The sequence below is a fragment of the Streptomyces sp. NPDC059718 genome (genome assembly GCF_042733315.1).
In the GTDB taxonomy this organism is placed as follows: Bacteria; Actinomycetota; Actinomycetes; order Streptomycetales; family Streptomycetaceae; genus Actinacidiphila.
In genome coordinates this window covers 1-104,111 of sequence record NZ_JBHWGA010000035.1, presented here as the reverse complement: position 1 = coordinate 104,111, position 104,111 = coordinate 1, and the positions used below count along the sequence as shown (strand labels likewise).

At 69.7% G+C, this 104,111-nt stretch carries 75 protein-coding genes and 8 pseudogenes; 35 read left to right on the top strand and 48 right to left on the bottom strand.

Annotated elements, in window-relative coordinates:
- Positions 1–188: 188 nt before the first annotated feature.
- Positions 189–1,088, bottom strand: a complete 900-nt coding sequence (locus ACFV3E_RS32395) for an alpha/beta fold hydrolase (RefSeq protein ID WP_500537888.1) — start codon at positions 1,086–1,088, stop codon at positions 189–191.
- 1,341 nt (positions 1,089–2,429) lie between these two features.
- On the opposite strand from ACFV3E_RS32395, the gene ACFV3E_RS32390 reads away from it, so the two are divergent.
- Together ACFV3E_RS32390 and ACFV3E_RS32385 are read left to right on the top strand one after the other, a co-directional pair.
- Positions 2,430–3,446: an alpha/beta hydrolase gene (locus tag ACFV3E_RS32390; protein ID WP_500537887.1), complete on the top strand. Its 1,017-nt coding sequence runs from the start codon at positions 2,430–2,432 to the stop codon at positions 3,444–3,446.
- 238 nt (positions 3,447–3,684) lie between these two features.
- A pseudogene (locus ACFV3E_RS32385) lies at positions 3,685–4,081 on the top strand (ATP-binding protein); the annotation flags it as partial.
- 212 nt (positions 4,082–4,293) lie between these two features.
- Here ACFV3E_RS32385 and ACFV3E_RS32380 read toward each other — a convergent pair.
- Positions 4,294–4,635, bottom strand: a pseudogene (locus ACFV3E_RS32380) (hypothetical protein); the annotation flags it as partial.
- 181 nt (positions 4,636–4,816) lie between these two features.
- On the opposite strand from ACFV3E_RS32380, the gene ACFV3E_RS32375 reads away from it, so the two are divergent.
- A complete protein-coding gene (locus ACFV3E_RS32375) occupies positions 4,817–5,464 on the top strand; it encodes a TetR/AcrR family transcriptional regulator (protein WP_500537886.1) in 648 nt (215 codons plus the stop codon).
- A gap of 419 nt (positions 5,465–5,883) precedes the next feature.
- Here the strand turns inward: ACFV3E_RS32375 and ACFV3E_RS32370 are convergent, their stop codons facing one another.
- The 3 genes from ACFV3E_RS32370 to ACFV3E_RS32360 all read right to left on the bottom strand — a co-directional run bounded on the left by ACFV3E_RS32370 (position 5,884) and on the right by ACFV3E_RS32360 (position 7,914).
- Entirely contained in the window at positions 5,884–6,708 is an 825-nt protein-coding gene (locus ACFV3E_RS32370) for an SAM-dependent methyltransferase (protein ID WP_500537885.1), read from the bottom strand.
- 85 nt (positions 6,709–6,793) lie between these two features.
- Complete coding sequence (locus ACFV3E_RS32365; RefSeq protein WP_500537884.1) at positions 6,794–7,045, bottom strand: DUF397 domain-containing protein; 252 nt, start codon at positions 7,043–7,045, stop codon at positions 6,794–6,796.
- Positions 7,042–7,914 carry a Sco1979 family transcriptional regulator gene (locus tag ACFV3E_RS32360; protein WP_500537883.1) on the bottom strand — a complete coding sequence of 291 codons (873 nt, stop codon included), beginning with the start codon at positions 7,912–7,914 and terminating at the stop codon, positions 7,042–7,044. The genes ACFV3E_RS32365 and ACFV3E_RS32360 overlap by 4 nt, the downstream gene beginning before the upstream one ends.
- A 270-nt stretch (positions 7,915–8,184) precedes the next feature.
- Between ACFV3E_RS32360 and ACFV3E_RS32355 the strand changes: the two genes are divergently transcribed.
- The 3 genes and pseudogenes from ACFV3E_RS32355 to ACFV3E_RS32345 all read left to right on the top strand — a co-directional run bounded on the left by ACFV3E_RS32355 (position 8,185) and on the right by ACFV3E_RS32345 (position 10,211).
- The gene (locus ACFV3E_RS32355; RefSeq protein ID WP_500537882.1) at positions 8,185–8,631 is read left to right on the top strand and encodes an ATP-binding protein; all 447 of its coding nucleotides are present in this window, start codon (positions 8,185–8,187) and stop codon (positions 8,629–8,631) included.
- 43 nt (positions 8,632–8,674) lie between these two features.
- Positions 8,675–8,775 (top strand): annotated as a pseudogene (locus ACFV3E_RS32350) (helix-turn-helix domain-containing protein); the annotation flags it as partial.
- A gap of 227 nt (positions 8,776–9,002) precedes the next feature.
- Positions 9,003–10,211 (top strand): annotated as a pseudogene (locus ACFV3E_RS32345) (IS110 family RNA-guided transposase).
- An 810-nt stretch (positions 10,212–11,021) separates the two neighbouring features.
- On the opposite strand, the gene ACFV3E_RS32340 reads toward ACFV3E_RS32345, so the two are convergent.
- Positions 11,022–11,669 carry a discoidin domain-containing protein gene (locus ACFV3E_RS32340; protein ID WP_500537881.1) on the bottom strand — a complete coding sequence of 216 codons (648 nt, stop codon included), beginning with the start codon at positions 11,667–11,669 and terminating at the stop codon, positions 11,022–11,024.
- On the opposite strand from ACFV3E_RS32340, the gene ACFV3E_RS32335 reads away from it, so the two are divergent.
- Positions 11,655–11,966 carry a hypothetical protein gene (locus ACFV3E_RS32335; RefSeq protein ID WP_500537880.1) on the top strand — a complete coding sequence of 104 codons (312 nt, stop codon included), beginning with the start codon at positions 11,655–11,657 and terminating at the stop codon, positions 11,964–11,966. The genes ACFV3E_RS32340 and ACFV3E_RS32335 overlap by 15 nt on opposite strands.
- Positions 11,967–12,367: 401 nt before the next feature.
- On the opposite strand, the gene ACFV3E_RS32330 is transcribed toward ACFV3E_RS32335, so the two are convergent.
- Complete coding sequence (locus tag ACFV3E_RS32330) at positions 12,368–13,762, bottom strand: hypothetical protein (RefSeq protein ID WP_500537879.1); 1,395 nt, start codon at positions 13,760–13,762, stop codon at positions 12,368–12,370.
- Between the two features lie 1,034 nt (positions 13,763–14,796).
- Between ACFV3E_RS32330 and ACFV3E_RS32325 the strand changes: the two are divergent.
- A pseudogene (locus ACFV3E_RS32325) lies at positions 14,797–15,026 on the top strand (IS30 family transposase); the annotation flags it as partial.
- Positions 15,027–15,053: 27 nt separating this feature from the next.
- On the opposite strand, the gene ACFV3E_RS32320 reads toward ACFV3E_RS32325, so the two are convergent.
- From ACFV3E_RS32320 to ACFV3E_RS32275, 10 genes are all read right to left on the bottom strand, one after another.
- On the bottom strand, positions 15,054–15,590 hold the full coding sequence (locus tag ACFV3E_RS32320) for an SLATT domain-containing protein (RefSeq protein ID WP_500537878.1): 537 nt from the start codon (positions 15,588–15,590) through the stop codon (positions 15,054–15,056).
- 96 nt (positions 15,591–15,686) lie between these two features.
- Positions 15,687–16,976, bottom strand: a complete 1,290-nt coding sequence (locus tag ACFV3E_RS32315; RefSeq protein WP_500537877.1) for a hypothetical protein — start codon at positions 16,974–16,976, stop codon at positions 15,687–15,689.
- Positions 16,977–17,068: 92 nt separating this feature from the next.
- The gene (locus tag ACFV3E_RS32310) at positions 17,069–18,199 is read right to left on the bottom strand and encodes a nucleotidyltransferase family protein (protein ID WP_500537876.1); all 1,131 of its coding nucleotides are present in this window, start codon (positions 18,197–18,199) and stop codon (positions 17,069–17,071) included.
- A 152-nt stretch (positions 18,200–18,351) separates the two neighbouring features.
- Positions 18,352–19,971, bottom strand: coding sequence for a hypothetical protein (locus tag ACFV3E_RS32305; protein ID WP_500537875.1), 1,620 nt, complete (start codon positions 19,969–19,971; stop codon positions 18,352–18,354).
- A gap of 22 nt (positions 19,972–19,993) precedes the next feature.
- Entirely contained in the window at positions 19,994–23,491 is a 3,498-nt protein-coding gene (locus ACFV3E_RS32300; RefSeq protein WP_500537874.1) for a hypothetical protein, read from the bottom strand.
- Between the two features lie 432 nt (positions 23,492–23,923).
- Positions 23,924–24,082: a hypothetical protein gene (locus tag ACFV3E_RS32295; RefSeq protein WP_500537873.1), complete on the bottom strand. Its 159-nt coding sequence runs from the start codon at positions 24,080–24,082 to the stop codon at positions 23,924–23,926.
- Positions 24,083–24,146: 64 nt separating this feature from the next.
- Complete coding sequence (locus ACFV3E_RS32290) at positions 24,147–25,313, bottom strand: ROK family protein (RefSeq protein WP_500537872.1); 1,167 nt, start codon at positions 25,311–25,313, stop codon at positions 24,147–24,149.
- A 278-nt stretch (positions 25,314–25,591) separates the two neighbouring features.
- Positions 25,592–28,924, bottom strand: coding sequence for a PQQ-dependent sugar dehydrogenase (locus ACFV3E_RS32285; protein WP_500537871.1), 3,333 nt, complete (start codon positions 28,922–28,924; stop codon positions 25,592–25,594).
- Positions 28,925–29,040: 116 nt separating this feature from the next.
- A complete protein-coding gene (locus ACFV3E_RS32280; protein WP_500537870.1) occupies positions 29,041–30,009 on the bottom strand; it encodes a sugar phosphate isomerase/epimerase family protein in 969 nt (322 codons plus the stop codon).
- A 94-nt stretch (positions 30,010–30,103) separates the two neighbouring features.
- Complete coding sequence (locus ACFV3E_RS32275; protein ID WP_500537869.1) at positions 30,104–31,054, bottom strand: hypothetical protein; 951 nt, start codon at positions 31,052–31,054, stop codon at positions 30,104–30,106.
- Positions 31,055–32,210: 1,156 nt separating this feature from the next.
- Between ACFV3E_RS32275 and ACFV3E_RS32270 the strand changes: the two genes are divergently transcribed.
- Together ACFV3E_RS32270 and ACFV3E_RS32265 are read left to right on the top strand one after the other, a co-directional pair.
- Positions 32,211–32,369, top strand: a complete 159-nt coding sequence (locus ACFV3E_RS32270) for a hypothetical protein (protein WP_500537868.1) — start codon at positions 32,211–32,213, stop codon at positions 32,367–32,369.
- 21 nt (positions 32,370–32,390) lie between these two features.
- The gene (locus tag ACFV3E_RS32265) at positions 32,391–32,696 is read left to right on the top strand and encodes a hypothetical protein (RefSeq protein ID WP_500537867.1); all 306 of its coding nucleotides are present in this window, start codon (positions 32,391–32,393) and stop codon (positions 32,694–32,696) included.
- 71 nt (positions 32,697–32,767) lie between these two features.
- On the opposite strand, the gene ACFV3E_RS32260 is transcribed toward ACFV3E_RS32265, so the two are convergent.
- A complete protein-coding gene (locus ACFV3E_RS32260) occupies positions 32,768–33,361 on the bottom strand; it encodes a TetR/AcrR family transcriptional regulator (RefSeq protein ID WP_500537866.1) in 594 nt (197 codons plus the stop codon).
- Between the two features lie 71 nt (positions 33,362–33,432).
- Between ACFV3E_RS32260 and ACFV3E_RS32255 the strand changes: the two genes are divergently transcribed.
- From ACFV3E_RS32255 to ACFV3E_RS32245, 3 genes are all read left to right on the top strand, one after another.
- Complete coding sequence (locus ACFV3E_RS32255) at positions 33,433–34,881, top strand: MFS transporter (protein WP_500537865.1); 1,449 nt, start codon at positions 33,433–33,435, stop codon at positions 34,879–34,881.
- A 331-nt stretch (positions 34,882–35,212) separates the two neighbouring features.
- Entirely contained in the window at positions 35,213–35,953 is a 741-nt protein-coding gene (locus ACFV3E_RS32250) for an SDR family NAD(P)-dependent oxidoreductase (RefSeq protein WP_500537864.1), read from the top strand.
- Between the two features lie 151 nt (positions 35,954–36,104).
- Positions 36,105–36,605: an ATP-binding protein gene (locus tag ACFV3E_RS32245; protein ID WP_500537863.1), complete on the top strand. Its 501-nt coding sequence runs from the start codon at positions 36,105–36,107 to the stop codon at positions 36,603–36,605.
- Between the two features lie 144 nt (positions 36,606–36,749).
- Here ACFV3E_RS32245 and ACFV3E_RS32240 read toward each other — a convergent pair whose 3' ends face one another.
- The 4 genes from ACFV3E_RS32240 to ACFV3E_RS32225 all read right to left on the bottom strand — a co-directional run bounded on the left by ACFV3E_RS32240 (position 36,750) and on the right by ACFV3E_RS32225 (position 40,857).
- Positions 36,750–37,178 (bottom strand): MarR family winged helix-turn-helix transcriptional regulator, encoded by a 429-nt coding sequence (locus ACFV3E_RS32240; RefSeq protein WP_500537862.1) that lies wholly within the window; start codon positions 37,176–37,178, stop codon positions 36,750–36,752.
- Positions 37,179–37,454: 276 nt separating this feature from the next.
- On the bottom strand, positions 37,455–38,861 hold the full coding sequence (locus ACFV3E_RS32235; protein WP_500537861.1) for a DUF6348 family protein: 1,407 nt from the start codon (positions 38,859–38,861) through the stop codon (positions 37,455–37,457).
- A 154-nt stretch (positions 38,862–39,015) separates the two neighbouring features.
- Positions 39,016–39,756, bottom strand: coding sequence for an SDR family NAD(P)-dependent oxidoreductase (locus tag ACFV3E_RS32230; RefSeq protein ID WP_500537860.1), 741 nt, complete (start codon positions 39,754–39,756; stop codon positions 39,016–39,018).
- Positions 39,757–40,386: 630 nt separating this feature from the next.
- Positions 40,387–40,857 (bottom strand): MarR family winged helix-turn-helix transcriptional regulator, encoded by a 471-nt coding sequence (locus ACFV3E_RS32225; protein WP_500537859.1) that lies wholly within the window; start codon positions 40,855–40,857, stop codon positions 40,387–40,389.
- Positions 40,858–41,131: 274 nt separating this feature from the next.
- On the opposite strand from ACFV3E_RS32225, the gene ACFV3E_RS32220 reads away from it, so the two are divergent.
- The 5 genes and pseudogenes from ACFV3E_RS32220 to alsS all read left to right on the top strand — a co-directional run bounded on the left by ACFV3E_RS32220 (position 41,132) and on the right by alsS (position 47,227).
- Entirely contained in the window at positions 41,132–42,673 is a 1,542-nt protein-coding gene (locus ACFV3E_RS32220; RefSeq protein ID WP_500537858.1) for an MFS transporter, read from the top strand.
- Positions 42,674–42,689: 16 nt separating this feature from the next.
- Entirely contained in the window at positions 42,690–43,370 is a 681-nt protein-coding gene (locus tag ACFV3E_RS32215) for an alpha/beta hydrolase (protein WP_500537857.1), read from the top strand.
- Between the two features lie 445 nt (positions 43,371–43,815).
- A pseudogene (locus tag ACFV3E_RS32210) lies at positions 43,816–44,127 on the top strand (glycosyltransferase); the annotation flags it as partial.
- Between the two features lie 607 nt (positions 44,128–44,734).
- A complete protein-coding gene (gene budA, locus ACFV3E_RS32205; protein WP_500537856.1) occupies positions 44,735–45,499 on the top strand; it encodes an acetolactate decarboxylase in 765 nt (254 codons plus the stop codon).
- 42 nt (positions 45,500–45,541) lie between these two features.
- A complete protein-coding gene (gene alsS, locus ACFV3E_RS32200; protein ID WP_500537855.1) occupies positions 45,542–47,227 on the top strand; it encodes an acetolactate synthase AlsS in 1,686 nt (561 codons plus the stop codon).
- Positions 47,228–47,354: 127 nt separating this feature from the next.
- Here the strand turns inward: alsS and ACFV3E_RS32195 are convergent, their stop codons facing one another.
- Together ACFV3E_RS32195 and ACFV3E_RS32190 are read right to left on the bottom strand one after the other, a co-directional pair.
- Positions 47,355–47,723, bottom strand: a complete 369-nt coding sequence (locus tag ACFV3E_RS32195; RefSeq protein ID WP_500537854.1) for a bifunctional DNA primase/polymerase — start codon at positions 47,721–47,723, stop codon at positions 47,355–47,357.
- Positions 47,724–47,841: 118 nt separating this feature from the next.
- Complete coding sequence (locus ACFV3E_RS32190; protein ID WP_500537853.1) at positions 47,842–49,731, bottom strand: SMI1/KNR4 family protein; 1,890 nt, start codon at positions 49,729–49,731, stop codon at positions 47,842–47,844.
- A 119-nt stretch (positions 49,732–49,850) separates the two neighbouring features.
- Between ACFV3E_RS32190 and ACFV3E_RS32185 the strand changes: the two genes are divergently transcribed.
- From ACFV3E_RS32185 to ACFV3E_RS32175, 3 genes are all read left to right on the top strand, one after another.
- The gene (locus ACFV3E_RS32185) at positions 49,851–50,357 is read left to right on the top strand and encodes a GNAT family N-acetyltransferase (protein WP_500537890.1); all 507 of its coding nucleotides are present in this window, start codon (positions 49,851–49,853) and stop codon (positions 50,355–50,357) included.
- Positions 50,358–50,418: 61 nt separating this feature from the next.
- A complete protein-coding gene (locus ACFV3E_RS32180) occupies positions 50,419–50,664 on the top strand; it encodes a hypothetical protein (RefSeq protein ID WP_500537852.1) in 246 nt (81 codons plus the stop codon).
- Between the two features lie 96 nt (positions 50,665–50,760).
- On the top strand, positions 50,761–51,840 hold the full coding sequence (locus ACFV3E_RS32175) for a hypothetical protein (RefSeq protein ID WP_500537851.1): 1,080 nt from the start codon (positions 50,761–50,763) through the stop codon (positions 51,838–51,840).
- 61 nt (positions 51,841–51,901) lie between these two features.
- Here the strand turns inward: ACFV3E_RS32175 and ACFV3E_RS32170 are convergent, their stop codons facing one another.
- Positions 51,902–52,774 (bottom strand): hypothetical protein, encoded by an 873-nt coding sequence (locus ACFV3E_RS32170; protein ID WP_500537850.1) that lies wholly within the window; start codon positions 52,772–52,774, stop codon positions 51,902–51,904.
- Positions 52,775–53,574: 800 nt separating this feature from the next.
- On the opposite strand from ACFV3E_RS32170, the gene ACFV3E_RS32165 reads away from it, so the two are divergent.
- From ACFV3E_RS32165 to ACFV3E_RS32140, 6 genes are read left to right on the top strand one after another with little or no spacing between them, the layout of a single operon-like run.
- On the top strand, positions 53,575–55,071 hold the full coding sequence (locus tag ACFV3E_RS32165) for an arsenate reductase/protein-tyrosine-phosphatase family protein (protein WP_500537849.1): 1,497 nt from the start codon (positions 53,575–53,577) through the stop codon (positions 55,069–55,071).
- Complete coding sequence (locus tag ACFV3E_RS32160; protein ID WP_500537848.1) at positions 55,068–55,748, top strand: nitroreductase; 681 nt, start codon at positions 55,068–55,070, stop codon at positions 55,746–55,748. Before ACFV3E_RS32165 ends, ACFV3E_RS32160 begins: the two co-directional genes overlap by 4 nt.
- Positions 55,745–57,346 carry a type I 3-dehydroquinate dehydratase gene (locus ACFV3E_RS32155; RefSeq protein ID WP_500537847.1) on the top strand — a complete coding sequence of 534 codons (1,602 nt, stop codon included), beginning with the start codon at positions 55,745–55,747 and terminating at the stop codon, positions 57,344–57,346. The genes ACFV3E_RS32160 and ACFV3E_RS32155 overlap by 4 nt, the downstream gene beginning before the upstream one ends.
- Positions 57,343–57,762, top strand: coding sequence for a hypothetical protein (locus tag ACFV3E_RS32150; protein ID WP_500537846.1), 420 nt, complete (start codon positions 57,343–57,345; stop codon positions 57,760–57,762). The genes ACFV3E_RS32155 and ACFV3E_RS32150 overlap by 4 nt, the downstream gene beginning before the upstream one ends.
- On the top strand, positions 57,759–58,172 hold the full coding sequence (locus ACFV3E_RS32145) for a hypothetical protein (protein ID WP_500537845.1): 414 nt from the start codon (positions 57,759–57,761) through the stop codon (positions 58,170–58,172). The genes ACFV3E_RS32150 and ACFV3E_RS32145 overlap by 4 nt, the downstream gene beginning before the upstream one ends.
- Positions 58,169–59,395 carry an acyl-CoA dehydrogenase family protein gene (locus ACFV3E_RS32140; RefSeq protein WP_500537844.1) on the top strand — a complete coding sequence of 409 codons (1,227 nt, stop codon included), beginning with the start codon at positions 58,169–58,171 and terminating at the stop codon, positions 59,393–59,395. The genes ACFV3E_RS32145 and ACFV3E_RS32140 overlap by 4 nt, the downstream gene beginning before the upstream one ends.
- A 341-nt stretch (positions 59,396–59,736) precedes the next feature.
- On the opposite strand, the gene ACFV3E_RS32135 is transcribed toward ACFV3E_RS32140, so the two are convergent.
- From ACFV3E_RS32135 to ACFV3E_RS32125, 3 genes are all read right to left on the bottom strand, one after another.
- Positions 59,737–60,492 (bottom strand): IclR family transcriptional regulator, encoded by a 756-nt coding sequence (locus ACFV3E_RS32135; protein ID WP_500537843.1) that lies wholly within the window; start codon positions 60,490–60,492, stop codon positions 59,737–59,739.
- A gap of 133 nt (positions 60,493–60,625) precedes the next feature.
- Positions 60,626–61,480, bottom strand: coding sequence for an alpha/beta fold hydrolase (locus ACFV3E_RS32130; RefSeq protein WP_500537842.1), 855 nt, complete (start codon positions 61,478–61,480; stop codon positions 60,626–60,628).
- 198 nt (positions 61,481–61,678) lie between these two features.
- On the bottom strand, positions 61,679–62,500 hold the full coding sequence (locus ACFV3E_RS32125; RefSeq protein WP_500537841.1) for an alpha/beta hydrolase: 822 nt from the start codon (positions 62,498–62,500) through the stop codon (positions 61,679–61,681).
- 620 nt (positions 62,501–63,120) lie between these two features.
- Between ACFV3E_RS32125 and ACFV3E_RS32120 the strand changes: the two genes are divergently transcribed.
- Positions 63,121–63,948 (top strand): SDR family NAD(P)-dependent oxidoreductase, encoded by an 828-nt coding sequence (locus tag ACFV3E_RS32120; protein ID WP_500537840.1) that lies wholly within the window; start codon positions 63,121–63,123, stop codon positions 63,946–63,948.
- Positions 63,949–64,011: 63 nt separating this feature from the next.
- On the opposite strand, the gene ACFV3E_RS32115 is transcribed toward ACFV3E_RS32120, so the two are convergent.
- Positions 64,012–66,753, bottom strand: a complete 2,742-nt coding sequence (locus ACFV3E_RS32115) for an ATP-binding protein (protein ID WP_500537839.1) — start codon at positions 66,751–66,753, stop codon at positions 64,012–64,014.
- Between the two features lie 694 nt (positions 66,754–67,447).
- On the opposite strand from ACFV3E_RS32115, the gene ACFV3E_RS32110 reads away from it, so the two are divergent.
- Together ACFV3E_RS32110 and ACFV3E_RS32105 are read left to right on the top strand one after the other, a co-directional pair.
- Positions 67,448–68,038 carry a TetR/AcrR family transcriptional regulator gene (locus ACFV3E_RS32110; RefSeq protein WP_500537838.1) on the top strand — a complete coding sequence of 197 codons (591 nt, stop codon included), beginning with the start codon at positions 67,448–67,450 and terminating at the stop codon, positions 68,036–68,038.
- Positions 68,039–68,261: 223 nt separating this feature from the next.
- Positions 68,262–69,044 carry a FadR/GntR family transcriptional regulator gene (locus tag ACFV3E_RS32105; protein ID WP_500537837.1) on the top strand — a complete coding sequence of 261 codons (783 nt, stop codon included), beginning with the start codon at positions 68,262–68,264 and terminating at the stop codon, positions 69,042–69,044.
- Here the strand turns inward: ACFV3E_RS32105 and ACFV3E_RS32100 are convergent.
- The 8 genes from ACFV3E_RS32100 to ACFV3E_RS32065 form a co-directional block, all read right to left on the bottom strand.
- A complete protein-coding gene (locus ACFV3E_RS32100) occupies positions 69,029–69,865 on the bottom strand; it encodes an amidohydrolase family protein (protein ID WP_500537836.1) in 837 nt (278 codons plus the stop codon). The genes ACFV3E_RS32105 and ACFV3E_RS32100 overlap by 16 nt on opposite strands.
- Entirely contained in the window at positions 69,862–70,200 is a 339-nt protein-coding gene (locus ACFV3E_RS32095) for an L-rhamnose mutarotase (RefSeq protein ID WP_500537835.1), read from the bottom strand. The genes ACFV3E_RS32100 and ACFV3E_RS32095 overlap by 4 nt, the downstream gene beginning before the upstream one ends.
- Positions 70,197–71,378 (bottom strand): mandelate racemase/muconate lactonizing enzyme family protein, encoded by a 1,182-nt coding sequence (locus ACFV3E_RS32090; RefSeq protein WP_500537834.1) that lies wholly within the window; start codon positions 71,376–71,378, stop codon positions 70,197–70,199. The genes ACFV3E_RS32095 and ACFV3E_RS32090 overlap by 4 nt, the downstream gene beginning before the upstream one ends.
- Positions 71,379–71,409: 31 nt before the next feature.
- A complete protein-coding gene (locus ACFV3E_RS32085) occupies positions 71,410–72,312 on the bottom strand; it encodes a carbohydrate ABC transporter permease (RefSeq protein WP_500537833.1) in 903 nt (300 codons plus the stop codon).
- A gap of 2 nt (positions 72,313–72,314) precedes the next feature.
- On the bottom strand, positions 72,315–73,268 hold the full coding sequence (locus tag ACFV3E_RS32080; protein WP_361007006.1) for a carbohydrate ABC transporter permease: 954 nt from the start codon (positions 73,266–73,268) through the stop codon (positions 72,315–72,317).
- Between the two features lies 1 nt (position 73,269).
- Entirely contained in the window at positions 73,270–74,640 is a 1,371-nt protein-coding gene (locus ACFV3E_RS32075) for an ABC transporter substrate-binding protein (RefSeq protein WP_500537832.1), read from the bottom strand.
- An 880-nt stretch (positions 74,641–75,520) separates the two neighbouring features.
- On the bottom strand, positions 75,521–76,282 hold the full coding sequence (locus ACFV3E_RS32070; protein ID WP_500537831.1) for an SDR family oxidoreductase: 762 nt from the start codon (positions 76,280–76,282) through the stop codon (positions 75,521–75,523).
- Entirely contained in the window at positions 76,279–77,298 is a 1,020-nt protein-coding gene (locus tag ACFV3E_RS32065) for a zinc-dependent alcohol dehydrogenase (protein ID WP_500537830.1), read from the bottom strand. The genes ACFV3E_RS32070 and ACFV3E_RS32065 overlap by 4 nt, the downstream gene beginning before the upstream one ends.
- Before the next feature lie 153 nt (positions 77,299–77,451).
- Here ACFV3E_RS32065 and ACFV3E_RS32060 point away from each other — a divergent pair, with 153 nt between their 5' ends.
- A complete protein-coding gene (locus tag ACFV3E_RS32060) occupies positions 77,452–78,450 on the top strand; it encodes an aldo/keto reductase (protein WP_500537889.1) in 999 nt (332 codons plus the stop codon).
- 91 nt (positions 78,451–78,541) lie between these two features.
- A complete protein-coding gene (locus tag ACFV3E_RS32055; RefSeq protein ID WP_500537829.1) occupies positions 78,542–81,202 on the top strand; it encodes a right-handed parallel beta-helix repeat-containing protein in 2,661 nt (886 codons plus the stop codon).
- A 253-nt stretch (positions 81,203–81,455) separates the two neighbouring features.
- Here ACFV3E_RS32055 and ACFV3E_RS32050 read toward each other — a convergent pair whose 3' ends face one another.
- From ACFV3E_RS32050 to ACFV3E_RS32020, 7 genes and pseudogenes are all read right to left on the bottom strand, one after another.
- Positions 81,456–85,148: a S8 family serine peptidase gene (locus tag ACFV3E_RS32050; RefSeq protein WP_500537828.1), complete on the bottom strand. Its 3,693-nt coding sequence runs from the start codon at positions 85,146–85,148 to the stop codon at positions 81,456–81,458.
- Between the two features lie 937 nt (positions 85,149–86,085).
- A complete protein-coding gene (locus ACFV3E_RS32045; RefSeq protein WP_500537827.1) occupies positions 86,086–88,506 on the bottom strand; it encodes a glycoside hydrolase family 95 protein in 2,421 nt (806 codons plus the stop codon).
- Positions 88,507–88,627: 121 nt separating this feature from the next.
- Positions 88,628–89,689, bottom strand: coding sequence for an ABC transporter permease (locus ACFV3E_RS32040; RefSeq protein WP_500537826.1), 1,062 nt, complete (start codon positions 89,687–89,689; stop codon positions 88,628–88,630).
- Positions 89,682–91,190, bottom strand: coding sequence for a sugar ABC transporter ATP-binding protein (locus ACFV3E_RS32035; protein WP_500537825.1), 1,509 nt, complete (start codon positions 91,188–91,190; stop codon positions 89,682–89,684). Before ACFV3E_RS32035 ends, ACFV3E_RS32040 begins: the two co-directional genes overlap by 8 nt.
- Before the next feature lie 20 nt (positions 91,191–91,210).
- Positions 91,211–92,281 carry a sugar ABC transporter substrate-binding protein gene (locus ACFV3E_RS32030; RefSeq protein ID WP_500537824.1) on the bottom strand — a complete coding sequence of 357 codons (1,071 nt, stop codon included), beginning with the start codon at positions 92,279–92,281 and terminating at the stop codon, positions 91,211–91,213.
- A gap of 87 nt (positions 92,282–92,368) precedes the next feature.
- Positions 92,369–92,632 (bottom strand): annotated as a pseudogene (locus ACFV3E_RS32025) (SDR family oxidoreductase); the annotation flags it as partial.
- 83 nt (positions 92,633–92,715) lie between these two features.
- Positions 92,716–94,023 (bottom strand): enolase C-terminal domain-like protein, encoded by a 1,308-nt coding sequence (locus tag ACFV3E_RS32020; RefSeq protein WP_500537823.1) that lies wholly within the window; start codon positions 94,021–94,023, stop codon positions 92,716–92,718.
- 303 nt (positions 94,024–94,326) lie between these two features.
- Here ACFV3E_RS32020 and ACFV3E_RS32015 point away from each other — a divergent pair, with 303 nt between their 5' ends.
- From ACFV3E_RS32015 to ACFV3E_RS32005, 3 genes and pseudogenes are all read left to right on the top strand, one after another.
- Positions 94,327–95,046 (top strand): FadR/GntR family transcriptional regulator, encoded by a 720-nt coding sequence (locus tag ACFV3E_RS32015; protein WP_500537822.1) that lies wholly within the window; start codon positions 94,327–94,329, stop codon positions 95,044–95,046.
- Positions 95,047–95,215: 169 nt separating this feature from the next.
- Positions 95,216–96,205, top strand: a complete 990-nt coding sequence (locus ACFV3E_RS32010) for an aldo/keto reductase (RefSeq protein ID WP_500537821.1) — start codon at positions 95,216–95,218, stop codon at positions 96,203–96,205.
- A gap of 96 nt (positions 96,206–96,301) precedes the next feature.
- Positions 96,302–96,541, top strand: a pseudogene (locus ACFV3E_RS32005) (IS5 family transposase); the annotation flags it as partial.
- A gap of 38 nt (positions 96,542–96,579) precedes the next feature.
- Here ACFV3E_RS32005 and ACFV3E_RS32000 read toward each other — a convergent pair.
- The 4 genes from ACFV3E_RS32000 to ACFV3E_RS31985 form a co-directional block, all read right to left on the bottom strand.
- Complete coding sequence (locus ACFV3E_RS32000; RefSeq protein WP_500537820.1) at positions 96,580–97,788, bottom strand: acyltransferase family protein; 1,209 nt, start codon at positions 97,786–97,788, stop codon at positions 96,580–96,582.
- A gap of 111 nt (positions 97,789–97,899) precedes the next feature.
- Positions 97,900–98,886: an ABC transporter ATP-binding protein gene (locus ACFV3E_RS31995; protein ID WP_500537819.1), complete on the bottom strand. Its 987-nt coding sequence runs from the start codon at positions 98,884–98,886 to the stop codon at positions 97,900–97,902.
- The gene (locus tag ACFV3E_RS31990; protein ID WP_500537818.1) at positions 98,883–101,645 is read right to left on the bottom strand and encodes an FtsX-like permease family protein; all 2,763 of its coding nucleotides are present in this window, start codon (positions 101,643–101,645) and stop codon (positions 98,883–98,885) included. Before ACFV3E_RS31990 ends, ACFV3E_RS31995 begins: the two co-directional genes overlap by 4 nt.
- 1 nt (position 101,646) lies before the next feature.
- Positions 101,647–104,111 (bottom strand): ABC transporter permease (locus ACFV3E_RS31985; RefSeq protein ID WP_500537817.1); only part of this gene is annotated, 2,465 nt, incomplete at its 5' end.

Genomic DNA, 104,111 nt, shown 5'->3' with positions numbered 1-104,111 from the left:
CGGGGTTGTGGTGGAGGCCCCCGGCCCGGGGCCCCCCGCGCCCCCCCGGCCGGCGGACGGTCTCCGCCCGGCAGCCGACGGGGTCGGCTGCCGGACGGAGACCGTGGTGGTGGGAGGTTGGGCGCCCTACCGTGACTTGGACACCCGCGACTGGCCACCTTCGTGCTGCGGCTGACCGGGCTTCGACCTCACAGACTGGGGCCGTTCAAACGCGCCCGGCCAAGGAAGTCGACGACCAGGTCCGTCGTTGCCTGCGGCTGCTCTTCCGTGATCCAGTGTCCGCAATCCGGGATGACCGCATCTTCGACGTTGTCGGCGACACACCGCAGCACCTCGCCGATCCCAGGACCGAATGTGGCTTCGCCACCGAAGGCCAAGACCGGCATCTGAAGCTTGCCCTGCGCAAGGAAGCCCCTGTTGTCGACAGCGTCCTGGCTGAACGCCAGGAACTGGGCAAAGCTCGCGCGCATTGCACCGGGCTGCGCGTACAGCGCCGCATAATGCTGGCGCTTCGCTTCGTCAAACCGCTCCGGGACCACGGAAAGCTCGTTCCAGAAGCGGTCGAGATAGATGCGCTCGCGGCCGGCGACCAGGCGTTCCATGTCGTGACCGCCGAAGCCGAAGTGCCACATGGCCGGATCCTGTGTGATCTGCTCCCAGGGTCCGATGCCGGGCAGTGGTGCATCGATGGCGACCCATCGCTTCACGCGCTCGGGGTGGGTGGCGGCGACTGCGAAGCCGACCATGATGCCGATGTCGTGCGTGACCAATTCGATCGTACGCACGCCCAGAGCGTCCAGGACGCCCCACACGTCCGCTGCCTGGTTCTTCTTGTCGTAGCCCCCGTCAGGCTTCGACGAGAGGCCAAGCCCACGCAGGTCGGGCGCGATCACCGTGTGGTCTTCGATGAGGGCGCTCGCCAGATGGCCCCACATGTCGCCGGTCGTGCCGAAGCCGTGCAGCATGACAACCGCTGGACCGTGGCCGCCGACACGTACGTGGATTTTGGCACCGTTGGTTTCGATCTCACGAGACTGCACACCGTCCGGGAAGGGGTAGATGCCGTCCTGATGACCGTTGTCGTTCATCGCTTTACTCCGGGTTTGTAGGAAACATGGCTCCGACGGCGGGAACGGCCAGGGAGGTCGGCCGCATCAGCACAGAAGCTCCGCTGCAGCAGGGATCCCTGGCTGCAGACACGCGTGCAGCACTCCCCCGAGGAACATCCGGATCACGAGTGGTCGCCGTCTGCGCCACACCAGAAAAACTAGCCGAACGGTCAACTAGCCGCCACCGCGCGCCAGACGGCGTTCCCACACGCCAGCCTGCTGACCTGCAGTGGAAGTTGAGGGCTCTCAGCAGAGAGAAAGCCGGTCATTCTTTCGCTCCCCCAAGCGACCACCTGGAGCGCCCCGCGCGGCGGATCCATGCGCCGCCACGTGGACCAACCCCCTGTCGGCTCGCCCTCCGAGAGCCCTCGCTCAGTTGCCACCAGCGCCATGTCTCCAACGTCGACGCCGGGGCCGCCGAACGAAGGCGCATCCGGCATGTTCAGCATCCCGGTAGCAGTGCAGAGTTAACGGTCCATCAGTTCGTGATGTGCGAGTCGTCCCTGAGCCGGCTTGCCCGTCTCATCGGCGCAGTGCGCGGGCATCGCGGCCGGGACGAACCCGATGGACTGCCTGTTGCCGAAGCCCGAGGCCAACGCGAGGGCGCCGTTCAGAGTGCAAGCCGTCAGTTGCACGCAGATGCGAGGGCGCAGCGGTTGATCGGTCTCATGGCGGAATGTCGACGCCATCGCGGGGAGGGCACATCAGGTCGGCCGCCTGGTGGGCAACGGCGATGAGTGCCAGGGCAATAGCGACAGCGTGCGTCGCGGCGGCAAGCGCGCCCTCGGGCTTGACAGCCGACTGACCCGCCTCAGCTCCACGACGCACATCCCGCGCGGGTTCGTCGAGCCCTTCACCATGGCTCCGGGCCCAACTCGGGACTACTAGGCGCAGCCTCTCAGGTGGGAGAAGCGAGGTCGTGGAAACAGCCCCCGAAATTATGCATGATGAACGTCATCTAGATGCGATCCGTTCGGGGGTTCCGGCCAGGTCTTCTCTCAAGACATTTCGATCGGAGAAGCAAATGCAGCATGCTCAGCCGAGCGAGGTGCCCGCCACGACGGGACGCCGGAGGCCCTTGGATTCATCCGTCACGGAACCGAACTCTGAGGCTCTCGCTTACCGCCTACCAGCTCTCCGGATGCCGGCCTGCAACCCTGCCATCGAGTACACCGCCCGCACCGGCTTCTCTGATTCCTCCACGCGACCGCGCACGAGCTTTGCCTTGGATCTGCAGACGTAACCGGCCGCCGTCGTCCGCAGGAACGGCAGATTACTCGTGTCCACGGCAAGACAGCGGCCCTGTCACCACCGGAGCACATGATGACCATGTCCGATCCCTCTTCCCTCTCCGCGCCCCTCGGCCCACCTCCGCCGTTCGACCCCGCACTCGCACCGGCTTTGCGGGAGATCAATAAGATCCTGCCGCCCGACGCCTTCACTGACTTCGCCTTCGTGGAGACGACACGCCGGGGCGCCATCGGCGACTCCGCGCCGGCGCCAGAGGAGGCCTTCACCAAGGGTGGCACCTATGCGGTCGAAGAGCGGACAGTGCCGGGTCCCCAAGGCGCCCCGGACATCTCTTTGCTGATCTGCCTCCCGACCGCGGCGTCTGCCCCGACCCCGGTGCTCTACCACATCCACGGCGGCGGCATGATGACCGGCAACATGCGCGACCAGGTCCCCGAATGGCTGGACCTGGTACAGGAGTTCAACGCGGCAGTGGTATCGGTGGAGTACCGGCTGGCACCCGAGACCAAGCACCCGGGCCCCGTCGAGGACTGTTATGCCGGATTGCTGTGGACGGCCGAACACGCCGTGGAACTCGGCATCGACCCCGAACGGATCATCGTGGCCGGTACCAGTGCCGGCGGGGGCCTGGCCGCCGCCCTGGCCCTGATGGCCCGCGACCGCGGCGGCCCGGCTCTGTCCGCACAGATGCTGCTCTGCCCGATGCTCGACGACCGTAACAACACCCCCTCGGCCCGCCAGCTCACCGGCCTGGGCACATGGGACCAGGCTTCCAACCACAGCGCATGGACGGCACTGCTCGGCGATGCCCAGGGCGGCGACGACGTCTCCCCCTACGCGGCGCCGGCACGCGCCACGAACCTGTCCGCGCTGCCTCCCGCCTTCGTCGACGTCGGTTCCGCCGAGACGTTCCGCGACGAGGTCGTCACCTATGCCAGCCGCCTTTGGCAGGCTGGGGGAAGCGCCGAGTTGCACGTCTGGCCCGGCGGCTTCCACGGCTTCGACACGGTGGTGCCCCAGGCGGCGCTCTCCCAGGACGCCGTCGCAGCCCGCATCCGCTGGCTCCGCAGGATCCTGCCTGCCTGAACCCGGCATGCGAACAACTCCCGTCCGCCGACGAGCGAGGGTCGGCGGAAGCCGACCGGCGACATCCCGGCCCAGCCCCGGCACGAACCGTCTCCGGGACGGGAGACCGGGCCGCTGAAGGCTCTGCTGAGCCGGGCAACCGTCACCCGGATCGAGGTTGGCCGCCGGCCGTTGTCGGTCTGACGAGCTGACCGGCGCCCGTCCCCTCACCACCCACCCGAAACACAAGGGAGGCGTCGTGGGCGAGCTGACCGGCAACCATCCGCACCACGGCCGGCAAGCTCGGCCTGCCCCACCCCGCCGAAACCATCAACGAGTACACCCGCCGGGCCGGCGAGACGAAGTTGGGCTACCTCGACTTCCTCGACCTGGTGCCGTCCGAAGAACTCGCCGTCCGTGACGACCGCCCCTTTCGCCAGGGCCTGAGACTGTCGAAACTGCCGCACCACAAGAAACCGGACGACTACGACTTCGCCTTCCCGCCCGAACTTGACCCGCGCAAGGTCAAGGACCCCGCCACCCTCTCGTTCGTCGAGGCCACGGCCAAGGCCGCCCTGCTCGGGCTGCCGGGGGTCGGCACAACGCACATCGCCGTCGCCCTTGCCGTCCCGGCCTGCCGGGCCGGCCACTCGGTGCGTCCGGGGATCGTCACGGCGATGCCGTACCGACGGCACCAGGCCCAGATCGCCGACGACGAGTACGCCTTGTCGGCGATCCCTCGGTCCGGGCGGGTGTGGGGCCGTCCACGCCCGCTGCGGGGAACCTGGACGGCCTCCAGCACCGCCTCGCGGTGGAGTGCTTCCAGCAGCGTGATGCGGCCGACGGCCAGGCGGCCTGCGCGGTAGGCGCGGCGCTGCTCGGCAATCCAGATGGCGAGAGAGAAGCCTTCGGTGTCCGGGGTCCTGGACCGCGGGGTAGAAGTGGCTGCAGGGGAAGCGTAGTGTGCCGCGGCCGTCGGAGTGGGCGACGGCGGACTCGAGGCCGAGTCGCCAGGACAACCGTGTGGCCTGCAGGACGCGTAGGGAGACGAACCGTGCGTCGCCGTGGGTTTCGCTGCCGCTGGAGGTGCTGTCGGGTTCCAGCGCGAAGGCCGACAGTTCCTCGACGGCCTGGGTGTCGTGGGAGCGGAGCGCCTCCAGGGGCCGGCCCTTCGCGGCGGACTTCCGCGAAGGGCTCGCCATACAGCCACCGGGCGACCACGGATTACGCGGCCGCACGGGCGCTAATCTGTACCCTGCCCGTCCCGATCAAGGAACGGCTGCCTGAACGGCCGGTTAGTCGGATACTGCAGTAATGCCCGGCGTGTCGTCGGCCGGCCACCCCGGAGCAGCGGGCGCGTTGGCGATTCAAGTGCGAAGGGCGCGGTTTCAGTGGAAGAGAAGAGCAGCAGCATCCGGCATTCTCAGCGGCAGCCTCGCCAGAAGCAGATCGACCTCACCGACGCCGAAATCCTCGACCGAGGGCTGGAGGCGTTCGCCGAACTCAGCTATTCCGGGGCCTCGGTACGGGAGCTCGCAAAGCGTATGGCGGTGAGCCATAACTTCATCAACGACCGTTTCGGATCGAAGGCAAATTTCTGGCGCGCCGTCATGGACAACGCCATCGCGCAGCCCTACGGAGAGATGATGGCGATCTTCGGCAGCGATGTGGACGATGTCGAGAAATTCACGTCTTTCGTCAAGGTTTTCTATCGGCTCTCCACGAACCGGCCCTACATCAACCGGATCATCTCGGACGAGTCCGCACTGGATTCGGACCGATTGGATTACTTGTACAGGAACTACACGGGTCCGATTCTGGCCGAGATCGAGCTTCTTGCGCAGCGACTGATGCGTGCGGGACGAATCCCCGAGATCTCCATGGACGTGCTTTACAGCGCGTTGACAGGTCCGGCCATCATTCTGAGTCAGCAACAGATGGGACGCCGGATTCGCGGCATCGAGGATCTCTCCCCGACTGAATGGGAACGCACGACGGATACGCTCACAGATGTGATCATCCGGGGGCTTCTGATCTGAGGACAGCCCCGCCCGACCGCGCGGCCCGAACCCCTGCTCGACCGGTACACCGTCCGGCCGGGCAGGGGGATGCGAGGCAGGTATCACCGACAGCGAATCGGACGTTCAGCAAGCCCCCCGCGGGCTGTGCCTGCGTGTCGATGATCTCAGCGATGATGTCGAAGGCCCGGTAGCGCGGATACTCCGCCGAGAGGGCGCCGGCGTGCATCCGTTGCACCGAGTCACCAAGCACTTCTTCGACGGCCTTGCGTGTGGCCGGATGTCGCGGTCGAAGTCGTCGACCCCGAGGCGCGTGTTGGTGGTCATTGCGTGTAGCGGAGCCTGTTGGTGACGAACTTGTTCGCGGCGGATGCGTCCGGCGGTGGTGGGTGCGATGGACCGGCTCAGGGTCGCTCACGCACCCACCAGGAGGGGCCGGGCTACGGTTTGATGCCGACTCCGGTCCAGAGACTGACCTCCGCGTCCGTGATGTCCCTGGCCGCGGTGCCAACGTTGTCAGCTTCGGGCCGCCAGCGGTGGCCGACGGTGATGCCGGGGTCGAGGAGGTCGAGTCCGGTGAAGAAGCGGGCGACGTCCTTGCGGGAACGGAACTGCACCGGGGTTCCGGCATTGGTGTAGATGGCGGTGACCTTCTCCCAGGTGGACGGGTCGAAGTCGGGCGTGCAGTGGCTCAGCGCCAGGGCGCTTCCCGACGGCAGGGCGTCCAGCAGGCGCGCCACGATTGCGTAGGGGTCCTGGGCGTCGGTGACGAAGTGCATGAGCGCGTTCATGGACAAGGCCACCGGCCGGCCCAGGTCCAGCACCTCGGACAATTCCGGGGCCTCCAGGAGCGCCGCGGGCTGGTTGATGTCCGCCTCTATGTACGTGGTGCGGCCCTGCGGCATGCTGCGCATCAGGCGTTCGGCGTACTTCAGGACGAGGGGGTCGTTGTCGGCGTAGACCACCCTGGCCTCGGGAACGACGGCCTGGGCCACCTGGTGCAGGTTCGGTTCGGTGGGGATGCCGGTGCCGATGTCGAGCCATTGGCGGATGCCGTGCTCCTGCGCGAGGAACCGGGTCGCCCGGTGCATGAAGGCACGGTTCTCCCGTGCACAGGTGAAGATGCCGGGGTAGACGGACGCCACGGTCTCCGCCGCCTGCTTGTCGACGTCGAAGTGGTCCTTTCCGCCCAGGTAATAGTCGTACATGCGGGCTGAATGCGGCCTGCTGGTGTCGATGTCCCGCGCGGCGTGGGAGTTGCTCATCCTGTCCCCTTGTCGTGGTGTGCGTTGTGGTGCCGGGCAGGTCGCAGCCGGGGCCGGCTCGGATCCTGCCCGCTCGTGAAGTGGTTCAGCCGGCCGTCAGGTGATCGGCGAGGCCCTTCTTGACACCCGCGATGAACGCGGTGATCTCTTCCGGCGTGTAGATCAGCGCGGGACCTTCCGGGTCCGTCGACTGGCGCAGCGCCACACGACCGTCGGGAAGTTGCTTGGTCTCCACGCACTGGCCCCCGTTGGGGCCGCTCCACGGGCACTCCCAGCCCTGGTCACCGAGGTCCGTCGCGGGCATCCCGTTGTAGACGCGGTCGTCGATGGTGGTCATGAATACTCCTTGCGCATGCGGTTCAGGAGGGCCTTGCTGTCCGCAGAGGAGGTCAGCAGGGACATCCGGTTGTGCGCCTCGAGATGAGCTGCGACATCGGAGCGTTGATCGAGGTACATGGAGGCGGAGAGGATCTCGCTGTAGACGATGTCGGGAAGCTCCGGCTCCTCGAAGCGGAAGTAGGTGAAGGGGGCGCACGCCCCGACGTGGGCGCCGGTGGCGAACGGCACGATGTCGAGGCTGACGTGGGGCAGGTCCGACGCCGCAAGGAGCCGATCGATCTGCTCCCGCATCACTTCCGGGCCGCCGACGGCGCGGTGCAGGACGGCCTCCTCCATCACCACCCACAGCGTGGGTGCGTCGGGCCGTTCCAGCAGGCTCTGCCGGCGCAACCGCAGATGGACGCGCCGTTCCAGGTCTTCCTCACTGTCGTGAGGGAAGCCGGCACGCAGGAGGGCACGTGCGTATCCGTGCGTCTGCAGCAGCCCGGTGACGTAGTGAGGTTCGTAGGTGCGCAGGGTCTTGGCGCCGGTCTCCAGGCTCACGTAGGCGGTGAACCAGGACGGCAGCACGTCGCGGTACGCATGCCACCAGCCGGGTTCGTTGGCCCGCTCGGCCATGGCGATGAACTCGTCGATCTCGCCCTGTTGGGCCCCGTAGGTCTCCAGCAGCTTCTCGACGTAGAGGATCTTCAGGCCGACCTCCGCCTTTTCCAGCCGGCGGATGGTCAAGGGCTTCACACGCAGGGCCTTGGCGGCGTCCTCCAACGACACCCCCGCGCCGCGCCGCAGTTCCTGGAGCCGCTTGCCCAAGATCATGCGGAGAACGGTGGGTGCGCTGGTGCCGGCGCCCGGGCGTGCCTCGCTCACGGCCTACCTCCTGATGAGCAGTCAACAGGACGATGATGACAGTGACTTGCTGCGCACGCCAGACGGATCGAGGCATCCTGAAATTATCAGGTAGACGGTTGCGGCATGAACACGCCTACGAGCATAGTTACTTCCAGAGCGATCCAGGCCGAACAGTGGGAGTGACCCAACGGGGGCCGTGGTTCGTCGAATTGGCGTGCCCTGGCGATCGGGGGTCGCGAGTCCGCCACAACACCTTCACCGTCACGTCTCCCATGGAAGGCGACCATCGTGGCCCCCCACACGACCCCGTACCCCCGCTCCTTAGGCACCTCGCCCCCGCACAGGGACCACTGGCTGGAGCTCCCGGCGGAGCGGACCAGCGTCAAGGCCGCCCGTCACGCGATGACCGAGCGCCTCACCCGGTGGGGTGTGCCCGGCGAGGCGTGCGCCGACGCCGTACTGATCCTCTCCGAGCTGGCCACCAACGCCGTGGTTCACGCACTCGGCACGCGGATCCTGTGCGGCGTCGTACTCGACGTGGATCAACTCCTGCGTATCGAGGTGCACGACCACGACCGCAGGCAGATCAACCTGCCCCCGCGCCCCCCTGGCCCCGAGGACGAGAACGGTAGAGGCCTCCTGCTCGTCCGGCAGCTCGCAGACAAATGGGGAGTCGCCCGCTCCACGCGCACCGGGGGCAACACCGTATGGGCCACCCTTCTCACCGTTCGCTGAAATCGTCCACGCACCGTGCCGCCGACCGCCGACCGGTGCCGGTCCAGTGATCGCGCAGCTGATGCAGGCCGACGAGGACACCGTCCGGGACGTGATCCATCGGTTCAGCGAGATCGACCTGGCCTGCCTGACCCTCAGTGGGCTCTACGTTCTTGACCGGGCTGGTCCTCCCATTCGTAAGGTGGGGACGCCCAGGGGTGCTGGGTGTGGCTCTCAGTGGGCTGCCGTCTCGTGGCTTCTACCGCTTCGCCGCCCGGTGCCCCACGACGACTCGGCCGCCGATTAGGAAGTGCGAACAAGTCGCTGAGTAGAGCAATGCCGGCGAGGTCGTCCGCGGTGTGAGCAGAACGAATACGCACGTCAGGAGCATGATGAGCCGGATATGGGCGGGGATCGACAGCGGCAAGGGGCATCACCACGGCCTTGCCCTGGATGCGGACGGCAAGACGCTCCTGTCGCGGCGAGTCGCCAACGACGAGCCCGAATTGCTGAAACTGATCGGCGATATCCTCGATCTGGCCGATGGCCGCGCGGTCACCTGGGCCATCGACATGACCGGCGGAGAACCCGCGCTGCTGCTGGCCCTGCTGATCAACCATGGCCAAGAAGTCCTCTACATGCCCGGACGACTGGTGAACCGCGCCTCCGACGGCTACCGCGGAGAGGGGAAGACCGATGCTCGCGACGCCTACGTGATCGCCGACCAGGCACGGATGCGCCGCGACTTGCGGCCCATCCGTCCCGGCGACGAGGCCGCCATCGAGCTGAAGCTGCTGACCGGCCGCCGGGCCGACCTGGTCGAGGACCGCACCCGCGTCGTCAACCGCCTGCGCGGCACCCTGCTGAGCATGTTCCCAGCCCTGGAGCGGGCCCTGGAGGTCACCAACACCGGCCCGCTCAGACTCCTGACGGGCTACCAGACGCCGGCCGCGATCCGCCGGGCTGGGCTCGCGCGGCTGACGAAATGGCTGGCCAACCGCAAGGTCCGCAACGCAAGAACTCTGGCCGAGGCCGTGGTCGAGGCCGCCGAACGGCAGCACACCGCCGTCCCCGGGGAGAAGACCATCGCGAAGCTGGTCCACACTCTGGCCGAGGAGGTGATGGCCCTCAACGAGCAGGTTTCCGAGATGGACAAGCTCATCGAGGGCCGGTTTCGCGAGCACGAGCTCGCCGACATCGTCTTGAGTGTCCCCGGCATCGGCGCCGTGCTGGGCGCCGAGTTCCTCGCCGCCGTCCGCGGAGGTCTGGACGAGTTCGACTCCCCGGACGCCCTGCCGACATTCGCTGACGTCGCACCGGCGCCTCGCGACTCCGGCAAGGTCAGCGGCAACCTCCGCCGACCGGTCACCTATCACTGAAGGCTTCAAAGAGTCTTCTACACATCCGCGCTGATCAGCGTCCGATGCGACCCGAACTCGCGGAAGTTCTACGACCGCGAACGCGCCGAGGGAAAGAAACACATCCAGGCAGTACTCGCTCTCGCCCGCCGACGTGTCAACGTTCTGTGGGCCCTGATCCGTGACCGACGGTGCTACCAAGTCACACCCCCGGTCACGGAAGCCGTTTGGCAACAGCATTAGGAAGCGGGAGGCCGTCCCCGCCTGCTCCGTCCTGACGACGAGGACTTCGTCGTCCAGACGGTCACACACCCGCCCGACCAAGCTCGGCGAGCCCTTCACCCGCTGGTCCATCCGCAATCTCACCGCCCACCTGCGGAACGTGCACGGCCGCATCATATGCATCGGCCGCGAGGCGTTACGTTGGTGCCTGCTCGCTCGCCGAGGCATCACCTTCCAGCACGGGAAGGTGCCAGGAAGTGGCGGACCGAGATTCGCGAGCTCATCTCCGTTCTCGACGAGTCCACATTCGTACACGATGGATTCTGGAAGAGGTTCTGCGACGACGTGGCGATGGGCGACCACGCGCCCGGGTTCCGGGCCGTCGGTACACGCGCGATCTGGACCGCCTACGTCAGCTTCGGCCTGGAGCTCTGGCTCGCGGCCTGACCGCAGGGTGGGCGGGAGGCACCCGATTGTGCGCCTCCCGCCCACCTGCGGCGTCAGGCGATCTGGACAGTGAAGGCGTCGTCCTGGCCGTCGACGAGGTGGTTCTTCAGCAGGGAACCGGACAGCGGGGTGCCGGCCGCTCCGTTGTCTGCCTTCCACGAGCGACTCCTGCCACTCCGGCGGCTACGGTCCAACCCCCGCGCAAGGGGAGCGAACACCAGCTGCCGCCCCGCCCCGAAACACCGACCATCACGATCACCAAGCCGACCAAAAACCAGCCTGACCCGCCGGAAGGGCCCCTCAATCACCGGTATTGCATCCAGACCGGGTTCAGGCCCGCCCCGGCGCCGGCCCCGCGGAATGCCCGCGGAACCGGACGGGGCATCAGGACACCGAGTTGTAGACCGAGATCTCGGTCAGCGTCGGCGTGTACTGCTCCGTGGCGATCTGGCCGGTGAGGGCCACCCGCAGCTTGGAGGTGGTGACCGAGCCGAAGCCGGTGACGGTCAGGTCGTGACCGATGCCGGTGTCGCGGCTCGCGAAGGTGACCCAAGTGCCGGTGGTGTCGTCCCAGCGCTGCAGGTCGAAGGACTGGACGCGGGGGTTCGTACCCGAGTCCGTGTACTCGTCCAGGTAGACCTGGTCGAAGGTGGTCGCCGCTCCGAAGTCGACGTCGAGGGTGATCGGGTAGGCGGCGTCGTCGGCGGCGGCCCAGCGGGTGCTGAGGTCGCCGTCGGTCAGCTTCTCCGCGCCGAGGGTGCCGTTCGCCCCCGGGTGGGTGGAGCTGGCGGTGACCGTTTTGCCGAGGGCGAGGTCGACGTGGTTGTCGGCCTCCTCCTCGATCGGGTCGTCGTCGACCGGGTGGGCAACCCGCTTGCCCTTGCGGGACTCGGCGATGCCGATGTCGGGCGCATCACCGTAGTAGAGCTTGGTGCCGAGGAAGTCGGCGGTGCCCAGGTGGGTGTTGTAGCGGCCCGCGTCGATCAGCGGCGAGTTCTTGCTCAGCCAGAAAAAAACGTGGCCGACTTCCATCAGGGCACTGAACTCCGGGTACGTGCACTTTTCGTCACGCCAGACAGCAATGTCAAGACGCAGTGGGGCGAGTTGCGCCTGTCGAACTCCGCGGACGCCACATGGAAAGCCAGGGCCAGCAAGGCTGCGCTGACGATCCCGCTTGCCACCACCACTATCGCCCCCGCGGACAAGCACCTCTTCATGGGCACTGCGGGATTCGATCTCACGCTTGCCGACGGGAACGTGCAGCGCATGAGGGTTGACACCGGAGACGCCAGTCTCGTCAAAGCCGCGTTCGGCAAGACTGGCGAATAGGACCGACCTGCAAACCTGGTGGCAAACTCGACACTGCTGCCACTGCCGATTCGAAGTGCCCCGGTGTTCCACACTCGTGCCTGCACGATCGGACACGCCGCGCGCACATGCGCCCTCAGGACCCTGGGCTGTCGGCGCACCGTTGTGGATCATAGGCGGCAATACGCTTTGCCCCGGACCATGGTAGGTCCGGGGCCGTTGCGCTGGTGCCGCCGGCAGGATGCGAACCTGTAACACCCGCTTTAGGAGCAAGGTGGGGCGATGTAGGGCTTGACCTGCGCGTTCGCTACCTTGAGCGGAGTCGCGCGGCGCGTATCACTGTACCCCCCGATTCCCCGTGAGTCCCCGTCCGCTCTGGCACGGATGTGGCACGACCGCTCTTCGTCCCGAAGGCCGATCGGCTACTTGGGGTGCTGTCCGTCGTGGTGACAGAGCTTGTTGCGTTTGATCGTGGTGGGGTCGGTGGCGCTGTGCGTGGTGGTGTCGCCGCCTCCGGTGACGGTGGAGGTGTTCGTGATCTGGTGGCCTGTGTCGCAGCCGCAGGAGACATCGACCTCAAGGGTGATGGGCGGGTAGCTGCCGCCTGCTGCCAGGGCGTCGTTGCGGGTGCAGGTGAGGGCGGTCAGGATGCAGTTCCATCCGGTGCCGGTGATGCTGCGGGCGGTGAGCCCTGGCGGGAGGGTGTCGTGCACGATGACGGCGCTGCCGTCGGTGGGGCCGGATCCGGTGTTGCCGACGGTGATGGTGTAGGTGCCCGGCCGGCCTTGGGTGAAGTTGCCCGTGTGAGTTTTCGTGATGGCCAGGGTGGGGGTGAGCACGATGTAGGAGATGACCACTTGGCCGTTGTTGTTCGCCGTCCCGACTGTGGACAGCGCATAGCTTGTGCCGGTGCCCGTCGGGGTGGCGAAGCTGCTGCCTCCACCGCCTCCCCCGCCACCCGCCGAGGTGCCCTGGAAGTTGACGGCGCCGCTGCCGCCGCCCCCGCCGGCGAAGTACCCGCCTCCACCGCCCCCACCAGCCCCGGCAGTTGAGGTGCAGCCACCGTCGACACTGCCCCCGGTGCCGCCGGTACCGACCTGGGCACCTGAAAACCCGCCTCCCGGCCCACCGTTCGTGACGCTACATTGCGGGACGGTGCCGGCGGCCCCCATGGCACCGCCGGTACTGGTGCTGGTGCTCCCACCGCCCCCACCCCGCCCCGGCGAAGCCCCAGGGCCGGTGGCACTTCCCGCAGTACCGGCGGTGGCATCCGCCGTCGTGCCGTTGATCCCGTTGCCCCCGTTCCCCCCCGTAGAGCCCGCTCCGGTGCCACCGGCGGCGGCGCCGCCCCCAGCGACCACCAGCAAGGAGCCACCCGTGCTGACGCTGGACGCCCCACCCCCACCCGGACCTTCCGACCGAAAACCACTGATCGGGAGGCCCCCGCCCGGGGCGCCGCCGTTGAACCCGCCGGCACCCCCCGTCCCGGTGCCGTTGCAGCCTTTGCCGCCGGTACCGCCGACGTTGATGGTGAAAGTCGTCGGTGCGGAGGTTTGCGAGAGGGTGGTGATCACCCGTGCCCCCGACCCGCCAGTCCCCGTGACGGAACAGGGGGTGCCGCTGTTGTCGGCGCCTCCGGCGCCGTCGGCGGTGATGGTGACGACCGCGTTCGCCGGGACGGTGAGGCTCTGCGGGGCTCCGGTAAAGCTGAAGGTGAGGGACGGGTCGGTCTCTCGTGCGGGCAGCGGGGCGGTGGCGGGCTTGGCCCCCGTTGGTGCGGCGGTCGCCGGGATCAGCGTGGTACCGGACAGCGCCACGCACAGTCCTGCCACCGCTCCCGCTCGCCGCCACTGCTGACGAGGGCCGATGCCTATTCGGGCTTGGCCTTGTCCGATCCCCACTCCAGAAGGGGGTTGATGTGGGGCGTGATGCTTGATCACCGATGTCTCCTGACTTCCTGGCTCTGGGGGCCTCTCTTCGCCATGCGGCAGCCCGGCGGGGCACTGTCGACGATCACTCATTGTTATACAAATTGCATAAAGATGCACGATAAGTAGCAAATAGGGGTCTATGGACAAAGGATCCGACCGGTTAGTGAGCCATCCAGGTCAGGTGTGAGCTGGTGCTGAGGCTCTACCGAGTGGCCAGCGCCAGGTCTAGGCGGTTCTTCCGGAGCTCGAACGCCGTGACCTCGGAGCGGTACTCCTCCCACTCCTGCTTCTTGTTGCGCAGGGTCTTGCCGGGCCTCCAGATGACCTGCGTGTTCGCAGCTCAGGACCGGTGCGCTCGTACGCCTGGTGGTCGCCACGCCGGGCATGGGTTTCCCCCTCCGTGTTGGCGCTGCTCACAGCCTTGCAGGGGTGCGCGGCTCCCTAATGGAAGGGCTCATGCGGCCCGTCATCCGATCAGCCGTTCGCGATCCCCAGCGACCCGCGAGGCCCTCGGTCTGCGGGAGAACTCTGCGGTTCCCGAAGCGGTGAGAGGTGATCCCTGCCGGGGGCCCGGTCCAAGACGCCAACGACTTCGACACCCCTGGTCGCGTGGCTGGCGGGGTCGGGCCGAGCGGGACGGAGGCAGGAGCGTGGCCGGGCCCCGCCAGGCCACGCGTCCCCGGCGAGTGCCGGGGACGACCAGCACACGGGACCGGCTCTGTCTTCAGAGGTCCGTGCCTCAGGAGCGAATACGGCTCACCACGAATTGGACATCCCCAGCGCTTACGTCCCCATTAGGAGCGACGGCTTGCGGCCGCTTGCGCGGAGCCCGGCCCGCAGGCCCACCCCCGACCGTCCCACCGCCGGCTCCGCAGGCCGCCGAACGGATCGTCTCCAGCAACGCCGACTCCGCCCTCGCCACCGGCCTCCAGGCCTACTTCTGCGACCCGCACAAGCCCTGGCAGCGCGGAACCAACGAGAACACCAACGGTCTGCTGCGCCATTACCTACCCAAGGCACCGACTTGCGGGTGCACTCGGCCGACGACCTCGCCCGAATCGCCCGCAGTCTCAACGGTCGGCCACGCGAGACCCTCGGCTACCTGACACCATCAGAAGGACTCGCCGAACTCATTGCGCACACGGATTGAATCCGCCCCGTCAAGCATCAACTGAATCTAGACGCCGTCAGTTCCAGACCTGGCCCGTTGGTCCACGGCGTAGGTCTGAGAACCCGCACGCAGGTTGGCCTGCGCCCTGCGGTAGGCGCGGCGGCTGGGCACCTCTGCCTGGGTGTTCTGCGCATCACGGCGGGCGGTCAGCGCGGCGAGCGCCTCACGCGCCTCCCCGAGGGGCCAGTCCGGCAGGTCGATCTCCCGGTGCTGCCGTGCGGCCGTCTGGATCTCCAGGTAGGCGTTGGCGGAGGCTGCCGCCTGCCCCGCCCGCTGCGGCGCGTTGACCGTGGTGAGTACCGCGCCCAGGCCTGCCGAGACCAGGGCGAGGATGCCGGCGGGGGTGCCGCCTGTGGACTCCACCAGCGCGGTCGTTCCCGCGACTGCCGCGAGCAGTGTCGCCGGAACGCCCAGCAGCCAGTGCAGGGCCCTCCAACGCTTGGCCTCCTCGAACTGCGTCTGGGCGCTGTACGTCGCGCTCTCCTCCAGCCGCCGGAACTCCGCTTCGAAGGCGCGGCGGTGAGCGTCCCCACGGGCGGTCATGTCCGTACCTGAGGGCGGAACTGGTTGGGCGTCAGCGGTGGCCACCTGTCCACGGTATCCGCCGGGCCGCATCCTCCGGAGCCCGTACGCCAAGGCTTATTCGGGGAGTTCGGCGTCGTACGCGGCGAGCGCCGCGTGCGCGGGATGGTGCCGGTGCAGACCGTCGATCATCTCGTGCCAACGGGTGGTCCCGATGAGTTCGTTGGCGTGCAGAGAAGCCCGGAGTTCCGCGAGCGGGACTCGGTCGAGGAAGGGCAGGGCGAGCGGCGGGGCGTCCAGACCGATGTCGAACTGCCCGTCCGGGACGGGCACGGTGAGGAAGCCGTTCCAGCCGGAGCCGGCCCGGTCCAGCACCATCCAGTACCGGGCGGGGGCGCCCGTCCCGGCGGTTCCCCGGACGGGGTTCACCCGCACGGGGTAACAGAGTGGCCCGTCCTGCGCTACGGATCTGCCGGGTGCCGTCCCGTCGTCCTCGATCGCCAGCTCGACGTCCACCATGCCGTCCCGTGTCACCGCCACCTCGGCGGTCAGCGGTCGTTCGCGCAGGGTGACCACCCGCTCGTCCTCGTCCTCCAGCTCCCCCGAGGAGGCGAGCAGGACGAACTCGGAGTCGAGACGCACCGTCAGGGACAGATCCACGAAGACGGTCGCGGGGCCGGTCAGCCGGGTGCCGGCCAGCCGGGCACCGTGACGGAGCGCTGGGTCAGCACCGAGCCGTTCGGCCAGCGCGGCGAGCGCCGACCTGGTGGAGGCCGGCAGGCGCGCCGGGTCCGCCGTGGACAGCCCGGTGAGCAGGGCGGCCGCCTCACGCCCGAACCAGAGGCCGCCCCGGCCGCCGCGCAGTCCGGCTTCGAGTACCGACAGCGGACCGGCGAGCGAGGTGGCGGCCGGCGTGAACCAGTGACGGAGCTCACGCGCCTCCGGCGCCCTCACGACGCCGTTCGCGGACGAGGGCGGCGTACCAACGGGATGGAGCAGCGCGGCGACGGAGTGCGCCGCGGCCTCGACCCGGTTCCATGGCAGGCAGTGGAAGAGGGCCGCGGGGGCCGCGGTCTCCCGGTCGAGGCGGTGCAGCAGGAGGTAGCGCAGTTCCAGACTCTCCGCCCGCAGCTGTGCCACGGTCCGGGGATCGGCCGGGACGGCGGTCCAGGACTCCTCAAGTCCCGCGACCAGACCCACGCCGTCCTCCGTGACCGGCAGCGGCCTGCCGAAGTCGTCCAGTTCGACCACCAGGGAGCCGTCCGGAGCCCGCAGGGCGAGCGCCGGGACGGGTGCTCCGTTCCGGCCGACGGTCACGCTCGTCCGTGCCCAGGCGGCGGTAGTGAACCGGCTCATCTCCCGAGCGTCGGCCCGCTCGTTGCCGTCGTTGATCCGTCCCAGGGACACGGGAGCACCTGGCGCACCCGGTTCCAGGCGAGCGATCCAGCTGCTCAGCGGGCGGTGCACGGCCATCACGTCCTCCTCCTGGGCCGTGCCCATCATGCGCCAGGCCCGGTGATCCGGGCGAGGAGCTCGACAACGACCGGGCCGTAGGCGCGGAGCGACTCGGCGGGGAGGGTGTGCGGCGGGCGCGGCAGACAGGTGTCGGCCTGCGCCCGCAGACGCTGCCAGGCCGCCTCCCCGCGCTCGTCCAGCCTCGCCACGAGGTTCGCAGGAAGGGTTCTTGCCCAAGCCCGCACCGCGCTGTCGTCCAGGCCGTGTTCTTCCTCCGCGCCGCTGTCCGGGCGGGGCCCATTCTGTCGCCGGACCGCGCGGTCATCGCCGGGCTGCTGCCAGCGCAGCAGGAACTTCAGGGCGCGCAACAACAGTTCGGCGCAGGTCTCAGGGCTCTCCGGCACACCGGCGGGGACGAGTTGGCGGGGTCCCCCGCCTCGATGGGGTAGGTCCCCGAGCGCCCGCCCGAGTGGGTCCACGACGACCTGGTGCAGCGGGTCGTACAGCAGGGTGTTGACGGTGAGGTCGCGCTGCCGGCTGTCCTGGTCCAGGTCCGTACCGGTGGCGGCGTAGGGCAGCCCTCGCAGACCGAGGCCCCGGTAGTCCAGGACGTGGCTGTCGCGTTGCGGCGTGAGGACGGAGCAGACCAGGCTGTCGGGGCTGAACCTCCGGGGGCACTCGGCGCTGGAGCCGTCCCGTTCGAGGACGTCTTCGGCGAGGTCGCAGAAGGCACCGGCCGGGGCGGTCCCCGTGGCGTCCAGGTCGCCGACCTCGTCCGGGCGGAAACCCGATAGCAGGTCGCGGGGGGCGCCCCCGACCAGCCAGAAGCCGTGCCCGGACGTGGCGAACCGGTCGATGAGGGGCGCGAGGAACCGGGGGCCACGGCCGCCGTGAATCAGCTCGTCGAAGGCCTCGGTCAGGCCGGGAACGAGGTCTTCGGCGTGGTGGACCCGGCCCCGCACGCCGTGGTGGACCCGGTCCCGCTCCAGTTGTGCGTAAGGGTGGAGGCCGACCCGCTCCAGCGCCGGGTGCCGGGCGGGGTCGGTGCTGCGCGATGGCGGCCCGCTGTGTTCGTCGCCTTCGAGCAGCAGCCGGTCGTCGGCGGAGGTCGGCACGGCCTGGGCCGCGCAGCCGAAGCCGATGACCCGCCTGCCGTCGAATACGTCCCCGGTCATGATCGGACCGTCGGCGGCCCGCACGGCAGCGCCCATCCGCGTCGAGGCCCCCGAATTGGTGTCGGCGCCGTCGGCCGACCACGCGTCGCCAGCCCGACTCGGCGGGACCTCCGGTTCGGTGCCCACCCGGGGGCCGGCAGCTCCGGGACCGGTCATCCGGCGGCCAGTCCGGTCCATCGCGCCTCCCCGTTCTCCATGCGCATGATCAAAGGCACGGGCACGGACTTCCACACGGAGTAGACCGACCCGTAGTAGTCGCTGTCCCGGTCCGGCTTCAAGCCCAGTATGGCGATGTCGTGCAGCTGCTCCGGGGTGCAGGTGATGTCCTGCTTCGGCTCGTCCACGCACGTGGTGATGCCTGGATACATGAGCCCCTGGGGTCCGTTCCCGCCGGGGTGGACGCGGATGGCCGTGAGGATCTCCGACGGCGCCTCCGTCCGCCGGACCCACTGCAGTACCCCCTCTCCGCAGCCGGCGCAGAGCCGGACCAGTGCCTCGGTGTCGTCGTCGTCGGCTGCTCGCTCGATGCGACGGGCTAGCCGGACCATCGCCTCGGGCAGCGTCTTTCCGTGGTCGTCGACCGTCGTCACTCCCGCAGCGGGGGGTTGTGGCCGGGCGGCGGGCGCCCCCGCGGCGGCGCTCTCCGCCGGAGTGAAGACGAAGGTGGACACACCGTCCGCCAGTACGTGTTCCCTGGCGCCGGAGGTGAGGCTCAGGGCGCCGGTGGGAAGACTCACCCCGTCGGCGACAGGACCGTCGCCGCGCAGACGCGCGACTCGCCCGTCGGCCCCGAGGGCCAGTCCGAGCAGGCCGGATCCGAGGTACGTCCACTTCCCGTCGCGTACGTAGTAGGTGACGGACCGGCCGGGGTACCGGGCCTGGCAGCTCTCGATCCCCGTGTAAGTGACGGTCAGTCCCTCCCCCGCCCAGGAGGCCGAGGTGATCGAGCGCTGGTCCCCGATCAGCGCCTGGCGGAACGCGGTGTCGCTGGGCAGCAGGCGCTTCGGCCGACCGGACGCGCCGGAGTGCTCGAAGAGCGTGGATACCGTCCAGCAGGCCCCGCCGCTGTCCGCGCTGCCCCAGGCGACGCCCTTGCCGTCCGGTGCCCGCCAGGCCTGGGTGAGAGTGGACGGCTGCTTGGCCGGCAGGAGCGGGCGGACTCGTCCGCGCCGGTCGACGGCGTCCAGGGTGCCCTGGCCACGGAAGACGCCGGGGCCTTCGGGCAGCGGGGTGAACAGGGTGACGTCCTCGGCCCCTCCAGTGACGAGGCGGGCGTACGGTCCCTTGGTCCGGCTCAGTGCGATCCGCCGCGGATCGCCCGTGGCCGGGAACACCAGCAGCGCGCTGCCGTCGCTCGCGAGACTGACGGCGTCCGCGCCAAGGAAGCCGGCTCCGCTACAGGGGCAGGCATGGGAGACCTTCTTGCCGGTGGTGACGTCGAGGACGTGCAGCCTTCCGGTGGTGTCCTCCTTCTGCGGGTCCGTCCAGACCAGCCGGCGGCCGTCCGGGGACCAGCTGAGCCGGTCGGGCACCTGTGCTCCGGTACGGTCCGCCTGCCAGGTACGGCCGGCGGCGTCGGCCACCATCACCGCCTGTTGCTTCGGCCGGACGAAGGCGAGAACGGGCCGCTGACGGTCCGCCGCCGAGGAAGAAGGACCGGTGCCCCGGGCACCCGGGGCCTTGTCGTCGTCGGGGGCCGCCGAGCACGCGGCGGTGGCGACCAGAGCGGTCGACAGGAGGAGGGCCGCCAGGGCGCGGACGCGTGAAGGCATGGGTAGGGGAGTCATGCGTCGGTCACTTCTCCTCGGCGCACAGATCGATGTACGGATGGCGGTCGCCTACGTGTTCGGCCCACTCCTTGCGGGTGAGCCCCTTTCCGCCGGTCCACCGGCAGATGCTCCGTTGCCAGTCGATGCCGCCCACCTTCCAGAGGTTCAGCGGCCCGGCGGCGTTGTCCGTGCGGAACGAACGGGTGACGGCGACCAGCATGCGGTCGTCCGGCGACCAGTACAGGTGGATGATGTCCCCGGCACCGCTCCGGTGCAGGGCGGGCATCGACAGAAGTCCTGTCGCGGTGTCGTGGACGAGGACCTGGTCGGCGAAGCCGACGGCCGTCCGGCTCCCGTCGGGTGACAGTGCCACCGTACTTGCCTCGGTGGCGGCGTCGGGCACGCGGAGCGGGGACCCGGTGTCCCGCAGATTCGCGTCCAGATAGCGGACGGAATTGCCATTGGCGAGGAGGGCGAGGCGGGAACCGTCCTGGCTCCAGTCCAGCCGGTACACGCCAGGCGTCTTCACCGCCCGGGTGATGGCATCCCGCGGCGTGGTCAGGTCGATGGCGACGAGCCGCGCATCGTCCTCGCCCGGCCGTTCCAGGGCGACGGCACGGGTGCCGTGCACCCGGAGGTCGATGCCCTGAGCGAGAGGGACGGTGTCCAGCTCCTTCCAGGTCCGGGTGGACCACACCGTCACCGGGCCAGTGACGTGCCGGGCGATCAGCAGGTGAGCCTCCGGCACGAACGCGACGTCGGTGACGATCCGCTCGGCGCTGCGACGGTCCGTCTCGTCCACGCCGGACGGCCGCAGGTCCCGCAGCCAGGTGCCGTTCCGCCGCCACACGGCGATCGTGCCCCGCCCGTTGAACTGTCCGGCTCCGGCCACGTACTCCGCGCTCATCGCGACGTCGTTGACGAAGAACGTGCGGGAGCTGTAGGTGGTCTCGTGCGGCCAGTCCGTCCCGGCGGAGAGGGACGGGCTCTCCCTCGCCTCCGGACGCACCATGTACAGCCCCTCGGCGGCGTGTGAGAGGTCCGAGAAGGAAGAGAGAAGCAGTCGGCCGTCCCTCCCGAAGGCGGCAGCGCTGGTCGCCGGTGCCGTGCTGCGGCCCAGCGGCCCGGGCCGGTCGTCGAGGACGTTGACGCGCCCGCCGCGCCCCGCCGAGACCACCGTGAAATCAGCCCCCACGGCCACGGCGGTCGCCGGACCCCCGCGGGGCTCGTCAAGACCCCGGCTCGCGGCGGCGTCGTCCCCGGCGCCGACCGGTACGAGAGCGGTGCCGGCGTCGCCGGCGATGGCGACGCTGCCACTGTGCTCGACCATCGCGCGGGGGGCGGTGGGCAGATTGCCCACGGCGAAGGTGAGCTGCCGGCGCCGGGCTCGGTCCCAGGCCTGAACGCCCCCGGGTGTGGCGAGGACGATCAGTTCGTCGTTCGCCCCGATCTGCGACGGCGTGCCCTGGACGTCCTCCTCCTCGATCTCCACCGCCGCCTTGTGGCTGTCGAGGCCGACGGAGAGTACGCGGTCGTTCGTCAACAGCAGAACCACCCGCTCCTCGGCGGGCTCCCGGTCGGGGCGTGGATTGGGGCTGGCAGCCACCGAGGCGTCCACCACCACGCGCAGGCCACCGGGCAGCCCCTGGACGTCCATCGAGCCGAGCCGCCGGCAGTCGGTCTGCTGACGGGTGGTGGTGTCGTACTGGGCCATCGTGCCGTCGTCTCGCACTTCCACGAGCCGGACTCCCCGGTCGGTGAAGGCAATCGCAACGGTTCGGCTGTCCGCCCGCGCACAGGTCGGCTCCGGAAAGGTGCCCCGCAGGACGGGTTTCTCGTCCAGCACCTCGTACAGGGAGACGACGGAGGCGCCGCGGGCGGCGAGCAGGCCGCTCACGTCGTTGAGTACCAGGCCACCCACCTCCCCGGGCGTCTTCCCCAGGAGCTTCCCCGTGCGCAGGTCCCAGGATTTGACACCCGAGTCATTGCCCGTGGTGTAGACGCGGTCGCGTTTGTCGTCCACGGCGACGCTGTCGACCCGGGTGGGGCTGGCCTGCCAAGAGAGCCGTACGCCGGAGTTGGTGTCCAGCACGTCGCGCATCGCCTGGACGGCCCGCGGGGTGTCCGGCTCGATACGGCTTCCGGCGAGGCCGAGCAGGCCCGCGAGACGGGGATCGGTCTGCCGGAGTGTCAGGGCCTCCGCGGCGAGATCCGCTGCGAGCGCCTTGTCCGCCTCCTTGTCGCCCACCTTGGCGAAGTAGAGCGCCATTCCCGTGACCATCGCAAGGACGACCAGGAGCGCGGGCCCGGTCACCTTGGCCCAGCGGGCCAGGGCCGGCCCGTCCCAGGTCCGGGCCAGGCGGGCGGCCTCGGCGACGGTGGAGGCGACCAGGAGGTTCGCGGACCTGTCGCCGTGCCACGCCTGACGGGCCTCGTCCTCGTCGTCCCCAGGGACGATCACGTTCTGTCCGTTGTCCGCCGCCTTCAGCTTGCTCGCATAGCCACCCACGCTGACCAGCCGGCCCGCCCGCGTCCCGTCGAGCCCGCCGACCAGCGCCGTACGGGAGTTGAGACGGCGTAACGCTGGCAGGGAGAACCGGTCCCTGAAACTCCTGGAGGAAGGCGGGCCGGGCCGGACGCCGGTCCGGCGCCGCCCCACCTCGCCGATGAGCACACCGAAGGCACAGCCCAGCGACCGGTCGGCGACCATCCCGACGACACCGTCCGCGCCGGTCAGCGACCACAGGACGGTCCCGGTGACGTCGTGCCCGGCTGCTGTCCAGGCGTCTCGGAGGGACTGCTGGAACCGCGCGTCGGCACGGAAACCGGACATCGTCCGGGGGTCGGGTATCAGCGTGGGCGGCCCGTCGGGCAGCACGGCGACCGTGAGTGTCCCGCGTGCTCCGCCCCGGCCGGCGTCGAACAGCACGCCTGCCTCGGCTACCTTCTGCGGCTCGGGCAGCGCCCCGTCCAGAGTCAGCAGCCACAGCAGGACCGGCAGGGCGAGATCCCGCTCGTCCTCGCCGAGTCCCGCCGTCAGCCGGTTGATCCGTGCCGCGTGTCCGGGTGCCGCTCGGTCCAGCAGGCTCGCCGTCTCCAGCCCGTCGAGCGGAAGGTGTGCCTGGCAGTGCCGCAGCCACAGCATCCCGGTCTGTAACTGACGCGGCGCGTCCTCCACGTCTCCGACCAGTGCGAGTGCCATGGCGGCGGAGGCCCGCAGGGCATGGGCGGCGGCCGGTTCGTCCGCGCGGTATGGGCCCTGACCCGCGAGGGCCCGGACGCTGGTCGCGGCGGCGGCCCTGGGAGCCAGCAGTCGGTGGACGTCCGTATCCCCGTCGCGGAGGGTACGCAGGACCTCGGTGTCCTCGGCGGCGACGCGTTGCCGCAGGTAGGCGAGGGCGGGCTGCTCCGGTGAGAGCAGGGCGCGCCGCACGCGCCGGGCGGCTGTCCGGTCGGTGACCGACAGCTCCGACGTCAGTAACGCGCCGACGTCCAACGCTGGTGAAGGCTCGTCGGCCACCATGCCTCCCCGTTCCCCCGCCGGCAGTAGCGTGCCGTCCACCGGTCCACCGGCACATGATGGCAGCCGCGGCGTCAGGAGAAGGGGGACTTGCGGAGATCCGGACACTCTTGTCGGTTCTTCTCGTAACCTTCACAATCGCTGTCGCGTCCGGTCCGTTGCGGCGCCGAACGTACGGTCGCTCCTGAGTGGACAGGCCCCACCGCCCAGTCGTGGAAACCGTTGACCGCAGCGCGGTTGCGCCGCCACCTCACCGGCTCCACCGCAGCAGGCGCCAACTGCGTGCGCCACCGACGAAAGGCCATCAAGTCCGCCTCACACGCCGGCAACACCGGGGGCGCCGGTGACGACCGCGGTGGAGGCCTGGGCGGCCCGCTGATCCCACCGGCCGCCTGGCTCCCCTCGTGGCCGCCCCCGGGCCGACTGGCCGACGCCTCAGCTGCCGACGGTGTCCCGCCATGAGTGCCGTGGCTCGTGTCCCAGCACCTCACGGGCCCGCCGCACGCTGAGCAGCGTCTCATACGTGCCGATCTCGCGGGTCGGCTTCACATCGGGGAAGACAGCGGCGAGCAGTTCCGCGGAGGGGCGGTTCACGATTGTGTCGGCCGCGGCGATGACGTAGCTGGACGCGCCCGTGACGGCGGCGTTCAGCTGTCCGTCAGAGATGTCGCTGGAAGTCGAGTTCGCTGGCCAGTAGTGCCGCGCCGGTAACTCCGGCGCGCGGGCCGAGTTCTGACAGCACGATCTGCAGGTTCCCGGTGGCGAGCGGCAGCGAGCCCTTGTACACGACGCTGCGGATCTCGGCGAGCAGCAGATGGCCGAGGCCGGAGACGCCACCGCCGATCACAATCATGGACGGGTTGATGAAGCTGACCAGCGTGGCGAGGACTTGCCCCACCCGGTGGCCGCCGTCCCGGATCAGGTTGACGCACGTGACGTCGCCGCCGGCCGCGCACTCCGCCACGTCCACGGCGGTGAGGAGGCCCTCCGCGGCGAGGCGTTCTGCCAGCGCCGGCGACTGCCCCGAACGGGCGGCCTCGGTGGCGTCCCGGGCCAGGGCCACACCGCCGAAGAGCGCCTCCAGGCAGCCGGTTCTGCCGCACGAGCAGACCGGTCCCTCGGCCTCGACCTGTATGTGGCCGATGTCGCCTGCGGATCCCTCCGACCCGCGGTAGATCTGGCCGTGGACCTGCACACCGCAGCCTATTCCGCTGCCGATCTTGACGAACAGCAGGTTGTCGACGGACTTGGCGACCCCCGCGTACCGCTCGCCGAGGGCCATCACGTTCACGTCGTTGTCCACCACGACCGGGCAGCCGTGCGCGCGGGTGAGGGTGTCCCGGACGGGGAAGCGGTCCCAACCCGGCATGATCGGCGGGGAGACCGAGATCCCCTCCTTGAAGCTGACCGGCCCCGGCAGGCCGATGCCTATGGAGTTGAACCGCGCGCACCCGGCCTGGTCCGCCATTTTGTTCAGGAGTTCGTTGACCCTGTCCAGGACCGCGCGCGGACCTTTACGGATATCGGCCGGCTCGGCATAGGAGGCGATCGGTTCCAGCCCTCCGTCGGTGATCTCGATGTCGATCGAGCTGGCCCCGAGGTCCACCGCCGCGAACCGGATTTCGGGATCGAGCTGGACGAGAGTGGAAGGACGGCCGCCTCGAGAGGTGGCCGGCCCCGCCTCGAGCACCTTCCCGGCGGCGATCAAGCGGTCGAGTTCAGCCAGCAGCCGCGGCCTCGCCACTTCCAGTTGGTCGGACAGCTGTGCACGCGACAGCGGCCCGAGGTCGCGCAACAGGCTCAGCGCGCGGTACTGGATGGTCACAGGCTCACTTCCCGGGTATCAGCCGCATGTGTGACAAAACGTTAGGGGCGTTACGTCATAAGCGTCAATGGCTTTCGCGCGGATCGCCGAAAGTTAAATCAGAAACAATAAAAGCATCGGCATGTCGTGAAGTTACCCGACCGGAATCCCCGTCCGGGGCCGCCGGCATGTGGACGCACTTCAGGGCCCGGTGGCCGCCGTCCGGCGACGGCCACTGGTGGGCCCTGGAGCGTCGGCAGGGTGCTGCCCGCCGTGACGGCCGGGCAGCACCCTTCGCATCAGCCGGCCAAGCCTCCCTTCACGGCGAGGGCATCGCGGGCAAGAGCGGTCCGCGCGGTCGCGTCGGTCACCAGTTTGGTGTCCTGGGCCAGTTGCGCGACCTGGTCCAGGACCGCGGCTGCCTGGTTGGTGCGCCCTGCGTCGGCGTGCGCCCGGGCCTGGTCGAGCCGGACCGTCAGCCGCTGGCGGCCCTGCTCGGTCAGCCGGTTCTCCGCACGCAGCTGGGTGATCAGAGTGTCCATCTCGTCGAAGGAGGTGCGGGTGGTGAAGTGCACGGTGCGAGTGGTGGTGTTGCCCGCCGCGTCACGACCTGTGACCACCAAGTCGTGGTCACCCAGCGGCAACCGCCACAGCAGCAGTGGCTGCCCCGGGGTGACGGGAGTACCGTCCAGCAGCGCTGTCGCGGTCGGCCCTCCGGAGACGGCGTCCGTGAGCGAGACCACCGGCGTCGGGCGCTGGGAGTCCCCGTAGGCGGTGTCAGCCGTCACGCCCGTGACGGTCACCGTGGGTCCGGTCCGGTCGATCCGAACGGCGATGGTGCCGACCGCGGAGATGTTGTTGGCCGTGTCCGTCGCCCGGTACCGGATGGAACTCATCCCCTCCGCGGAGAGGGTGACCGTGCTGTTCGCGCTCAGCCAGGTCGTGCCTCCGTTGAGCGAGTACTCCCGGCTCTTGATGGCGCCGTTGTCGGTGGCGTTGACGGTCAGCGACACGTTGCCGGTGTACCAGCCGTTGCTGCCGGTGGGCTGCGCCGGGTTGAGGGTGGCCGTCACCGTCGGCGGTGTCCTGTCGGCGACACCGGACCCCTGGAAGGTGAAGGAGTCCACTTCGACGCCGCCCGAGGACGTGACGTAGAGCTGCCCGGTGCCGGTGGGAGCCGTGCTCAGCGCCGTGTTGATCGTCTGCCAGCCGTCACCCGCCGGGACCGTGATCGTGGCGAACGGGTCGGACCTGGGTGTGCCCCAGCGCAGCGACAGGGTTCCGGCGCCGGTGGCACGGGTCTGCACCCCGGTGATGCCAGCGAAGGAGACCGGGTCGTAGCCGATCCAGTCGCCGTTGTCGAAGGCGGTCAGCTTGCGCTGTCCGGACGCGGTGGCGTCATCGGTGATCACGACGCCCTGGGACGAGTCGTAGTGTTCGCCCTGCATGAGGGCGGGGTTGAGGACGACTTGGGCGTCGCTGGTGGCGGGCGGCACAGAGCCGGCGCCCCGGTCGGTGTAGGTGAGACCGAGGACGCCGAAGACGTTCTCCGTGTCACCGTGGCCCGCGTCGGCCGGTGTGGTGATCGCCCCCGAGCAGCCGGTCCCGCTGCTCACCGGGTGGCCGTGCTGGTTGTGGCCGAGGCCGAGGGTCCAGGCGGCCTTGGTGCAGTCGATGTTGGTGCCGTCCTCCGGATCGTCGATCCGGGTGGCGTACGGCACCACGTCGCCCCAGGTGAAGAAGCCACCGTTGGGCGGGGAGGTGAACGCCACCGTCGGAGCGGTGTTGCCCACGGTGATCTGCTTGCTGGTGAGGCCGGTCTTGCCCTCGGGGTCGGTGACCTTGAGGCGGGCCTGGAGCTGACCGTTGTCGGGATAGGTGCGGCTGGCCGTGGGGCCGGTGGTCTCGAAAGTGCCGTTGCCGTCGAGGTCCCACTGGTAGGTGAGGGCGGAGCCTTCCGGGTCGCTGGAACCGGTGGCGCTGAAGGAGACGGTGAGCGGCGCCTGGCCCGAGGAGGGGCTGGCACTGATCACCGCGGTGGGGGCCTTGTTGCCTTCGGCGTAGTCGATCCGGTAGAGGCCCGCGTCGGGGTCCTGGCGGAAGAAGCCGTCGCCGTAGTCGAGGACGTAGAGCGCGCCGTCGGGGCCGAACTCCAGGTCCATCGGGTTGTCCCACGGCGGGATGCCGTTCTCGGAACGCTGGCTGTTGGGGAGTACGTTCTCCAGTTTGGTGACCGGACCGTCCGGGCCCGCCAGGGTCAGGGCGGCGACGTAGTCCTGGGAGAACTCCCCGAGGAAGGCCTTGCCGTCCCAGTAGGCGGGGAACTTGCCCGGGGCGGGGTTGGCCGCGTCGTAGTGGTAGACCGGGCCGCCCATCGGAGCCTGGCCGCCGGGACCGCCAGGACCGCGGAAGGCGGTCAGTTCCGGCCAAGGCTGGTCGGTGTCGCGGTCGCCGTACCACAAGGTGGCCGCCCTTGCCGGGGGCAGCTGGGTGAGGCCGGTGTTCCAACGGGAGTCGTTGACCGGCGCGGCGCAGTCGAAGGCGGGGCCGGGCGTGAGGGTGGCGAAGTCGAAGTCCCGGTAGGGACGGGTGTTGTCACCGGTGCAGAACGGCCAGCCGCTGTTCATGGCGGTGGTGGTGGTGTCCCACTCGACGTAGCCCATCGGTCCGCGGTTGGGGTCGGCGTTCCCGGCGTCGGGGCCGTAGTCGCCCCACATCACCGCGCCCGTGGCCTTGTCCACCGTCATCCGGTAGGGGTTGCGCAGGCCCATCACGAAGATCTCGGGTCGGGTCTTGTCCGTGCCGACGGGGAACAGGTTGCCCGGCGGGATGGTGTACGTCCCGTCGTCCTGGACGTGGATGCGCAGGATCTTGCCGCGCAGGTCGTTGGTGTTCCCTGAGCCGCGGCGCTCGTCGAGGCCGGGGTTGTAGGTGGCCGCGTCGTTGATCGGGGTGTAACCGTTGACGTTGGGGCCGGACGCGGGAGTGTTGCCGCCGGTGGACAGGTAGAGGTTGCCCTGCGCGTCGAAGTCGACGTCGCCAGCGACGTGGCAGCACTGACCGCGGTTGGTGGTGACGCGGATGATCTCCTGGGCGGTGGACAGGTCGAGCTTGTCCCCCGTCCACTTGAAGCGGGTGAGGGAGTCGTAGCCCTCCCACTGCTTCCAGTAGGCGTCGGTCTGCCCGGCCGGCAGCCGCTCGGGGGCCGCGCCGGTGGGAGTGCTCAGCGGCGGCGAGTAGTAGAGGTAGACCCAGTGGTTGGTGGCGAAGTCCGGGTCGAGGGTGACGGTCTGCAGACCCATCTCTGAGTTCTGGTAGACGTCGAGGTGGTTCACGACCTTGGTGATTCCGGTGCCGGGGTCGGTCATCCGCAGATCGCCGTTGCGGGCGGTGTGCAGGACGCGCAGATCGGGCAGCACGGCGAGGTCGATCGGCTCGCCGGTGTCCTTGCTGAGCGTGGCCTTCTCGTAGTTCGACCAGTCCACGGCGGGGTCGGCGGCGGCCGTGCCCGCCTGCGCCGCGAGTGCGTCGTCCGGTTGCGCCTGCGCAGCCGGTGCCAGGGCGAGACCGCCCAGCATGGGCAGCGACGCCAGGAGCACCCCGGCCATGAGGCCTCTCAGGGTACGGTACACAGTGATGCGTCTCCTTGGTCTGTGCCGGTCAGGAGGTGCGCAGCCGGGCCGGCCCGCCGGTTGCGCCGTGGCAGCGGTACGCAAACGGCGGGCTGTGCCCGATGGGGTGCCTGCGATCAGGCCAGCAGGCCCTTCAGGGCCGTGAAGCTGCGCTGCGCGGCGCCGAACGAACCCGGCGGGTTGGGCTGGGTGTTGGGCGCGGTGTCCTGCTCCCAGATGCCGACGTGGCTGCCGCGGGCTCCGATGTCCCGGATGAACTGCTGGTACGGCAGGACGCCGGCGCCGAACTCGACGATGGAGTAGCCGTCCGCACCCGAGCTGGCGGCGCCGTCCTTCATGTGGAACAGCGGGTACCGGTAGGGCTGGTTGCGCACGTAGGCCGCGGGGTCGAAGCCCGGCCAGCGGTGCTGGCCCACGTACGCCCAGTACACGTCCAGCTCCAGGTAGACGTAGCGCGGGTCGGTGTTGCGCAGGAAGACGTCGTACAGCCGGACCGACGGCTGGTCGGTGGCGAAGGCGAACTCCCCGGCGTGGTTGTGCTGGTAGAGCTTCAGACCACGGGCGGCCGCGGCCTGCCCCCAGGCGTTGAACTCCTCCGCGGCGGCGAGGTAGCCGGCGACCGTGTTGGAGTTCGACGGTGCGTTGGCGGTGCCGACGTGCGGCATGCCCAGGATCTCCGCCGCGTCGAGCTGGCCCTGGAGGTTGGAGCGGAAGTCCCCGATGCCGACGTGGCTGCCGATCGCCTTCAGGCCGTTGTCGTCCAGCAGTTGCCGGATCTCCTGGAGCGTGATCTGCCTGCCGAGGATCGAGGTGCTCTGCGTGTAGCCCGCGAACTCGACCTCCTTGTACCCGATGCGTGCCATCTCCTCCAGGACGACCCGGAAGCCGAACGAGCTGACCTTGTCGCGGACGCTGTAGAGCTGCAGGGAGATGCGGTCCTTCGGGATGGACAGGATGCTGGGCGCGGCGGAGGCGGACGGCGCCGTCGCAGCGCCGACGATCGAGGCGGCGGCGACCGCCACAGTGGTGGCGGCGGTGGCCCGCAGGAAGTCTCTGCGGTCGAAGGACTTGTCCAGGTGGCCCACGGTCACTCCTTGATGGATGGGGCAAAGAAGAGTGGGGTGTGAGGTGTGTGGTGTTGACGGTGCGGAGCGCTCTTCGCCCGTGGACGGGCTGGGATCACAGACCGGTGCCCTCGGCAGCCGCTTCGGCCTCCGCCTGCGCGGTACGCGCCGCCACCTTCGCGGCGAGGTCGGCACCGCGGTCCTGCGGGGCCGCCTTGGCGGCCCGGGCGAGCGACGCCGAGGGGGCGGTGGTGGTCGCGGCGATGCCGCCGCGCACGCGGGCCAGTTCGCCCACCTGGAGGGCGGGGCTGTTGTCGCTGGCGGTGAGCTTGCCGAGGACGATGGTGTTGTCCAGGACCGCGTTCGCGTTGTTGCCGGTGACCGCGAGGTCGCCGCCGAGGTAGGTGGCCTGCGCGCAGGAACTGAGCGGGCCGTCGCCGCCGAGCTGGAGGGTGTCGGAGTTGTTCTGGTACGCCGTGTCGCCCAGGACTTCGCTGGCGCACAGGACACCGCCGAGCGTGTTGGCGTTCACGGTGAGCGTCTTGGAGACCGTGCTGTCGTACACGTCGGTGTAGAGGTTCGCGTCGCCGGAGACGGCGCCGGAGACGGTGGTGCCGGAGATGTACAGCTCGCCTGAGGAGGCTCTTATGTCTCCCTTGACGGTGGCGTCGACGCTGTACAGGAAGCCTTCGACGGCCGAGATGCCGCCGCTGGCCGTGGTGTTCTGGACATGTACGCCGAAGGCCCCCTGCTCGGTCACCGCGCCCTTGACGCTGCTGTCGGTGATGTCCAGGTAGGCGTTGTCCCCGACGGCGACGGTGCTGCTGAAGGTGACGCCCTTCGCCACGAGGTCGGCGCCGGCCTCGATCGTCACCGTGCCCTTGACCTTCGTACCGGTCAGCGTGCACGAAGCGCCAGCCGGCACCACGAGGGCGCCGCTCACGGTGACGGCTCCGCCTTCTCCCACACAGGTGGTCGTCAGCGCCGCCTGCGCGGGCGCCGCAATCGTGACCAGCCCTCCCGAGGCCACCAACGAAGCTGCAACAAGGTAGGAACGGATCTTCATGGAGCTTCCCTTCTGCTGCGGTTGCGGCCACGGCGACATGCCGCGGCCGGGAACCCCCGCCACGGCGGGGTGCTGCGGAGTGCGGGACAACTGTTACGACGGAAGCCCGCTACGTGGGGCGGGCGGGAGCTCGGCTTCTCGTCGACGGTGAGGACGCGTCACATACGACCCCGGCATGCGGGGTGGGTTGCAGGGCCGCGCTGTGCGTTACGTCGACGCAACACCGCGTCGATCGGCTGGAACGCTAATCGGGGTCCCCAGTGGTGTCCAGAGCTTTGGACGGAGTCATCGGAATCTTTTTGCCGAACCGTCAAAAGATCGCTGTCATCGGCGAATTGGTTCGATCGAAATGTTGGATAGCACCTTGACAGGGGTGACGCTCTGCTGCACGCTCGTGACGCTTCGCCACCCAGTCAGCGGTTCCACGCACCATCGTCATCCCTGACAGGAGCGCTCATGCCGACCGATCGTGGATCACCGGCGCCCGTGGCTCTGTCGCCACCACGGCACCTGTCGGTCTGCTCGCCTCGCGGGCCGAACTGACCGGACCCACCGGGCGTGTGACCTGTTTGCCGCTCCCCCACGCAGGCCCTCCCGGCCGGTCCGCCCCGGTCATGTGCGGCGGCGATGCATACAATCCGCCTCTGTGCCCGAAGGCGGGCTGCTCGCAACGACGTGGGCGACGGCCGCAACTTCCCTTCCTGACCGCCTCAGGGGTGCTGCCGTAGCGCTTGACCGGCCCCGGCGAGGCCACGGCTCGTCCTCATCGTCGCCTGCGCCGTTGCCGTGCCGACGGGCAGCCCCTGCCCGGCGCCTGGTCGTTCTGGCAGAACAACAACCGGTACTAATAGGCCTCCGTTAGGTCTGTCTCCCTGGAGCCTTGCCGCCAGGTCAGGGAAGCGAATGCCTTCCGTCCTTGGCCGGCGGCCGGGGTGGCCAACGGGGTGCCGGGTGTCGGTAGCGGGCTGGGGCCAGCAGCCGACGTCGCCGCGGCGGTCGGGGGCCCCGGGCTGGGTGTCGAAGGGGTGGGCGGTCACGTCCGCGCGCCTACGGTGCCGGGGACGAGCTGGAGCAGTTTCCGCCGTGGTCGTTCGCCACACAGCTGCGGCGCCGCACGCCCCCTGCACAGCCGGATGCAGGGGCTGGGCATCTACGGTTGGTCAAGCCGCCCGAAGACAGCGGACCCGGCTTCCGCGACAACCTGATCTACGTAGCGGTGACGGCCATGGCCGCAATCTTCGGCTTCGCCATCCAGGACCACCAACGCCTGCATCTGCTCCTGGCGGTCTGCCCCGCAGCGGTGGTTCTCCGGTAGACCTACCTGGCCAGCGACCAGATGATCACAGCGATAGGCGGCTACCTGGGATCCTCGCTGCGGCCGCACCTCGCCGCAGCAGCCGGCGCCCCCGAGGACCGCGTCCTGCGATGGGAGGCACGGCTGGCCGATCCCGGACGCAAACACCGGAAGATCGTCCAGCTCATCATCGATCTCATCACCTTCTGCCTCCCGTCGATCGCAGCCCTGACCAGCTACGGCATCCTCATCGACCCGAACCCATGGGCCGTGGCCGCCATCGTCCTCGAGGCACTGCTCACCGTGGGATTCGCCTGGGAAATCGTCCGCAGCGCCGAAATCACCTAACCCGGTATCCCAGTGTGGGATGCGGTCATGTTGCTCATCGCCTGCTCGCGTGCCGGGTGGGTTGTGTGCTGTCAGCGGCGGGAGATCGCGCCCTGCAGGGCCGTGGTGAGGATCTGCTGGGTACGGCGCTGATTCAGTGGCAGGTGGCCGATCAGGAGCCGGTAGTACAGGGCGCCGTAGACGAGGTCGATCAGGGTGTCGGCGTCGGTGTGCGGGTGGAGTTGCCCGTCGTTGATGGCTTGGTCGACGTGGGCTTTGATGTCGACGCGTCGGGGCTCGTGGAAGCGGGTGAGGTAGGCCTCGCGTACACCTTCGTCGGCCTGGGCGGCTCCCATGACCGCGCGGGCGACGGTGCCGTGCGGGCCATTGAGGAAGCGCACGACGGCGTTGAGCTGGCGTCCCCAGTCGTGGACGAAGTCGCCGGTGTCCTGCCAGGCCAGTGAGGGCTCGACGACGTTCAGGAGGCTGTCGACAAGTACCTCGCCGGGATGGGACCACCAACGGTAGAGGGTGACCTTGCTGACGCCGGCCCGGGTGGCGATGCCTTCCATGCTGAGTTTGCCGAGCCCGTCGGACTCGACGATCTGCAGGGCGGCGGCAAGGATCGCGTCCCGTTTCGTCTCGTCCCGGACCCGGCCTCGCGCTGTGGGTTTCGTGGCAGGCATAAACCCACTGTACGTCGCGTTCAGCTGTACGAACCGTTCACATGAACGGACCGTACAGGAGAACGCTGGTAATGAAGTGGTGGACCCCCCGGACAGCTGCAGCCACGGCTCTGGGCGATGTCGGGATCGGAGTACTGCTGACCTGCGCCTTCCTGCCGATCGTTGACTTCTTCATCGTGAATGTCGCTCTGCCCACGATCGACAGCACGCTGCATGCGTCCGAGCCCGCTCTCGAGCTCGTCGTCGCCGGCTACGGCACCGCCTACGCAGCGCTGCAGGTCCTCGGCGGCCGCATAGGCGACTCCCACGGCCGTCGCAGGATGCTCATGCTCGGCCTGGCCGGATTCACCGCCACCTCACTGCTGTGCGGGCTGGCGCCCAGCGTCGGCACCCTGGTGGTCGCCCGGCTCGCCCAGGGAGCGTCGTCCGCGCTGCTGGTGCCCCAGGTCCTGGCGACGTTCCAGACCGCCCTGGAGCCGGGGCGCCGCCACCGGGCGCTCGGCCTGTACGGAGCGGTGGCCGGTCTGGCGATCGCGGTCGGCCAGCTGTTCGGCGGCCTTCTGGTGACGGCGAACATCGCGGGCCAGACATGGCGGCCGATCTTCCTGGTCAACGTACCGATCGGCCTGGTACTGCTCGCGGCGATCCCCCGGCTCGTCCCCGACACGCGCTCGGATCATCCGGCAGGCATCGACCTGCCCGGCACCCTGCTGTTCACCGCCACCCTGACCGCGCTGCTCATCCCCCTGGCCGAGGGGCGCGACGTTCACTGGGCGGCCTGGACCTGGATCCTGCTCGCTGCGGCCCCCGTGCTCGCCGTCGCGACCTACCGGGTGGAGCGGCGCGCCGAGGCCCGCGGGGTCGTACCCCTGCTGCCGCCGTCGCTGCTGGCGCTGCACTCGGTCAAGCGTGGCCTCCTCCTGGGTATGCCGTTCTTCATGGGGATCGGCGGATTCATGCTGATCATGGCGTTGACCATGCAGGACAGCCTTCACGTGAACGCGCTCCACAGCGGCCTGACGATGCTGCCGCTCGCGCTGGCGCTGCTGATCGGCTCGCTGTTCGTCTCGCGGATGATCGACCGATTCGGGCGGCGCACGCTGGCGGCGGGAGCTCTGTCCCAGGCCACCGGTCTCGGCATTGTCATCGTCATGGTCGCCACCATGTGGCCACACGTGTCGCTGCCCGCGCTCGCGCCCGGTCTCGCCTTGGTCGGTCTCGGCCAGGCGCTGGTGTTCGGAGCCTTGTTCCGGCTTCTGCTCGCAGACGTCCCCCCGCACCTGGCGGGCGTCGGCGGCGGGGTGTTCAACACCGTGCAGCAGGGCGGCCTGGCACTCGGCGTCGCGTCCCTCGGCACGCTGTACCTCGGCGTCGCCGGTAGCGGGTCGGGCGGTGTCCTGACGGCCTTCATCGTCGTGGTCGCCCTTCAGATGACGGTGGCGCTCGTACTGTTCGTCGGCTCGCGCACCATGCCCGCTTCCGCGGGCGCGGCCGCCGCCCCGGTAGCTGAGGAGGCCTAGATGTACGAGCACGAACCTGGGCCCGGAACGCCTTTACCTGGCAGCCGACTTGCATCGCACCAGCCCTGACATGGCATTACCGGCGCCCTGCCGGCGGGATCCGCATGGCCGCCGATGGGCGCCGCGGGCCCGCGTTGGGCAAGGGGCGCGGCTTCAGGCGCCGTGGCGAGTCGGGGAGTTTGCCGCCTTCTGGCTGTTTTATGGTCCTACATCAAGATAGGTGGCGATATCGGAAATGTATATCGCTGCCATGGGGTTAGCACACAGCAACACAGGACCCGAATACGAAGAAGGTCCCGGTGTGTGACAGGGAAGGCAAGCGATCATGGGAATGTCCGGACGTACTGCCCTCGTCACCGGAGCCACCGCAGGCATCGGCCGCGCCGTGGCCGTGCAGCTGGCACGCGAAGGCGCCGACGTCATCGTGCACGGCCGCGACGCCGATCGCGGCGCCGAGGTGGTCAAGCAGATCGAGGCCGCCGGCGGCACCGCCCGGTTCCTGAAAGCCGATCTCGGCGACGCCGAGGACGTGCTGCGCCTGGCCGAAGAGGCGGGCGAGGTCGACGTACTGGTCAACAACGCCGGCATCTACAAGTTCCAGTCGACCGCGGAGATGACGCCCGAACTGTTCGACCTGCACATGGACCTCAACACCAAGGCACCGTACCTGCTGGTGCGCTCCCTGGTCCCGGGCATGATCAGGCGCGGTCATGGCGCGATCGTGAACATCGGCACCGTCGCCGCCACGGTCGCCACCACCAATACCGGCATCTACGCCGCGTCCAAGGCCGCACTGGAGCAGCTCACCCGCATCTGGGCGGCCGAGTACGCCACGCAGGGAGTGCGCGTCAACACCGTCACCCCCGGCGCCATCCGCACGCCCGGCACCTCGGCCGACACGGCCACGTTGAACGCCATCGCCTCTGGCATGACGGCGATGAAGCGGATCGGAGAGCCCGAGGAAGTCGCCGAGGCCGTCGTCTTCCTCGCCTCCGACCGCGCCAGCTACATCACCGGAGCCGTTTTGGAGGTGACCGGCGGCCGACCTGCCAACGGGCCCCAGAACGACTGACCCCTCAAGACCCCCTGGCCCGGGGCGGGTAAACCACCGCCCAGCCCCGAGTCCAGGGCTCGGGCTCCTCGAAGCCGCGGGGCTGATGGCCTGTCCCGGACGGCCGGGGCGCCCCTCCCCCAGCACCACCCGTCACCTGAAGGTGATCGCCATGAGCAGCACAGCGGAGCACTGCACCGCGCCGAACACCGCTCCACCAGTCGGCCTTGCGATGGCCGCCGGCCTGGACACGCTCTCGCGGCCACTTGCCGCACAGTTGTTCATGCGCGAAACCCGGGCCGTGCGACGGGCCCGCCGATTCATCGCCTGCATCCTGCAATGCTGGGGCGTCACCGAACGCGTTGCCGACATCATCTTGTGCGCCGCAGAACTCGCGGCCAACGCCTGCGAACACAGCCGGCCCGGCGCGGACCAGTTCCTGGTGCGTGTCCTGTTGTGCCAGGGCACCCTTCGCGTCGAGGTGCATGACCGTGATCCCCGTCGCCCGGCACACCGGAATCCCGATGAGCAGGCGTCGTCCGGGCGGGGCCTCATCCTCGTCAGGGACCTCGCCGACGGTTGCGGAGTCGACTCCAAACCCGGCAACGGCAAGGCCGTGTGGGCCGCCTTCGACGTCACCGGCCTCCCGCGTGACTGCGCCGTCCCGGCGTAGCCCGGCCGGTTCGGGGGCGCTCTCCCCCTGCCATCGCACCGCAGCAAGCGGCCGTCCCCTCGTCACCCTCATCGCGGGTCCGAAGGGAGGGCAGCCGGGGCTGTTCAGCTGTCTGTGGCGGCGCAGCGCTTGCCGCTCAGCCGCTTACTCCGCGGTGCCGACGATGACCTCCGGCGCGAGTTCCGCGACGCGGTCGAGGAGCTTGACCAGCTGGGCGTAGTCCTCCTCGGACATGGCCTCGCGCAACCCGTGCTCGACGCCTTCCGCGAACGCGCGGGCGGCTGCTGCCCGCTCGGTGCCGGAAGGGGTGAGGGAGACCAGCATGACGCGGGCGTGATCCGAGGAAGCGTGCCGCTCGACCAGGCCCTTGACTTCGAGGTTCTTCACGATCCCGGTCATGGTCTGCGAGGTGACCAGGGCCTCACGGGCGAGCTGGGTGCACGACTTCGCGACCCCGCCGGTCAGATAGCCCAGGGCCGTGCACTGGGGGTAGGTGAGGTCCAGCTCCCGGATCCCGGCGGCCTTGCGTGCGGTGAGGGCCTGCTCGGCACGCTTGAGGTGAAAGCTCAGCATGCTTGCAGGAACGATCGGCGCAGCCTGGGCGTCGGACGTCACGCGCGTCTTCTTCGTCGATGCCATCGCTGATCGGCCTGCCTCTCTTGGACTTATTTATACAAGCATAACGCTGAACGAATGTAGGAACCTAAAACAGTCCAGGTTCCGTAGTCAGCTTCCCGGCAGGACCGTCACGCTCTGTGTCCAATTCGACGGCGCGCCGCGTCGAACTGGGTTTTTCTCTCTCGGTGACGTAACCGTGCGAGAGATTCGCGGACGGCGAGCCCCGAGGCTTCATTCATCACAGGAAGCTACAGCAGTGAAGCTCGTGGCCGGCATGCGGCATGACGTGCTGCGTGGCTTGCCGGAGTGCGGGCAGCCATCCCTGGGGCCTTGAGGTCCGGGCGGCTCGTCAGTCCGTGCGCAGCCGGGATCGCCGTCACCGAGTACGAACTGTGCGGGCCAGCGCTCGCGCAGCACCTTGCCCAGCAGCGGGTGCCTGGATTCGACCACCTCGCAGTAGCCGACCGCCCCGGCCCTGCTGGCAGGCCGACCTTCCAGGACGACGGGTGCGCGCAGCACGTCCTCGCCCCAGGGTCCGATGGCGTTGCACAGCAGGCCCTCGAAGCGGCGCCCGGTCAGGGTGTCGTCGTGGACCCTGGCGACGACGTTCTCGATCACTGGGGCTTTGAGGTAGGCCCAGGCGAGGTAGTTCACCGTGCGGCCGTCGTCGAGCGGGACTGGCAGGCGTACTTTGAAGAAGTTGCCGACCCCGTCGGCAATCATCATCGCGTCGGTGTGGACCCTGACGCGTCGTGTGCGTTCCTCGTCGGAGAGTTCGGCGACCAGGTGCGGCAGGGGCAGCTCGAAGCCGGGGTGCTCCGGGTCGAGGTGTCCGCCGCATCCGCAGGCCTCGTCGTGCGCAAGGTCGGGGTCGAGGTCGAGGTTTGTCGTGGGGTGGCCCGGTTCTCCGCCGCCGACGGGTGCCGGGAGCAGCAGCGCGTGGTGGCGGACGGCCGTGAAGACCGTCGGCTCGGGCAGGTCGAGCGCCGCCATCGCGGCCGAAGCGGCCTCGTGGCGTTCGCCGTTGATCCGGACCTCGGCCTCCATCGCGCCGGGTTGCCCGCCGTAGAACACCTTCACTGCGTTGAAGAACGGCGATTCCAGGTCGGCGGTGAAGGTGTCCGCGATGCGGTGGAGCACGTTCGCGTCGAGCAGGGCCTCCCGCAGCCGCTGGTTCTGCGCGTCATCGAGCCCGAAGGCGATCGCGCCGGAGGTGATCGAGTGCCAGCCGGGTACCCCGCGCTCGTCCTCGGGCGGTGCGTGGTCGGCGAAACGCCCGCGTCGCTCGAGGAGTTCCAGCAGGCACGCCCCGGCCGTCTGCACCCACGCGTCGGCCGCTTGCGCGGGGTCCGCGGACATCGCCACGACGCAGTCGGTGAAGCAGGGCACGTCCGGTTGGACGCTCACGTCCGGTAGGGCGACGAGGTCGTAGTGGCGGCCGCCTCCGTGGTGGGGCGGTGCCACGGCCACCGCCCAACCCTGGGGGCTGAGCAGCGAGTTGCCCTTGAATTCGGCGCCGCTTGTCACGCCGGGGGCGAACCGTTCGAGGCTCGCCTTCACCAAGGCCAGGAACTCAAGGTCGGAAAGGCGTTCTTCGCGGGGCTGGGCTTGGTGTGCACGGCGTCGTATCCACGGCATGCGGGGATACTACTGAGCCGCCTACCAGCGCAGATGTAGTGCGTTTGGTGAGGCGGCTCGCCGGTGCCGCGGGGTTTCGCGGCAGAAGAGGGCCCTGGCCCGGGGCGCGAGACGGAATGGGGGGACTCGGCCCGGGCCAGGGGGTTGTGGGGTGTCAGCTGGCCTTGGGGCCGATGGCGGGACGGCCGCCGGTGACCTCGAGGGTGGCGCCGGTGATGTAGCTGGCACGGTCGGAGGCGAGGAAGAGGACAGCCTCGGCGATCTCCTCGGGCTCGCCAACGCGGCCCATCGCCGACATGCCCTCGGCGATCGCCTTCAGCGTGGCCGGGTCAGCGTCCGTGCCCGGGGTGCGGACCGGGCCGGGGGACACGGTGTTGATGCGCACGCCCTGCGTGGCGTACTCGGCCCCCCAGACACGGGTGAGCTGCTCGATCGCGGCCTTGGATGCGGCGTAGATGCCGGTGTAGCTGGTGGCTACCGAGGCGGCGACGGTGCCGATGTTCACTACCGAGCCCCGGCCCCGGTTGATCATCCCGGGGACCAGGGCGCGCACCAGCAGGTAGGGCGCCTTGGTGTTCAGGTTCACCTGCAGGTCGAACAGCTCCGCGGTCATCTCCGCGGTCGACTGGAACTTGTAGATGCCGGCGTTGTTGACCAGCACGTCCACGTTGCCGGCCTGCTCGGCCAGGCGCAGCACGTCCTCGGTGCTGCCGAGGTCGGCCTTGAGGAAGCGGGCGATGCCGCCGGCGGCCTCGATTTCCTTGACCACCTCGGCGCCGCGGTCGGCGTCGCGGCCGTGCACGATGACGTCGGCGCCCTCCTGTGCCAGTCGCAGAGCGACGGCGCGGCCGATACCCGCGGTGGCTCCGGTGACGAGGGCAGTACGTCCGGACATTCCCATGATCATCTTTCCTTTGTGCTGGCGTGAACCGCTGGTTGCACGCTGATGCCGCCGAGGCAGTAGCCGGCGGACATCTCAAACAATGTCCTTGTCGATACCAGGATCCTACATCAGACCAACCAACGTGGTGACACCAGAACCCATTCCCAAGGAAGGCTCCACATTTGACAAAGGCACCTGTGATACATGGCCCCTCGCATCGGGCCACCCCGGGCGGCTGCGCTCGACAAGCTCGGAGGAACCGCTCCCGATGTGCTGGTCGGCAGCCGTGTGAGCCCGCGAGACGGCTCCGCCGCCTGGGCGCCCAACCGACAGGTGCGGCCGCCAGGGCCGCTACCGCCGTGTGCCCTGGTCACCGTGCGAAGGGATGACCGCAGGCCCGCAGCGGCACCCTTGGACATGCGCCAGCCGCGTGCGGGCACCTCTCGCAGGAGAGCCACTCTTGACGAGTCGACAACTGCAGAGGGAGGGCGCGGGACATGTGGGCTCGCGACCCCAGGGTGACCCGAACCCGTATGCCGCTGCGGCGGGTCGCGCCCGCGACGGGCGGCGCGCGAGGCATCCGGCAGATGCGCCGGTCATCTGCAGGCGTCCTCGGTCAGCCACGCGGCCGCCCGGCGCGGTCTACTGTGCGGTACCCGCAAAGATGCGGGGGGCGAGTTCCGCGACACGGTCGAGGAGCCTGATCAGGTCGGCGTACTCCTGCTCGGGCATCGCCTCGCGCAGGCCGTGCTCGACACGCTCGGAGAATCCGCTGGCAGCAGCCGCCCGCTCCTTCCCCGCCGGGGTGAGCGTGACGAGCATGACCCGGCCGTGATCGGGTGAGGGGTGCCTCTCGACCAGGCCCTTGACCTCCAGGTTCTTCACGATCCCGGTCATGGTCTGCGAGGTGACCAGGGCCTCACGGGCCAGTTGGGTGCAGGACTTGGCGGCGCCGCAGTTGAGGTAGCCCAGGACTTTGCACTGCGGTTCGGTGAGGTCGAGTTCCCTCACGCCGCGGGCCTTGCGCGCCACGATCGCCTGCTCGGCGCGCTTGAGGTGGAAACTCAGCAGGCTTGCGCCGGCGCCCGGTGCGTCCTGGTCGCCGGGGGTCACGCGAGCGTTCTTCGTCGGTGCCATCGCTGATCGGCCCGCCTCTCTCATCTGATCATTCAATGTGCTTCATGAATGTAGGAACCTCAAAGATTCAAGGTTTTGCGTGGCCTGACGGTGCCTGCCGGCGCACTGCGCACCCAACCCCCGACGCCAAATCTGCACGAAACGCCCATACAGACGCCTTCGCCCGACACGGCACGTCGAAGCCGCGACATCTCACGTCTCGATACGCCATTCGTTGCAGGGTCCTCATCTGTTGTAGAGTCCTGTGACTATGAACCAAACGTCTCGACACAAGCGTACTGATACCAGGCAGCTCCCTGCGTGGCTCACGCTGCTGGTCGTCTCCCTCGCCGTTTTCAACGTCCCCGAGGCCCTGACGGGCGCAGGCGTCGCCCTGCCGGGGGTGGCCGCCCAGATGCACCCCAGCCCGCAGGCCCTGCAATGGGTGGTGGTCGGCTTCAACGTGACGTTCGCGTCCCTGATGCTGGCTTTCGGCACCCTCGCCGACCGCGTCGGCCGCCGCCGGATCTTCCTGTTCGGCATCAGCCTGTTCTCCGTCGCCGCCGCGGTATGCACCTTCGCCGGGTCGATCCTGGTTCTGGACATCGCGCGAGCGGTCGGTGGCATCGGTGCCAGCGCGACCCTGACGGCCGGTTCCGCCCTCATCGCCTCCCGGTTCCACGGACATGACCGCGTCCGCGCCTTCGGGATCTTCGGCACCGCGATCGGGGCCGGACTGGCTTTCGGCCCCCTCATCTCCGGCGCGGTGGACTCGCTCACGGGCTGGCGCGGCGTGTTCGCCATTCCCGCAGCCCTCGGTCTCCTTGTGGCCCTCGTGGCGCGCCCCCTGCTGCACGAGTCCCGTAACCCCAACGCCCATCCGCTGGACTGGCCGGGGACCATCACCTTCACCGCCGGCCTGTTCCTGTTCATATTCGCCCTGGTCGAAGCACCCGCCTTCGGCTGGGTCTCTGCCCTCGTGCTGGGTTCACTGGCCGCGTCGGTCGTGCTGATGCTGCTCTTCTACGCCGTCGAGAAGCGGCACCCGACCCCGATGTTCGACCTGTCCCTGCTGCGGCACTCCCGATTCATGGGCGTCAGCCTCGCGGCGATGGCCCTCGCTTTCAGCCTCCTGCCGCTCCTGACGCTGCTGCCGACCTACTTCAGCGCCGTTCAGGGCTACAGCGCGCTGCATGCCGGAGGAGTCCTGCTGCTGTTCACCGCACCGATGGTGCTCATGCCGATGTTCGCCGGGCCGATCAACCGGGTGCTGTCCACCCGGACCCAGCTCGTCGTCGCCATGCTGCTCGTCGCCGGCGGCATGACCTGGCTGACGGTGATCGGCGCCGGGACCGGCATCGGCGCTCTGGCAGGTCCGCTGCTGGTGACCGGCATCGGCTACGGCGGCACCCTGGCCATCCTGGACGGCGCCGCCATCTCCAGCGTGGAGCTGCCCAAGGCCGGCATGGCCACGGGCATGTACAACGCTTTCCGGCTCACCGGCGACACCGCCGCCTCGGCCATCGGCGGCTCCCTGCTGGTCGCCGTCACCGCAGCCCAGCTCGCGGGCAAGGTGGCCGATCCCGACGCCGTGACCGAACAGCTCAACGGCGGCATCCACACCGCCCTGCCCGCGGCGACCGCGGCCTTCTCCAGCGCCCTGCACGTCGTGCTCTGGCTCGGCGCCGCCCTCGCCCTGATCACTGTCCCCGTCCTGCTGCGCACCATGCGCCCGCAGGCATCGCCCACGCTCGTCGTGGCCCGCTCCGAGACCGCGATCGCCGAAGAGCCCGCCGCCGAGCACATGCACTGACCCTTACGGAGGAAGCGTGCGCACCATCGCATCAGAGCTCTCGCGCGGCGTCCTGGACCTTCAGCCCTCACCGCCGATCCATGCGCCCCTCAAGCCTGGGCTGCACCAGTTCGCGACCCTCACCCGGCCCGCCCTGCTCTACGTGCCCGACCGGCTCCCGGCCAAGCCCCACCCCTTGCTGGTGGCCTTCCACCACGCCGGCGGCGCACCCAGCGACATGCTCGCCCTCCTCCGCTGCGATGCCGAGCGGCGCGGGGTGCTGCTCCTGGCCCCTGCCGCCGGCCGGCACACCTGGGACGCCGTCAGGGACGGGGTGTACGGCCGGGACGCCGCCGCCCTGCGGAACATCCTGACCACCGTCCGCGTCCACTTCCCCATCGACGCCGATCGCATCGCCATCGCCGGGTACCGCGACGGCGCCTCCTACGCACTCGGACTGGGCTTGGCCAACGGCAACCTGTTCACCCGCATCCTGGCCTACTCCCCCGACCACATACCGCCAGGCCGCAGGATCGGAAGGCCCCTGGTGTTCGTCTCCCACAGGCGACCGGACACCCCGCAGGCCTCGGCATCGGCGGGCCGGCGCATCGTGTCCGCCCTCGAAGACGACGGCTACCACGTCGACCACATCGAGCACCCCCGCGGGCAGCGCACCCCCGTCAACGTCGTCAGAACGTCAGCCGAACTCCTCGACTGAAGCCCTGGACCCTCGGTAGCTGGAGCCGGAAGGAGACGCCACCCGGCGTCAGATGAGTCCGGCCTCCTCGTCACCGCTCCCCCAACTCACCCTCCGCACCGCTGAATGTCACCGGCAAGCCCTCACCGGGCCTCCAGGGAGTACACGAAATGACCGACACCATCGCCCAAACCGTCTCAGCCGATCTGCAGGAAACCCACGCGTCCCTGCTGACTGCGTACGCCGACACTCCCGCTTTGCCGGTGATGGACCGGGAGTTGGCCACCGTCGCGGCCCTGGCCGCGATAGGCGGCAAGGGCGCGTCACGACTGGCGACGCACATACACGCCGCGCTGGACGCCGGCGCTCCGGCAGATCATCGTCGAGGGCCTGGCCACCTTGTCGCAGGCCTCGGGCACACCCACGGCCGTGAACGCCATCGCGAGGGCGGCGAAGGTTCCCCTTTGAGAGGCTGCTGCCGCCGAGCCACCTCCTGGTCACCAACGCCGGTTACGGAGGCGTCCAGACTGCGCTACGGCATGGAGTGCCATTGGCCGTGGCCGGAGAGACCGAGGACAAGCCCGAGGTGGCCGCCCGTGTCGCGTGGAGCGGCACTGGCATCAACCTGCGCACCGCTCGCCCCGAGGGATCAGCCATTCGAGCGGCCGTCGCCGAGATGCCGAGTGATGCCACGTACAGAACGCGTGCACGCGAACTGCAAAGTGAGTACCTGCAGTACCGCGCCCTCGACAGCATCGCCGCGACCGTCGGGGTGTAGTCCGGGCCGGGCGACGGGAACGCGCCGCACGCAGATCCACGTGGTGAACGCGGAAGGGAAGTCGCCTCGGCTCGCCTCCGCCGCCACGATCCGTCCGTGCTGGCGCGCCCGACCTCGATTTCGTCGGTCGCGTCACTGAGTTTCCTCATGGGCGAAGCCGCGGAGGAGAGTGGCCGGGATCTCCGAGAGCCGGAGATCCCGGCCGCTCACGCTCGGCTCGTCTCCGAGGCTGTCAGGTCCAAGAGCCGGCGACGTCGGGAAACGGCCTGGTAATTCGATTCACTTCGTCGGCGGGGGCCGAACCCGTTCCTCGCGTCGTCGCCCGCGCCCGGCTCAGGCGCGGTGGCTCCGCAGCCCGGCAAGCAGCGGGATCCGATGGCCGGTCTCCCACTCCGGCGGCGGCCCCCGGTTGCGCGTCCTACAGGGGGCGACCAGCATGATTCGCGAGGTGAACCACGGTCGCCCGGGTATGCGCGCGCCCGGCGGTGACTACTGCGTCTGTCCATCTGCGCACAAGTCGCATCGAGCGGCGCCCGGCAATGGGAGACGAGGCATGTCCGTAGAGGAAAGCCCCAGGGATGCCTTCCGAAGGTTTGTCCGAACAGTGATGTCGCACTGGAACGGCAAAAGCGGTTCCCGTCACAACGCTGACCGGGCCAGGGAGGTCTACCAGAGCTCCACCATGGGTGCGCTCATCGACGGGGTGTACGAGGGAGACGTGTCGGTCGGGGAGCTACTGCGGCACGGCGACTTCGGACTGGGCACGTTCAACCAGCTCGACGGCGAGATGCTCGTCCTTGACGGCGTTTGCTATCACCTACGTGCCGACGGCTCGGTTCAGATCGCCACCCCGGATGATCTGTCGCCCTTCGCCGCCATGACATGGTTCGGCGCCGACTCGGTGGATGCGCTGAAGGACGTGACGTCGCCGATGTCCCGGAGCGAAGTGACAACCGCCATCGATCACATGGGGCGCAGTCCCAACCTCCTGTACGCCATCAAGATCACCGGCCACTTCAGCGAGGTCCGGACACGAACCGTACGCAAGCAGGAACCGCCCTATCCGTCGCTGACCGAGGCAGCAGAAGGGCAGGCCGAGACGGCTTTCCGCGACATCCCGGGCACGCTGGCGGGCTATCGCACCCCTGACTACGAGCAGGGGATCTCGGTGGCCGGCTATCACCTGCACTTCCTCGACGACACGCACCATCACGGGGGTCACTGTCTCGACTTCCGGCTCGATCACGGCACCATCTCCATCGGTGAGCGGTCCGAACTGCATCTCAGCCTGCCGACGACACAGCAGTTCCTCAGTTCCGATCTGACCCCCTCCGGCCTTGGGGACCAAATCCGCCAGGCAGAGGGTGGCTGAACCCGCTCCTTCCCTCCACAGCAGTGAGGAGTTCGAATCCGCATGACCGAGTCAGGAGTGCGTGCCGCCCAGCGCGCCGTGGAGGTGCTGTCGGCGTACGGCGTCAGCCACATCTTCGGAGTCCCCGGGGCGAAGATCGACGCCATCTACGACGCGCTGGTGGACGGCGGCCCCCAACTGGTCGTGTGCCGCCACGAGCAGAACGCCGCGTTCATGGCGGCCGCCGTCGGCCGGCTGACCGGCGTTCCCGGCGCCATCGTGGTGACCTCGGGGCCGGGCACGTCCAACAGCGCGACCGGGCTGCTCACAGCGAACACCGAACAGGATCCCGTGGTCGCCCTGTGCGGCGCCGTGCCCCGCGCGGACCGCCTCAAGCGCAGCCACCAGTCCATGGACGCCACGGCCGCTCTCAAGCCGTTCACCAAGTACACCGGCGAGGTCAACGACGCCGACAACGTGCCCGAGGCCGTCGCCAATGCCCTTCGGGCGGCTGTCACCGAGCCGCGAGGCGCTGCCGCGGTCGTGCTGCCCTCCGACGTGCTCATGGCCCCCACCAGCGCCGACATCGCCGAAGCCATTCCCGTACCCGAGCAAGGTGCGGCGCCGGGTGACCGCGTGGAGCAGGCGGCCCGGCTCATCCGCGAGGCAAAGCGCCCCGTGCTCCTGGTCGGCCTCCGGGGGGCGGGTACGGAAGCATGTGCCGAACTCCGCTCCCTCCTCGAGGTCACGGACCTGCCGGTGGTGGAGACGTTCCAGGCCGCCGGTGTCGTCTCCCGGAAGCTGGAAGACCACTACGTCGGCCGCATCGGCCTGTTCCGCAACCAGCCCGGCGACATCGCCATCTCCCACGCCGACCTGCTGGTGACCGTGGGATTCGACGCCGTCGAGTACGACCCGAAGCTGTGGAACACCGATCCGGGCCGCACCGTCGTTCACATCGACGCCCTGCCCGCGGACATCGACAACCACTACCGACCCGCCATCGAGTTGCGGGGGGCCATCCCGGCGACCCTCCGGGCTCTGGCGGGGCAGCTGTCCGGGCTGAAGCTGGAGACGGAAGTCCTCGCCGAGTTCGCCGAACAGCGGCGCGCCCTGAAGGACGCCGACGACGTGGCACGGTCGGCGAACCACACCGAGGCCGGCCTCAACCCCGTCGATGTCATCCTCACGCTGCGCGACATGATCGATGACGACGCCACCGTCACCTGCGATGTGGGCTCCCACTACATCTACATGGCGCGTCACTTCCGCGCCTACGAACCGCGCCACCTGCTGTTCTCCAACGGCCAGCAAACGCTCGGCGTGGCCCTGCCGTGGGCCATGGCCGCCTGCATCGTCCGCCCGGGCAAGCAGGTCGTGTCCGTCTCCGGCGACGGCGGCTTCTTGTTCAGCGCCCAGGAACTGGAGACCGCCACACGCCTCGGCCTGCACTTCACCCACGTGATCCTGAGGGACAACAGCTACGACATGGTCCGCTTCCAGGAGAAGCTGAAGTACGGGCGGACCTCCGGAGTCCTGCTCGGCGACTACGACATCGCCCAATACGCCGGCGCGTTCGGCGCCCACGGCTACCGGGTCGAGACCGAAGAGCAGTTCGCGAAGGTCCTCGGCGAGGCCCTGTCGCGCGAGGCCCGGGTCCAGCCCGGCGTCACCATCATCGACGTCCCCGTCGACTACACCCGCAACACAGAACTCTTCGCCGAACTCCACGAAGGCGTCCTCGAGTAAGGCGCGCGCCGTCTTGGGGTGGCTGCCCACCCGGCTGGCGAGGCGGGCGCTGCCCACGCACCGGCCTTGGTGTCATGCCGCACGGGATCTGCCCGCGATGACGCCGTCGTTGACCTGGGCGGCGCGGTTACGGCCGCCGCCGGCTGCGATGACCGCTTGGCGGGCGGGCTGCGGGCGTCGGGGTTCGGGGATGTCGAGGTGACCGACCGGTGCGAGCGAGTTCGGCGGCCAGCCATTCATGAAGCGGTGCCGGGGTTATCGCCGGGCCGAGAGGGGTGTAGGTTCCGGCGGCTGTGCGTGCGCCGGGGGCGCTGATGTAGCCGCCGGTGGCTCGGACGTCGACCTGCCAGGCAAGGGCCCGCCCGGCGCTGGACCCGGTGGAGCACAGGAAGCGGCGAGTGGCGTTCGTGCGGTACCAGATGTGCGGGCCCCCGGAGGGGGTTCTGACGCGCAGCGTGGTCTCGACTGTGGCCGGGTCGGGCTGGGCGAATGTCAATACTCTGGGACGGACGCCGTTGCGGGTGGCCTCGGCGAGAAGCTCGTCCGCCGACTTTCGGACGCGTTCGATGGGGAATGTCGAGGCGGGTGGTCATGTGGGGTTCCTGTCAGCGAGTTCAGGGCCGGTGCCGCACGAACCTGAGGTAGGCGAACGCCTCCCCCTCGCGCGGCGCCCTGGTCCAGGACCGGGTGATGAAGGTGCGAAGCCTGCCCTGGGTCAGCGCGAAGCGGGGCAGCGAGAGCCCGAGTTCGGCGTGGAGGGCTACCAGCAAACGGCGTTCGCGGTCCGGCTCCGTGTCCTCTGGGCGGAGCAGCCGTGCGGGGTCCAGGGCTTCGGGTATCGCACCGGAACGCTCGATCTCCGTACCCCGCACGGTGAACGCGTAGAGCTCCTCGCCCTGTTCGGCCACCGAGAGGTGGAACGCGGTGGGGCGGGCACCCGGGGACGAGCGCTCCGGGTCTCGCCACACCACCACCGCTCGGCCGGACGACGAGGCCGCCGCGGCGGGGGACGCGAGCCGCTCACTCACAGAACGCTGGGAGTGGCCGTCGAAGGCGAAGGCCCACGATTCAGCGGTGCGGCCCGCCGCGACGACGGCCCGGTCCTCCCAGGGTTGCACGCCCTCCCGCTCGTGCGGCTTGGGCCCCCGCCAGGGCAACATGCGCAGCTCCACGGGCCCGCTCAGTTCGGCACCCTCCTCGCCGATCAGCGCGGGGAGCCGGTCCGGGTCGACCCCCTCGACCCAGACGCAGCGGTAGCCGTCCACCCGCTGCCCGTTCACGGCAGGCTCCGTCAGCCAGCCCAGGCCCGGCGGGTCGAGATCGGGCACCGGCCCGGGAGCGGGTCCCGTCTCCCCGGCCCGCGGTGTCGCGAGGATTTCCCGCCCACGGTCCGGGGTGATCAGCGGGCCCAGGACCGGATCGGCGAGCAGGCCGATCGGAGCGATCAGCAGGGATCCGGGCGCCTCCCACACCGGCAGCGCATCCCGCAGCACCCGCCATGCGGCGTCGGTCGCCCCCCAGCGGGCCGATTCCCGGGCCTCGGCGACGGCCCGGCCCCAGGGACCGGGAGGCGCGTAGCGATAGGTGCCGTCCCGCATCGTGCTCAGTAGCGTCTCGGCGGCCTTCCGGTCCGCCCCGCGGGCGGTCATCATCCTGAGCCAGTGGTCGTCCCCGCCCGGGCGCCATCGGTCGCTCGCCGGTGCCATGGCCTCCACGGGCAGGATCTCGGGCAGGTAGCGCGGGTCGGCCACGAGGTGGCCGTAGTCCCGGTGGCTGTGCGGAGCGAGCAGGTGGCGGAGCTGGTCCAGCAGGGCGGCGCTGCGTGGTCGGCCGAATGACCGCGCCTCCTCGAGCAGGGGCAGGGCCTCCTCGTACCGTCCCCGCAGGGCCAGCAGGCGGGCCTGCTCCACGTGGGCGTCCTGGGCTCGCGTGGTCGCGTTGACGAAGTCGGGTCTCTCCGTCCGGTCGGCGTGGAAGGCGCGGTACTTGGCCTCCATGTACGCGCGGAACGACGGGTAGCGGCGTGGGTATTCACCGCTCCAGCCCTTGAACACGTAGAGCGCCCACTCGCCGTCCTGGTCGCTGTCGCCCGGGTCGAGCAGGGCGTTCGACATGTCGGAGTCCGTCTCCAGCCGCAGCGCGCGTCGCCACATCCCGGCCAGCAGGACGTCCTCCTCGCGCGGGTCGTCGCCCAGATCCTGCTCGTACAGCGGGGTCATGCCCTGCGGATCCCCGAACCAGTCGATGTCAGCGACGCCGCCAAGTTGATGGACCCCGGCCGTCTCGTCCACCTGCCACCCGTCGCTCACGGCCAGGAACTCCCGGTACGAGGGCGGCAGCCGCCGCCCCAGCCGCTCCTCGGCCACGGCGATCGCCGTCTCGTCCGCCCCGGGCCTGCCCAGGGGCAAGGCCTGTCCGCCGTCCTCGTCCCCGTCCGCGCGCGGAACCCACTCCTCCTGCCATCGTCCGAGGAACCCCTGCCAGTTGAAAACCTCGCCACTCATGACCGGATGGTGTCATCCGGCACCGACAACGGCGGCCCGGTGAAGGACAGTCGGCAATCGGCAGGACAACGCGGGGCCCACGGTCGCGGTCGCGGTCGCATAGAGTTCTTGCCGTGACCGTGCTGCATGGCACTCTCGTCGTCCTCCAGCCCACCGCCACCGAGGACATCCCCGCTCTGGCCGCGATCCGGGGCACTCCCGAGGTGCGCGCACGCTGGAACGGCGGGGATGATCTCGAAGCGGACATCGCGGCCGAGCTTGACGACCCTGACACGGCCTGTTCGACGGTCCTGCACCAGCAGCGGATCGTGGGCATGATCCAGTGGTATTCCGAGGAGGATCCGGACTACCGGCACGCGGGAATCGACCTCTTCCTCGATCCCGCCGCGCACGGCAGAGGTCTGGGCACCGACGCCGTACGCACGCTGGCCCGCCATCTGATCGACGACCTCGGCTACCACCGTCTGGTCATCGACCCGGCGGCCGACAACGCCGGGGCGATCCGCTGCTACGCGAAAGCCGGCTTCCGGCCAGTCGGCATCATGCGGCAGTACGAGCGTGGCCCCGACGGGACCTGGCACGACGGCCTGCTGATGGACCTGCTGGCCACCGAACTGGAGCGCTGAACGCACTCACGCATCACGGCTGGGCCGACGGTGGGGACGTATGAGGGGACACCGGCGGACGTTGCCGCACTGCCCACGCCAGGATGGGCGCCATGGCGGAGATCAGTGCCTGACCGAGTCCCACCGCGCCTGGTGGGAAGTACTGGCCCACGGCAAAGACGCCTACTTCGAGGTCGAACGCGACGACGACGCCTGCGAACGGACCTGGCGGCGTCTGCTCGATGGCGAACGGATACGCGGTATCGCCGCCCGGCTGGACGGCACGATGGTCGGCATCGCGCACTACCTGTGCCACGCCAGCGTCTGATCTCCACCCGGCGCTGGGCGAGGGGGGGGAACAGCGGGTACGGACGTTCGGATCGCTCCACCACCCGTTGTCAGCCCTCGGGCATAAGGTGTGCCGGTGATCTTCAAGAGGAAGCAGAAGTCCGCCGACCTCGGCGCCGTCGTGTCGGAGCTGGAGGAGGCCGTCGACGCTCGTGACGGTGCCCGCACCGAACGGGCCTTCACTGCCGCGATAAACACCCTGCAGCAGTCGACCGACGCCGAACGCGTGCCAGTGGGGCCCCGGTTGGCCGCACTGATTCCCGCCTTCCCGCCCACCGGCCCGCGCCCGCTCCTGGCGATGGCGGCCGGGTTCTGCGTCGAGAGCGGGGCCGATCCGGCGGCCTGCGCGGAGCCGATCCTCGGCGGCGTCCGGCAGGACCTGCTCGACGCACTGGAGTTCGCCCGCCGCTGGACGGGCTCCGGTGGCGCCGAGGACGAACTGCCGGAGCCCGATGAGAAGATCATCGACGATGCCCTGCTGGCCCGCCTGAGCGACGACGCGCACGAGGCCACGCGGTTGGCGCTGGCCTGGTGCTCGGTCGAGGAGTGGCAACCGCCCGCACTGGCCGTGCTGTGCCGCAGCGCAGAGGTGCGCAGCCGACACGCGTCCGCGCTCCTCCCCGTCTGCAACGACCTGGCAGCCCTGGAGCGGCACGACCTCAAGTGCCTGGCCTACGCACTGGCCGTCCTGGACCACGAGCACCTGGTCGTACTGCACCGGCCCACCGGAACCGGCTTCGAGGTGCGTATCGGCGGCATCGCGGACAACTTCCAGTTGCACACACTGCTCGCCCACGTCCTCGTAGGCGGCGGCCACGTGCCCGGCACCGCGCCTTCGGCCGAGAGCGTCCGCCTGGCCACGGACCCCGAGCCCGCCCGGGGACGCAGCGAAGCCGTCGCGACCGGGGCCTTCGAACTCCTCGCCCCGAACGGCGACCGGATCTGGAACGAGGGGCTGCCCGACGACATCCCCGTGGTGGAGGGACGCCGCCTGCTCGTACTGGACGAGCCGATGTACCAGCGCAGTTGGAACGCCGACCGGTTCTTCCCGCTGCTCCCGGGCACGGCCGAACTCACCCGCGTCCTCTCCGCCGAGGAGACGCGGAACTGGTTCGCCCGCACCTCATCCGGCACCGGGACCGGCCCGGCGTCCTGACTCGGTGGCGGGCACGCTCGTGCCGGCGGCTTTCACGGTGCAAGCTGGGTCCCTCTGGTGATCACGCGCCAACACCTACAGGCAGTTCGATCCGCCCGGCGTACGTGCCCTGGTTCTCCTCACGGACGTCCTGCTCGTACGCGATGTCCCCACCGCCTGCATACGGGACGAGGATTGCGAACTGGTAGCGGTGGCTCTTGACCCGGTATGTCGTCGCGTCCAGAACCAGGACCTCCTGCAGCCGGGACAGGGTCAGTTGGGCCTCGTTCACCGGGACACCGGCCTTGCGCAACTGCTCGGCCGTGGGGTCGAACTCCCGCTGCGCCTTCTTCGCCCACGCCCGGTCGTTGACGGCGGCCAGTTTCTGCTCGCCACCGGTCACCCGGAGTTCGACCGTACCGCGGGCCTTCGTCAGCTTCACATCGCCGCCGTCGGCGGCCTGCACGTACGTCCTGAACCCCTCGATGGCCGCGACCGGGTCCTCGGTCTTGTTCTCCATCTCGGGGTCGGAAGCGGGTGCGTGCTTCCACGCCGCACCATTCTCCTTCACGTATGTCGTGCCGTCGACGACGTAGATCTCCTCGCTCTTCTTCGTCCCCTTGCTACTGGTGCTGACTCCCTCGGAGTGCAACGCCTCGGGGTCCGTTCCGCGGTGGACCGTGGCCCGATACGTGGCGGCGCTCCGCTGTCCCTGAAGCGTCACCCCCTCGCTGCCCGTGACCGAGAAGGTCCATCCGCTTTCACCGGCCATCGCCGCCGCGGCGAGATCAAGGAATTCCTCCGGCGACTTGGGGCTCTCGGGGGACTGCTTGACGGACGACGTCGCCGCAGGACTCCCGGCGGCGGCCGGCGCAGATCCCTTCTCCGCGCCGCAGGCGGCGAGCGGAAACGCGAGGGGAAGAACGAGTGCGGCGGTCAGGCGACGAGTACTCATAGACCTTTTCCTTGTGTCACGGCGGAAGAGCGCGGACTGTACAGCAACGGTCAGTCCGCGATCACTCCGGCACCCATTGGGTGTGAATCACCAGGAAAGCCGACAAGTCGCGCGCGCATCGTGGCGAGCACGCCATACCAGGTCGCCGTGGCCCTCCCCCAGCCCTCGAGGCACGGGGCGAAGCCACGGTCATCGAACAGGCATGCGAGTGATGATCAAGGTGCGCTGCAACTACTCGCGGGCTCGGCCGTGCAATTGCATCGCCGGGCTTTCGGCATAGAAGGGGTGGGACGGCAGGCACCGTCCACCTTCCGCCATGGCAGCAGAGCAACGATTTCGCCGTGCCGCACACAACGTGTTGGACGAGGTGCCGCACGGCATCAGGTGAAAAGACCACTGCGCGGCGGAACACGCAGGAACATCCCGGCATCTCCTCTCGCGCAGGGCGGCCCCAGGCGGCCAGGCCGGGTGCGTGCGCCGCGTGCGCTGGCCGTACATGCCTGCCGGAGGTAGCCTTTTGAAAGGCGTACGGGACTGGCTGAGCTGGTAGGTCCTGTCGGGCCACGGAAATTCGTGCACTCCCGAGGAGGAGCGGCTCGTTTTCCTGAAGCGGTCCCGGGGTGTGGCTGTCCGCAATATACCCCTCGAAAATGGGGCAGCATTCGCGACTGCCTTGTGCGCGGCGGTCAACCGTCCAGAAGGCTACCCGGCATGTGCTCCGGTCAGGTGTCGGTCAGGCGTGTCGATCCCGGACTCACCGTGTTGAGACCTCGACGTTCGATCAGCGACGGGTTATGCACATGGGCTGGCTTACCTTCGGTTACTTCGTCTCGTACATTCCCTACGCCATGCTGGTGAAGGCACTGGCCAGCGGCGTGACTCCGCTGACGACTCAGCCGGTCAACGGTTTCGAGCTGCTGCCCGCAGCCGTCCTCGGACAGCTCGCGGCGATGACCGTCTTCTTCGGCCTCACTGGTCGGTGGCGGCATATGCGACGGAGCGGGATCGGCAACGCGCGGATCCCGATACCGGGCCGGGAGACGCTGGCGGCCGGCTTCTTTACGTCGCTCATCATCGGCTCCACCACGATGAACTACACGTTTTCCGGTGTCTCGATCCTCTTCATGCTGTTGCTGATGCGGGGAGGAGTCCTGGTCCTCTCCCCATTGGTCGACATGACCCGCAAGCGGCGGGTGACGACATCCTCCTGGGTAGCGCTGTGCCTCAGCCTGATAGCGGTTTCGGTGGCTCTCGGCGATGTGCACAGCTACCTCCTCCCGCTCGCTGCCGCGCTGAGCGTCCTCACCTACCTCGTCGGCTACCTCGGCCGGTTCGAGATCATGATCCGGGTGGCCAAGAACGGGGTTGTCGCAACAGACCGCCGCTACTTCGCGGAGGAGCATGTCGCGGCACCCGTATGCCTGGCTCTGCTGCTGGGGGCAGGGGCGCTGGTAGGGCAACCGCAACTGCGCGCGGGCTTCACCACATTCCTCGGCACCCCTGCCGCCTTGGCGGCAGCGGGGATAGGAGTGGCATATGAGGTGCTGTTCGTCTTCGCCACGCTGATCTATCTCGACCGGCGGGAGTACACCTGGGGTGTGCCGGCATGGGCGGTCGCCAGCCTGATGTCCGGCCTGGTCGCCTCATTCTCGCTCGCGTGGGTGGCCGGACTCCAAGCTCCGGGGACCTCTCAGCTCATCGCACTCGCGTTCGGTGTCGGCGCGGCGGGGGCCCTGTCCTATCCATCGGCCTTCGTCTGGTGGCGGACACGCTGCACCGGCGCGGCATGCCGCGTGCTGTTCGTCTGCGGCGGGAACACCTCGCGTTCGCCCATGGCCGAGGTCATCGCGTGGGCCCAGGCCGCGGAGGCGGGAGTCCCACACCTCTTCCGGTTCTCCAGCGCGGGTGTCGCGACGACGCAGCCTGGGAGCCCGATGACTGAGGACGCCCGGTCCGCGCTCGCTGAACTCGGTCTGCAGCGGGTGCCGGGCCGGGGGAATCCGCGCCGGCACCGCTCACGCCCGGTCACCCCGGAGGTCTGCCGGGTCAGCTCCGTCATCTACTGCATGACCCGAGCCCACCGCGACAGGGTGATCGCCATGGCGCCCGAGGCCGAGGGCCGCGCCTTGTGTCTGGACCCGCTCCGTGACATCCCCAATCCGGAGGGGCAGCCGTTGGACGTGCACCGCAGGTGCGCCCGGCACATCCAGCGGTCCGTGCACGTGCGTCTTCGCGAGCTCCTCGGCGGACCGAAGGGCGCTGCGGCTCCGCTCTCGGACGAGGGTGATTACGGATGACGCCCGGGCTCCGCGACGGTCTGTCCCTGATCACCTCCCGCCACTGCACGAGAGCCTTTCTGGATCGGGTGGTGCCATGGGAGGTCCTGGCGGAGGTACTCCTGGCCGCCGGCCACGCACCCTCGAGCCGCAACACCCAGATGTGGCAGGTGACGGTGGTGACCGGCAACGCCCTGGAGGCGCTGGTGGCTGCCCTGTGCGAGAGCTTCGACCGCGGTGATCCGCCCAGACCGGACTACGCCAACCGGCCGCCGTCGCTTGACGACGCCGTCGAGCGCCGCGCCGGGCACGCCGCGTCGGGGGTACTGCTTGCCAAGGGCCACGCCGCCCCGGACCACGCCGCCGCTCGAACCCACCTCCGTGACAACCTGCGCTTCTACGGGGCACCGACCGCCCTGGTCTGCCATCTGCCCGGGAACGCGGTGCCGGGCACCTTCCTGGAGATGGGCTTCTTCCTGCAGAACGTCATGCTCGGACTGGTGGCGGGGGGCCTCAGCAGCTGCCCGCAGTTCAGTGTCGCCGGCTACGGGGATGTGCTGCGCCTCAAACTGGGAATCGACACCGACCGGCTCGTCGTGTGCACTCTGGCAGTCGGGTACGCGGACGAGGCGGCCCCGGTCAATCGGTTCGTTCCGCGGCGGGCCAATCTGGAGGAGTACGTCCAGTGGCGCGATTGACGAGCCGATATGGTGCCGGCGTCGGGCGTCGGGCCCGTCTGGTGGCGGTGATCGCCGAACCGGAAGACCTCACCGCGGCAAGCCTGCGTGCCCTCGCAGGAGTGGCCGACGTGCTGGAGGTCCGCGCCGACCTCATCGGCGATCCCGATCCGCACCGGCTGCGCCGACACTTTCCCGGACCGCTGACCTACAGTTTGCGCTCGCCGCGACACGGCGGCCGCTCCGCCGCCGGCCCGGTCGAGCGGCGCACCCGGCTGCTGCGCGCAGCGGACCACTACGACCTGGTCGATCTGGAGGCCATGGACGACGTGGCGCCGGAGTTGCTGGCGGACATCGCGGCCCGGCAGCGACGTATCTCCTGGCACGCGCCCCCAAGCCCGGAGCAAGGGTCCGACCCTGGCCTCCGGTCCGGTCTGCTCCACGCCTCGGCGGCACTGCTCGAGCGGTTCGCCGCGATGACCGCCGTACCAGCGGCCCAGTACCTCCTCGTGCCGCAGTCGGGCACGCAGGACGGATGGGCAGCGCCGCTGCTGCTCACCGGGCTCGGACGTACCGATGTGACGGCGTTCGCGTCCGGCCCGGCCGGCACCTGGACCCGGGTGCTGGCGCCGTGGCTGGGGGCACCCGTAGTCTTCGGCCGGGCTGGTACCGCCGGGGCGGACGGAACGCCCAGCGTGAGCCAACTCCTCACCGACTACGGCCTGCCCGCGCTGCCCCCGCTCAGCGGCCTGTTCGGCATTGCCGGGCGTGCCCCCGGGCGGTCGTTGTCGCCCCGGCTGCACAACGCGGCGTTGCGGGAGTTGGGGCTGCCCGCGCTCTACCTGCCTTTCCAGGTGGATGTGTTCTCCCGATTCTTGCACCAGGCCATGGACTTCGGGGCGCTGGGCGGACCGCCGCTGCGCGGGCTGACCGTGACCGCCCCCCACAAGGAAAGCGCGCTCGAAGCGGCCGACATCGCCGACCCGGAGGCACGGGGGTGCGGGGCGGCCAACCTGCTGTGCCTCGACGCCGGGCGCTGGCGCGCGGCCACCACCGACACCTCCGCTGCCCTGCACACCCTCGCCCGGGCCGGAGTCGATCCGAGCGGCCGCAGGGCCGCCGTCATCGGTTGCGGCGGTGCCGGGCGGGCCGTCGCGTTGGCCCTGTGCCAGGCCGGAGCCCGGGTGACCCTGGTCAACCGAGGAGTTGCGCTGGGCCGGGCAGCCTCCTCGCGTCTCGGGCTTCCCTATGTGCCGCTGTCCCGGTTCTCCCCGGCGGGGTACACCGTGCTCGCTCATGCCACGCCCCTGGTCGAACGGGAGCCGTTCCCGGTGTCCACCGTCGACTGGGACGCGGCGGTGCTGGAGATGGCCTACCGCGACCCGCCGACCGCGCTCATGGGCGCCACCCGCGCCCGAGGACTGATCGGCATCGACGGCTGGGAGGTCCTGTTCATCGAAGTACAGGAGCAGTTCAAGCTGCTGACGGGCCATCCGCTGCCCGAGGCACTGCCTCTGCACACCGTCTGCTTCGGCCAAGCCGAGCCGCCCGATGCCCACGACCTCACCCAATCAGCGGGACTCGCCCCGACGCACCCTACGAGCAGGGAGGCACCATGACGACCCGTTCCGCGTCCTCTGCCGGAACGGCCACACCGCGGCCGCCCGGCACGCTGGACGTCTCGGCGCTGCTGGGCGACTGGGTCAACACCGACCAGCGCAGTTTGAAGGGCGCCCGCCAGCTGAGCGTGACCTGGCACGAGGGGGGCATGTTCGTCAGGGCCTTCGGCACCGGTAGCCCGCAACCACGCGACTGGGGTGAGGCGTCGGCGGTCCTGTACACCACGCCGGACACACCGTCGGTCGCCTCGTCGTTCTCGGCGGTCTACGACTTCGGCTCGCGGCGCACCGTTGTAGGCGCGTACCACAAGACGGGCGTCCTGGTGACCACCACATGCACCGTCTTCAGCGACGCCAGCGGGGGTACCGATCACTGGGCCCGCTCGTTCTTCCACAGGGCAGAGGCACGGCCATGACGGCACATGTGGTCGATCCGGCAACGCTGGCAGGCGGCTGGGTCAACTGCGACACCACTGCCACCGGTATCCACGTGGTCGATGCCGCGGTCGACCACAGCGGGCTCACGCTGCGGATCACCGAGCGTGGCGGCCCGGAGCCCTCACAAGGCGCGCTCGCATCGACCACGACACCCGTCACCAGAGCCATCTTGCCCGCCGTCCCACTGGCCGACGACATCGACGCCACCGAGGCCGTGGCCTTTCTCGCCGAAGGTCCGCTCGACTCCCGGCAGGTGGTCCTCGTCGGCTACCTCAACCGCGGCCTGCTGACCATCGATGTCCATACCGTCCATCCCACCGGAACCCAGATACCCAACACGATGTACCGCGCCCACTTCTTCCGCTTCGAAGAGGCCACCCCGATATGACCGACGACCTGGGCCACGCCACCCGTCCGGCCCGCAAACTGGCGGTCGGCGACGACCAGGCAGTTCTCGGTGCAGTGGCGAAGCTCGCCGAAGACAGATTCGCCCCGCGTGCCGATGAGTACGACCGCACGACCACCTTTCCCACCGAGGACTTCGACGATCTGTTCTCCGACGGTCTCCTGGGCGCCGCTGTGCCCCGGGGGTACGGCGGACTGGGCTACGGCCCCGCGCAACGCAATACCCTCCCCCTGTGGGAGATGACCACCACGCTGGCCAAGGCCGATCTGTCGCTGGCCCGCTGCTGGGAAGGGCACGCCAACTCACTTGTCCTCATCGACGCCCTCGCCACCTCGGAACAGAAGCGGCGCTGGTTCACCGGCGTAGTGGAACACGGGGAGAACTGGGCCGCCTGGAGCGGCGAACCCCAGACCCCCAAGCCGGGCGAGAGCGCGCGCTTCGGCACCACGCTGACCCCCGTCCAGGGCGGCTGGACCCTCCGCGGCAGCAAGGCGTTCGCCACCGGCGCCACCGGCGCACAGTGGGCGATCCTCCTCGTCGATCCGGCCGGCCCCGGCGGAGCACGCCAAACCTGGGAGGTCCACGGCAGGCTCCTGCTGCTCGCCTGCGACCTGTCGGACCCGACCGTGACCGTGGACAGGTCGTGGTGGGATCCCGTCGGTATGCGCGCGACGGCCAGCCACGTGGTGCGCTTCCACGACACCTTCATACCGCGCGAGCATCTCATCGGCGGCCCCGGCGGCTACTTCGACGGGCAGTGGCAGACCGCCTTCGTCCCGCAGTACGCGGCCAGCTTCCTCGGCGGCGCCCTGGCCGCATACGAGTACGGGCTCGCCTATGTGAAACGGCAGGGCAAGAGCGGTGATCCCTATGTGCAGCAGCGGGTGGGCAGCATGGCGGTCAATATCGAGACCGCCCGCCTCTGGTTGCGCCAGGTCGCAGGTCTGTGGGACGAAGGCAACCTCGACGAGGCCCGGATCGCCGGCAGCAGGGCCTGGCATGTGATCGGGCATCTGGCGGAAGAAACGGTGCACCACGTCATCCGCGCGTGCGGCGCCCGCAGCCTGATCCGCCCAAGCCCGGTGGAGCGGATCCTGCGCGATCTGACCTTGTACAAGCTCCACGACAACGACGACCACGTGCTGGCCACCATCGGCCGGGCCGTCCTCGGTGAGCCATACGACCCGTTCTTCCACAGACTCTGACGTCCGCACCGGCCTCGGGTCACACCACCGCACGACGGCGGCCACCCGATCCGCCTGGGTGGGCCGCCACGTCGTCGCGATCAGGGCAAGCCGTCGACGGTGGCGGACTGAGTCAAAGGGTTCCCAGACAATCAGAGCGCTGTCCGCAGCATTGCGAACAGTGACGTGAGCGGTCCAGCGCTGGGCGCGCCAGCGCATTGCCAGTCGACGGTGAGAAAGTCGGGGGATGTCCCACGCTGTTCATCTACAGGACACCGTCCTCACCATGCAGCCCCCTCGTCGACCGCTGACGGCCGACGAGAGGGCTCCGTAACGGGCCGTCGACCGGCACGGAGACATGTTCACTCGCGCAAGGCGCGGGAAACCTTTCGGGCCGCCGCGCGGACGACGGGAGCGAGCGTCTGAGGGGATTGACTGCCTGCCCTGAAGGCGATCGAAATGGCCGCCACGACCGAGCCGCCCGCCCCGTGGATCGGCGCTCCGACGCAGTGGACGTCTGGCCCCACCATTCTGTCGCTGCTGGCGTACCCCTCCCTGCGGACGTCGGCCAGCAGGGAGCGGAGCCGGGCGGGAGAGGTGACCGTGTTACTGGTGTAGCGACGCGGTGGGGTGCTCAGGTACTCCTCTCGAACGTCGTCAGGCGCGTGGGCGAGCAGGACGAGTCCCGCTCCCGTGGCGAATGCGCCGAAGCGGCCTCCCACCCGGCTGTCGGCCTGAGGGGCGCCCGGCGTGCTCAGACGCTCCAGGAAGACGACGTCCAGGTGGTCTCGCACGGAGAGATGGATGTGCTGTTCCTTCGTCACGTCGTACAGGTCGTACAGGACCGGCAGGGCCGCATCGCGCAGCGGGAATCCGCGAGGCGCGAGGGTGGCCACCTCCCACAGCCGCAGGCCCACCCGGTAGCGCCGGTCGGCTCCACGCTCCAGGGCTCCCCAGGCGACGAGTTCGGCAGCACGACGATGAACCGTCGGCAACGGCAGACCCGTTCGCCTGGACAACTCGGTGAGGGTGAGTGCGGGGTTTTCGCGGGAGAAGGCCCCGAGCAGCGCAAGGACCTTGTCGGTCACCGACATGCCGTGCTCATCGGACATGTCCATGCCCCTTCCTTCGTGTGCGGGACGGTCTCAGCGCCGTTGGCCGGGCGCCCGGTCACCGTCCCTCCCCGCACGACGGCCCGGGCCGTCGTGCGGGGTCCGTCGGGCCGCCGGGGTTGCCGCGGCCCGCTTGCTGTCAGTGGACCGTCTCGGCGGCCTTCTCGATGAGCTTGGCGACGGTGCCGGGGTTGGTGACCTGGGCGGCGTGCGGGGTGTCGGCCTCGACGGTGTGGGCGTGGGCGCGGTTGGCCATGAAGCGCTCGGTCGCGGGCGGGATCACGTGGTCGTCCTTGGAGACGAGGTACCAGGACTCGATGGTCTTCCAGGCGGGCTCGCCGGGGGAGCCCTCGCCGAGGGCGTTGGCGTTGATGGGGCTCTGGGTGGCGGCGAGTTCAGCGGCCTTCTTGCTGCTGACGCGGTTGCTGAAGAAGAGGTTGCGGTACTGGTCGGCCTTGGCGTACAGGTCGACCCCGATGCTCTTGTCGGCCTGGGGGTAGCCGACGGGGAAGAGGGCGGTGGGGACCTGGGCGTTGGGGTCGTTGGTGATCTGGGTGCCGGGGAACTTCGCGGTCAGGGTCTGGACGGACTCGTCCTTGTCCGGCGCGAAGGCGGCGATGTAGACGAGTGCCTTGACGTTCTTGTTGCCGGTGGCGGCGTTGGTGATGACCATGCCGCCGTAGGACTGGCCGACCAGGACGACGGGGCCCTTGATGGTGTTGAGGTAGGCGGCCAGGTAGGAGGAGTCGGCGGCCACGCCGCGCAGACCGGTCGGCGGCGCGACGACCGGGTAGCCCTCGCGCTGCAGGCGGTTGATGACGCCCTCCCAGCCGGCGGCGTCGGACCACGCGCCGTTGGCCAGGACGATGGTCGGCTTGGGGCCGGCCGGGGTCTGGTGGGCGGGCGCGGCCGACGCGAACGCGGTCACGCCGCCGGCGAGGGCGACACCGGTCGCGCCAAGAACCGCTATACGGAACGTACGACGGCGAAGCATGGATTTCTCCTGATGTGATGGTGTTGTCGCGGCGGGCACACAGGCCCACGCGGGTGGGGCACGCGACGGTCGCGTCCCCGGGAGAGCCCCCGCGAGCGGCGGGGGTGTCGCGCCGGACCGTCCGTGACGGACGGCGCATTCATGAGGTCAAAGGTCGGCAGATCAGGGCCGGCGGGGTCCCGCGGTCCGCATGTGCGGTCACACATGGGCGGGGAGGTGTTCCTCGGCCCAGTTCAGTGCGTAGTCCGCGACTTCCCGCCAGCCGTCCTGGCCGATGATGAAGTGCGAGCGCCCGGGGAACTCCTGGTACTCGGTGACGGCGGGCGACTTCCGGTACAGGCGCCAATTGGCCTTGTTGACCTTGGGCGGGACGATGTGGTCGGCCTCTCCCGCGATGAACAGCAGCGGGGCCCTGCGGCTGTTGCGGAAGTCGACCCGGGTCGCGGCCCGGGGGTTGAAGTTGGCGAACGCCCCCTGGAAGAGGACCCGGGCCGAGCCCGGCACGGCATAGCGCTCGTAGTGGGCGTCGGACTGGCTCTCGCTGAGCGTGTTGGTGATGGCGTAGTGGAACTGCCGCGCCGTCAGGGAGACCGCCTTGTTCTTGTTGGCCGGGTTTCCCAGCACCGGCCACGCCGACTTGAGGGTCGACAGCGGCAGCGGAAGAACGCCCTTGACGGCTGCGGAGTCGATGGCGACCCCGGCACTGCCCAGGCCCCGATCGAGCAGGATCTGCACGATGGTGCCGCCGAACGAGTGGCCCATGAGGACGGGCGGATGAGGCAGGGCGCGGATGATCCGCTCGTAGTGGTCGACCACCTCGAGCAAGCCGACCCCCGCGATGCCCGAGGGGTCACGCCGCAGCTCCTCCACCTCGCGGTCCAGACCCGGCCAGGCGGGAGCTATGACTGCGTACCCCCGCGCCTCGTAGTACTGCTTCCACCCCTCCCAGCTGCGCGGGTTCACCCACAGGCCGTGGATGAGCACGATCGTGCCTGCCTCATTGGCGTGGGGCTCACTCATGCGGACCTCCGAAACGAATAGAACGTTCTGTTCACTAAAGCTAATCCCACCGATGCCCGCAGGCAAGCGGTGCCGCGAAAGGCACGGGGCGCACCGTCAGGACACGTCCAGCGCGTACGAGCACGCATCGGGCGCATGCCGAGCCGGTGTCGACCTGCATCGAGCACGAATCCGGACCGCGCCAAGCCGGCAGCGCACGCCCGCCTCCCGCAGCGCCCCCAGACTGTCGCCGGAAGCCCCGGTCCCACATCCGTCGAACGCCTGCGGGAAAACCGGTCACCGAGCCGTGCCGGGCAGTCGTTTCGACAGCGCACCAGGTGTCCGGCCGGTCGCCGGGCGGCAGCGCGAGCGGCAGGGACCGCGCAAGGCCCGGATTCCTCAGGCGAAAGGTCGAGAAGTCGCGGCCCGGAGCCCGGGCAGGTGGATTCCGCCGCCGTTCGGCCCCGGACCTGCCATGAACCCCAGTCGTCGGCACGGTCAGATGACTTATGCGGGGCGGTCCCACCGGCGCCGATACTGAGCAGGTGCCCGTGCGGTCACGCGCCGGTGCCGGACCTGTCGTGGTCCATCGTTGGCCACAATCATGGCTGTCTCACCGCTCCCACCATGCGCCGAGGAGCATGATGTCGAAGATCATCCTTGTCACCGGGGCGTCCAGCGGCCTCGGGGCAGCGACTGCCCAGGCCCTGGCCGAAGCCGGTCACATCGCCTACGCCGGAATGGGCGCGGCGTCAGGCCATCCGCCGATCGCCGGCAAACTGGACGGGGGCGCAGGCCATCAGGGCGCTCGGCCGCGTCCGATCGCCCTCGACGTCGCCGATCAGCGCTCGGTCAGCGCCACGGTCACCGACATCACGGCCGAAGCCGGGCGGATCGACTGCGTGGTACACACCATGGGGCCTGTGCCCCGGGGCCCCGTCGAGTCCTTCACCCCCTACCAGTTGGCGCAGATCTACGACGCGAACGTGCTGTCAACCCAGCGGGTGAACCGTGCTGTGCTGCCGCAGATGCGCGAACGCCAGGACGGCCTGCTGGTCTGGGTGGTGTCCCGCGGCGACCCCGCGGACGAGGCCCCCTATCTCGCCCTGCACTCCGAAAGCGCCGCGGTGATCGATCATCTCGCGGCAAGCTACGCGAAAGAACTGGCCGGCTTCGGGGTGGAGGTCACGGTCGTCATGGCCGGGCTGACCGTGCCCGAAACCAGCCGGCGGCTGCGGCTGGTCCTTCCGGACGACCTCGGTACGGCGCAGGCGTACGAGGGCCGGTATCCCGGTCTGGTCGATCGAGTCGACGCGCACCTGAACGATCAGGCCGCCACCGCGGCACGTCTCGCCCGCACGGCACACGCCGTCGCAGCCGTGGTGGACAGCCCGAAGGGCGCTCGCCCGCCGCGGGTCACCGCCGGTGCGCCCGGTGACCGGCTGCGGGGTACCGGCGACGTCGGTTAGGCAGATACGGAAGGGTGCGGTCAGGGCGTGGAAGCGGAAAGGTATCCGGCGTGGGCGCGGGTCTCACTCCTCCAAGGCACCGAGCGCGTCGCGGAGCGCTGCCCGGGAGGTGATGCCGAGCTTGGGAAAGATCTGGTAAAGGTGCGCTCCGACCGTCCGGTGCGAGAGATAGAGCCGTTCGGCGATCTGCTTGTTGCTCAGCCCCGATGCCGCCAGGTCCGCGATCTCCCGCTCCTGCGACGTGAGCACCTTCCCGCCCGCTTCGATCCTCGGCGCAACCCATCCGGCGGCCCGCAACTGCTTGGCCGAACGATCCATCCAGGGACCGGCGCGAAGCTCGGCGAAGGCGTCGTGGGCCAGCATCAACTGCCCTCTGGCCTCCGCGTTCGCCCTGGCTCGCCGGAGCCGTTCGCCATGGGCCAGCCGCACCCGCGCCAGATCGAATGGCCATTGCTCGACTTCCGGCAGGGCCAATGCCTCGCCGAACAGACGCACCGACTCCTCGTCGTCCGCGGCGCACAGAGCGGCCGAAGCGCCCGCGAGAAGCGCGAGCCGCGGGGAGAGCGCGGCGATGTCGTTGTCCCGGATGGCGCGCACATGAGCGGCCGCTTCCGCGGGGCGGTCGGTGCGGGCCGCGGCTTCGACGAGATCCATCATCACCCACAGGGCGTGCGGCACGTGGGAGGCGAAGGTGCCCGCGGGGCTGATGGCCGTCGCGTGCCGATAGGCGCCGGTGAAGTCGCCACGTCCGAGATCGGCCACGGTGCGTATGTGCCGGGCGTAGTGCAGTGCCATCCCGACGCCCCGCGGTGCGGCCCATTGGGAGATGCGGCCCGTCAGGAGGCCGACCGTCGCGTCCTCCCCGCGGGGGGCGGCGACGACGGCCCGGCAGTACCAGAAGTACCAGGTGAAGAACCGGTATCCGGAGTCCTCGCAGAGCTGGACTCCTTCCTCGGCCAGTTCGACGCACTCGTCCCACCTGCCGGTCAGGTAGCCGTCCAGGCACAGGTGCATCAAGGCGCCGAGATGCCGGCGCACCGGGCCGCCGTCCCGTCCCTGGCGGACGACCTTCCACGAGGGCTCACGGAGGGCCGACAACCGGTCGAGGTAGAGCGCCGCGGTGCCGACCCTGACGATGCGTCCGGGGTCGGTCTCTTCGGGAAGTTCGTCGAGGATGCGCTCCATCTCGTCCAGCGCGGCCGCTCCCGAACGCGCCGGGTCGGAGAAGGTCTTGCCGGCCACGGACAGCAGTGCGGGCGGCTCCGGGCGCAACCGGGAGAGCGCGGTGTAGAAGGGGTCCCACAACTCCGCGCGGCCGCTGAAGAAACACAGGAGCAGCAACAGGTGCACGGCGTCGACGACGGCGTTGTCCTCGGCGTCGTACTGGTGGGTGCCGGACTCGATGGCGCCCACCAGCAGGCGGTGAGCCGTGTCGATGTCCCCGTCACCGTTGATGACCAGATAGACGGCGGCAGCGGCGGAGCGCAGGGACCCGGCCAGGTCCGGGTCGGCGCGTCGGGCGTCCTCGAGCAGCTCCGAGACGCCGCGCAGCTCCCCCGTCGCGTCGGCGCCGATGTAAGCGGCCTCGGCCAGGCGGCGCGCCCGGTCCGACCCGTGGGGACTCAAGTCGGCCGCCCGAATCAGTGCCGCAACCGCCCCCAGGGCGTCACCGCGCGCCGTGATGCGGTGGGCGGCCCGCTCCAGCAGGGTGGCGACCTCCTCGTCCGGCTCGACGGACGCTTCTCCGAGATGCCAGGCCCGGCGCTCGGGCTGATGCGCCAGAGCCTGGGCCAGGGCCCGGTGCGCCGCACGGCGCTCGGCGCTGGAGCAGGCGTCGACGACGGCCGAGCGGATCAGGGGGTGCCGGAAGACGAGCCGCCGGGTGCCCTCATCGACGGTGACCAGCTGGTCCTGCTCGGCCGGGGCGAGATCTTCGAGGTCGGCGTCGCAACCGTCCTGCCGCGCCGCCGCGTGCAGGACCCCGAGATCGCCGGTTCCGTCCATCGTGGCGAGCAGCAGCAGGCGGCGGGTGGCAGCCGGCAGGCCGGAGACCCGGGAGAGGAACAGCGCTTGGAGCCGCTGGCTCAGCGGCAGGACCGCGGGAAGGTTCTCCAGCGCCATGCGCTGCTGCCCGCTCAGCACCGTGGGCAGTTCGAGCAGGGCCAGCGGGTTCCCTTCGGCCGCGGACAGCAGCCGACGCCGCACTCGTTCGGCAAGGTGCGGGAATCGCGCGTCGAGCAGCGCCCGGGACGACGTTTCGTCCAGCGGCGGCACCTCGTACTCGGGCAGTCCACCGCGGTTGAAGAAGGTCTCGCTTCCTTGGCGCACGGCGCCGAGGAAGCCGATCCGGCTGCCGCCGAGCCTGCGGGCGACGAAGCCGAACACGGCGGCGCTTGCGCGGTCCACCCACTGCAGGTCGTCGATGACGAGCAGCAGTGAGTCAGGTGCGGCCACCTGCCGAAGGAGCATGAGGGTCGCACTGGACACGACGAGTCGGTTCGGCGACGCTCCGCTGCCGAAGCCCAGCGCGACACGCAGGGCCTCCTGATGGGTGCTGTCCAGATCGCCGAACGTCTCGGAGAGAGGGAAGAGGAGTTGGTTCAGGCTGGAGTAACTCACGTCGGCTTCGAACTCGACACCGGCCGCACGCAGGACCCGCGTCCCGGTCGCGGACGCCGCCTCCGCCACGGCGTTGAGCAGAACCGTCTTGCCCACCCCTGCCTGCCCCGACAGCAGGAGCGCCCCGCCACGGTCGGTGGCGCCGAGGAAGCCGCGTATGCGATCCAGTTCCTTGGCACGCCCCACCAGAGCGCCAGCGGCTCCGTCATCAAAGGGGTCGCCGTAGCCCACCCGTCCACACTCCCGTCAGCCGTCCACGTCCGCCCGGGTTCCACTCGGGCGGATATTCCTTGAATTCATTGTCAAGGGGAGGTTCATGTTAGCGCGCGAACTCCCGGAATCACCTCACCGAGCCGTATTTCCACTGAGTCCGTCGGCAGTCCGGAAAACTCGGGAGAAGATTCTTTCACTGAGTGAAAGTCGTATCCCGGTGAGTGTCTGCGGGCGGTAGTGTGCCGTCTGGACACGGGCTCGCACGGGTCCCGGCCCAGGTGGGCGGCCGTCAGGTGCCCATCCAGCGGCGGGGGCGACCATGCGAGAAATAGCGGAACGCGCGCGACGCGGGGAACGGGAAAGGCGCCCCTCGACCCGTTGATTTCACGTACCCATTCCGGCAGCCAACGGCCATTCTCCCCCACGACCATTTCCCGCCCTCCTGTCGGGGAATAGTCGGCACCGTCGGCCCATAGCACAGTCCTCGCGTCCTTTTGCACGCCGGTCCGCTCCACCTGCACCGTCCCGACGGGAACATCGACGGCGCCCAGCGAGCATGCGAGCGGCCCTTCGGCGGCCCCGTCGCGGTTGTCCCAGTGGCGCTGCGACCTGGACGCCTGCCTGCGTCTCCCAAGATTATGGAAGGAACGTTCTATATAATGTCTCCATGACCGAGACGAAGAGCGGGCCTGCCACGACCGGCCGCAGGTCGGCGGCGCGGGAGCGGCTGCTGACCACGGCGAGCAGGCTCTTCTACACCGAGGGGATTCGCGCTGTCGGCGTCGACCGGGTGATGGCGGAGGCCGACGTCGCACGCGGCACCTTCTACCGGCACTTCGAGGGCAAGGACGACCTGGTGCGCGGCTACCTGGACGCCACCGATCACGACATCCGGGCCCGGGTGGCCGTGGCGGCCGAGAAGACGGGGGGAGGTGCGGCGTTGCTCGATGTCGTCGCGCACAGCATCGGCGAGGAGATCTGCGGTCCCGGGTTTCGCGGCTGCCCCTTCATCAACGCGGCCGCGGAGTACCCGGATCGGAAGTGCCCGATCCACCAAGCCGTGCTGAGGCACCGCGAGTGGTTCCGCCAGGTACTGGAGGACGCCCTCGCGACCATCGGCGTCGCGGACCCCCGGCAGTCCGCCGACCTGGTGGTCGCCCTACGTGACGGAGCGATGGTCGCGGGCTACCTCGGCGACTCCCGGTCCGCGGCGCGCACCCTGGTCCAGGGTGTCGACCTGGTCGTCGCGTCGGGCTGACGGAAGGGCGGGCCGGCGTCAGGAATCAGCTCGCGGTCCGTGCGGCCGGCAGTCCGGCCTGCTCCGGCGGCCACCGGGGTTCTGGCCCCACCCGGCAGCCTCTGTCGGCGACTTCGAGTTCGCCCGCCGGCAACGCCTCTGCGACCCGGACGTCACGTCGAAGACATGTCGTGAACCACGAACCGCTTCGCCCGCAGATTGCTCGAGCGATAAGGTCATACGTATGCCATCCGAGTCGCAGCCCTCGAACCGTCTGTTCCCGCCACGCCTGCCCGCCGGCCGCTTGGGTGTTGCAGTCGTTGCCGAGCTCGTCGACCTCATCGTGACGGGCCAGTTGCAGGAAGGCGCGTTGCTGCCCCCGGAGGGTCCGCTGAGCGAACACTTCGGCGTGAGTCGCACGGTGCTGCGTGAATCGGTGAAGCGGCTCGAGGAGAAGGGCCTGGTGATCGTTTCCCAGGGGCGCGGCACCCAGGTGCGGGCGCCGGGGTACTGGAACATGCTCGATCCGGTGGTGCTGTCCGCGTTGATCGACAACGACGCGACGCTCGGTGTCCTCGACGAGCTGACGATCGTGCGGGCGAGCCTCGAGTCGGCGATGGCGGGAGCGGTTGCCGCTTCTCGCAGCGCGGATGGGTTGAGGAGGCTGGAGAACGCGTTGATCACCATGCGTGAGAGCGAGTCCGAGACGGACTCGTTCCGGCAGGCGGACGTGGTGTTCCACTACGCGCTCATGGAGATCTCCGGCAACCGGCTGGCGGAGAACATCGCCAAGCATCTGTACAAGCGCGCCACCGAGTCCAGCCGCTACCAGGGCATCGACCCCCCTGACGCGGTCACACTGACCCTGAAGGAACACGCGGCGATCGTCGACGCCATCTCACGGAAGGACGTCGACGCGGCCCAGAAGGCGATGCACGATCACATCCACACCTCGTGGGAGCGTCGTCGGCTGCCCGACCACGCGCCTCGGGCGCGCGGCCGGGCGCTTGATCAGGAGAGCGAGTAGACGTCGGCGGCGTTGCGGCCGAACACACGTCCGCGTTCCGCGGCGGAAAGCCCGTCGAGCAGGGCTTCCAGAGCTGACTTCCAGGGCGCCGCTCCCCCGCCGAGCTCCGCCAACGGCCAGTCGGAGCCGTAGAGCAGACGCTCAGGGCCGAAGGATCCCAGGGCGATCGTCACCGGGGCGGCGAGATCGGCTGCCCGCCACGATCCGGGGGCCAGGCCCGACGTGAGTCCCGAGACCTTCGCGACGACGTTCGGTTGCCGCGCGAGATCCCGCAGCCGCGACGCCCACGTGCTCCTGTCCTGCCCGGGCCCGGGCGGACCGCCGAGGTGATCGAGCACGAAGCGGAGCCCGCCGTGGCGCGCGGCCAAGCGGGTCGCCTGAGGGAGCTGCCACTCACGCACGACGAGGTCGAAGCAGAGGTCCTCACGCTCGAGTACGGCGAGGCCCGCGCTGATCTCCTCGCGCATCATCCACTCCGGGTCCGGGTCGATGTGGGCCAGATGCCGCACCCCGACGACGGGGACGGCGGCGTCCTCGCGGATCCGGTCGAGCTGAGGCCCGACCTCCGCCGCGAGGTCGACCCACACGACGAGGCCGGCGATGGCGGGCGAGTCCAGCTTGGCGAGCCGGATGCTCTCTTCGAGGCTGTTGCTCGACTGCACGACCACGGCGCCGTCGAGACCGGTCGAGTCCAGCATCCCGCTCAGATCGGGGGCGCCGAAGTCGCGGGCGATCGGCGCCATGGTCTCCGGGTCGATCCAGTCCTGCGGGTCCACGGCTCGGTCCCACAGGTGCACATGGGCGTCGATACCTGCACTCATGCGAGGTGCCACACTTCCTCGACAGGCTGCCACAGCGCCCCGGGATCACGCTCCTCGGCGATCCTCACCTGGCACGGGTCGGTGTGCGTCCACCATTCCTGCGAAACCGGATCGTCGGCGATCCGCCGCATGTCCGCCTCGTGGTCCTCGCCGACGTACTCGTAGTAGGCGAAGAGGATGTCGCCGAAGATGAAGATGCTGTAGTTGCGTACGTTGCATTCGGTGAGCTTTCGCTCGACGCCCGGCCACACGGCACGGTGCAGCGCCAGGTACTCCTCGCGCTTGTCGGGCCGCACACCCACGACGAAGGCCCTGCGCTCAGGTCGACGGTTCACGAGAGTCGGCCTCCGCGGTACGACGGGTCGTCCATCACGTCCGGCTCGGCCACCAGCCGCAAGGCAGCCCGTTCGGGCCGGATGTGCGGTCCGGTCACCGCGGGCCGGGGCGGAGCGGCGTCGGCCGGTGACATCCGGGACTCGTCGACCACGATCCCGATGCCCGGGCGATCGCCCAGGACGATGCCTCCGTCGTCGAACTGCTGGTCGACGTCGAGACCGACGGGGAAGTGGAGGTCCTGGACTTCGAAGGCCAGATGGTTCGGCACGGCGGCGGCGGCGTGCGCCACCGGGTTCGCGTTGTACGCGACGGGACTCACCGGCAGGTCGTGGGCGTGTGCGAGCGTCGCGACGCGGAGGAAGTGGGTGATCCCCCACACGTTGCCGACCTGCACGATGTCGACCGCGTTGGCGTCCAGCAGGGGGCGGTACTGCTCCAGTCCGGTCAGGTTCTCGCCGGTCGCGATCGCCGCGCGCACCTTCCCGCGCAGCGAGGCCATGCCGGCCGCATCCCATCGGCGCAGCGGTTCCTCCACCCAGGTGAGGTCCATGCGCTCCTCGATGGCCGCGACGTACCGGGCCGCCTGGGCGTGGTTCCACGACTCGTTGGCGTCGAACATCAGCGCCGGCCGACGGGAGTTGCGGCTGAGGACGTCGCGCATGATCTCCAGCCGGGGCAGGTCGCGGTCGAGGTCGCGGCCGCCCTTGAGCTTGCCGGCCTTGAACCCGCGGTCCGCGAACCGCCCGTAGAGGCCGGCGAGTTCGTCGTCGTCCAGGCCGTACTCGAGACCGGACGCGTACCCGGGGACGAAGCGCTCGCGGCCCCCGAGGGTCCGCCAGAGCGGCTCGTCGGCGGCCTTGGCCTTGATGTCCCACAGGGCCATGTCGACGGCGCCGACGGTGCCGAAGGTGGATCCCGAGTGACCTGCCTTGAACACCCAGTCGAGCATCCGGTCGTAGAGGGCCACGACCGACCGCGGGTCACCGCCCTCGATCGCGGGGAAGACGCGGGCGATGTCGGCGTGGGACCCGAGGCCGACTCCCTCGATTCCGGCGTCGGTCTCGATGACGAGGACGGGGACCGGCGTGGTGTGGCCGGACTGGACACCGTTGACGTCCCCGGTGATTCTGCCCCAGTCGTGAACGGTGCTCAGACTGCGGTACCCGGTGATCTTCATCGGCGGTGGTTCTCCTTGCATGTGCGAGAGGTCATTCCTTGGTTCCTCCTGCTGTCATTCCCGCGACCAGGAATCGCTGGGAGAACAGGAAGACGACCAGGACGGGCAGGATCGACACGATCGTCCCCAGCGCCAGGGTCGGCAGCTGAAGGGAGTCGGATCCCGCGGAGCTGGGATTGAAAGCCGGGGTTGACGCCAGGAGCGAGGTGAGCCCGACCTGGACCGGGTAGCCGTCGCTCGACGGCAGCATCACGAACGGGAGGAAGAAGTTGTTCCAGTTCTGCACGAAGCTGAAGAACGCCACCAGGGCGACGATCGGGGCGGCCAGCGGAAGGGCGACCTTGGTGAAGACCTGGAACCCGCTGCAGCCGTCGATGCGCGCGGCCGCGAGGATGTCACGAGGGATGCTGGTCGAGAAGTAGATGTAGGTGAGATAGACGCCGAACGGGAAGAACGACATGGGCAGGATCACCGACAGCGGGCTACCGATCAGACCGATGCTGTTCAGTTCGAGGAAGATGGGCAGCACCAGCGCGGTGTTGGGGATCAGCATGACGACGAGTGTCAGCACGAGCAGCGCCTGCCGGAGCCTGAACTCCGTGAGCGCGAGCGCGTAGCCGGCGGGGATGCTCACGAGCAGCGTGATCACCAGAGCGCCGATCGCGTACAGCGCGGAGTTGCCGATCCAGGTCGTCACCGCGCCGTCCTGGAAGTCGAACAGCTGGTGCCAGTTGGCGACGAGGTCCGACCAGGACCCGATCGAGAACGGGTTGGCGACGACGAGCGTCTTCGAGGACTTCGTGACCGCGAGGAGCAGCCAGACGATCGGGACGGCGAAGAACAGGACGAAGACGGCGAGCAGGACGCCGATGATGGACCGGCCGCTCCACCCGCTCAGACTCGGCCGGCGGCGTTCGGCGGAGAGTGCTGCCATGGTCATTCCTTCTCGAAGAGGCCGCCGCGGGTCACGAACACCCAGGACAGCAGGAGTGCGACGACCAGCAGGATCAGCGAGATCGCGGCCGCGCCGTTGAAGTCGTTCTGCTGGAAGGCGTACTGGTAGGCCAGCTGGTTGAGCGAGTAGTCGTTGGGCACCACCGCGTTGCTGGCCTGGCTGAGCAACTGAGGCTCGACGAACAGCTGGGTGCCTGCCGCGAGCGACATGACGCCCATGTACGCCACCCACTTGCGCAGCATCGGGAGCTGGATCCGAAACGCGATCTGGACGGCGTTCGCACCGTCGATGCGGGCGGCCTCGATCACTTCGGTGCTGATGTTGTTGAGCGCGCCGTACATGATGAGGATCCACCCGCCGGCCCCGGTCCAGAACGCGATGATCGCGAAGATCACCGGAAGGTGCCCGGGTTGGATCACCTGCACGAAGCTGTCGAACCCCATCGCCCCGAGCAGACCGCTGACCGGGCTGGCCGTCGGGTCGAGGACGAAGAGCCACAACAGGACGCTGGACGCGCCCGCGAGCGCGCCGGGCAGGTAGTAGACGAAGCGCAGGGTCGTGCTCAACCACCGCACACTGACGGCGTGGACCACCAGCGCCAGGCCGACGACGAAGACGAGCAGCCCGAGGAGCCAGATGACGAGATAGACGGTCACGTGGGACACGGCCGGCCAGAACCGGAAGTCGCCGACGACCTTGGTGAAGTTGTCGAAGCCCGCGAATCCGCCGTCCGCGTCGGTGAAGGCCAGCAGCACCGCGTAGAGCGAGGGGACGATCCCGAAGGCGAGGGTGAGCAACGCGTAGGGCGAGACGAAGAGATAGCCGATCGGAGTGCGGGCGAACGCGCGGCCGGGCGGCCGGCCGCCGCCCCGGCCCGACCGCCGGCGCCCGGAGGCGTCGACGGCCGGCCCACCACTCGGAGGAGCGAGGGTCATGTCACTTCACCTGGTATCCGTTGACCTTGGCCTGGTTCGCGATCGCCGTCTGCCAGTCCGGAAGCAGGTCCACGATCGACTTGCCGCCCGTGACCCCCGGGGTGATCGTCTTCGCCCAGATCGCCTCCTGGCTGAACGTGGGGTAGCCCCAGCCGTCCCAGACCTGCGACGCCGCGGTCACCACCGGCTCCAGCGGGGTGGCGTAGTACTTGCTCGCCTCCTGCTTGGCGACCCACTTCTGCGCGGCGGGCGCGTACGCCGGGTAACCCGGTGCGACGTCGACCTGGTACGCGTCGGCCGTGGTGGCGAACTCGACGAACTTCTCGGCGGCCTTCAGGTTCTTCGAGTGGCTGGAGACGAACCAGGTTCCGCCACCCACGTTGCCCGTCGCGGCCTGGCTCTCGCCCTTCCACGGCAGCGGCGCGGCGACGCCGAGCTGCCCGGCCTTCACATTGAGCGACTGCGGGTTGTTGAAGATCGCGCCGGCGTACCAGGCCGGACCCGGCATCATCAGCACCTTGCCCGTGTACTTCTTCAGGAACTCGGGAGTGAACACGCTGACCACCGGCACCGTCCCGTTGCCGCGGAGGGTGTCGAGCATCGAGGCCGCCCGCTTGCACTCGGTCGAGTCCGTCTTCACTGTGACGGACTTGGGACCGGTCACGTCATTGGCCTGGCACTTGCTCCCCCACATGAACACCTCGGGCGTCCAGGCGTCTCCGGCCGTCCCGACGATGTAGCCGGGGTGCTCCTTGGCGACCTTCTCCCCGAGGGCCTGGTACTCCTCCCACGTGGTCGGGAGGGCGTAGCCGAACTGCTCCAGCAGGGACTTGTTGTACCAGAGCACTGCCTGCGCGAGGTCGTTGCGCAGGCAGTACACGCGGCCCTCCACCGTGCACGGGTTGAGCGAGCCCGCGGTGAAGTTGCCGAGCGTCTCCTTCGGGACCAGGCCCTTGTCCAGCACGGCCGCGAACGCCTGCTTGCCGGCGCTCTTCTGGCTGGCCCACGACGCGTCGTTGTTCTGGCTGGAGAAGACGACGTCGGGCCAGCCGTCACCGGCGCGGTCGAAGAGCTGCATCTTCGTCCGGAAGGAGTTGGACCCGTTGGCCGAGCCGTCATAGGTGACGACCTTGATCTTGGTGTCCGGGTTGGCCGTCTGGAACGCCTTCGCGGCGGCCTGTCTGTCCGCGTCCACCCAGACGGTGATCGTCGAGGAGGCCTCCTGCTTGGCCTCGGGAAAGCCGTACGACCCGTTCGCCGAGCTGCCTTGGCCGCCGCAACCGGCGAGCGTCAGCAGCGCCGTTGCGGCGCATATCACGGCGATGGTCGACGCCTTACGGCGCGAACGCACCACAGTATGAATTCCGGCCATGGGATGTCCTTGTCTTGTCGACTTCTTTGACGACTCCGCGCGAGGACTGTAGAGCATACGTATGATGTTTGTCACGAGCTGGAGCCGCCTCATCTTGAGCAGTTGCCGTCTGGGGCCTGGTCATTCGGGGTCGCGACGCCGGACGAGGCCCGGGAGGCACTGCCGCCGGCGCGCCGCGGGTGCTTCCGCCGGCTCGGTTCAACTCGGCTGAATCAAGAGGTGATCGAGTGCCCGGCAAGGGCGGGCGGCCAAAGGCGTGCTGCCGCCGGGCGATACCGGATCCCCCATCTCGTCGGCAACGGCGTCACGTGCGAACGCCGTCGTCCGACTTCCCGCCCCGGGACCGGGACCGGGTCCGTGCGTCCTCCGCCGGTGGCGCGATCGGCGGCCGGATGGGGAGTTCCACGTCCGGTCGCGCGGCGAGCCGCGAGAGGGAGGGGAACGTACCGGGCCTGCGCCACCTCGACCGCAGTGCCTTCCCCCGCGCCGGCACCGCGCTCATGCCGACCGCGGCGACCATGTCCCGCAAGGTCAAGGGTCGTTGACGGAGCCGGAAGAGGTCCGGGAGCGCCTGCGGAACGAACGGGCGGTGCGCCGGTGGGGCCGACCGAGCCGGCCCCTGATGCCACATCAACACGTGTGATCTCGTCGCGGGGCCGGTCGGCGCGTCGAGGCCGACGCCACCCACCCGCACCGGCTCATGCCGCGCAGGCGGAGGCCCCACGGCAACGTCGCCGCCCGCGCGCCGGTCGAGGCGCGGGCGGCGGCGGCGCGGAAGAGCCCCGCCGTCGCCCCGAAGGGCGGCGCGTGCCCGCGCGTCAGCCTTCCCGCACCGCCCCCCGCAGGAGCGGTGCCACCGCTGTCGGGGGCCGGAGAACCCTCAACGGCCGAGCCAGCCGCCGTCGACCGGCACGATCGTCCCGGAGACGTAGCGCGCGGCGTCCGACGCCAGGAACACGGCGGCGCCCGCGATGTCCTCCGCCGTTCCCCACCGCCCCGCCGGAATGCGCTCGAGGATGGCGCGGGACCGGTCGGGGTCGTCCTGAAGCGCCTGCGTGTTGTCGGTCGCGATGTAGCCCGGGGCGATGCCGTTGACGGTCACACCGTGTCCGGCCCATTCGTTCGACAGCGCCCGGACCAGTCCCGCCACGCCGGACTTGGCCGCCGCGTAGCCCGGCACGTTGATCCCGCCCTGGAACGAGAGCAGGGAGGCGGTGAAGACGACGCGCCCGTACCGCGCGTCCAGCATCCGCCGCCCGAGAGCCTGGCTGAGCACGAACGCGCTCGTGAGATCGACTTCGAGCACCTCGTCGAACCATTCCAGGGGATGCTCGGCGGCGGGAGCGCGGCGGATGGTCCCGGCGTTGTTGACCAGGATGTCCACCGGGCGCTCGCCGGCGGCGAGTTCCTCGCCGAGCCGGGTCACCTGCCGCCGGTCCGCGAAGTCGACGCGGTGTCCGGAGAACTCACGGCCGAGCCCTCGCACGCGGTCGCCGATCGCCGACGACGCCGGGTCGAGGGTGGCGGAGACCCCGAAGATGTCGGCACCGGCGGCGGCCAGAGCCTCGGCGACGGCGAACCCGATGCCACGCTTGGCCCCCGTCACGACGGCGAGGCGCCCGGTCAGGTCGAAGGGGTTCATGACGCGCTCACCTCGACGAGCAGCTTCATCGCTTGCCCGGCTTCCAGGACACCGAAGGCCGATTCGACTTCACTCAGGGGCACGATGCCCGTGATGAGCTTCCCGGCCGGGATGGCGCCCTCGGCCAGGAGCTCGACGGCGCGCTCGAAGTCGTGGCGCTGGTAGACCCGCGCACCGAGCAACCTCAGCTCCCGCCAGAACACGCGGTGCAGGTCGATGGGCCGCGGTTGCGAGTGGATGGCCACCACGACGAGCGTGCCGCGGACCTTGACCAAGCCGGTGGCGGCGAGCACGGCGGCGGCCGAGCCGGAGACCTCGAAGACGACGTCCGCTCCGGCGCCGTCCGTCCACTCCTCCACCCAGGCGACCTGATCGACCGACGAGGGGTCCAGCGTCGTCAGCCCCATCTCCTCGGCGGCCGCACGCCGGTTCGGGTCGATCTCGGCGATCACGACCTCGGCACCGGACGCGGCGGCGACACTCGCTATCAGAACGCCGATCGGGCCCGCGCCGATGACGACCGCCTTGTCGCCCGCGGCGAGTTCGGAACGCCGTACGTCATGGACCGCCACCGCGACGGGCTCCACCAGCGCGGCGTCCCGCAGGGAGATCTCCGAGGGCAGCCGTACGAGTGTCGACGCCGGTACGTTCCAGTACTCCTGGAGGGCTCCGGGGCTGTCGATGCCGATGAAGTCCAGGTTCTGGCAGATGTGCTCGTTCCCCGCGCGGCAGGCCGGGCACGTGCCGTCCCAGGCCAGCGGCATGACGGTCACCGCGTCACCCACCGACCAGCCCTCCACGCCGGTGCCGAGGGCGACGACCGTGCCCGACATCTCGTGCCCGATCGTCACCGGCCTGCTGACCCGGCCGTCCATGTCCCCGTGGAAGACATGGAGGTCCGTGCCACAGATCCCGACGTACGCCACGGCGACCCGGACCTCCCCCGCCCGCGGCTCAGCCGGTTCCCGCTCCTCGACCGTCATCGTGCGCGCGCCCACGTAACTCGCCGCCAACATATCGATCGGCCCCTCCTCGCTCTGTCGCGGGCCGCGCCGGCCCACAGCCCTGCGCACCCTAGCAGGAAACATCATACGTATGCTGTCGTCGCTACAATCTGCCGCGTGACCAGCAAGCCGCCATCGCGCGACCACACATCCACGAAGCAGACGCTGCCGACCCGGGCCTTGCGAACCGGGCACCGGCTCACGGAATTGGGCCTGGGCGCGGCCCAGTTCGGCAACCTGTTCGCCGAGACGACCGACGACGAGTCGCGTCGCGCCGTCGGAGCCGCGGCCGAGGAGGGGATCCGCTACTTCGACACCGCGCCGCACTACGGCCTCGGGCTCTCCGAACGCCGCCTGGGCGACGCCCTGCACGGGACCGCTCGGCAGGGCGCCCTTATCTCCTCGAAGGCCGGCCGCCTGCTCGTGGACAGCCCGGAGACGGCTCATCGGCTCGACGACGACGGGTTCGTCGTGCCGGCCGCAAAGAGGCGGGTCTGGGACTTCAGCCGCGACGGGGTCCTTCGTTCCGTCGAGGAGTCACTGGCGCGGCTCGGGACGGACCGGCTCGACATCGCGTATCTACACGACCCGGACGACCACTGGGGGCCGGCGTCGTCGAGCGGGGTCGCCGCTCTGGCCGAGCTGCGGGACCAGGGTGTCGTGGGTGCCATCGGCGTCGGCATGAACCAGGCCGCGATGCCGGCCGAGTTCGTGAGGCGGACCGACGTCGACGTGGTGATGGTCGCCGGGCGGTTCACCCTTCTCGATCAGTCCGCGCTGGACGATCTGCTACCAGTCGCCGGCGCCCGCGGCGTCGGCGTCGTCGCCGCGGCGGTGTACAACTCCGGACTGCTGAGCAGTGCGGCCGTGGACGGCTCGGCGACCTACGACTACGGGGTGGCCCCGCGAGCCGTCGTCGAACGTGCCGCCCGCATCGCTGCGGTCTGCGAGCGGCACGGCGTAGAGCTTCCCGCGGCCGCCGTCCAGTACCCGTTGCGCCATCCCGCGGTCGTCTCGGTGGTGACGGGGATGCGCACTCATGAACACGTGCGAAGCAATGTCGCGCGGTACCGGGCGGTGATCCCGGAGGCGTTGTGGGAGGAGTTGCACGTCACCGGGCTCGTCCCTGACCCGGTCCGGACAAGTCGCTTCTCCAGGACCTGAGTTAAACGTCATACGTATCTTGTAACAAACATCATACGTATGCTAACTCTGTGGCGGGCATCAACGCCCCCATCACAGGAAGCGATCGAACATGACATCGACGTCAGACTCGACACGCTCGGTGAGCAGACGATGGAGACGGCGGACGGGCACCCTCGCGGTCCTCGGCGCCTGCGCCGTCATCGCATCAGCGCTCATTCCTCTCCAGGCCCAAGCCGCGCCCCGGGCGGAGTACTTCGCGGCGCCGGACGGCAAGGACGCCGGGCACTGCAGTCAGTCGCAGCCGTGCTCGCTGGAGCGGGCGCAGCATGTCGTCCGCCCCGCCGTCAAGCACGGTGACGTGGTCGTCCACCTCGCCGACGGCACCTACCGGCTCTCCGAGCCCCTGCGGTTCGGACCCGGTGACGACGGCGGCGACCACACGGTCCATTGGACCGCCGCACCCGGCGCCCACCCCGTCATCACAGGCGCCTCGAAGGTCACCGGCTGGTCCAAGTCCGAGGCGGGGTCGGGTATCTGGGAGGCGGACACCCCCAGCGGCCTCGACACCCGCCAGCTCTACGTGAACGGCGTGATCGCCCCTCGCGCCGCCATCCGTCTGGCCAACGCGGACGTCACTCCCACCGCGACCGGTCTCACCATCAAGAACCCGGCCCTGAGCTACCTCGCCACGCTCCCCGACCAGGGGCGCATCGAGTTCGAGTCCCTCGGCGACTTCACGAACCGCTACTCGCCGGTCAAGAGCATCAGTGCCACCGAGATCACGATGGCCCAGCCGGCCTGGGACAACAACACGTGGGGCTGGGACACCGTCCAGAACTCGTTCCTGGCCGGTCCGAGCTGGTACCTCGACAACTCGCTGAGCTTCCTGACCCAGGTCGGCCAGTGGTACATAGATCCGAGTGCCGGGAAGCTCTACTACAAGCCGGCGGACGGGGTCGACCCCAACGGGCTCGACGTCGAGCTGCCCCGCATGGAGTCGCTGATCAGCATCGGCGGGACGTACGACAAGCCGGTGACCGGACTCGCCTTCAAGGGCATCCAGTTCTCCGGAACCTCCTGGCTCGGCCCGTCGACCGACGGGTACGCGGACCAGCAGAACGGCCTCTTCATCAAGGGCGCTTACGACTACCGCCCCGCCGACGCCTTCACCAACTGCTCGCGCGGCTGTGAGATGTTCGAACGGGCACGCACCAGCTGGTACCAGGAGCCCGCCGCCGTGCAGGTCTCCGCCGCCAGCCGCATCTCGTTCACCGGCAACACGTTCACCAACCTCGGCCAGTCGGCGCTGGGCATCGGGAACGACGCCAACGCCACGGTGACCGGGGTCGGGCTGGGCGCCGGCGACATCGAGGTGGTCGGCAACCGGTTCACGGAGAGCAGCGGCCACGGCGTCGCGGTCGGCGGCGTGCTGCCCGACGCGCACCACCCGAGCGACCCGCGGATGACCAACCACGACATCCTGATCTCCGACAACACGATCAATCGCGTGGCGGTCGACTACAAGGACAACAGCGGCATCCTCAGCACCTATGTCACAGGTGCCCGCATCCTGCACAACGAGGTCTCCAACGTCCCCTACGACGGCATCGACACCGGCTACGGCTGGGGCATCAACGACGCCGGGGGCTCGAACGACTACGTCGACCGCGGCTACTACAAGTGGAACACGCAGTACACGACGCCGACGACGCTGAAGGACAACCGCGTCGAGGGCAACCTCGTGCACAACACGAAGGCGCGCTTCGCCGACGGCGGATCGGTCTACAACCTCTCCGCCAGTCCGGGAAGCGTCGTCGCCAAGAACTATCTGTTCAACATCTCGGGAGTCGGCCTCTACCTCGACGAGGGCTCCCGCTCGATGACCTACGAGAACAACGTGGTCCAGGGCGGTTCCTTCCTCTTCACCAACGCGTACAGCCTCCGCAACAACACCAGTGACAACGTCATCCAGAACAACTGGTACAACTCGGGCGGCGCCTCGACGCCGAACGCCGCGGCGCACAACAACCAGCTGATCAACAACGTGAAGGTCACCGCCGCGAACTGGCCCGCGGGCGCGCGGGACGTGATCTGCCAGGCGGGTGTCGCGCCGCAGTACCGGACGTCGCTCAACGCGAACCAGTTCGGCTTCAGCGGGTGCCCGGTCGGTGCACCCGTAGCGCCCGGCCTCCGCACTGCCGGAGGTTCGGCCGTCAGCTCGTACTTCGGCCAGAGCTTCGGTGGATTCGGGATCGCCGCGGCAGGCGCCGACGTGTGGGGCGCGGGCGGTCAGCACGACGACCAGTACGGCTCGATCTACCGGGACGACTCGTTCGCGGCCGACTCGAGCGTGTCCACCCGGGTGGTGTCGGTCAACGACGCCAACGCCTGGGCCAAGTCCGGGGTCATGGTCCGCAACGACATGACCAAGGCGGGAAGTTCGGCCGGGTACTCCGTCGTCGCGGTCACCGCCCGCAATGGCGTCGTGTTCGAGTGGGACGCCAACGGCGACGGGTACCTGGACACCGACGCCCGCGCCGCCGTCGACATCTACCGCCCCATCTGGGTGAAGCTCACCCGATCGGGCACCTCGTTCAGCGCCTCGTACTCCTACGACGGCGCCAACTACGTACCGATCGGTCAGCCCGTGACGCTGGCCTCGGCGGCAGCGCAGCAGGACGCGGGCATCTTCTCCACGTCCCACGACGTCACGCAGTCAGCGATCAACCAGTTCGACTCCGGCTCCTTCACGGCCGCGATGATGCCGTAGGTGCCGCTCACGGGGGGTCGACGACAGGCCCGGTGAGGTGTTCCGGAGCGCGCCGGCAGGACGGCGGTTCGCGGACTCCGGCGGCGGGCGCACGAGAGGACCAGAGCACCAAACGTGACCTGTCGTCGGCCATCCGGCCGTGCGGGGCGTGCATACGCTCGCCCCGCACGGCCTTCTGGCACGGTGCGGTGGGCCGCATTCCATCCGGCCGGTGGGCCCTCACGGGATACAGCGCACCGGCCGCTCACGCGGGCTACTTCAGGCCGAAGGCCCGGGTGACGGTCTGGGTGATGCCGCCGCCGTTGTGCTGTTCGGCGGTGACACGGATGGACACGTAACCCGCCCGGGCAGGCGCGTGGAGGTGCGCCTGCCATGTGCCGTCGGCCGCCCGCAGGTCCTGCGGCTGCCAGGACGCCCCGTCGTCATAGGACACCTCGAGCTTGACCGAGGAGACCGCGTCCTCGGCGGTGTCACTGCCGAGGACTACGGGAGTGACGGAGAAGGCTGACGTACGCTTCGCCAGCCCGGCCCGGTCCACCTCCGTTGCGTAGTCGAGCTGGACCAGAGGGATGACCTGAGCGTCGGCGGCGCCTGACTCGAACCTCCATTCGGTGTGCGTGGTGGAGGAGTACGGGGTGACGTCGGTGTTCCCCTGCGTGTCGACCACGAGCCGGTAGGGAAGCCTCTGCGGGGCCAGTTCGCCCACGCCGAAGTTGGCGTACGGCCCGCTCTGGTACACCTTCTTGTCCCCCTGGTAGAGGGCGAAGTCCCGGGACATCAGGCCGGTGTTGCCGCTGTGGGCGGCTCCTCCGTCGCCGAAGCCCGAGATGGTGCCCGTCATGACGTCGCCGAATCGCTGCGGGACCTCGAAACTGAGCATGCGCGGCCGGATGAGGGGGCCGAACCAGTTTTCGCTCTGCACGCTGCGCGGACCGTAGCCGACGATGTCGGTGAAGCTTGTCAGGCCGTCGGGGACGCCGGCGTACTGCTGCCATTTCACGCCGTCGCCGGCGGACACCCAGTCGGTGCGGGGGCCCGGTGCGACCGGCTCCCTGGGGAATGCCAGGTTGTGCGACATGAAGCTGTAGGGATAGCCGGCCGGGAACTCCTCGTACGGCGGGCTGTCCTCCCGGCTCTCCTTGATCTGCTTCCCGGCGGGCGGGGCGAAGACGTTGTCGATCCGGGCGAGACTGCCGGGGTCCGTCGACGCGGAGGGGTCGTCGGGCACGCCTCCGTGGTGATAGTCCGCCAGGTCGTACAGGTACTTCGGCGAGGGATGGGCCTCGACCACCAGCCTGGTCCTCCCCGGGGACGTGATCTCCTCGATCAGGTCCGCGCCCTCGTCGACGGTGAGAGAGGCGACCGGGATGCGCCCGCTCGTGTAGCCGTCCGGGTCCCCGTACCAGTCGGTCAGGCGGCCGTCGCCGTTGTTGACCACCAGGAGCATCGCCGCGCCCGCGGTACGCGCGGCCGCCGCCTGGTCCGCCGGGGCCACCCACGCGTCGGCGCGGACGACCACGGCCTTGCCGCGGGCGGACAGCCCGGCGTAGTCGACGGGCGTGCCGGTGCCCGCGAAGACAGCCTCGACCTGCGAGGTGCCGTCCTGGAACGGGGCGGATCCGGGTTGCACCAGCAGGGTCTCGTCGAGGCTGCGCCCGCTGTAGGTGATCTTCAGCGGGGTCTGCTTGGCCCGGATCCGGGTGGTGAAGACGAAGCTGCCCTTCTTCACCTTGCTCTTGGTCGGCAGCGCCCACAGGCTGTCGTACTCGGGCGAGGTCATGATGATGTCGTGAAGGGCCTGCGTGTCCTTGTAGGTCGGCTCGCTGGAGGTGAAGGAGCGGTAGAGGTCGATCCTGGCGTTGGTGACGGACGTGGGTTCGGGTGTGTCCACCTTGATCCGGCGGATGCGCGACGCGTCCAGCTCGACGGCCCGGTCGGACCTCAGCTCCACCTCGGGCGCGGTCAGTACGGCGTACCCGAGGGAGTGCGGGCCGTTGCGGCCTTCGACGTCGAGGGTGGAGACGACGGAGTAGGAGCCGGGGGCCCAGCGGCTGGTGAGCTTGCCGTCCGGGGCCCACATGACGGTGGTGTTGCCGTCGGCGCCGGTGATCTCGACTTCGCCGCTGACGGGCTTGCCGGACCGGTCCTTCAGGTGGACGGTCAGGGCGTGCTTCTCGGACTCGACGGAGAGACCCACCGCGGTGTGCACGGTGCCGGCCGACGAGCGTGCGGTGACCTGGGCGGCGTACTGGCCCGCCGCGAGCCCGTTCGGGTCCGCGACGACCTCGGCCGTCGAGGTGCCGCGCGCCGGGACGGTCACGCGGTCCGCGGCCAGCGTGAACGCGCCCGCGGGCGAAGCACCGCGGTCCACCGCGAGCCGCAACGTGACGGCGCTGTCGGTGGTGTTGGTGTAGGTGATCTTCCGCCTGACCGGATCGTGCCTCTGGTCCCCGGTCCAGCGCACCAGCCCCGCGTCCACGGACCCGGTCGCGACGACCTGGTCCTTGAGGTAGGCGGCGGCGACGTCCAGGCGCCCGGTGCCCGCCTGGTAGGGGGTGTAGTCGGGGGTCACCGCGCTGGTGCTCATCAGCGCGTCCTTGATCTGCCGCCCTGTCCACTTCGGGTGCTTCTGGGCGAGCAGCACCGCCGCGCCGGCCACGTGGGGCGCCGCCATGGAAGTGCCGCTGTCGGTGCGGTAGTAGCCCTCTGCCCCCGGCACCTGCTGCGAATTCGCCGCAAGGACGTCCACACCCGGCGCGGTCAGGTCGGGCTTGAGGCCGTCGTCCCCCAACCGTGGTCCGGCGCCGGACCGCGAGTAGAGGACGTCGGAGGAGTCCACCGCGCCGACGGTGAGCGCGGCCTCCGCCGTTCCCGGCGCACTCACGCTGTAGGGGCTGGTTCCCTCGTTGCCGGCGGCGATGACGAACAGCGCGCCCGTCTCGGCGCTCAGCATGTTGACCGCCTGGCTCATGGGATCGTCCTGGGTGTGCCACGACCCCGAACCCAGGCTCATGTTGATCACCTTGGCGTGCTCGGTCCGCGCCGCCCACTCCATGCCCGCGATGATCCCGGAATTGTAACCCGTGTTGTCGTCCCCGAGGACCTTGCCCACGATCAGGTCCGCGCCAGGGGCGACTCCTCGTTCCTTCCCCCCGGAGGCGGCGCCTGTACCGGCGACGGTCGAGGCGGTGTGGGTGCCGTGGCCGCTGCGGTCGACGACCTCCTGGCCCTCGACGAAACTGCGGGACGCCACGACGCGCTTGACCAGGTCCGGATGGGTGGGGTCCACCCCGGTGTCCAGAACGGCGACCCGGACGCCGGCTCCCGTGCCACCGGCCTTCCACACCTGGGGGGTACCGATCTGCGCGTTGGTCTCCGCCATGGTCGCCCCCGACTTGGCGTCGAGCCACACCTTGTCGACATCGGCGGCGAATGAGGGGGCGCCCGCATCGTCCGGGCTCCCCGCGGTCCGCGCCCCCGACCGCGTGGAGGCCTGCCCGGCGGTGTCGGTGAGCGCCGACCAGAAAGTGGCGGCCTTCGACCGCTGCGCCTTGACGGCTGCTCCGTTGATGGACGGAAGCCCCAGAGTGGCCTGCGCCCCTGGCAAAGCCGTACCGGACGGCAGTGCCTCCTCGGTGGCACCGCTCTTGCGAGCGGTCGCGTTCTTGGCCTGGGTGATGATCAGGGGCAGTGCGCCGGTGTGGGCGTCGTCGTAGCCCTGGGCCACCAACTGCGTGATGTCGAAGAGCTGCTTGTCGAGCCTGCTAGTCGCGATGTAGGCCACGGCCTCATCGGGATACACGTAGGTGTCGCCGTTCTCGACGGCGACACGCACCGAACCCCTGGCTCCCGGCGCACGACGGACGTCCTGCACCGACACCGCCCCGCCGGGCTCCTGAGTCGCCTTCACCTTGTCACCGGTGATCAGCGTGACGGCGACCTGCACGCGCTGCGCGCTGCCTTGTCCGCCCGGTGCGGCACGCAGGGGCGGGGAAGGGGTGGCGCTGGACGCTGTGGGAGAGAGCAGCAGACCGGCAACAAGAGCCGCGGCAAGGGAAGCCGCATATCTTCGGGAAAATGGAACTCGCAACAAGCCCTCCATAGTCGGCGTTCGAGCGCATCCGACCATCAACGGCATGGAGTTGTAAAGTCATTGAACTTCCGACCGGCAGCAGATAACATGCGCGACTTTCTCGCCCCGTCACGAAAGGACTGATGGCGGCTGCCGACGGGGCAGTTGCCGCAGCTCAGGAGGGTCGTGCGGACAATCGGCAAGCCGAAAGCAAAAGGGCGTCATGGTCCGCTTTGGGGACATGTGAGCCCGCCCGAAGTGCCCATATCGGTAACCACCCTTAACTCCTCGACCTTTTACACCGGCGAAACATTGCGGTGTCCTCACATCACGCAATCCCTGTTGAATCGGATTCCGGAAAGGCGCACATGTTCCACCGTGGCACGGGGCTTCACCGCCTGTGTCGGCGGCAGGTGATCAATGGTTGGTGCTGCGGAGGGATCCGACGGGGTCTCACGTAGCGGTGCCGATGTGACGCACGCCCTGCGGCACGCCGACGTGCGGCCAGGCACGGTCATGAACGTCATGCCGGTCCTGAGGCCGTGTACGGTCGGCAGCGCGGGGAGTCCGCCGAACTCCCCCGCACGCGGCGGCGCAGGTCTTCGTCTCCGAACACTGAGCACCGGGCACGAGCCAGCGCGAGCCTCCAAGCGGGATGCCCCCACCTACCGAGGTGGGGGCCATCGGCACTCCTTGGAGGCACACACGATCCCAGGCTGAGATACCCGGGCCGATGGCCCGGGCTCACCCTCCGCGCCCTTGACGAATCGGTTGACCAGCCGATCGCACGGCTACGCGGAGGCGGGTCCTGTCAGCGCGGCTTGATCATGTAGTCGCGGCCTCCCGTGATCTCGAACACGGCGACGGTGTCCTCCGGACGGTCCACACGGAGCCCTGGCGGAGGCCCCATGGCCTGCACGTCGACCGGGACGGCGGTGCGCAGCCGGACGGTGCCGTCGTGTCGCGCCGTCAGGCGGGCATGGGACAGCGCTCCGCCGCGCCAGTCGAGATCGACGGTGAGGCCTCCGCGGGCGAGCAGGCCCGTGACGCGTCCGTCCGGAAGCTGGGGCGGCAGTGCGGGCAGCAGATGGACCTCGTCGGTGTGCGACTGGAGCAGCCATTCGGTCACGCCCGCAGTGGCACCGAAGTTGCCGTCTATCTGGAACGGCGGGTGGAGGTCGAACAGGTTCGGTGCGGTGCGGGAGGGCGTGAGGAGGTCGCTGAGCAGTTTGTAGGAGCGGGCGCCGTCCTCCGCGCGTGCCCAGAAGTTGATCTTCCAAGCGAGGGACCAGCCCGTGCCGGCGTCGCCGCGCATCTCCAGTGTCTTCAGGGCGGCCTGGAACAGGTCCGGCGTTCCGCGCTTGGTGATCTGGTTGCTCGGGTGCAGGCCGTACAGGTGGGAGACATGGCGGTGCTGCCGCTCCGGGGCGCCGGCGTCCCAGTCCTCCTGCCACTCCTGCAACTGCCCCAACGCACCGATCTTCATGGGAGGCAGCTGGTCCCGGGCCGCACGCACCCGGTCCACGTAGGGGCTCGGGGCACCGAGGGTGTCACAGGCCGACAGGTAGCCGTCGAAGAGGTCGCGCAGGATCTGGTTGTCCATGGTCGGCCCGGCGCACGCCGACACACCGTTGTGGTGGGCGTTCTCCGGTGACACGGACGGGCAGGTGACGAGGTGTCCCGTACCGGGGTCGAGCACGAGTGAGTCGAGGAAGAAGCGGACCGCTCCCTCGACCGCGGGCAGGCGGCGGCGCAGGGCGTCGCGGTCGCCGGTGAAGCGGTAGTGCTCCCAGACGGAGGTCGCCAGCCAGGCGCCGCCGGTGGGCCACATCCCCCAGAACGCGCCGTCGACGGGCGCGGTCCCGCGCCAGGCGTCCGTGTTGTGGTGCGCCACCCAGCCGTCCGCGCCGTACTGCACCCGCGCGGTCCGCTGACCCGCCTGGGACAGGTCGTCGAGGAGCGCGAAGATCGGTTCCCAGCACTCCAGGAGGTTGGTGGTGGCGGCGGGCCAGTAGTTCATCTCCGTATTGATGTTGATCGTGTACTTGGAATCCCAGGGCGGCGAGAGCTGGTCGTTCCAGAGGCCCTGCAGGTTGGCGGGCTGGGTGCCCGGGCGGGAGGAGGCGATGAGCAAGTAGCGGCCGTACTGGTAGTGCAGGGCGATCAGTTGCGGGTCCTCCGCCTCGGCGAAGGCGGCCACCCGCTGGTCGGTCGGCGCGTCGGCGGCGTCGGTGGTACCGAGGTCGAGTTTGACGCGGCCGAAGAGCGCGCGGTGGTCTCGTTCGTGCCGTGCGCGCAGCTTCGGGTACGGGACGGCGGCAGCGGCGTTCAACGGGCCCTCGGCGCGGGCACGGTGGTCGCCCGAGGCATCCGTGTAGTCGAGGTAACTGGTGCCGACGGACACCAGCAGGGTCGCCGAATCGGCCCCGGTCACCGTGAGTGTGCCGTTCTCGCTGCGCACGGTGCCGCCGTCGGCGTGGGCCCGGACCAGGGCACGGAAGCGGACCTGTCCGGTGACTCCCTCGCGGGTCTGCCCGATGCCTTCCATTGCGGCCGTCAGCGGGTCCGGAGAGTCCGTCGCGGCCTGCTGCGGTGTGTCGAAAGCAGCGCTGAAGGACAGGCCGCCGCGGCCGCCGGCGGTCAGCCGGACCACGATCACCTGATCGCTGTGGCTGGCGAAGACCTCGCGCCGGTACGGGACCCCGCCGCGGTTGTACGTCACGGTCGCAACGCCCCTGTCGAGGTCCAGCTCCCGTCGGTAGCCGGTGACGTCGCCGGTGCCCGCGACGGTGAGGCGCAGGTTTCCGACGGTCTGGTACATCAGCTCGCCGACCGGTCTGCCCATGAAGGACGAGTCGATCAGGCTCTGTGCGGAGCTCCATTGCCCGGCGAAGACCCTGCGCCGGATCTCCGCGAGGTTGGCCAGGCCCTGGGGGTTGGCGGGCTCGTAGGGGCCTCCCGCCCACAACGTGTCCTCGTTGAGCTGGAGTTGCTCGGTGTTCACGCCACCGAACACCATCGCGCCGAGACGGCCGTTGCCGAGCGGCAGGGCCTCCAGCCATTGCGCGGCGGGCTTGTCGTACCACAGGGAAAGGGGAGACGGCTTGGGGGCGGGGTGCGGCTCCGCTCCCGGAACGGGATGCGGAGCCGCGGTCGCCTCGGCAGCCGTCAGCCCGGCGGTCAGCGCGGCCGTAGCGGCCGCGGTGGCGACGAGAAAGTCTCTTCGTTCCATGGGGTTGCCATGCCTTTCGGTCGCAGGTGTCCGGGCCGGTCGCAAGGAGTGCACCCCGGAATCGCGTGCGTGGTCCGCACGCGCGGGTGGCCGTCTCCCGGCTCGGCCCGGTGGAGGGTTCCTATTCCTGGGCCCTGCCGCCTGTGATGCGGGACAGTGCCAGGGCGATGAGGATGATCGTGCCGTTGAGGGCGCCGATCCACTGCGCGGGGACGCCTCCGAGGGTGAGGACGTTCTGGATCATGAACAGGAGCAGGATGCCCGTGAAGGCTCCGAACATGGTGCCCTTGCCGCCGTTGAGGCTGATGCCGCCGATGACGGCGGCAGCGAAGACGGTGAAGATGTAGCCGTTGCCCTGCGCCGAGGCCACCGAGGCGAGGCGCCCCGAGAGCAGCAGGCCGCTCAGCGCGGCCAGCACGCTCGCGGTGACGATGACGGTCCACAGCACACGGTCGGTGCGGATGCCCGCCGCCTTCGCCGCGTCGACGTTGCCGCCGATGGCGTACAGGGAGCGGCCGAAGCTGGTGAAGCCGAGCACCACGATGCCGGTGGCGAACAGGAGCAGGCAGATCCACACCGAGGCGGGCATGCCGACCCATTGGGCGGTGCCGAGGTAGAGCATCGACGGCGGCAGCTGGAAGAACGTCTGGCCACCGGAGATACCGGTCAGGACACCGCGCAGCACGATCAGCATGCCGAGCGTCACGATGAAGCCGTTGAGACCGAACCGGATGATGAACAGGGCGTTGACCACACCTATCAGCAGACCCACCGCCAAGGTGACCGGCACGGACCAGCCGCCGGGCAGCACGCCCATTCCGTGCGTCGCGCCGGCTGGGACGGTGAGCCAGGCCGCGACCCCGGGTGCGATCCCCACGGTGGACTCCAGGGAGAGGTCCATCTTCTTGACGATCAGCACCAGGGTCTGGGCGAGGACCAGCAGTGCGATCTCGGACATCGTCTGCAGGACGTTGATCAGGTTGTCGGCCTGGAGGAACACCGGGTTGACGAGCTGGCCGACGATCGCCATCACGATGATCGCGGGAACCAGCGCCAGGTCGCGCAGTCTTGCGAGAGCGATCCGGTGACCACTCCTTGTCGCCGCGGCCGGCCGCACGCCCGGGGCGCCGGGCGGGCCCCCGTCCGGGCTCTTGGCAGCAGCCGCGGTCGTACCCTCAGACATCGAGGTCCACTCCTTCCATCGCGGCCACGAGTTCGTGGTCGTGCCAGCCACCGTCCCGCTCGGCCACGACACGGCCCTGGAACATCACCAGGACCCGGTCGCACGTGCGCAGGTCGTCGAGTTCGTCGGAGGCGATGAGCACCCCGGTGCCGGACTCGGCGATCTCCTCGACCTTGCCGAGGAGGAACTCCTTGGACCGCACGTCCACGCCGGCGGTCGGATTGATCAGCACCAGCACCTTCGGATCGTTGGCCAGGGCCCGGGCCATGACGACCTTCTGCTGGTTGCCTCCCGAGAGTCCGGAGACGGGCAGCTGCGGTCCCGGTGTCTTGATCTCCAGCTTGTCGATCATGGAGCGGGCGTAGGCGTCGCGGCGGCGGTTGTCGATGAGGCCCCCGGAGCCGAGCCGTTCGGGGATGGTCAGGGTCCCGTTGTCCGCGATGGACATCTCCGGTATGAGTCCCTGGTGGTGGCGGTCCTGCGGGACGAACCCCACACCCGCGGCCAGCGCGGCGGGGACGCTGCCCGGCCGTGGCCGGACCCCCGCAATCCGGACCGTTCCCGTTTCGGCGGCCCGGAGTCCGACGACCGTCTCCGCGACCTCGGTACGGCCGCTGCCGGCCGCGCCGGCGAGACCGACGATCTCCCCGCCCCGGATCCGGAAGGACACGTCGCGGTACGTTCCGTGCAGGGCCGCGCCTTCCACAGCGAGCACGGCCGGGGAGTCGGTGTCGACGGGCCGGCGGTGCCTCTCACCGCGCCTGTCCGCGCTGTCGCCCGTCATGGCGGCCACGAGTTCGGCACGGGGCAGCTCCGCCACGGGGGCGGTGAGGATGTGCCGGGCGTCGCGGAGCACCGTGACCATGTCGCAGATCTCGTAGACCTCCTGCAGGTGGTGGCTGATGAAGAGGAAGGTGATGCCCTGGCGCTGGAGGTCCCGGATCCGAGCGAACAGCCGGTTGATGGCGGATCCGTCCAGTTGCGCGGTGGGCTCGTCGAGGATGATGAAGCGTGCGCCGAACGACAGCGCCCGGGCGATCTCCACGAACTGCCGCTGCTCTACGCTCAGTTCCCCGGCAGAGGTGCGCACGTCCACGTCGACCGACCAGGTCTGCAGGACCTCGCGTGCCTTGTCACGGACCGTGCGCCAGCTGATCAGGCCACCCCGTCCCCGGCCGTGCCGGTTCAGGAAGAGGTTCTCCGCGACCGTGAGCTGGGGGATGACGGTGGACTTCTGGTAGACGCATGCCACCCGCCTGCGCCAGGCATCACGGTCGGCGAGCCGGGGGGCGGGCGCGCCGTTGAAGGCCACCGTTCCCTCGTCCGGTGCCTGAAGGCCGGTGAGGACGGAGACGAGGGTGGACTTGCCCGCCCCGTTGCGGCCCACGAGTGCGTGCGTCTCGCCGGGCATGATCGTGATCCTGGCGTCGTGCAGCGCGACCGTGGGCCCGAACCGCTTCGTCAGCCCTGCCGCCTGGACGACGGGAAGAGCCGTGACCATGGTGTGTACCGCCCTTCCGGTCAGCCGAGGTTGTTGCCCCACAGGGACGGGTCGTCGCTCTTGAGGCTGGGAACCCCGCCGTAGGTGCCGCCGTCCGCGGTCACGAGCGGGGCGGAGAGCTGGTCCTCCAGCAGACCGTCGCGGACCTGGATGATCGTGCTGTCGTGGTCGGTCTTGCCGGGCCGGAACGTCTTGCCCTCGATCGCCGCCTTGAGGTAGTAGAGGGCGTACTTGGCGTAGAGGTCGGCGGGCTGCGAGACGGTGGCGTCGATCTTCCCTTCGGTGATGTCCTTGAGCTCCTCGGGGATTCCGTCGTTGGAGACGATGAAGACGTGCTTCTTGTCCTCGCGGCCGACCAGCAGGTTCTTCTGCTTCAGCACCTGCAGGGTGCCGGCGAGCGCGAAGCTGGACTGCATGTAGACACCCTTGATGTCGGGGTGCGCGGTCAGGTCGGTCTGGAGCTTCTGCGCCGCGACCGCCCCGTCCCAGTTGGTGGCTTCACCGAGCACCTTGATGGCGGGGTAGTTCTGCTTCATGCACTCGTTGAAGGCCTCGGTGCGGTCCCGGCCGTTGATCGAGGCGAGGTCGCCCTGGAGCATGACGACCTTGCCCTTGCCACCCAGCTTGGTGCCGAGGAATTGGCAGGCCTTCTCGCCGTAGGCGCGGTTGTCGGCGCGGACCACCATGTAGACGTTGCCGGTGTCGGGCCGGGTGTCCACCGTGACGACCGGGATCTTCTTCGCCTCCATCTGCGCCAGGGTCGGTGCGATGGCCGCGGTGTCCTGAGGCGCCATCGCGACTCCCTTGACACCCTGGCTGATGAAGGTCTGCGCATTGGCGGTGAGTTTGGCGACGTCGTTCTGCGAGTTGGTGGTCTTCAGGTTCAGCCCGAGTTCCTTGGCGAACTCCGGGGTGTACTTGATGTACGAGTTCCAGAAGTCGGTGTCGGAGCGCGGATAGTCGACCCCTATCACCGTCGAACCGCCGCCCGTGCCCGATGCGGGTCCGGGGTCGCCGCAGGCGGTGACTGCGATGGCGGCCAGGGCGGTGAGGCCGCCGAAGCATGCGTGCCGGGTGAATCTGAGCTTCATTGCTCGTTCTCCTTGCCGGTGGGTCGCGAGGGCGGGCTGTACGCCGGCTGATGTGGGGGCGTACCGGAGTCCTGGGAAGGGCCGGGGTCAGGCGCGCGGGCGGATCCGCAGGCTTTCCATGCCTCTGTCGACGGCGAGTGCCGTACCGGTGGTCGAGCCGGACGACGGGCTCGCGAGGTGGACGACGACAACGGCGACCTCGTCGGCGGAGACGAGGCGGCCCATGGGCCGGCGTGCGCGGAGCGCGGCGCGTTCGTCTTCGGGGCCGGCGGCGCGATCGAGCAGGCGGCCGATCCACGGCGTGTCGGCGGTGCCGGGGTTGACGCAGTTCACACGGATGCCGCAGCGCACTGCCGGCAGACGAGCCGTGGCCAGTCCCATGCCGGAGGTGCCACCGGTGACGACCGCTTTCAGGTCCGCGAACTCGGGGGCGCTCATCCGCCGGCCTCCCCGGCCCACGCGGGGCCCTCGGGATAGCGGTGGTCCTCCAGGGACCGCGGGTGCAGCTCGGCGCTGATGCCGGGAGCGGCCGGCGCCAGGTAGCGGCCGTCGCGGATGCGGACCGGGTCGGTGAAGTGCTCGTGCAGATGGTCGACGTACTCGACTACCCGGTCCTCGGTGGTGCCGCTGACGGCCACGTAGTCGAACATCGCCAAGTGCTGCACCATCTCGCACAGTCCGACCCCGCCGGCGTGCGGGCAGACCGGGACGCCGAACTTGGCGGCCAGCAGGAGGACGGCGACGTTCTCGGTGACCCCGGCGGTGCGGCTGGCGTCGAGTTGCAGCACGTCGAGCGCACCCGCCTGAAGCAGCTGCTTGAACATCACCTGGTTGTGGGTGTGTTCGCCGGTGGCGACCTTGACCGGTGCCAGCGCCCTGCGGATGGCGGCATGGCCGAGGATGTCGTCCGGAGAAGTGGGCTCCTCGATCCAGTACGGGTCGTAGGGCGTGAGCGACGCCATCCAGTCGATCGCCTGCTGGACGCCCCACGCCTGGTTGGCGTCGACGGCGATCCGGATGTCCGGCCCGACCGCCTCGCGCGCCAGCCGCATGCGGCGTTCGTCCGCCTCGCGATCGGCGCCGACCTTCAACTTGATCTGGCCGAAGCCCTCGGCGACCGCCTCCTTGGCCAGCCGCACCAGCTTCTCGTCGTCGTACCCGAGCCAGCCCGGGGTCGTGGTGTACGCCGGGTAGCCGTGCTCCAGCAGGTGCGCGGTGCGCTGGGCGCGGCCGGGCTCGGCACGTCGCAGGATCTCCAGCGCCTCGTCACGGGTGAGGGCGTCCTGGAGGTAGCGGAAGTCGACGAGGTCGACCAACTGCTCCGGGGAGAGCTCGGCCAGCAGTCGCCAGACCGGCTTGCCGGTACGGCGGCCGTACAGGTCCCAGACCGCGTTGACGACGGCCGCGGCAGCCATGTGGATGGCCCCCTTCTCCGGGCCCAGCCAGCGCAGCTGGCTGTCGCCGGTCAGCCGCCGCGAGAAGCCTCCGAGATCGGCCAGTACCTCCTCGATCGGCAGTCCGACGACCAGCGGCGCCAGGGCCCGTACCGCGGCGACCTCGACGTCGTTGCCGCGGCCCACGGTGAAGGCGAGTCCGTATCCCTCGTCCCCGGCGCTCGTACGGACCGTCACATAGGCGGCCGAGTAGTCGGGCTCGGGATTCATGGCGTCGGAACCGTCGAGTTCCCGCGAGGTGGGGAACCGCACGTCGACCGCCTCGACCGCGGTGATCAGCTCAGTCATCGCTTCCGGCGCCTCCGGCTCGGAGGCTCCGGCGCACTCCCCGCTTCATGGCAACCACCCGTCCTCATGTGTCAACGAGATGTTCTCTTCGTTACGACCGACCTCGGACATTGGATGGATTTATAGGGTCGACCCGCACAGTTGTCCATACCCCCGGTAGGCAAAGGATCCGATGTGCCCTTGAGCTGCAACTATGTGACGGGCTCACATCCGGACGCGGGTCCGGGTCATCCCATGTATTCCGCAGCGATGGGATGTATTGCTACGCTGCCGCCGCTTGGGCGACGAGCAGGGAGCAAACGGATGTCTTTGACCGACAAGGCGATCGACCGCATCAGGGACCTCATCCACTCAGGCGAGCTGCGGCCGGGCGCCAAGCTGCCCCCCGAGCAGCAGCTGGCAGCGGAGCTGGGCCTGTCCCGCAACCTCATGCGGGAAGCGGTGAAAGCGCTGGTCGTCGCACGGGTGCTGGAGATCCGCCGGGGCGACGGGACGTATGTGACCAGTCTGGAACCCGAGTTGCTGCTGAGCAGCATCGGTTCCGCGGTGGAGTTGCTGCGTGGCGACACTCTGCTGGAGCTCACCGAAGTGCGCAGGCTGTTCGAACCGATCGCCACGGGGCTCGCCGCCACCCGGATCTCGGCCGCGGGGCTGCGAGAGGTCGAACGGCATCTGGACGCCATGCGGGCGGCCCGTGACGACGTGGAGCTCCTCAACGAACACGACGCCGCCTTCCATCGTGCCGTCGTCGCGGCCACCGGCAACGCCACCCTCACCACCCTGCTCGAGGGGATCTCCGGACGGACACTGCGTGCCCGTGTCTGGCGTGGTCTGGTCGATGACGACGCCGCGGGACGGACGGTCGCCGAACACGAGGCGATCCACCGGGCACTGGCCGCCGGTGACGCCCCCCTGGCCCAGGCAGCCGCCCTCTTGCACGTCAGCAACACCGAACAGTGGCTGCGCGAGCATCTCGAACCCAACTTCGGCGCACCGGAGAACGTCACGGAGGGCCGGCGGTGACCCCGCACGGCATCGCCCGCTCCGTGGCCTGGCCAAAGAACCCCCCGTCCAGCGACGGGCACGCGACATCAGCGAGGAGCAGCCCCATGGGATTCCCGCGCGCCCGCGACGTCATCGGAGCGGAGACCGACCGGCTCAGCCGCCGACGGCACGTCCTCGGGGGAGCCTGATGTCCTCCGCGATCCGGCCCTGGTACGCCGAACGCGTACCTCTGGGACGCTCCGGCGTGACCGTCAGCCGCGTCGGGCTCGGCACCGCGCCACTGGGCGGTCTCTTCTCGGCCGTCGGCGGCCGGCAGGCCGCCGAGACGCTGGAGGCCGCCTGGGCCGCCGGGATCCGGTACTACGACACCGCCCCGCACTACGGTGCCGGGCTGGCCGAGCAGCGGCTCGGTGCGTTCCTCACCGGGGCAGGGCACCCGCGCGCGGAGACCACGGTGTCCACCAAGGTCGGCCGACTGCTCGTACCGGGCGAATCGGCCCCGGGAGACGAGGCCTTCCACGGCGCACCCGGCCTCGTCAGGGTCCGCGACTACAGCGCCGAAGGCGTGTACCGCTCACTCGTCGAAAGCCTGGAGCGCTCCGGTCTCGACGCCTTCGACGTCGTCTTCATCCACGACCCGGACGACTGCTGGGAGCAGGCCGTGAAGGGTGCCTACCCGGCGCTGGCCCGGCTTCGCGACGAGGGAGTCGTCAGGGCGATAGGGGCGGGCATGAACCAGACGGCGATGCTCACCCGTTTCGTGACCGAGACCGACCTCGACTGCGTCCTCGTGGCCGGCCGCTACTCACTGCTCGACCGCAGCGCGGCCGACGAACTGCTGCCCGCGTGTGCCGCACGCGAGGTGGGTGTCCTGGTCGGTGGTGTCTTCAACAGCGGCATCCTCGCGAACCTCGCCCCGGACGCCATGTACGACTACGCACCGGCTCCGGAAGCGGTCCTCCGCCACGCTCTCGCCCTGGGTGAGCGCTGCGCCGAATACGGTGTCCCGCTTGCCGCAGCCGCTCTGCGGTTCCCGCTGCGCCACCCGGCTGTCACGGGTGTCGTCGTCGGGGCGCGCAGCGCGCAGGAGATCACCGTGAACGCCGCGCACGCCTCGATGACGATCCCCGAGGAGCTGTGGCCCGAGCTCGACGTCCTGGGAGCGGGTGAACGATGAGCAGGATCGACGCACACCACCGCGTCTGGCGGCCGGCTTCGTCCCCCTCCCCCGGCCCCGGCCCCGGTCCACAGGCAGTAGCCCATGTCCATCGTGATCACCGCCGGGCAGCTCGGGGACTCCCCGCAGTTCGAGGTCGTCCCGGGCCGCGTCAGGGTGCCCCGGCTGGCCTTCGGTCGACCGCGCACCCGGCCGAGGCGGGTGCGCGGCGACAAGGCGTACGCCTCCCGCAAGAACGGCGCCTACCTGCGCAGACGTGGCATTCGCTGCACCATCCCGGACGAGGCCGACCAGGCCCGCAACCGAAGGAAACGTGGCTCCCACGGCGGCCGTCCGCCGAACGAGTGGCTGTGACAGGCACATTCGAGACGCCCCTAGGGTCGCATCCCGAACAGGAAGCGGGTCACCCGCGTGCGGCGGACCAGCAGCTCGTACGCGGTGAGGGTGAGGATGAGGGCGATCGCCACGAGCACGGCGTACTCAACCAGGATCGGCGCAGACCAGCCGGTCACGAAGTACGCGACGGCGACCACGATCGGCTGGTGCAGGATGTACAGCGGCAGCACGGCTGCGGCGAGATAGCCATACAGGCGCCGACGCGTCGTCGGGGCCGGGTTCGGCGCCGTACGCGGTCGCTCCAGCCGCCGACGGTCGAGGAGGCCCGGGATGGCGACCACCAGGCACCATCCGGACGCACCGAACAGCGCCCGTGAGGCGGTGGCCAGGGCGGTCATCTCCGTGAAGGGCTCGTCGGCCAGGGCAAAGCCAGGGCCGGCTGCCGCGAACAGCAGGGCGCCGAGCCAGGCTGCGGTCCCGGCGTCGCGCCGCATCACGGTGCGGAAGCGGTCGTCGGTGGCGAGCACGAAGCCGGCAACGAAGAACAGCAGGTACGACCAGCGGTGCCAGCCCGCGTAGTCCTCCTCCAGCCGTGCGAAGGCACAGATCGCCGCGAAGGCGAGGGCCGGCAGGAACACGACGCCCCGCCGGTGCAGGGTCGCCTCCGCCACCCGGTCGCCGATGCGGCGGACGCGCTCGCGCGGCAACCACCGGTGGAACGGCACCAGCATGAGGGAGAACGTCAGGAGGAGCACGACGAACCAAAGATGGCCGGTCTCGAAGTGCTCGCCCTGGACGAGGAAGGGGAACTCTTCGGGCTCCAGGCGCACGTCGTAGAAGCGGGGCAGGAATCCGAGGTACGACTCGTGGTAGTCGGCGTCGGCCGAGCGCAGCCGCAGCCACTGCGGCAGCGGGTTCAGCGCGAGGGTCGCGAAGACCAGCGGAACGCCGAGCCGCAGCAGCCGCTCCCTGGCGAAACCGCCCGCGCCGCGGCGCTGAAGCGAGTGCCAGGCACCGAGGCCGGAGATGAGGAACAGCAGCGGCATAGCCCAGACGACCCCGAACCCGGCGATGATCATGATGGCTTCGGTGGTCTCGGCGTTCTTGACGTAGAAGTCGTCGTCGGCAGCGAATACGAGCGCCGAGTGGAAGAAGACCAGCCCGATCACGACCAGCATCCGGATCGCGTCCAGCTCCGGCCGCCGCTCCGGTAGCGGTGCCTGCGCCGGTCCTGTGCGCGTCGCCATGCCTGTGCCCCCCCGTCGCCTGTACGTCACCAGTGTTGGAAAGGCGGCCGCCGGGCGCCACCCCCGCGACGGACTCCGCTCACATCGAAGATCAACTTTCGATACACCCCCCTAGGACTGTCCCCCCGCAGGATGGTCGGGGCGGACGGCGATGTGGTCGGGTTCGAGTTCGAGCATGACGCGGTTGCGGATGTCGAGGGCGTGGGTGTAGTCGCGGGGGAGTTGGAGGCGGCCGGAGCGGTCGACGGTGGCGTATTCGCTGGCGTGGACGGTGGTGCGGCCTTCGTCGTCGACGCTGGTGCGGCGCAGGACTTCGGAGGCGGTGCGGCCGTCGCGGATGGCGACGGTGCGGTCGACCGCGGTGGCCACGGCCTGGTCGTGGGTGACGACGACGATGGTCGTGCCGAGCTGTTCGTTGGCGGTGCGGAACGCTGCGAAGACCTGCTCGCCGGTGGCGGAGTCCAGCTGGCCGGTGGGTTCGTCGGCCAGGACCAGGGAGGGGTGGTTGGCCAGGGCGACAGCGATGGCGGTGCGTTGTTGTTCGCCGCCGGACATCTGCTGCGGCCGCCGGTCGGCGCAGTAGCCGACGCCCATCATCTCGAGCAGTTCGGTGGCGCGGTCAGTGCGGGCTTTGCGGCCCTTGACCCGGCCGGAAAGCCGCATGGGCAGCACGACGTTCTGCAGGGCGGTCAGGTAGGGCAGCAGGTTGCGTGAGGTCTGCTGCCACACAAAGCCGACGACCTCGCGCTGGTAGCGCAGGCGGGCGCCCGCGTCGAGCGCGAGCAGGTCGAAGCCGGCGACCGAGGCGGCGCCGGCGGTGGGGGTGTCCAGCCCGGCCAGGATGTTCAGCAGGGTGGACTTGCCGCTGCCCGAGGCGCCGACCAGGGCCATCAGTTCGCCTTGCTGCACCAGCAGGTCCAGTCCCTGCAGGGCCTGGACCTCCACGCCCTGGGCGGTGAAGATCCGCACCAGCCGGTCGCAGACGATCAACGCGTCGTGCCCGTAGGCGGGCTGCTCCCGGCTCTCGGTGACGCGTCGCTCCAGGTCCGCCAGCGTGACGTTGCCGCGCTCGGCGGTGCCGGACGTGTTCTGAGTCATGATCGTTCCCCCATCCGGAGTTCGGTTCCTTCTCCCCGTCGTCCTGTCAGCCAGGCCTGCACGGCCAGCACCACACACGCCAGCGCGACGAGTGCGGCCGCGGGCACCAGCAGCGACGCGGCGTCGGTGCGCAGCACGGCGCCCGACAGGTCGGTGGCGGGCGTGCGGACGGTGAAGGCGAGCGCCACCAGGTCCACGCCCGGACGCACCAGCGGCACGGTGGCCACGCTCACCAGGACACCACCCAGGGCGCCCAGCAGGACCTGCGGCAGCATCTCCAGCACCGCCAGCCACTGACGTTGACGCCCGGTCATGCCCATCGTCCGCAACCGCGCCAGCAACGCCTTGCGCTGCGGCGCGTTGTGCAGCAACGACAGCAGCAACGCCAGCACGCTGTAGCCGGCGCCCGCCGCGACCGCCGCCAGGTACACGTGCCGCGCGCCCGACTGCAACGCCGACGTCGTCCCGTACGAGGCGCGCTGCTCGGTCCGCAGCGTGACCTGCGCCTTGGGCGCGGCCTTGGCCACCACCGCGCGCAGCGCCTGCGCGTCGATGCCGGTACCCGTCGCATAAAGCGTTGAGGGCCCGTGCGCCGGTTCCTTCGTCCCGGGTGCCACCTTCGCCAGGGCGGCCCGCGACACGATGACGAACTCGTGGTTGGGGGCCGCCGGTGTGGCGTCCTGCGTGCCCACGACACGCACCATGACCCGCCCAACGGACGACCTGACGCTTTCCACTCCGTTGCTGTTCCCGAACTTCCGCGCGACCGCCGGGGAGGCGATGGCGGGAATGGGCTCCTTCGCGCCCGAGTCGAGCTTGCCGACGGGGAACGAGGCGCCCAGGCCGGTGGCCGCCACGAGACGGGCATACGGCTTCGGATCGACGACCACCAGGTCGAACCGGGTGCGGCTGTTCATGATCTGCTGCCCGGTTTCGACCCGGACGCCCGTGACCTCGCGGACCCCGGGGACCTGCCGGACCTGGGCGTCGAGCCCCTGCGGCAGGGCGCCGTAGCTCTGCACGCGGGCGTCCGCGCCGACCGCGGTCACCGCGGCGTGGTCGCGTCCCGACTCGACGCCGGCGAGTACCGATCCGCCGAAGGAGGTGACCGTGAGTGCCACCAGGACGGCCAGCAGTGGCAGCGCCGTGGTGGAGGGGGCGCGTCCGGCGCGGGCCAGGCCCAGGTGCAGCACGGCTCCGTTGAGCCGTGCGAAGGGCCGTGCCAGCAGCCGGACCGGCCAGGGGTACAGCCGCAGCAGCACCAGCGCGGCGACCATCGCGAGCAGCACCGGCGCCGCGGCGGTCAGCACGTCCGCGCCGCCGTCGGCCGTGCCGCGCTGCCGCAGCGCCACCACGGCACCGGCGACGACGACCACGACGGCGAGTTCGGCGACCGTACGGCGTCGGGAGGGACGCCTGGCGACGATGTCCTCGCGCTGCTCGGGGCGCGGCCTGCGGGCCGTCGCAGCCGCCCGCAGCGGCAGGCTCACCGTGGCCAGGACGGCCACGGCGGCGGCCGACCACACGGCGAGCGCGACGCGTTCCGCCGGCAGCAGGAACAGCGCCACGGCCAGGCCGGCCGCCGCGGAGGGCACCGCCACGACCGCACTCTCCGCCAACAGCCGGCCGGTCAGCACCGGCAGGCTGATCCCGCGGGCCCGCAGCAGCGTGAACTCGGCCCTGCGCCGGGCCGCCGACAAGCCCGCCGCCATCAGCAGCACGACGGCGCCGACGGTACCCACGCCGACGGCGGCGACCAGGACCAGCGGCTGCGCCGCGGTGCGCTCGGCGACGAAGGGCCCGAGGAGTTCGCCCAGTCCCTGCTCCTCGACGTGGAGACCACGCTGCTTGGCCTGCAGATGTGCCCCGTCGGGTCCCGAGGTGAGCGCGGCAAGCCGGTCACGCAGGGCCGGAACGTCGTGCGCGGTGAGCGCGTCGACGTCGGCAGGGTGGTGCCAGTAGGCCAGCGCGCCGTCCTGCAAGCCGAGCAGGACGTTCGTGGCGCTGTCGTCGATCAGTGCGGTGAAGTGCCAGTAGCTGACGGGGTCGCCACCCGGGATGGGCAGCGAGCGCAGGCTGGGCCTGCGCAGATCGGACTCCGCGTTCCACCAGGCGGCGCCGGGTGAGCGGGGCGTGACGATCCCGGTGACCCGCACGGTCATGACCGATCCGACCGCGTCCTGGAGGTGGAAGGCCGAACCGGTGTGCAGTTTCATGGCCTCGGCGGTGCGGTCGGTGATCACCGCCTCGACGCTCCGGTCGTCGGTGCCCGGGTGCGGCAGACGTCCCTCGAGGAGCCGGGTGTTCGCCACGAGGTCCGGCTGGGCCACCAGGGCGCTCTCCGGATCGAGGCCCGAAGGCCGCGGCAGTACGGGGTCGGTGACGCCCGTGTCGGCGGAGCGCACGCCGTACACAGTCTGGTCACGTTCGAGCGTCAGCGGGGGCTTCACGAGGCGCTGGAACCGGGTCTCGGTCTCCTTCAGCGACGGGGGCGTGAGCAACCCCTCGGCGTTGAGCGGGGCGGACAGCCGTGACACCTGGAGCGACATGGTGACACTGCGGCCCGGCAACGACGCTTGTGACACGGTGTCACGCAGCGTGGTGTTCTCGTACCCGTCGACGGCCCGCGGCAGTGCGGCGGCCAGGAACGCGGTGACCAGGACCAGCGCGGCCAGGGCCAGCGTCCCGCCAGGGGCGGCGCGCAGCCGGGCGCGGATCCAGGAGACGTCTCCGTTGCGCGGGGAACGGGGCTCGGTCACGTCATTCACCTCCTTGGCGCCGCAGCGCCTGGGCCGGGTCGGCGGACCGCCACGCGGTGAGCATGACGCCGAGCAGGGGCAGCACGGTGACGGCGATCAGCAGCAGGGCGAGCGGGCCGGACGGCAGATGTATCCGCACGTCGGGGACCGGGCTCTGCGCGCGGGCCGTCAGGATGATCAGGGGGACGACCAGGCGGGTCAGCAGTCCGCCGAGAACGGCGCCGACGCCCACCGCGACCAGGATGACCAGGCCTTGCTCGGCGGCGATCACCCGGGCGAGCCAGCGGCGCGGGGTGCCCAGCGCCCGCAGCATCGCGAACTCCTGGGAGCGTTCGCGCAGTGCTCCGGCCGCCGCCACGACGTAGCCGAGCGCGGCCAACACCACGGCGGTCACCACTGCGGCGGGCAGCGCGGACAGCGGCCCGGCGCCGAGCGGATCGCGTTGCAGCTCGGCCCGCTGTTCGTCGCGGACCAGGAGCGAGGTGATGTCGCCGCGGGCCCGCAGCGCCGAGGCGACGCGGCTGGTCGCGCCCGGCTCGGCCGCCAGCCACCACTCGCCGGGGACCAGGGAACCCTGGTCGGTCCCGTTCAGCAACATGTTGACCGAGTGCAGGTCGATCAGCAGCGCCCCGCCGTCGGTGCCATCGGTCTTCGGCGTGACGGTGGGCAGGGCGCGGACGGCCGCGGAGACGCGGACCGGAACCGTGATGCCGGCCACGGGGATCCGCACCGAGTCCCCGACCTTCGCGCCGACCGCCCGCAGGAAGGTGTCCGTGGCGACCGCCGACAGCGCGGCCGGAGCCCTGGGCTCGGAGGTGAGGGTTATGGAGGCCGTGTCATAGCCGCTCTGCCAGGCCGCCCCGAGGGTCATCTCCCCTGTGTCGAATTCGACGGCGAGCGGCGTACGCCCGCTGGAGTCCGGGGCGTCCGTCCAGGCGGCGACGTAGCCGCCGTAGTTCATGTAGTCGGGGTTGCCCATGATGGCGCGCGCCTTCCACGACGAGCCCTCCGGTACCGGGACGGTCCGCGTGGTGCCGTCGCCGGACTCCGCCCGCAGAGCGGTCACGGAGAGCCGGTGGTGCTCGGTCCGCTGCGGCAGGGTGTACTCGGCCTTGATCCTGGTCAGGCGCAGCGGCCCGGCCGGGCCGGCCCCGGGGGCCCGGCCCGCCTCGGCGGCGAAGTCCGCCACCACGACGTGCCGTCCGCCGTCGGCGGGGACCTCGCCCAGGGCGATGGCGTAGGGGACGCCGAAGCGGTCCGTGAACGTCGCCGACAGGCGGGCCGTGACGTTGCTCCCGCTCGGTCGGCCGCCGGAGTCCGAGGCTTGCGTGCGAACGCTCAGCAAAAGGCGCGCGGTGTCGCGCGGCAGGGTGAACCCGCTGTCCCGCGGGGCGGTGTCCTGAGGTCGCAGGGAGCGCAGCACCTGCCGGAACGGCCGGTCGGTGAGGTCGTCGCGCAGCCCGGTCACCCGGGAGGCGGTAGTGGTGTCCATCGCCAGCACCGTCGCCTCGCGGCCCTCGGGCAGCGGCACCGTGCCGCGGCTCGCCGGGGCCGCCGCGGCGACGCCGGGTATGTGGTCGTAGACCCCGCCCTGTCCGAACGGCGATGTCGAGGTGCCGGTCACGCGGAGGTCGGCTCCCACAGAGAAGTCCGCCTGGTCGCTCTGGGACCGCTCCCACGTGGCGTTCTCGCCGATCGCGAACATGCTGATCGACACCGCGAAGACCAGCAGCAGGGCGGGGCCCGCGCCGCGCCCGGTCCGCCGCGCCAGCTGCCACCCGGCCAGCGCCGTGGGCAGACCGGCCGACCGGGCGGCGCGCCGCTCCCCGAGACGGGCAACCAGCGGCAGCAGACGCAGCGCCAGCACCGCACCCGCCAGCAGGCACACGGCGGGCGCCACCACCAGCACCGGGTCCACCCCCAGAGCGCCGGTGGTGTCCGTCGTCAGCGCGCCGGACCCGCCGTCGCGCCGGGACAGCTGCCAGTACCCCAGGCCTGCCACGAGCAACAGCGCGACGTCGGCGCCCGCCTGCACGGCACCCGGCAGCGCGCCCTTGCGGGTCCGTGCCTGCCGCTCGATGGAGTAGGTGCCGGTGCGGCGCAGCGCCGGTGAGGCCACCGCGACGGCGCAGGCGAGCGCGGCCAGCACGCCCGCCCACCAGGCCGTGGCCGTCGGTACCTCCAGGCGGACGTCCGCCCGCGCCAGGGCCCCGTGCCCGGCCAGCAGCCGCACCAGCGGCCCGGCCAGCAGCGGCGCCAGCACGGCGGCGGGCAGCGCCAGCAGCAGTGCCTCGGCGGCCGCCAGCCCGGCGACGCGGGAGCGGGAACCGCCGCGGGCCCGCAGCTGGGCGGTCTCCTCGGCGCGTTCGCCGGCGAGCAGGCCGGCGACGAGCATCAGCGCCAGGCCCGCGAGGACGATCAGCTGCAACGCGCTGATGAGCAGCGTCGAACGGCTCACCAGCAGAT

Coding starts and splice junctions, on each gene's coding strand:
- ACFV3E_RS32395 (WP_500537888.1), bottom strand. CDS start 1,088: ATGAACGACAACGGTCATCAGGACGGCATCTACCCCTTCCCGGACGGT.
- ACFV3E_RS32390 (WP_500537887.1), top strand. CDS start 2,430: ATGATGACCATGTCCGATCCCTCTTCCCTCTCCGCGCCCCTCGGCCCA.
- ACFV3E_RS32370 (WP_500537885.1), bottom strand. CDS start 6,708: ATGAGCAACTCCCACGCCGCGCGGGACATCGACACCAGCAGGCCGCAT.
- ACFV3E_RS32365 (WP_500537884.1), bottom strand. CDS start 7,045: ATGACCACCATCGACGACCGCGTCTACAACGGGATGCCCGCGACGGAC.
- ACFV3E_RS32340 (WP_500537881.1), bottom strand. CDS start 11,669: ATGGAAGTCGGCCACGTTTTTTTCTGGCTGAGCAAGAACTCGCCGCTG.
- ACFV3E_RS32320 (WP_500537878.1), bottom strand. CDS start 15,590: ATGACCGCCCGTGGGGACGCTCACCGCCGCGCCTTCGAAGCGGAGTTC.
- ACFV3E_RS32310 (WP_500537876.1), bottom strand. CDS start 18,199: ATGACCGGGGACGTATTCGACGGCAGGCGGGTCATCGGCTTCGGCTGC.
- ACFV3E_RS32305 (WP_500537875.1), bottom strand. CDS start 19,971: ATGCCTTCACGCGTCCGCGCCCTGGCGGCCCTCCTCCTGTCGACCGCT.
- ACFV3E_RS32300 (WP_500537874.1), bottom strand. CDS start 23,491: ATGGTGGCCGACGAGCCTTCACCAGCGTTGGACGTCGGCGCGTTACTG.
- ACFV3E_RS32275 (WP_500537869.1), bottom strand. CDS start 31,054: ATGAAGATCCGTTCCTACCTTGTTGCAGCTTCGTTGGTGGCCTCGGGA.
- ACFV3E_RS32265 (WP_500537867.1), top strand. CDS start 32,391: ATGATCACAGCGATAGGCGGCTACCTGGGATCCTCGCTGCGGCCGCAC.
- ACFV3E_RS32260 (WP_500537866.1), bottom strand. CDS start 33,361: ATGCCTGCCACGAAACCCACAGCGCGAGGCCGGGTCCGGGACGAGACG.
- ACFV3E_RS32255 (WP_500537865.1), top strand. CDS start 33,433: ATGAAGTGGTGGACCCCCCGGACAGCTGCAGCCACGGCTCTGGGCGAT.
- ACFV3E_RS32250 (WP_500537864.1), top strand. CDS start 35,213: ATGTCCGGACGTACTGCCCTCGTCACCGGAGCCACCGCAGGCATCGGC.
- ACFV3E_RS32245 (WP_500537863.1), top strand. CDS start 36,105: ATGAGCAGCACAGCGGAGCACTGCACCGCGCCGAACACCGCTCCACCA.
- ACFV3E_RS32240 (WP_500537862.1), bottom strand. CDS start 37,178: ATGCTGAGCTTTCACCTCAAGCGTGCCGAGCAGGCCCTCACCGCACGC.
- ACFV3E_RS32235 (WP_500537861.1), bottom strand. CDS start 38,861: ATGCCGTGGATACGACGCCGTGCACACCAAGCCCAGCCCCGCGAAGAA.
- ACFV3E_RS32230 (WP_500537860.1), bottom strand. CDS start 39,756: ATGTCCGGACGTACTGCCCTCGTCACCGGAGCCACCGCGGGTATCGGC.
- ACFV3E_RS32220 (WP_500537858.1), top strand. CDS start 41,132: ATGAACCAAACGTCTCGACACAAGCGTACTGATACCAGGCAGCTCCCT.
- budA (WP_500537856.1), top strand. CDS start 44,735: ATGTCGCACTGGAACGGCAAAAGCGGTTCCCGTCACAACGCTGACCGG.
- alsS (WP_500537855.1), top strand. CDS start 45,542: ATGACCGAGTCAGGAGTGCGTGCCGCCCAGCGCGCCGTGGAGGTGCTG.
- ACFV3E_RS32190 (WP_500537853.1), bottom strand. CDS start 49,731: ATGAGTGGCGAGGTTTTCAACTGGCAGGGGTTCCTCGGACGATGGCAG.
- ACFV3E_RS32170 (WP_500537850.1), bottom strand. CDS start 52,774: ATGAGTACTCGTCGCCTGACCGCCGCACTCGTTCTTCCCCTCGCGTTT.
- ACFV3E_RS32165 (WP_500537849.1), top strand. CDS start 53,575: ATGGGCTGGCTTACCTTCGGTTACTTCGTCTCGTACATTCCCTACGCC.
- ACFV3E_RS32160 (WP_500537848.1), top strand. CDS start 55,068: ATGACGCCCGGGCTCCGCGACGGTCTGTCCCTGATCACCTCCCGCCAC.
- ACFV3E_RS32150 (WP_500537846.1), top strand. CDS start 57,343: ATGACGACCCGTTCCGCGTCCTCTGCCGGAACGGCCACACCGCGGCCG.
- ACFV3E_RS32145 (WP_500537845.1), top strand. CDS start 57,759: ATGACGGCACATGTGGTCGATCCGGCAACGCTGGCAGGCGGCTGGGTC.
- ACFV3E_RS32140 (WP_500537844.1), top strand. CDS start 58,169: ATGACCGACGACCTGGGCCACGCCACCCGTCCGGCCCGCAAACTGGCG.
- ACFV3E_RS32135 (WP_500537843.1), bottom strand. CDS start 60,492: ATGGACATGTCCGATGAGCACGGCATGTCGGTGACCGACAAGGTCCTT.
- ACFV3E_RS32130 (WP_500537842.1), bottom strand. CDS start 61,480: ATGCTTCGCCGTCGTACGTTCCGTATAGCGGTTCTTGGCGCGACCGGT.
- ACFV3E_RS32125 (WP_500537841.1), bottom strand. CDS start 62,500: ATGAGTGAGCCCCACGCCAATGAGGCAGGCACGATCGTGCTCATCCAC.
- ACFV3E_RS32120 (WP_500537840.1), top strand. CDS start 63,121: ATGATGTCGAAGATCATCCTTGTCACCGGGGCGTCCAGCGGCCTCGGG.
- ACFV3E_RS32110 (WP_500537838.1), top strand. CDS start 67,448: ATGACCGAGACGAAGAGCGGGCCTGCCACGACCGGCCGCAGGTCGGCG.
- ACFV3E_RS32105 (WP_500537837.1), top strand. CDS start 68,262: ATGCCATCCGAGTCGCAGCCCTCGAACCGTCTGTTCCCGCCACGCCTG.
- ACFV3E_RS32100 (WP_500537836.1), bottom strand. CDS start 69,865: ATGAGTGCAGGTATCGACGCCCATGTGCACCTGTGGGACCGAGCCGTG.
- ACFV3E_RS32090 (WP_500537834.1), bottom strand. CDS start 71,378: ATGAAGATCACCGGGTACCGCAGTCTGAGCACCGTTCACGACTGGGGC.
- ACFV3E_RS32085 (WP_500537833.1), bottom strand. CDS start 72,312: ATGGCAGCACTCTCCGCCGAACGCCGCCGGCCGAGTCTGAGCGGGTGG.
- ACFV3E_RS32080 (WP_361007006.1), bottom strand. CDS start 73,268: ATGACCCTCGCTCCTCCGAGTGGTGGGCCGGCCGTCGACGCCTCCGGG.
- ACFV3E_RS32075 (WP_500537832.1), bottom strand. CDS start 74,640: ATGGCCGGAATTCATACTGTGGTGCGTTCGCGCCGTAAGGCGTCGACC.
- ACFV3E_RS32070 (WP_500537831.1), bottom strand. CDS start 76,282: ATGAACCCCTTCGACCTGACCGGGCGCCTCGCCGTCGTGACGGGGGCC.
- ACFV3E_RS32065 (WP_500537830.1), bottom strand. CDS start 77,298: ATGTTGGCGGCGAGTTACGTGGGCGCGCGCACGATGACGGTCGAGGAG.
- ACFV3E_RS32055 (WP_500537829.1), top strand. CDS start 78,542: ATGACATCGACGTCAGACTCGACACGCTCGGTGAGCAGACGATGGAGA.
- ACFV3E_RS32045 (WP_500537827.1), bottom strand. CDS start 88,506: ATGGAACGAAGAGACTTTCTCGTCGCCACCGCGGCCGCTACGGCCGCG.
- ACFV3E_RS32040 (WP_500537826.1), bottom strand. CDS start 89,689: ATGTCTGAGGGTACGACCGCGGCTGCTGCCAAGAGCCCGGACGGGGGC.
- ACFV3E_RS32035 (WP_500537825.1), bottom strand. CDS start 91,190: ATGGTCACGGCTCTTCCCGTCGTCCAGGCGGCAGGGCTGACGAAGCGG.
- ACFV3E_RS32030 (WP_500537824.1), bottom strand. CDS start 92,281: ATGAAGCTCAGATTCACCCGGCACGCATGCTTCGGCGGCCTCACCGCC.
- ACFV3E_RS32020 (WP_500537823.1), bottom strand. CDS start 94,023: ATGACTGAGCTGATCACCGCGGTCGAGGCGGTCGACGTGCGGTTCCCC.
- ACFV3E_RS32015 (WP_500537822.1), top strand. CDS start 94,327: ATGTCTTTGACCGACAAGGCGATCGACCGCATCAGGGACCTCATCCAC.
- ACFV3E_RS32010 (WP_500537821.1), top strand. CDS start 95,216: ATGTCCTCCGCGATCCGGCCCTGGTACGCCGAACGCGTACCTCTGGGA.
- ACFV3E_RS32000 (WP_500537820.1), bottom strand. CDS start 97,788: ATGGCGACGCGCACAGGACCGGCGCAGGCACCGCTACCGGAGCGGCGG.
- ACFV3E_RS31995 (WP_500537819.1), bottom strand. CDS start 98,886: ATGACTCAGAACACGTCCGGCACCGCCGAGCGCGGCAACGTCACGCTG.